The following is a 95088-nucleotide window of genomic DNA, read 5'->3' as shown; positions in this document are numbered from 1 at the left end:
GGGGCTGGTGACAAAGACGTCGGCGGCAATAATTTTCACGAGGTTCCTTTCGGGCGGGGTCCTGTGTTCGAGTGAAGATCGGCGTTTGAAAGGGGCTGCCGCCCGGGACGAAACCACCCGAGGAGGCTGTCAACGAGGTCCAGAACCTGCGGGTCCTCACCCAGACTCGGATCCACCAGTGTGAGCAGCGCGGCCAGCCTCGGCCGTCCCGCCAGGGCGTTTGTGTGCGCCAGTTCGGCCGCCAATGGATCCGCCACCTCCGCAGCAGCAGCGACGAAATCCACCCAGGCTGCGAGCATCACGGCTGTGGCCGCGCCGGACCTCCCGGCCGCCCGCTCGGCGCGGAGGACCGGCAACGCCCGCATCCGCAGTTTGGTCGTCCCGTCCACGGCGATCTGCGCCAGGCGATGCGCAATCCGGCTGTTACCGAAGCGCTCCATCAGCGCAGCCCGGTACTCCGGAATGTGCAGGTCCGCGCCAGCGGTTGCGGTCGCGGCCAGGTGGGAGGAGGCCTCATCCCAGAAGGCGTCCACTGCAGCGCGGCAGACGGCATCGTTCAAGGCCTCGGCCACGGTCTCGTGCCCGCGAAGCTGGCCGGCGTAGGCCAGCAGCGAATGGGCGCCGTTGAGGAGCCATAGCTTGCGGTTTTCGTAGGGTTCGATGTCCTCCACGAACAGTGCCCCGGCGTCTTCCCAGCGGGGACGGCCGGCGGGAAACGTCCCGCTGAGGACCCAGTCGTGGAAGGGCTCTGTGACCACCGGGGCGTCGTCACGGTAGCCGCAGGCAGCGGCGACGGCGGCAGCGTCCGCCGGAGCGGCCCGCGGCGTAATTCGATCCACCGATGTGCTGACAAAGCTGACCTCGCGGCGGATCCAGGCTGCCAGCTCCGGATCGGATTCCTCGGCTAGACGCAATAGGGCCCCGCCGACGACGCTGCCGTTGTCCGGCAGGTTGTCACAGCTGACGACAGCTAGCGGTCCCGCCCCGGTAACCCTGCGTGCGTCGAGTGCGCGCACCAGTCGGCCCAAGGGCGTCGACGCTCGTTCGGGTCGTGTCTCATCATCCCGCAGCCCATAGGCGGCCTCCGTGATGGTCAGGGTGACGATTGCCGTCAGGGGGGAGGCCACGAGTTCGGTGAGCCGGTCCACATCCGCCCCGTCGACGGCCTCAACGACGCTGTTTATGAGCTCGAAGTCGTCGCCCTGATCCGAGCGGACCACCAGTGTGTACAGCCCGTCCTGCGCAGCGAGGGCATCGGCCGCATCCGGGCGCCGCCCGGTGAAGGCGGCGATACCCCATTCCCCGGCGTCACGGGCCTGCTGGGTGTACCACGCCTGGTGCGAGCGGTGGAAGGCCCCAAGGCCCAGGTGCACAATCCGGACCGGGGCCTTGGCCGCTGTGCGCGCTGGCCTCGGAAGTGAATCAGGACGTGGAGACGCAGTTTCCCCCGGTGTTGCAGCCGGATCGGCGGTCACAGTTTGAAGACCCTTCGGGGTGCCGAATCAACGACATCGACGATCAGTTCATGTGCGCGGTCCTCGCTGACCCGATGCTCTGCCACGAGCCGCGCCAGGAACGACGCCTCAATCCGGCGGGAGGCGTCATGGCGGGCCGGAATGGAGCAAAAAGCACGCGTGTCGTCGATGAAACCCGAGGACCTGGAGAAGCCAGCTGTCTCGGTCACCGCGGACCGGAACCGGAGCATCGCGTCCGGGGCGTCCAGAAACCACCACGGAGCACCCAGGTAGACGGACGGGTAGAAGCCCGCCAGCGGCGCCAGTTCGCGCGAGAACACGGTCTCATCCAGGGTAAACAGCACCAGGTGGAAGTCCGGGGCCGTACCGAAATCCTGCAGAAGAGGCCGTAGCGCCTCGGTGTAACTGACGGCGACAGGAATGTCATGGCCCGTGTCCGGGCCGAAGGCGGCAAAGGTCGGCGCGTGATGGTTCCGGAACGAACCGGGGTGGAGGGTCATCACCAGCCCATCGTCCACGGACATCCGGGCCATCTCGTAAAGCATGTGCGCTTCGAACTGTTCGCGGTCCCCCGGCGTCGTATGGCCGGAGCGGGCCCGGTCGAAAAGCTTGGCAGCCTCGCCGGCGTCGAGCTTCACGGTGGAGGGCGTCCGCACCCCGTGGTCGGCGGAGACGGCGCCGTGCTGCACAAAATAGCGCCGGCGATTCTCCAGCGCGCGGAGGTAGCCCGCGTAGCCGCAAGCGCCCTCACCTGCTTCGCCGATCAGGCGGTCCACGTTCGCGGACCAGCCCGGGTGTGCGATGTTCAGGTAGGCATCCGGCCGGAAGGTCGGGACGATGCGGCCGTGAAAGGTCGGGTCCGCCGAAATCGCGGCGTGGCTGGCGAGGTCGGCCAGGGGGTCGTCCGTGGTGGCAAGCACTTCGATATTGAAGTCCTTGAAGAGCTGGCGCGGCCGGAAGCCAGGTTCCCGGAGTTTCGCGGAGATCGCGTCGTAACTGGCGTCCGCCGTTTCGGCGCTGATCTCGCGCTCGAGGCCGAAGACGTCGTGGAATTGGGTGCGGAGCCAGTACCCGGACGCCGTGCCCTCGAAAAGCGGCCACGCCGTGCAGAACTCCCGCCACACGCTGCGGGAATCCTGAGCCGCGCGCTGCGCTGCTTCCAGCGGGCCAAGCAGGCTGTCCAGCGGGACGCCGCTGGAGTGGATAAGCCGGGTGACGTAATGGTCAGGACTGACCAAGAGCGCGGCGGGATCCGGGAAAGGAATGTCCTGTTCGATTACCGCGGCGTCCACGTGCCCGTGCGGGGAAATGATGGGCAGGTCCTGGACTCGCTCCAGCAACGAACGGGCAATGTTGCGGGTGCCGGGATCGGCGGGAAGGAGCCTGTCGGGGTGTGCGGCAATCGACTGTGACATAGGTCAATGATTTAGAATCCGGCAATCAGTGTCAATCGGTTGCCATAATTTGCCAAGATGTTGCCATGAGGACTGGTCCGTCATCCGGCGGCGGCCCCGGGGGCATGATTTAACGGGACGGGCCGGCCGCCAGGCGCGTCAGAGCGCCCAGCGGCCGGCCGAACCCACGCGGTCTCATGGCGCCGGCGTCTGCACCTCAGGTGGCGACTGGGGAGGCGTTGACATTGGGCTGCACCAAAGAGGCAGCACGCCGAAGATAGTCAAGATTCCCGGCCGTGCGTTCCGCGAGCGGGAGGTCGGTGGAAAAGTCCTCCGCCGTGACCCACCCGTCGTAGCCGACGCCGGCAAGCGCCCGGAAGTAAGCGAGCACGCTTCCCTGTCCGTCCGCCAGCGGCGCCCATTCGTGTTGCCAGACCGCCGCCCCGGACTCATCCCTCGTGTCCTGCCGGACCCAACGGGCATTCTTGACATGGATGTGGGCCAGGTACGGGCCGAGAAGTTCGAGGGCAGGAAGCGGATCCTCCCAGCCCTCGATGACCAGGTTGCCAAGATCGTGGATAACGCCCACGTGCACGGGGTCCAGGCCTTCCAGCAAGCGGCGGGCCGCGGAGGCCGAGGACGTGACGGTACCGTGATGGAGCTCTACCAGAGCCTTGACGCCGTGGTGCTCCGCGCGCGCCGCGACCCATTCGTAGTGTTCGCGGGTTGCGGCAAACAGCTGCGGATAGGGCAAACCGGTGGCCGCCTGACCGCCCATGGTCGAGTTGCCCAGGGGCAGCACATTCACGCGGACCTGCCCGGCCCCGAGTGCCGCGGTGGCAGCCAGGAGCCGGTCGACCTGGTCGTGGTCATCGCACCGTGCATAACCGCCTAGTCCTGAATACTCGAGGCCCGCAGCCCGGGTGATTCTGGCCAGCTCCGGCAGGCTCTCCTCAAGCCCCGACATAGGCCACGTGGCCAGGTTTCCGGCCCAGAAACCTGGCTGCGGCGAGTCGGCCTGGTCAGTGACGCGCCATTCAATGCCGTCCCACCCCTGCGACGCAAGCGTCGAAGCAGCCTCTGCGGGCGACCATTCGGGCGTAGAGGCCGTGAAGACCGAGAATTTCATGCCGAAGCCTCTTCAAGGGCATCCGCGGAGTCGGCTGGCCGGCTTCCGCCCGTCCGCACGTCGACATGGTCGTATCGGCCGGCCAGGACCTCATCGATGAGCACCGGAAGGCCCAGTGTGGCGGAAACGTAGAGCCCACGGACCGTAGCCAGTGCAGTCACAGCATCCCGGACCGTGACGCCCGCCGGGCGCCCGGCACGGATGGCATCAACAATGTCACGGTACTGGCGGACGTGGCCTGCCGGATAAACGGTGGGATCAAGTGCCTGCACCTCCTCATCCGGGAACTTGGCGAGTTCGTCGGCCGCCTGGTTTCCGGCCCCCAGCAGGCCCATATCACTGCCGCCGCTTCCTGCGTCGGCCGCATGGAAATACTCAAGCTGGTCGCCGTCGATCACCGCCGAACCCGTGCTGCCCATCAGCTGCAGCCGGACGGTGAGCCCAGGGTAGGCCGCAGTCGTGGCATGCAGGACGGCAAGCGCGCCGGAGTCAAACGTGACGGTGGCCACTGCCGTGTCCTCCACCTCGACGCCGTCGTGAGCTAGAAGCGCTGTCTTCGCGCTGATTTCCACCGGCCGGCCCAGGAACCAGAGGAGCAGGTCCACGGTGTGCACACCCTGGTTCATGACGGCGCCTCCGCCGTCCATGGCCCAGGTGCCGCGCCACGCACCGGAGTCGTAGTAGGCCTGGCTGCGCCACCAGCTGACGGAGGCGATAGCCGAGGTGAGCGTGCCGAAACGGCCCGCCCGGCGGGCCACGTCAACAGCCCGGCTGGCTGGATCGAAGCGGTGCTGGCTGATCACGCTGGCCACGAGGCCCTTCGCCTCCGCCGCTTCCGCCGCCGACAGGATCTCGTTCGCCCGGCTCAGGTCGACGTCCAGCGGTTTTTCGATCACAACGTGTTTCCCGGCCGCGAGTACCTCCAGGGCCTGCTGGATGTGCAGTCCACTCGGAGTGGCGATGATGACCAGGTCCACGGGCGCCCCGGCCAGGGCCGCCGACAGGGCGCGGAAGGTTTCCGGCCGCCGCGCGCCCTGGGCTTCGATCGATGACGCGAGGGCTTCCGCTGCCTCAACGACCTCGTCGATCAGCGCCGTCACCATCAGGTCCGGCAGCTCGCGGACCACTGCTGCGTGCGTGCGTCCGATCACGCCGCACCCGGCGATGGCCACGCGCAGGCGCTCGTCGCTTCGCGATGGTGCAGGGCGGGTGTTTTCCGCTGGTGTGTTCATGTTGTCCTTGCTCACTTGGTTTGTACTCCTGCGTCCCTGAGGACGTTGGCGAAAGCCCGGGCGGCAATCCCGAACGCCGCCGGGCCCGAGAAACCACCCAGGCCATGGGCCCCGGCGAGGTGCGGTTCCAGGCTGGCGAAGCCCTGATAGCCGTCGGCCTTCAGTGCCTGGACCGTGCGCAGCAGATCGCCGTCCCCTTCCCCGGCCGGAACCACGGAGGCATCGGCGAACCTCGCGTCCTTAACCTGCAGGTACTGCAGGTGCGGGCGGAGTTTTGCATACCCTTCGTCGTACGGTTTCACGCCCACCTGGACGAAGTTGGCGGCGTCCCAGGCCACTTTCAGCGACGGCGAAGCGACGGTCTCGATGATGTCCAGAACGCGTTCCGGTGTGTCGCCGAAGATGTCTTTCTCGTTCTCGTGCAGCAGCACGACGCCGGCGTCCTCCGCTACCGCGGCCAGCGCCCGCATCCGCTCGATGACGGCGTCGCGAATGCTGGCGGTCTGCACGCCCTCGCCATAGTAAAAGGAGAAGATCCGAATGTACCGGCAGTCCAGGATCCGGGCCGCATTGACGGCCCGCCGGAGCCGGGTGACCTCGTGGTCGACGGGAAGGGAGACGTCAACCTTGCCGATCGGCGAGGCAATCGCGGAAACGCCCATACCGGCGGCAACCAGCAGCCCTTTCAGTTCCTGCAACTGCCCCCCATCGAGGTCCACAATATTGGTCCCCCACGCACTGCGTACCTCAATGTGGTTCGCGCCCAGTGCCTGCAGCACCGCGATCTGGATTCGAGGATCATCGTCAATTTCATCTCCGAAGCCCGAGAGCTCCCATTCGACGGCTGGCGAGTCGGTCATGGCTACTTCACTCCTCCGGCGGTCAGGCCGCCAACTAGGTAACGTTGGAAAATCAGGTACAGAATGACCACGGGCGCGGCGCAGACCAGGGATGCGGCCATCATCTGGCCGTACATCGGAATGGCGCCACCCTCCTGGGAAGCCCCAAAGATCTGGAGCGCGACGGCGGCAGTCTGGCTTTCGGGCCGCGTCATGACGGACGCGAAGAGCACGTCGTTCCAGCCGAGCAGGAAAGCAAAGATGCCGGAGACCACAATGCCCGGCCAGCTCAACGGCAGGACGATCCGCACCAGGACGCCCAAGTTACTGGCCCCGTCGATCCGGGCCGCTTCCTCAAGCTCCCTGGGCAACCCGCGCAGGTAGGTGACCATCACCCACGTGGAGAACGGCATGGCGAACGTCAAGTAAGTGATGAAGAGACCCCACTGGGTACCGATCACCTGAATCCCGAGGTAGCTGGCCGCCGACGAAAACAGGACGAACACCGGCAGGACCATCAGCGTCCCGGGGACGGACTGCAGGGCGAGCAGCCCACGGAGGACCGTTAGCCGGCCCCGGAACTGGTACCGGACCAGCACGAAAGCTGTCGACACCGACATTGCCGCCGACACCACGGCCGTGGTGCCCGCCACCAGGACGCTGTTGCTAAGGCCGGTGGCAAGTCCCACGCTGGACCAGATCTTGGAGTAATTCTCCAAGGAGAAGCTTGAGGGCCAGAATTCACCCGAGGCCACCCCGACGTCGGAATTCACGGACGCCAGGAAGATATACAGCACCGGCAGCAGCACCACTGCGCAGAGGAAGACCAGAATAATGACCAGCAGCGGTCCGGGCAGGAGCCGCGTCACTTCGCTTTGGCGTTTCGATCCGGGGCGGAAGGCTGTCTCGGCGGATCGGCGGACGGAGGTGGCGGTGGCGCTCACTTGGTGCCTCCCGGGGTGTCGTCGTCAAGTTTGACGGCGCGAAGGTAGACGAACAGGGGAATGGCGATCAAGACCAGGGAGACAAACGCCATGGCCGCGCTCAGCCCGAAACGAAAGCTTTGGAAGCTCGTGACGTAGGTCAGGATCGGTAGGACTTCGACGTCGGACGGGGCGGGCACGCCGAAAAGGACGAAGGGCAGTGTGAAGTTGTTAATGTGGTGCAGCATACCGATCAGGAACGCCAGCGACAGCGGGCCCTTGAGGTAGGGAAACACGACATACCGTAGCTTGTTCCACCAGAGGGCCCCGTCCAGGGCGGACGCTTCGTGGACCTCATGGTCTACGGCTTGCAGCCCCGAGAGCGCCAGCAGGTAGATGAACGGCCACGAGGCCCAGATCTGCACGAGAACCAGGGTCCAGTAGGTCTGGGGTCCGTTTAGCCACAACCCGGCGTCGATGCCGAAATTCGCCAGGGCGGAGTTCACCACGCCGCCCGGCTGCAGCATCGTCCGCCAGACTGTCGCGACGACGAAGGCCGGCAGGACGTAGGGGATGAGGAAGATCGAACGCACCAGGGCTCTGCCTTTGAAGGCATTCTGGGTGGCGACGGCCGCAGCGATGCCAAGCGGCAACGTGACCACCATGGCGATGAGTGAGTAGCTGATGCTCAGCCAAACAGAGTGCAGCAACGGCGAGGATGTCAGCGCCTCGACGAAGTTTTGCACCCCGATAAACGGCGAGCTGACCCATTTGCGCAGGCTGTACTGGTCCAGATCCAGCCCCGAAATGAAGATCCCAAGGAGCAGCGGAACCACAATGATGATGATCATCAGAGTCCCGCCGGGAATGAGCATCCAAAGCGGCCGGTTGCGTTCGCTCAGGCTTTTGCGGCCCTCGCTCCTGGCCGGCAGGCCCGGCGGGGGGCCGGCCGGGACCGGCGCCCCCTCCGAGGCCACACCGGCGGCCGCGGCCAGTTCATTGGCCCCAGCCACGGCTTCCGTGGCGCCCTGGGGGCGGGCGACGGCGAGCTTGCCGGACCCACCCCCTGGCGCTTTGAAAGAATATGTGGACATGCCGGATCCCCTTAAGACTTCGAAGCCCGGTCAAGGGAGGCCTGGCCCTTGGACTGTGCGTCCTTGAGTCGGGTCTCGAGCGCGGCCGTGTCCACCGAGCCCTTCGACAACTCGGGAATCGACTGGACGGTGACGTTGAGCAGCGCCAGTTGGATGTCACCCCACGCGCCGGTAAACGGCGTCGCCTTGGACTTGGCGGCGGCAGCCGCGATGGGCTGCAGCTGGGGATTCGTCAGCGACTTCAAGGCGTCCGCATTCGCAGGCAGGTCGCCGAAAATCTTCTGGTAGTTAAGCTGTTCGTCCTTAGAGGTAATGAGCTTGATGTAGGCGAAGGCGAGGTCCTTCTGCTTCGAGTAGTCGGCCACCACCACGTTGTCCCCGGACAGGATGCTGGCAGCCTTTTCACCGTCTCCCTTGGGTGCGGTTTCCCCGGGAGCCGTGGTGGGCATGAGCGAGTATGCGTATTTGCCGGCCACTGCGGACTTTTCCAGGGTGGGCAGCGAACTTGAAGTGGTCATCATCAAGTAACCGGCTTTGCCGCTCGCGAAGGCCGCGAGCGCGTTGCTGTTGCTCCAACCCACGGCGTTCGGGTCAACCACCTTGTCTTTCGTGAGCCAGCCGAAGTAGGTCTCATAGGCGTTTTTGACCGCCGGGTCATCGAGCTTGAGATTCTTGCCGTCCACCAGCGGGTTTCCAGCCTGGACAGACATGGCCCAGATGAACTTCCACGGGTCAAAGTTGTCCTTGTAGCCGGTGGCAATGCCGAACGTCCCGGAACTGGGATTGCTTAGCTTCTTTGCTTGTGCGGCGAGTTCGTCCCAGGACGAGGCCGGCTTGTCGATGCCAGCCGCGGCCAGGAGTTCCTTGTTGTACGCCATGACGAACGGGCGGCTCACGAACGGGATGCCGGCCTGGTGGTCGGCATCCGGACCGGAGATGCCCAGGGCCGCCTGGTTGAACCTGTCCCTGCCCCCGACCTTCTTCCAGTCATCCTCGGTCAGGGTCACGAAAGCCTTGGTGGCGTAGGCGGTGGGAGTGAAGGTGGTTCCCAGGCTGTAGACGTCCGGCCCTTGACCGGACACCACAGAGGTCTGAATGCGGGTCAGTTCGTCGTTGCCGGACGCGAAGGTTTCGAATGCCAGGTCTGCACCGGTCTCGGCCTTGAATTTGGCAGCGATGTCGCTGAACCATTGCTTCTGCTGCTCGGGATACTGGCTGCTGACGTTGACCAGGACGCTCAGCTTCTTGCCTTTCCCGTCCACGGCTCCGCCGCTGCTGGCGGAATCCGCCGTTCCTGAACCGCAAGCCGTCAAGGCCAGCGCCGCCGCCGAAACCACGGCCGCGAACTTGACTGAAGATGCAAACCTCATTGTTTCCTCCTTGGATACCCATCAGCCACAGGGAGTGGCCTGAGTCACATGGGTCGTCGGCGTTGAGTCTACGGCCGGCAATTCTGGCGCGGCAAGCGATTGCCAAATATTGCCAAAAATGTTGCAATTAACGGAGCAAGCAACAGCCCGCAGCACGCAGCACGCAGCACGCGCAAAATCCCTGCACTTCAGGAAAGGCCACACCTTGGCAGACCCGCAGATCCCGCCGCCCACCCGGCCGCCAACTATTCGAGACGTGGCGGAACGGGCGGGCGTGGCAACATCGACGGTGTCCCGGGCGCTGTCAAACCCCGACAGGGTCAACCCGGTGACGCGGCGGAAGATCGAACTGGTGGCCGCCGAGCTCAACTACGTGCCAAGCTCGCAGGCCCGCGGGCTGAGCTCCGGGCGCACGCAGGTCGTCGCCCTGCTGGTCCCGGACGTCACCAACCCTTTCTTCTTCGACATCATCCGGGGAACACAATATGAGCTGCGCGCTGCCGGGTACACCCAGCTCCTGGTTGACACCGAAGAGTCACCCGAGATGGAAGAGGACGCCCTGCACAAGATGCAGCGCTCCGCGGATGGCTACATCCTGGCCGCGTCCCGGCTCACGGACGCTCAGTTGGCCGAAGCCTCCGCGCACCACGCCATCGTCACCATCAACCGCGCGTCCGCGAATGCGCCGACCGTGGTGATCGACACGCCGTCGGCAATTGTCCAGGCCCTGGAACACCTGGCCTCACTCGGCCATACCAACATTTGCTTCGTAGGCGGTCCGGCCAGCTCCTGGTCCAACGCCATGCGCTGGAAAGCCTTCGAGGACGAAACCCGGGTGCGCGGACTGGCGACCTCTCGGGTCGGGCCGTTCGCACCCAAGCTGACTTCCGGTGCCGCGGCGGCCGACGCCGCGGTGCACACGGGCGCCACGGCGTGCATTGTCTTCAACGACCTCCTGGCCATCGGCATGCTGCAGCGGCTCCGCGAGCGCGGGATGCGCGTCCCCGACGACATGAGCATCATTGGCTGCGACGACATCTTTGGAGCGGATTTCTGCAACCCGCCTCTGACTACCATTGCGTCACCGATCGAGCAGGCCGCCAGGGTGGCAGTTTCGATGCTGCTGTCCCAGCTCAACCCGCTCCAGGGGGGAACGAAGCGGCGGCTCGCCGTCATGCCAACCCACCTGACGGTGCGCGGTTCCACCGGCCCGTCGCCCCGGCAGTTGTGACCGGCCGGGCCGCCGCCCGCCACCGCGCATCCGGTCTTCTCGATGCCCACCCGCTGCGCCGGCCGCTGTGTCCGCGGGCGGCCTTTTCGCGTCGGACCGGCGCGGGGCAACAGTTGAGCCCGATTGACACTGCTGGCTAGGCTGTGAGGCATGCGTGAACTCCAGGCGAAGATCATCGAAGAAATGGGCGTGCAGCCCCGGATTGACCCCGCCGGGGAGGTGCGCAAACGCGTCACGTTCCTCAAGGAATACCTCAAGGCCAGTCACACCAAGGGCTTTGTCCTGGGCATCTCCGGCGGCCTGGATTCCTCACTCGCCGGCCGGCTGGCCCAGCTGGCCGTCGAGGAGCTCGACGCCGAGGGCGTGGAGGCCAACTTCGTGGCCGTGAGGCTTCCCTACGGCGTGCAGCACGATGAGGACGATGCCCAGGCGGCCCTGGACTTTGTCCGCGCCAAGACCGAGTGGACCTTCAACATCTCCGCCGCGGTGGACGGCTTCGAGGACGAGTTCGAGAAGACCGTGGGCAACGGGATCTCCGACTTCCACAAGGGCAACACGAAGGCCCGGACGCGCATGATCGCCCAGTACGCGCTGGCCGGGGAACACAACTACCTGGTGATCGGCACCGACCACGGCGCCGAGTCCGTGACCGGGTTCTTCACCAAGTTCGGCGACGGCGGGGCGGACATCCTCCCGCTGTTCGGCCTCAACAAGCGGCAGAACCGGGCCCTGCTCGCGGAACTCGGCGCCCCGGCGCGGGTCTGGGAAAAGGTGCCGACCGCGGACCTGCTGGACCACAAGCCCGGCCGCACCGACGAGGATGAACTGGGCCTGAGCTACGACACCATCGATGACTACCTCGAGGGCCGCGACGTCCCCGACGCCGCGGCCGCGTTGATCGAGCAGAAATACCTGCGGACCCGGCATAAGCGCACCGTCCCGGTCACCATCTTTGACACCTGGTGGAAGCAGTAACCCGCCGTTAGCGGCTCGGCCCTGGACGGTGCGCCGACCGGTCACTTCCGGACTTCCACCGTTCCCTTCATGCCCATGAAGTCGTGCAGGGCGCAGATGTAGTCGAATTCGCCGGCCTTCGTGAACGTCACCTTGAAGCTCGTCCCCGGCGGCAGGATTCCGGAGTTCAGGTCGCCTCCGCTGAATTGGGTCGGGTCACCGAGCGGTGCAAAGAAATTGGCGGGTTCCTTGCCGAACGTGATGGTGTGCGGGGCCCCCATGCCGTCGTTGACGAACGTCACCGACTCCCCCACCTTGATTTCGATCTTCTGATGGATGAAACGCATCACCATCGAGGTGCCGTTATCCGTTCCGGCGATCACGGTGTGCTTGTCCGTCCGGTCCCGGGCGGCGTCCCACTGCCGGTGTCCGTCGCGCAGGATGGCCCGTTCCTGCTTCTCCGCCTGGTGGTCGTACTGCGACTGCCGGTACGGGTACTCGGTGCCCGCTGCCCGGACATGGACCGTGCCTTTCATGGCCATGCCGTGGACCAGGCAGTAGTACGTGAAGTCGCCCTCGTTCGGGAACGCCAGGGTGTACTTCTTGACTTGATTGAACCCGCTGTTAGACACATTGGTCATCACGCCGGAGTTGTAATACGAGTGGCCGTCATAGTCCTTGCCGCCTACCTGGTTGACGTCCTCCGGAACCGCGGGGTTGAAGGGCTGGGTGGATTCCAGGGATTGGCCCTCGGCGAGGAACGTCACGGTGTGGATTTCAGCGGCGTTGGCCCGCCAGGTGACCTTGTCACCCGCGTTAACGTAGATGTTTTCGGGCAGGAAGGCCATGCCTTGGATGGCCTGGTCTGAGGATTCAGACCCAACCTGGACCGTCCACGTTCTGGCGGATTTTCCGCCGTCGGCGCTGGCGGCGCCGCTGACGGCGGCCGGCAGCACCAAGGCGGCGGCGAAGGCAATGAGGAGGCGCAGCAAACGCGGCGCATGGTGTGTTTCAGTTTGGCGAGTCATGAGACTCATTCCTTCTTTGCTGGAGGCAAACAGCCGGGAAACCGGCTAGTCACGTGCGCCGCCGTCGCCGCTGGCGACGCCGGTTGGCTCCGGCCTGGACTGCGTCCGCCGCGCTCTTCTCCTGCTCCCAGTCCCCCAGCATCAAGGCGGGGAAGTAGTTTTTTGGGCCAGACGCGCCACCCGGACTAAGGAGTAGGCGCAGTGTCTGCGCATGCAGCCGCGGCTGCAGTTCCAATCGTGGCCCGCGGGCGCCGGTTTGTCGAGACATCCCGGGTACCGGGGCGCTGACGGCTCAGCTGCCCTGGAGCTGCAGGGAGATCCGGTGCGCCTCATCCATCAGCAACCGCCCCAGGTAGTCGCGGCGCTCCGCCCGGAAGCGGGGTTCGATTCCGGTCAGGGACAGCGCCCAGGCAGGCCGGCCGCGCTGGTCAAAGACGGCGGCGCCCATCCCCCAGCTGCCTTCCAGCACCAGGCCCGGATTGACCGCGTAGCCCGCCTGCCGCGTGGCTTCCAGGTTCGACCGGACCAGCTCCTCGGTGTGGGCGGCGGCGAAGCTGCCGGCGTGGGCGGCCCAGTCGGAGAGCAGCTCCTCCTGCTCCACCGCCGGCAGGAACGCCATGATTGCGGTGCCGGCGGACGCAACGCCCAGCGGGAAACGGACGCCCTCGTGCAGCACGAAGGAACGCACCGGGAAACTGCCCTCCTCCCGGAGCAGGCACACCGTCTCGGCGCCGCGGCGGATCGAGAAGAACGCGCTCTCGCCGGTTTGCTCGGCCAGCCGCCGCAGGCTGGGCCGGGCAATGTCCTCCAGCGGGAACCGCGCCGACGCCACCGACCCCATCAACAGGATCTCCGGGCCGAGCACCCAGTTGCCGCTGTGCGCATCCTGGTCCAGCAGGCCCTCGGCGGCCAGCGACGTGAGGAGCCGGTGGGCGGTGGGCCGGGTCAGCCCGGATTCACGGACCAACTCCACGAGCGGGGAACCTTCCGGCTTCCGGCCCACGATCCTCAGCAGGGCCGCGACCCGGCTCACCACCTGGGCGCCCTGCACGGGGACAGTCATCATTTTCCTCGCGGTTTCTCGGATCCATCCGGCTGAATATCCACCTGGATATTCAGCCCGGCATCCATATTGTGGACAGTGTTCAGTCTACCGTCCACACTGTAAAAACGCACCCAATTTTGGCGAATTACGGCGTTGACAGTGCTCCACGCCACACCATAGGCTCCTTCATCAGGCAAACAGTCCACAACGTGGATCACGGAAGCAGGCCCGGGGCAGCCCTCCGGCGACCCACAGCTCAATGAGGAGATGCAAATGTCAAAAGTGAAATCCAGCGCGGCCGCCGCGCTACAGGACGTGCTGCGCGACGGCATGACGCTCGCCGTCGGAGGCTTCGGACTCAGCGGCATCCCGGCCGACCTGATCGAGGCGGTACGCGATTCGGGCGTCAAGGACCTCACCGTGGTCTCGAACAACATGGGCGTCGACGGCAAGGGTCTCGGTGTACTGATCGAGGCCGGCCAGGTCCGCAAGGTCATCGCCTCCTACGTGGGCGAGAACAAGCTTTTCGCCGAGCAGTACCTCGCCGGCAAGCTGGAGGTCGAGTTCACCCCGCAGGGCACCCTCGCCGAGCGCCTCCGCGCCGGCGGCGCCGGCATCCCGGCCTTCTACACCAAGACCGGCGTGGGCACCCTCGTCGCCGAAGGAAAGCCGCTGGCGGAGTTCGACGGCGAAACGTACCTCCAGGAGCGCGCCATCAAGGCCGACGTCGCCCTGGTCCATGCGCACACCGCCGACACCGACGGCAACCTGATCTACCGCTACACCGCGCAGAACTTCAACCCGGTGGTCGCCACCGCCGGCGCCGTCACGGTGGCGGAAGCCGAAGTGATCGTCGAGCCGGGCCAGCTGGACCCGAACCACATCGTCACGCCGGGCGTCTTCGTCCAGCGCCTGGTCCAGGCCAGCGACCGGGTCAAGGACATCGAGCAGCGCACGGTCCGCCCCCGCACCGAAGCGGCAGCAGCGTCCGACGCCGCCGCCGTCGCCGTCTGATCCGGCCTGAGCGCCGCCACCCCACACTTTTTCAGGAGAAACATCATGGCTTGGACCCGGAATGAAATGGCCGCCATTGCGGCCGAAGAACTCAACGACGGCGATTACGTCAACCTCGGCATCGGCATCCCCACGCTGGTCGCCAACAACCTGCGCGAGGGCGTGCGGGTGGTGCTGCAGAGCGAAAACGGCCTGCTCGGCATGGGCCCGTTCCCCTACGAGGGCGAGGAGGACGCGGACCTGATCAACGCCGGCAAGCAGACCGTCACGGTGCTGCCCGGCGGCAGCATCTTCGACTCCGCCACGTCCTTCGGCATGATCCGCGGCGGCCACGTCAAGGTCGCCATCCTCGGCGCCATGCAGGTCTCCGGCGCCGGCGACCTCGCCAACTGGACCATCCCCGGCAAGATGGTCAAAGGCATGGGCGGCGCCATGGACCTCGTCGCCGGCACCCCGCGCGTTGTGGTCCTCACCGAGCACAACGCCAAGGACGGCACCGCCAAGATCGTCAAGGAATGCACCCTGCCGCTGACCGGGATGAGCTGTGTGGACCGGATCATCAGCGACCTCGCGGTCCTTGACCTGGTGAAGAACGAAGACTCGGGCGTCCGCCGGCTGACGCTGACCCGGCTCGCCCCCGGCGTCACGGTGGAGGAGATCCGCGAGAAGACCGAGGCGGAGTTCGACGTCGAACTCGACAATGATTCCGCCGCCCTGGAAGGAGCCACCGCGTGAGCCTCAAAGACCAGTTCGGCAAAGACGTCCTGCTCACCGGCTGGGGCCACAGCCGCTTCGGCAAGCTCACGGACGAGACCCTCGAATCCCTGATCGTCCAGGTCGCCACGGAGGCGATCGGCAACGCCGGGATCGAACCCGGCCAGATCGACGAAATCTACCTCGGCCAGTTCAACTCCGGCATGATGCCGCTGGCGTTCCCGTCCTCGCTGGCCCTGCAGGTCTCCGAGCAGCTGGCCAACGTCCCGTCCACCCGGGTCGAGAACGCCTGCGCCTCCGGCTCGGCGGCGTTCCAGCAGGGCACCAAGTCGCTGCTGGCCGGCACGGCGAAAACCGTCCTGGTCATCGGCGCGGAGAAGATGACCCACGCCGGCGCCGACGTTGTGGGCGCGGCCCTGCTCGGCGCGGACTACGACATGGCCGGAAAGCCCTCCACCACCGGCTTCACGGGCCTCTTCGCCGAGGTCGCGAAGCACTACGGGAAGCGCTACGGGGACGCCAACGGGAAGCTTGGCGACGTCCTGGGCACCATCGCTGCCAAGAACCACCGCAACGGCGTGGACAACCCCTACGCGCAGCTGCGCAAGGACCTCGGCGAGGAGTTCTGCCAGACGGTCTCGGACAAGAACCCCATGGTCGCCGACCCGCTGCGCCGCACCGACTGCTCGCCCGTCTCCGACGGCGCCGCCGCCGTCGTGCTGTCCACCTCACCCACCGGCGGTGCCACCGCCCCCGTCCGGCTGGCCGGTTTCGGCCAGGCGAACGATTTCTTCCCGACCGACCGGCGCGACCCCACGGCCTTCGCCGCGACCCGCGCCTCCTGGCAGCGCGCGCTTGGCATGGCGGGGTTCGGACTCGAGGACCTGGACTTCGCCGAAGTGCATGACTGCTTCACCATCGCCGAACTGCTGATGTACGAGGCCATGGGCCTGACCGAGCCGGGCCAGGGCGCCCGCGCGCTCCAGGAAGGCTGGGTCTTCAAGGACGGCAAGCTGCCCATCAACGTCTCCGGCGGGCTCAAGGCCAAGGGCCACCCGGTGGGGGCCACCGGCGTCTCGCAGCACGTCATCGCGGCGATGCAGCTCACCGGTACCGCCGGGGACATGCAGCTGGCCACCCCGCGCCGCGCCGCGGTGCAGAACATGGGCGGCGTCGGCATCGCCAACTACGTCAGCGTGCTTGAAGCCGTCTAAAACAAACGACGCGGGGCCCGGGCTAGACTCGATTCCACCCCCATTCACCACCAGGCGAGGAGACCCCATGCGCGCCACCATCATCCACGGACCCGGCGACATCCGCGTCGAAGACCGCGACTACCCCACCGTCCAGCAGCCCACCGACGCCGTCGTCAAGGTCACCGCCGCCTGCGTCTGCGGCTCGGATCTGTGGCCGTACCGCGGGGTCAAGCCAACGCACAAGCCCTCCGCGATCGGCCATGAATTCATCGGCCTGGTCGAAAGCGTCGGCGACGCCGTGACGGAACTGGCCGTCGGCGACCTGGTCATCGCGCCGTTTGTGGTCAGTTGCGGCAAGTGCCCGCAGTGCCTCAACGGCGTCACCGTCGCCTGCGACCACCTGGCCGGCTGGGGCGGCAAGGACGACGCCGGTTACGCGATCGACGGCGGCCAGGGCCAGGCCGTCCGGGTCCCGCTCGCCGACGCCACCCTGGTCAAGGTCCCCGGCATCACCGATCCCGACGACGCCCAGCGCGCCAGCCTCCTGACCCTCTCCGACGTGATGGCCACCGGCCACCACGCCGCCCTCGCCGCGAAGGCCGGTCCCGGCCGGACGGTCGTGGTGGTCGGCGACGGGGCCGTGGGCCTGTGCGGCGTCCTGGCAGCCAAGCGGCTCGGCGCGGAGCGGATCATCGCCATGTCCCGGCACGCCGACCGGCAGGCGATCGCCCGAGAATTCGGCGCCACGGACATCGTGGCCGAGCGCGGCGAGGACGGCGTCGCCAAGGTCCGCGAACTGCTCGGCGGGGTGCTGGCCGATTCCGTCCTGGAATGCGTCGGCACCAAGGAATCCATGGAGCAGGCCCTGCACAGCGTCCGCCCGGGCGGCGCCATGGGCTTTGTGGGCGTGCCCACGGGCGGTGCCGAAATTCCGGTGCGCTACCTCTTCGACACCAACATCACGATCGGCGGCGGGATGGCCCCGGCCCGGACGTACATCCCGGAACTGCTGGCCGACGTGCTCGACGGCAGCATCAACCCGGGACGGGTGTTCGACGTCGTGATGCCCCTGGAGGAGGCGCCGGAAGCCTACCGGGCGATGGACGAACGGCGCGCCATCAAGGTGCTGCTCACCCCCTAGCCGCGCGGTCTTGCACAGCAGGGACGGCAGGTCTAGCGTGATGCGCATCAGCACCCCGCAGCCGTCAAGGAGCCGTCATGGCCAGGTTTGTGCAGATCATCGAATTCCAGTCGTCCCGCATCGACGAGATCGAGGCGCTCGGCCGGCCCTCGCGGACCGAGGGGGACACCGCCCCGACCTTCCGCCGGATCCTGAACACCGCGGACCGCGACCGCCCCGGCACCTACCTCACCATCGTCGAATTCGATTCATACGAGTCGGCCATGGAGAACTCGGGCCGGCCGGAAACCTCGGAGTTCGCGGCGCGGATGGCTGCCCTGTGCGATTCCCCTCCGGTGTTCCGCAACCTGGACGTCCAGTGGGAGGACGCCGGCGACGCGGCGACCGCCTAGGCGGTGAGCCATGTGCCCCGAACGGGTTGACCACGTGCCCGGCGGCCGTGTGCTGGAGGGCCTTGTCTTGGAGCTGGGCAGCACCGGGTCCGCTCCCCTGCCGCTTGTCGGCGGCAAGGCCCTGAACCTGGGGAAGCTGGCCGCCGCCGGTTTCCCCGTTCCGCGCGGCTTCTGCCTGACCACGGAGGCGTACCGGCGGGCGGCGCCGGACGGGCTTGACGCGCTGGCGGCCCGCCTCGACACCGCCGCAACCACGGCGGGCCAGCCGGAGCCGGGCCACGCTGAGCTGGACCCCTTGGCGGCCGGCGCCCGCGAGCTGATCCGCGCCGCGGCGGTCCCGCCCGACGTCGACGCGGCAGTGCGTTCCGCCTACGCCGCCCTGGGGGCGGAGCCGGCTGTTGCGGTGCGTTCCTCCGCCACCGCCGAGGACCTGCCCTTCGCCAGCTTCGCCGGCCAGCAGGATTCGTACACCGGCGTCGTCGGCCCCGACGCTGTCATCGACGCCGTCCACCGCTGCTGGGCGTCGCTGTGGAGCGACCGGGCGGTGGCCTACCGGTCCGCCAACGGGATCAGCCACCGCGAGGTGGGGCTCGCCGTCGTCGTCCAGATCATGGTCGACGCCGCCGCCGCGGGCGTGATGTTCACCGCCAACCCGGTGACCGGCACACGGACCGAGACGGTGATCAATGCCAGCCCCGGGGCTGGCCAGGCCGTTGTGTCCGGGGCAGTGAATCCGGACCAGTTCACCGTGGACACCGCGACGGCGACGGTCCTGGCCAGGGTGCCGGGCGATGACGATCCCGCACGCGGCTGGAGCCTGGCGGACGCCGAGCTCACCGAGCTGGCCCGCCTCGGCGACGCCGTCCAGCGCCTCTTTGGCGCGCCGCAGGATATCGAGTGGGTTTTCGACGCCGCGGGCAAGGCCTGGCTGACGCAGTCCCGGCCGATCACCACGCTGTACCCGCTGGCGGATCCGTTCTCCGGCGACCCGTCCGCCCTCAACCCGGATCCCGACGGTGGAACCCGCGTCTACCTGTGCGGAACCCTGCTCCAGGGGCTGACCCGCCCGATCACACCGATCGGGCTCGCGGCGCTCGGGCTGATGCGGAACAGCAAGGGATTCTGGCGCTACGTAAACCCCGGGCTGAGGATGTACGTGGACCTGACGGCGGTGGTGCAAAACAAGTGGGGCCGCCGCTACCTGGAGCGGATACTCCCGCTGGCGGACGGCCGATCGGCCGCGGTATTTCCGGAACTGCTGGCCGATCCGCGGTTCGCACTCAGGGAGCGCCCCCGGAAGACCGGCCCCAGGCCCGCCCGGCCCGCCCGGCCCGTCGGCGGCCCGCGGGCCCGCGGCACCGAGGCAAGTGCCAGCCTGGCCATGGTCCTCGGCCTGATCCCGGCCCTCATTAAGGCCGCGGTCCGGCCAGCGGCGGAACTCCGCCGGGCCGAGGCTTACGGCGAACGCCTTGAAGCGGAGCTGGTGCTGGCCGAGCCGGCCGGCACCGTGCAGCGGCTCGACTACGCCGAACAGATCGCGAACCGGACCGTCGACGGGCTGATCCGCGCCACCCTGCCCGGGCCCTCTGTGGGGTACATCATGCTGGCCGTCGCCCGGCGGCTGCTGCGCGGCATCGCCCCGCCGCGCGAGCTGGAGGCGGTGCTGCGCGGGCTGCCGCACAATGTGACCACCGAGATGGACCTGGAACTCTGGCAACTGGCGGTGGGCATCGGCGCCGACCCCGTGTCGCGGGACGTCTTCCTGGCGCAGGACCCGGCCCGGCTCGCCGCGGCGTACCGCGCGGGCTCCCTTCCAGGGCCGGCGCAGGCCGGAGTCCGGGACTTCCTGGCCCGGTACGGCCACCGGGCCGTGGCCGAGATCGATCTGGGCATGCCGCGCTGGTCGGAGGAGCCGGACCACATCCTCGGAATGATCTCCAATTACCTGCGCGTCGAGGACCCGGAACAGGCGCCGGACCGGCAGTTCCGGCGGGCCGCCGGGCATGCCGAGGAGAGGATCCGCAGCCTGGTGGAGCGCGCCGGGGCCCGCGGCCGGTGGCGGGCCCGGGCGCTCGAGCTGTGCCTGCGCCGGGTCCGGGAACTGTCCGGCCTGCGTGAGCTGCCCAAGTTCCACATCGTCAAGGTCCTCGGCGAAATGCACCGCCAGCTGTTGCTGGTCGGCGAGGAGCTGGTGCGCGCCGGCGTCGTCGCGGCAAAGGAGGACGTGTTTTTCCTGGACTTCGCCGAGCTCCGGGTAGGACTGCGCGGCGCCCGGATGCAGGACTTCGTCTCGAGCCGCCGCCGCTTGTACGACGTCGAGCTGCGCCGCCGCCACATCCCGCGGGTGCTGCTCTCGGACGGAACCGACGTCGAGGCCGCGGTCATGGCCAAGGCACCGCCCATCGGCGCCCTGGCCGGGACGCCCGCCTCGGCTGGCACCGCCACCGGCACCGTGCGGGTCATCCTTGATCCGGTGGGCGCCCGCCTTGAACCCGGCGAAATTTTGGTGGCACCCTCGACCGACCCCGGCTGGACCCCGCTCTTTATGACGGCGGGCGCCCTGGTGATGGAAATGGGCGGCGTCATCTCGCACGGGGCTGTCGTCGCCCGCGAGTACGGGATTCCGGCGGTGGTGGGCGTGCCGGATGCCACCACCAGGCTGCACAACGGCCAGCGCGTCACCGTGGACGGCGCCGCCGGCACCGTGCGGGAGCTGCCCGACTGAACACCGTGCTGCGACGGTCAGGGCAGGCTGCCCTGACCGTCGTAGCACAACCGTGCCAGCTAGAATTGGAGCATGACCCCGGCGCCCCGGCCACCCCACCAGCCCTCAGTGGGCGCCTTCGGCTTGGCGCGCCGCGCACGCAGCGTCCTGCGCCGGGTCCCGGTCTGGGCCTGGCGGGCCCTGATGCATTCGCTGGGCCCCGGTGAACGCAAGCGTTTTAACGCCGAGCCGGTGACCGGCGTCAACTACCTCCACGACCTCGACTTCGTCGGGGACGGTATCCGGGCCCACCGCCTGGACGTGATCACCCCGGCCGGCGGCGCCACGGAACACAGCGGTCCGCTGCCGGTCTACGTCTACTTCCACGGTGGGGGCTGGACCTCGGGAGACAAGGCAGCGCTGACCAAGTACTGCGCGAGCCAGGCCGCGGGCGGAATGGTGGCGGTCAACGTGAACTACCGGCGGGCTCCGCGCTTCCACATGGCCCACGTCCTCCAGGACGCCAATGCGGCGCTGGCCTGGGTCCGCGAACACATTGCGGACTACGGCGGCGACCCGGCGCGAATTGTCCTGGGCGGAGATTCCGCCGGCGGCCAGATCGCGGCCCTCCTGACCGCGGCCAGTTTCCGCCCGGAATTGGCCGGCCACTACGCCCTGACGCCGGCGACACCGGGCTCGAGCCTGCGGGGCCTGGTGCAGCACTGCAGCGTTGTGGACTTCTCCGTGTTCTTCGACAAGGGTTTCGTGCTCAGCCTGGACTTCGTCAGGATGCTGCTGCCCCGGGTTGCCGGCCGCCACGGCCGCCGCCGAGTGGCGGAACTGCGCGCCGCGGCGGCAGTCCTGTCCCCCATCGAATGGCTCGACGCCCGGTTCCCGCCGGTGTTCGTCACCACCTCGGAACGCGACTTCTTCCACACCGCCAACCTCAACTTCATCGAGCGCCTGAGGGCACATGGGGTGCCCGTGGACACCCTGATCTACGGCTGGGACGCCGCTAATACCGAGCACACCTGGCAGCAGGACTCCCGCCACCCCGAGTCTCAGGAGGTGTACCGCCGCCTGCACGCCTTCGTGCGCCGGGTGGCGGGCGCCTAAGGGCCGGAGCCGGGGTCTATGTTTAGTCCATGGCGTCAACAGGCCGCAATCTTCCGGGCCCACCGGAGCCTGACCCGGGGGTCTTCGGGTCCGGGCTCATCGACGAGGCTGCCCGGCTGGACGCCGCCCTGGCCGACGTCGACTGGTTCGACCCGCCGCCCGGCGCCGTCCGCGGCGAATTCCGGGCTCCGAGCGGCACGCTCGCGACCCTGTCGCTGGGCGATCCGGCCAATCCGCGGGTGCTGATGATCCCGGGGGCCACCGGGTCCAAGGAAGATTTCTCGCTGATGCTGCCCCGGCTCGCGGCCGCCGGCTACTTTGTGCTCAGCTGCGACATCGCCGGCCAGTACGAGTCGGCCGGCGCCGGGCCGGAACACCTCGAGCCGCCGAGGGAGCACTACGACTACCAGCTTTTCGCCGACGACCTGATCGCCCTGCTCGAGGCCGGCGACGGCGCCGCGCACGTCGTCGGATACTCCTTCGCCGCGATCGTTGCCCAGGTCGCGTTCGCGCAGCGGCCCGAACTGTTCCGCAGCCTGACCCTGCTCAGCTGCCCGCCCGAACCCGGGAACAGCTTCCGCGGAGTCCAGCGGATCGGGCGGTTCAGCGGTTGGGCCAGCGGCCGGGTCGGCGCGGCCCTGATGATCTGGGGCATCCGAAGCAACGTGGTCAAGGTGGCGCCGAACCGGATGCGTTTTGTGCGCTACCGGTTCGGCTTCACCCGCCGGAAATCCGTGAGCGACATCTTCGCCCTGATGCAGCACGCCCCGGACCTCCGGCCGGTCCTGGCCGCGGCAACGCTGCCGAAGCTGGTCGCCGTCGGCGAACACGACCTCTGGCCGCTGGCCCTGCACCGCCGCTTCGCGCAGGCGATCGGCGCGAAGATCGCCGTCTACCGGGGCGGCCACAGCCCCAGCGAGACCTCCCCGCACCAGATGAGCCGGGACCTGCTCGCGCTCTACGCCGACGCCGGCTGAGCACTTATCAGCGAAGCCGCCGCTACCGGGGGTGGCGGCGTTCCCACTGCCTCCGTCGCCGTCGCCGCCGCAGCGGCGGCTCGGACCTGAACTCGACGCCGAACGTCGTCCACGCCATCGCCAGCCTGCGCCCGACGGCGTGCCAGCTCTGGAACGGCCGGGCCGAGACGCCCACCCGCAGCGCCGGGTCGCAGATCACGGCCACCTCGGGCGGGATCCGGTAGGAGATGTCGAGGTCGTCGTGGACCGGCGGCAGGCCCCGGTGGACGGCGCCGCGGATCCGTTCCCACACCTCGGCCCGCAGGGCGAAGTTGGAGCCGAACAACGGCGGGTGCCCCAGCAGGAGCCCGACCGCCCAGAAATAGCCCGCGATGTAGACGCTGCGGCCCACCCAGCGCGCAAAGCGGCTCCCGCCGTAGAAATCTCCGGGGCCGGTCACGGCGGACAGCGGCGCGCTCAAGGATGGCCGCCACGCGTTCCAGCCAGTCCACCACGATGACCTCGTCGGCGCGGCGGCTCTGCCGGGCGAGCGCCTCGAGGCAGACCGCCAAGGGCCGGGCGTCGTTCCGGGTGGGAATGACCACCGAGATTGTTGACATGGTGAGCCGACTATAGCCGCCGCCCGGGATTAACTCCCGCAGTCAGACTCTTGCACCGGGGCGCCGCGCCCCGTACGTTGGGGACAGCGGACGAATGTCTCCGCAGCCGTTGGCCTTGCGTGGCCCCCGGAGATCAGCAGCGTTTCAGAAGGATAAAGGCATGGCTACAGGCACAGTTAAATGGTTCAACGCCGAAAAGGGTTTTGGCTTCATTGCCCCGGATGACGGGTCGGCCGACGTTTTCGCCCACTACTCGGCAATCGCTTCCAGCGGCTACCGCTCGCTGGACGAGAACCAGAAGGTCGAGTTCGACGTCACCCAGGGTCCGAAGGGCCCGCAGGCTGAGAACATCCGCCCGCTCTAAGCTTTCAGGAAGGCCCGGCCTGCCGGAACACTTCTCCTAGAAGACCACTCAGCCCCTCCGGAGCAACTCTCCGGAGGGGCTGTTGTGTTTCCGGGCCGCGCCGGTCCGGCAGCCGCGGCTACACTGTGATGGCGGCGGGCGAAAGCCGGCCCGTACCGTGATCCACTCCTTCCGGAAGCAGCCCTGATGGTCGAACAACTCCTGGCCTTTACGCTGACCTGCGTTGTGGTGGTGGTGGTCCCCGGCCCCGATTTTGCCCTCGTGCTGAAGAACGCGCACCGCGCCCCCGGATCCGCCGCGGCGACTGCCGCCGGCATCATGGTCGGCAACACGGTCCTGGCCCTTCTTGCCGTGCTCGGTGTGACGGCGCTCCTCGCGGCATCGGAAATCCTGGGCACCGCCGTCCGGATCGCCGGTGCCGCGTACCTGCTTTTCCTGGGGATCAGCGCCCTGCGGGAGGCCTTCGGGCCGCGCCGCAGCCAGCCGAAGGCGGCGGAACCCCGGCCGCGGTTCGGCGGCGGCTCGCCCTTCCTGCAGGGAGTGGTGAGCAATCTGCTCAACCCCAAGGTCGCCGTGTTCTACCTGTCCCTCTTCCCCCAGTTCGATCTGGGCCCGCTGCCGCCCCTGGCGCAGCACGCATTGATGGCCTGCATCTTCCTGCTCACCGCGCTGGTGTGGTACCTCGTGCTGGTGCAGGCGATCCGGCGGGTTTCCGCGGTACTGGCCCGTCCCCGCGTGCACCGGGCGGTCACGGCAGGATCCGGCGCCGTCCTGGCCGGCGTCGGCGGGACCATCCTGGCGAAAGCCGTGGTGTCCGCGTAACCTTCCCCGGACCGCCGCCGGGCCCGGTGTGCGCCGTCGAGAATTGCGCTAGTCCCCTCCGCTTCGGGCAAGTGGATGCGGAGAAACCCCGGGTCGCGGACGTTAGGATTACGCGAACTTTGGGCCGTCGTGCGTATGGAAAGCGTTAAGGTCGGTTCCGGCGAGGCCCTGACGTGGTGTCATGGAGGAAGGGGACGCTGCGTCACAGTGGCCGCAGTCCAATCCTCAGCAGGAGAAACCAGAATGAATACGCCGCCCCGCGAGCACTCAGTCATATCAGGCCCTCCGGATCCTGTCGGTGAACCCCGGGATTTCATTGCCGTCGATGACGGCGGGGATTTTTCCTTTCACCGGTCAGAACAGGATCTTTTGGCGGCGTTTGAATACGTGGGGGAGGCCGTGTGCGTCGTCGACCGCAACGGCAGCGCCTACAGACTGGCCTTGGCTCCAGACCGTCACCTGGTTCTTGAGCCTTCACTCGGACCGGTCGAGTTCCACTGGCTCCGCCAGGCATGGCTGGACGCTCAGAATGCCCACCCCGAGTCCCACCGGCTTCGGCGCTTTTTTCCCATCACTCTGGAGCAGGTGTTGTCGGCCGTATTCGAAACTGTCACCCTGGAGCACGGACCGGAGGCAGCCGCAGGTTCGTGGTCTCTTGAGATGAACGGCATCGCATCACACCCGAGCAGCCTGGAGGACATCGACCGTTTGCTGGCACACCAGGACCTGACGAGGCATGTCCGCGTGCAGGACCCCTTCGGACACGTTTACCGGCCTGTGCGGCACCGCAAGCACTGGTACCTGCCGGAATTCGCGGGATTCAACCTCTACGTTGAAATACCGGCCTCGAACGCGTCAACCTGACGAATTTCCCTCTCCGAGCGGCGGTCCCGGCCTTTCGTCGACCCGGCGTTAAGGATCCGTCAAGATCGACGCACGACTGCGATCAACGCGAGAGGCCGATGTTACTGTCGGCAGTGGACGCGATGGCTGGCATCGTGCGGAAAGGCCCGAATGACCACGATGAGCAGGCCACCTGCGGATCCTTCGGCGGCACGCCCGGGCGCCGGTGAAAACTTCAAGAGCTGGCTGCTGTTCGGTCTTCAGGATGCCAAGGGCGCCCATCAGGGTCCCGGTGCGGTCGGCGACTCGCACCTGAAGAAGCACCCATGGTGGCAAGTGATGTGCCTCACCGGCGTCGACTACTTCTCCACCCTCGGTTACCAGCCCGCCATCGCCGCTTTGGCCGCAGGCGTGATCTCCCCGCTGGCGACTATGGTGCTCGTAGCCGTTACTCTGCTTGGCGCCCTCCCGGTCTACCGCCGCGTCGCCGGGGAAAGCCACCGAGGCGAAGGGTCCATCGCCATGCTGGAACGGCTGATGCCGCGCTGGGGCGGAAAGCTCTTCGTCCTGGTCCTGCTCGGCTTCGCCGCCACGGACTTCATGATCACCATGACGCTATCCGCAGCCGATGCCACCGCGCACGCACTTCAGAACCCGTTGACACCGGGCTGGTTGCAGGGCCAGAACATCCCAGTCACGCTCTTCCTGCTCGCCATGCTGGCCGCTGTGTTCCTGCGCGGATTCAAGGAGGCCATCGGCGTTGCCGTGGTCCTGGTGGGGCTCTACCTTGGACTGAACGTCATCGTGGTCGTGACTACAATCCTCGAGGTCATGGGCCACCCGGTCGCCGTTGGGGACTGGTGGCAGGCCTTGTCCACGTCCCACGGCAACCCGCTGATGGTCGTGGGCATCGCCCTGCTGGTGTTCCCCAAGCTGGCTCTGGGCCTCTCTGGATTCGAAACCGGAGTGGCCGTGATGCCGCAGATCAAGGGCCGCCCGGGTGACACTGAAGAGCGTCCTGCCGGCCGGATCGATGGCGCCCGCCGGCTCCTTACAACCGCCGCCGTTATCATGAGCGCCTTCCTCATTACCACCAGTTTCACCACCGTGATCTTGATACCTGAGCGGGAGTTCCAGCCGGGCGGCCAAGCCAATGGCCGAGCCCTGGCGTTCCTTGCTCACGAGTATCTCGGCACCGGCTTCGGCACGGTCTATGACATCAGCACCATCGCCATCCTTTGGTTCGCCGGCGCCTCCGCAATGGCGGGGCTGCTGAACCTCGTGCCCCGGTACCTGCCCCGCTATGGCATGGCCCCGGGGTGGGCCAGGGCCGTCCGCCCCCTGGTGCTGGTGTTCACACTCATCGGATTTTTGATCACCTGGCTGTTCAACGCCGACGTCGACGCCCAGGGCGGTGCCTACGCTACCGGCGTCTTGGTTCTAATGACCTCCGCCGCCGTGGCGGTGACATTTTCCGCCCGGCGCGGAAAGCAGCACAAGCGCACAATCGGTTTCGGCGTGATCGCCGTGGTGTTTATCTACACCACCGTAGCCAACGTCATTGAACGACCCGAAGGCATCCGGATCGCAGCTTTCTTTATCGTCGGAATCATCGTGATTTCGCTGCTTTCACGAATCCGGCGGTCCTTTGAACTGCACGCGACACATGTCCACTTGGACCGGCAGGCACTGGAGTTTGTCTCCGAGGTGCTCGACGGACCCCTGGGCATCATCTCCCACGAACCCCTGCGAATCACCGCGGAGGCTTACCGGAACAAACTGGACTCCGCCATTGAGGTCAGCCACCTGCCCTTGGACCAACAGGCGCTGTTTCTGGAAGTGATCGTGGACGATTCCTCCGACTTCGAAACAGAACTCGAAGTGAAGGGCGTGACCCGGCACGGGTACCGGATCCTAGAAGTCCACGGACCCGTAGTGCCGAACACCATCGCATCCGTCTTGCTGCACATTCGGGACATCACAGGCCTGATGCCGCACATCTACTTCCGCTGGACCGAGGGAAACCCCGTCACCAACCTGCTGCGCTTCCTCGCGTTCGGGGAAGGGGAGATCGCACCCGTCACCCGCGAAGTTCTCCGCGAAGCCGAACCCGATGTAACCCGACGGCCATGGGTCCACGTCGGCTGAACGCCGCCGCCCAGCCGTGGCGCGCAATGCGCGCAGGGACCTCTGTGCCCTGAATCGATGCCCGGCGGCCCAGCCCCTCTTTCCCGCCGACCCCTGTTGCCGGATCCCTGCCACTTTCCGGGCACGTTAAGGCAACGTCAAGGTCGTCCCTCCGGGCGTTAAGAATCCATCAGGAACCGACTATTTGGCTCTGAAGAGGAGTTGACTGTCTGTAGCCCCGCAAGGGCGCACAGAAAGGAACCTGTAATGGCCGATGTGGCTGTGATCGGAATTCTCATGGTGTCCATGGGATTCCTAATGTGGATCGGCCACCTGCTGGCCGGGATGGTCGGCGCCGCCGAGGACCGGCCGGAGGGCGGGCAATGAGCGCCGACGCGACCATGTGGCTCGTCCTGTTGATCGCCGGACTTGCCCTTTTCGGTTACCTGCTCGCAGTCCTGATCCATCCGGAAAAGTGGTGAGCGGATCATGACCTTCAACACCGTATCCTTCGTCGTCCAAGTAGCAGCACTTCTCATTGTCCTGGCCGCCGTCCACAAGCCCTTCGGCATCTACCTGGCCCGGGTCTTCGAGCGCACGGCCTCCAGCCGGCCCGAACGTCTGTTCTACCGGCTCGCCGGGGTTGACGCCGCCACCGACCAGGCTTGGACGGTATACCTGCGCAGCATCCTGGTGTTCTCCGCCGTCTCGATCTTGGCTGTGTTCGGCCTGCAGCGGTTGCAGGGCGTCCTGCCGGGCAGCGGGTCCCTGCCCGGCGTCGACCCGTGGGTGGCCATGAACACGGCGATTTCATTCGTGACCAACACAAATTGGCAGGCCTACGTACCGGAGACTACGGTGGGCATCTTGGTGCAGATGACCCTGCTTGCGGTTCAGAACTTCCTCTCCGCGGCCGTCGGGATCGTCGTCGTCGTCGCCCTCATCCGCGGCATCGCCCGCACAAGAACGCAGCGGCTTGGCAATTTCTGGGTGGACCTGACCCGGGCCACGTTCCGCGTCCTGCTTCCGCTCGCGTTCGTCGCGGCCGTGGTCATGGTCCTGGGCGGCGTGGTGCAGAACTTCTGGCCCACCGACGTCGTAAATCTGGCGGCCGGGATCCACCAGACCATTCCCGGGGGGCCGGTCGCGTCCCAGGAAGCCATCAAGATCCTGGGCACCAATGGCGGCGGCTACTTCAACGCCAACTCCGCCCACCCTTTCGAGAACCCCAACGCCTTCATCAGCCTCTTCGAGGTGTTCCTGATCCTGCTCATTCCCTCGGCTCTGCCTTACGCCTTCGGCCGGATGGTCGGGGACCAGAGGCAGGGCCACACGGTCGCCGCCGTCATGGGCACCCTGTGGCTGGCCTCCACTGTCCTGATGGGCTGGGGCCTATCCTCGGCCCAGGGCGCAGCGACGGCGGCCGCCGGCGGCCTCGGCGAAGGTTTTGAACAGCGCTTCGGCCCGGCGCCAAGCGCAATTTTCGCCACGGCCACCACCCTGACCTCGACCGGAGCAGTTAACGTCGCTCACGATTCCCTGCCACCGCTCGCAGGCGGAATGGCCATGGTGAATATGATGCTCGGCGAGGTCGCCCCCGGCGGCACGGGTTCCGGACTCTACGGGCTGCTGATCCTGTCCATCATTTCCGTCTTCATCGCCGGGCTCATGGTGGGGCGCACCCCCGAGTACCTGGGCAAGGCGATCGGGCCCACAGAAATGAAACTCGCCGCCCTGTACATCCTCGTCACCCCGGCTCTGGTCCTGGCCTTGGCTGGGATCACCGTCCTGCTGCCGGATGCCATGGCCAACGCCCCGGCCACCGGGCCTCACCAGTTCAGCGAAGTGCTGTATGCCTTCACCTCCGGGGCCAACAACAACGGCTCCGCCTTCGGCGGCATCACCAGCTCCGGCCCCTTCCTCTCAGTCATGATGGGCCTGGCGATGCTGCTGGGCCGGTTCCTCCCGATCGTTCTGGTCCTCGCTCTCTCCGGCTCCCTTGCCCGCCAGGGCAAGATTCCCGCCTCCGCCGGCACGGTCCCCACCCACGGTCCACTGTTCGGCAGCCTGTTGCTCGGCGTGACAGTGATCCTGACCGCCCTGAGCTACTTCCCGGCCCTCGCCTTGGGGCCCCTCGCAGAAGGACTCCTCAAATGACCCGGTCCAGCACAGCATCAGCCTCGGACATCGCCGCCCAAACATACGCTGACGGCAACCCCCTTGGCACCCCCGGCGAACATAAACACCACACCAAAGCCCCAGCGAAAATCACGCCGGCCAGTGTCATGGCCGCACTTCCACTGGCGGTCCGGAAACTCTCCCCGCGGCAGATGGTCCACTCCCCGGTCATGTTCACCGTGCAGGTCGGAGCCGTCCTGTGTACGGCGATCTCCCTCTATCGGCCGTCGGTGTTCGGCATCGCGGTCACGGCCTGGCTGTGGCTCACCGTGCTCTTCGGAACCCTGTCCGAGTCCATCGCCGAGGGCCGCGGCAAAGCCCAGGCAGATAGCCTCCGAGCAAGCCGCAAAGGCGTCCAGGCACGGCTGCGGCAGCCCGACGGCACCGCTACGGATGTCCCGGGTACAGAGCTGCGGCGAGGCGACGTCGTAATCTGCGAAGCCGGGGACGTCATCCCCTCGGACGGTGAAATCATTGAAGGCTTGGCCAGCGTCGACGAATCGACCATCACCGGCGAATCAGCCCCCGTCATCCGCGAGTCCGGCGGCGACCGCTCCTCCGTCACCGGCGGCACGAGGGTTCTTTCGGACCGGATCGTCGTGCGCATCACCGCCGAGCCGGGGCAGACATTCATCGACCGGATGATCAAACTCGTCGAGGGTGCCGTACGGCAGAAGACCCCTAATGAAATCGCGCTCCACGTGCTCTTGGTCTCCCTAACCATCGTGTTCTTGGCCGTCACCATGTCGCTGGCCCCGTTCGCGTCCCTGGCCGGTGCCACCCCGTCCCCGATCGTGTTGGTGGCCCTGCTGGTTTGCTTGATCCCCACCACCATAGGGGCGCTCGTCCCGGCCATCGGCATCGCCGGGATGGACAGGCTGGTCCAGCACAACGTGCTCGCCACCTCCGGCCGCGCAGTGGAAACCGCGGGGGACATCACCACCCTCCTGCTGGACAAGACCGGGACGATCACCTACGGCAACCGCCGCGCCGTCAACTTCTTTCCCGCCAACCACGTGGAACAGACCCTCCTGATCGAAGCCGCCCGGGTCTGTAGCTTGGCCGATGAAACCCCCGAAGGACGTTCCATTGTGGACCTTGCCGGGGAAAATGGCGTAACCGGGTCCGATCTGGCGGACCTCGAACGCACCAGCAGGAGTTTTGCAGTGGTCCCCTTCAGCGCCACGACGCGGATGAGCGGCCTTGACCTGGACGGCCGGCAAATCCGGAAGGGTGCCGCCTCCACCGTGGCCGCCTTCGTTGCCGAATACGGCGGGCACACGCCGGTGGAAGTCGACGACCGGGTCAACGAAATCTCGGCCCAGGGCGGCACTCCATTGCTCGTCGCCCAGGTGGACAGGGACGGGCGGGCGGATGTCCTGGGAACGATCCACCTCGCGGACGTAGTCAAACCCGGCATGCACGCCCGGTTCGCGGAACTGCGGCAAATGGGCATCCGCACGGTGATGATCACCGGCGACAACCCCATTACCGCCAAGGCCATCGCCGGCGAGGCCGGCGTCGATGATTTCCTGGCTGAGGCCACGCCGGAGGACAAACTCGAGGTCATCAAGAAGGAACAGGCCGCAGGCCGTCTCGTGGCCATGACCGGAGACGGCACCAACGACGCGCCGGCCCTGGCAGCGGCAGACGTCGGCGTCGCGATGAACTCGGGCACCCCGGCGGCGAAGGACGCCGCCAACATGGTGGATCTCGATTCCGACCCCACCAAACTGATCAACATCGTTGGCATCGGCAAGCAGCTGCTCATCACGCGCGGCGCCCTGACCACCTTCTCGGTAGCGAACGACGTCGCCAAATACTTCGCCATCGTCCCGGCGCTGTTCACGGCGGCGTTCCCGGGGCTGGGGCTGCTCAACATCATGGGGCTCTCAACCCCGTCCTCGGCCATCCTGTCGGCCGTGATCTTCAACGCCCTCATCATCGTCGCCCTAGTTCCGCTCGCCCTTCGTGGAGTGAAATACCGTGCTGTGTCCGCGAACCGTGCACTGGGGCGAAACCTGTTGATTTACGGGCTCGGAGGGCTAATCGCCCCCTTCATCGGCATCAAGATCATCGACCTGATCATGTCCCTTTTCCCAGGAATCGGCTAGGAACACGCCCTCATGAACACATTCACCGGCTATCTCCGCCAGGCAGGAACCGGGCTGCGCTTCCTCATCCTTGCCACGCTGGTCCTGGGGGTGGCCTACCCCGTGGCCGTCTTCTGCGTCGGACAGGTCCTGGCCCCCTACCAGTCCAACGGCTCCGTCATCAAAGACGCGACAGGCGCCCCCGCCGCGTCCGCCCTGATCGTCCAGGCCGCCGCCGACGACAAGGGCGTTCAGGATCCTCGCTGGTTCCATGCCCGGCCGTCGGCCGTGACGTGGGATCCGGCGACTTCCTCGGCCAGCAACCTCGGCCCCAACGATCCCAAACTCCTGACTGCGGTCAAGGCGAATCGGGCCGCCGTCGCCGCCGCGGAAGGCATCAGCGAATCCGCTGTTCCTGCCGACGCCATCACAGCCAGCGCGTCCGGACTGGACCCCGACATCTCCCCCGAATACGCCAGGCTGCAGGTGCGACGGGTGGCGGCGGCACACGGCCTCAGTCCTGACGTTGTGGCATCACTCGTGGAGCAGCACACCACCACCGGGATAGTCGCATTCCTTGGTCAGCCATCGGTCAACGTGACGGCCCTGAACCTGGCAGTTTCCGCCGCCTCCCCGGCGTCCCAGTCGGCACAACCCAAGTGAGAGAATGACGGCATGGCACGTGGAACGCTGCGAATCTTCCTTGGGGCAGCGCCTGGGGTCGGCAAAACCTACGAGATGCTCGAAGAGGCGCACCGGCTCGGCAAGCGCGGGGCCGACGTCGTCGTCGCGTTTGCCATGGACCACGGCCGCAGCGAGACCCGCGCGCTGTTGGAGGGACTCGAAATCGTTCCCCCCAGGCGGCTGCCCTACCGGGGTACTGAATTTGAGGAAATGGACCTTGACGCAGTCCTGGCCCGCGCACCCGAAACGGCAATCGTCGACGAGTACGCCCACTCCAATGTGCCCGGCAGCCGCAACCCCAAACGCTGGCAGGACGTCGACGAGCTGCTGGAAGCGGGAATCGATGTCCTATCCACCGTCAACATCCAGCATCTCGCGTCGCTAGGCGACGTTGTCAGCGCGATCACCGATGTCCGCCAGGCAGAGACCGTGCCCGACGACGTTGTCCGCAGGGCCGACCAAATCCATCTCGTGGACATTTCACCCGAGCTGCTGCGGCAGCGCTTGGGCGACGGCAAGATCTACGCTCCCGAAAAAATCGATGCGGCACTCTCAAATTACTTCCGCTTGGGTAACCTCACTGCGCTGCGGGAACTGGCCCTCCTGTGGCTGGCCGACCGCGTAGATGAGGGCCTGGCCAAGTACCGGGCGGAGCAGGGCATCGAGGAGAGTTGGCCGGCCAGGGAAAGGATCGTGGTGGGGCTGACAGGCGGTCCTGAGGGAGACGTCCTGATTCGCCGCGGTGCCAGGATCCTCACCCGCGTCAACGGTGGTGATCTGCTGGCGGTGCATGTCCGCGTGGCCGACGGGGTGGCCAGTGAATCCCCGCAGGCGCTCGAAGCCCAACGCCATTTGATCCAGGACCTCGGCGGCAGCTACCACATCGTGACCGGCGAGGATCCTGCCGGAGCCTTGCTGGACTTCGCCCGCAGCGTCAACGCCACCCAAATCGTCGTTGGAATTTCCCGGCGTAAGAAGGTGTCGGCCCTGCTGGAAAACCTTCTTGGCGGAGGCGTCGGCACGCGGGTGGTTCGGGATTCCGGCGATATCGACGTCCACATGGTCTCGCATCCGCTCGGGGGGCGTGGCTCCCGGCCACCCCGGCAACGCGATCTGGGCCGTGTCCGGATGACGGTCGGATTCGTCCTCGCCGTCGCGCTCCCGGCCGTCCTGCAGCTCCTGCTGCTGTTCCTCAACCCGGGGCGGAACGTGGCCACCGTGATGCTGGTGCAGCTCAGCGGGTCGATTGCCGTAGCCCTCGTGGGTGGCCTCTGGCCTGCGATTCTCGCCGCGCTCTGGAGCAGCCTCCTGGTGAACTACTTCTCCACTCCGCCGGTTGGCAATCTCACCATCAGCGACCCACAGAATCTCCTCGCACTGCTGGTGTTCGTTGGCGTTTCGGCAGCCGTCGCCGTCGTCGTGGACGTGTCAGCCCGGCGGTCCAAGGAGGCTGCGCGCGCCCGAGCGGAAGCAGCCACCCTCAGCGACCTGGCCCGCAGTGCAGCAGGTTCGGACGACATGCTCCGCGCCCTCCTGGAGCAGGCGCTGGGTGTCTTTCAGGTCCGGGGGGCCGCCGTCTTCAGCCTCGATGATTCTCAGGACGACTCCGGCCCGGCTGGCGCAGACGATCGGCGGTGGCGCCTGACCGGCACTGCGGGGGACGTCACCAAAGCCGACGCCGACCACGGGGGCGTCAACGGCGAGAACATCGAGGAGATCGACGCGTCCACACGCCTGGTGCTCTTCGGCCGGATCCTGCCGGCAAGCGATCGGCGCCTGTTGGGAGCCTTCGGTGTCCATCTCGCTGCCCAGCTTGAGCGCCAGCAACTCGTGGCGAGCCGCCGGCAGATGCTCCGACTCGCCGAAAGCAACACGATCCGCACGTCCCTTCTCCGCGCTGTTTCCCACGATCTCCGCACGCCCTTGGCTGGGATCAAACTCGCCGTTGGCGGCCTGCGCCATGACGGCGCCCGGTACACGCCGGACGAGCAGAAGGAGCTACTGGCAACCATCGAGGAGTGCTCGGATCGTTTGGATGCCCTCGTCGGCAACCTCCTGGATATGTCCCGGATCAGCGCAGACGCCGCCACCCCCCTGCTCAGGCCGGTGCGCTGGTTCGAGGTGATTCCGGATGCACTGCGTGCGGTGCCGAAGGGGCGCGTCCGCGTCGAGCTTCCCGCCAACATGCCCGAGGTCGATGCCGACGCCGGCATGTTGGAGCGTGTCATAGCGAACATTGTCGAAAACGCAGTGAAGTACGCCCCGGATTCGGACATCGTCCTGGTGGGGGCGGGAGGCGGCCTGAGTCCGGTCGCCCTTGAGGGTCGTCCTGCCGGAGAATTGCGCATCATTGATCACGGCCGGGGAATTCCGGCGGAAAGAGTGGTGGAAATGTTCCGGCCGTTCCAGCGCCTCGACGACGCGCCGCAGACAACGGGCATCGGCCTTGGCCTGGCCGTAGCGAAGGGCTTCACGGACGCCATGGGCGGAACCCTGACCGCCGAGGCGACGCCAGGCGGCGGCCTAACCATGGTCATCCGGCTTCCGCTCTCCACCGGCGCGCCGTTCGACGCAGACCACCGGCAAGCACCTGTGCAACCGCAGTCGGCCGTGGCCCGTAGGCGGCGCAGCCTGCCGCTCCCCGGATATGGGGCGGGCGCAGGATGACAGCCGTCCTCGTGGTCGACGACGACCCGCATCTGCTCAGGGCCCTGCGCATCACGCTGCGGGCCCACGGCTACGAGGTCACCGTGGCGGAGGACGGGCAGTCCGCCCTCCTCGCGACGGCCCGCACGCCTCCGGCGCTGGTCATCCTGGACCTGGGCCTGCCGGACATGGACGGCACCGCGGTCCTGGCAAAACTCCGCGGCTGGAGCCAGGTTCCGGTGCTGGTGCTCTCAGCCCGCCACGGCTCCGAGGACAAGGTCCAGGCGCTCGACGCCGGCGCCGACGACTACATCACGAAGCCGTTCGGGCTGGACGAACTGCTGGCCCGGCTGCGGGCGCTCCTGCGCCGGCGCGCCGATCCGGATCACGAACCGGTCGTCGCCACCGATGCCTTCACCGTGGACCTCGGCAAGCACCGGGTCACCCGCGACGGCGAGGACGTCCGGCTCACCCCGACTGAGTGGAAAATGCTCGAGGTGCTGGTGCGGAACCCCGAGAAACTCATCACGCAGCAGCAGCTGCTCTCCGAGGTCTGGGGCCCGGCCTACGCGAAGGAAACCAACTACCTCCGTGTGTACATGGCCCAGCTGCGCCGCAAGCTGGAACCGGACACGGCCACACCGCGGCACCTGCTCACCGAGGCCGGGATCGGCTACCGGTTCCAGCCGTAGTTAAGTCCGGCCGTCAGCAGGCGTCCGCCTCGGCGTTCAGGTCCCGGCCCCGGGTTTCGGGGGCGAAGAAACCGGAGACCCAGCCGATGGCTGCGTAGCTCATCAGGATCGCTGCCACCGGGAGCCAACCCGGCCCGGTTGCGGCGACCACCGCGGCGGCCAGGATGGGGCCAAGGCCGCCGGAGAGGACGGCGCCGACCTCCTTGACCGTGGTCATGAAGGAGAACCGGCGCTTGGAACCGAACATTTCCACCAGCCACGTGGATTCCACTCCGTACATGTTGGGGATCGGGCCGCCAATGTAGATGACGAACACCAGAGCCACCAGGACCGGGTTCCGGGTTTCGATCAGCAACATCGCGGGAATGGTGAAGGCGAACTGGAAGGCCGAGAGCCACAGCCACACGATTCTGCGGCCGTACTTATCGGTGAGCTTGCCGGTCAGCAGGACGGTGAGTATCCCCAGGATGGAGCCCAGCGTCACGCCGGTGGTGACAAGGTTGGCGTCCATCTTCACGACGGACACGGTCCACCCGATGAGGAAGCCTTTGACCAGATAGACCGAGCCGTTCTCGCCCAGTTTGATGCCCAAGGACACCAGGAACGGCTTCCGGGCATCCGCAGCGTCGCGCCACACACTTTGCTGCTTCGCTCCGGCGCGGGCCGCCTCCCGGCGCTGCTTGACGACCTCGAAGACGGGCGATTCGTGGACGGTGCGCCGCAGGTACAACGCTACGAGCGTGGTGGCGACGCTGAGCAGGAACGGGATACGCCAGCCCCAGCTCAGGAACTGCTCTTTCGGCAGTTGCGACATCAGCAGCCACAGGGCGCTGGCCAGCAACACCCCGGTTGCAGTCCCCAGGGCCACCACTGCGCCGTAGAAGCCGCGGCGGGCGCTGGGCGCCGACTCCACGAGCAGGAGCGAGGCGCCTGAAAGTTCGGCACCGGCGCCGAAACCCTGGATGAGGCGAAGCAGGACCAGCAGGACCGGGGCGGCGACCCCGATTTGGGCATACGTGGGCAGCAGGCCCATCCCGAGGGTGGCGAGCCCCATCATTCCCACCGTGATGACCAGGACGGATTTGCGGCCGTACTTGTCTCCCAGGTATCCGAAGTAGATGCCTCCGAGGGGCCTGACGAGGAACCCGGAACCGTAGGCGGCGAAGCTGGCCAGCAGGGCCATCGCCGGGTCGGTGTTCGGGAAGAACAGCGGCCCGAATACCAAGGCGGCTGCCAGCGTGTAGAGCGTGAAGTCCATGTATTCCAGCGCCGAGCCGAGCCAGGAGGAGATCGAGGTCCGGCGCAGCTCGGCCGGCGACACCCCCGGGTCGGCAGCAAAACGCGCTGCCTCTGACTCTGCGTATTTCACGTTCATGTTTTCAGTAACCACGGATTATCTTTCTAGTGAGGAGCCGGCAGGCCGGCTCAGCCGCAACTTCATTGTTCGGATGGTGTTGGTGCAGTTTCGTGCAGTGGTGCAGGACGGACCCTGCAGTCGCCTCAAACCCTGAGGAGGGACACAGTCTCGGCGATGCAGGCCGGCTTTTCGGAGCCTTCCAGCTCGATCCGGTGCAGGACCTTCAGCTGCCGGCCGTTAGCCGTCCCGGTCACGGAGGTCAGCGTCAACCGGTCCCGGATCCGGGAACCGGCCCTGGCCGGGGCCGGGAACCTGACCTTGTCCAGGCCGTAATTGATGACCGATTCCGCGCCTTGGACCCGGTAGACCTGTCCGGCCAGGTACGGCAGCATCGAGAGGCTCAGGTAGCCGTGGGCCACGGTCGCGCCAAAGGGACCGTGGGCGGCCCGCTCCGGGTCGGTGTGGATCCACTGCTGGTCGAGGGTGGCGTCGGCGAAGGCCTGGATCTGCGATTGCTCCAGCCGGTGCCAGCCGCTCACGCCGAGCTCCTGTCCTGTGACGCCCTCCAGCTCGGCGATATTTTCAAACAGCCTCATCATCAGACCCTCTCCAGTAGCATCGCGACGCCTTGGCCCAGGCCTACGCACATCGTGGCCAGGCCGCGGGCGGCGTTTTCGCGTTCCATCCGGCCCAGCAACGTCACGACGATCCGTGAACCGGAGGATCCCAGCGGATGCCCCAGGGCGATCGCACCGCCGTCGTTGTTGACAGTGCCCGGATCAAGCCCCAGCAGGCGCATGCAAGCGAGCGACTGTGCGGCGAAAGCTTCGTTGAGTTCGACGGCGCCCACGCCGTCCAGGCCCCAGCCGGCCTTCGCCAAAGCCTTGCGCGTTGCCGGCACCGGGCCAATGCCCATGACCTCCGGGGAAACCCCGGCCGCTTGGCTGGTGACGATCCGGGCCCGCGGCGTAAGCCCGTAGCGGGCAACGGCCTCGCCGCTGGCCACTACAACGGCGGAGGCGCCGTCATTCAGGGAACTGGAATTGCCGGCGGTGACGGTGCCGTCCTGCCGTACGATCGGCCGCAGGGCCGCGAGCGCCTCCGGGGTGGAGCCGCGGCGCGGTCCCTCGTCGGCGTCGACCCACGAAATTTCGCCACGGCGGCCAGCCACGGGAACGGGAACGATCTCATCCCGGAACCGGCCGGCGTCGATCGCCGCCAGCGCCCGCTCATGTGAGCGCAACGCGAAGCTGTCCGCGTCGGCCCGGGAGATACCCTCGCGTCCGGCCACTTCCTCAGCCGTCGCCGGCATCGAGAACCGGGCGCCGGCCTGCATCCGCGGGTTAACGAACCGTGCGCCGATCGAGGTGTCCGCCAGTTCCCCCGGCTTCGCAAACGGCTGTTCCGGCTTCGCCATCACCCAGGGTGCGCGGGTCATGGACTCGACGCCGCCGGCCACCACAACGTCGGCGTCCCCGTTGCGGACGGACTGCGCCGCCATGCTGATGGCAGTCAGGCCGGAGGCGCAGAGCCGGTTGACCGTGACCGCGGGGACGGCACCGGGCAATCCGGCCAACAGCACCGCCATCCGTGCAACATTGCGGTTGTCTTCCCCCGCCTGGTTCACGCAGCCGAGGATGACCTCGTCGATCCCGCCGGGATCGGCGCCCGCCCGGTCCACGGCGGCCCGCAGTACGAGGGCGGCCAGGTCGTCGGGCCGGACGGTGGCGAGAGCGCCGCCGTAGCGGCCCACGGGAGTGCGGACCCCGCCAACAAGGAACGCCTCCGGCATTAGCGCGCCCCGCCGTTGATGTAGAGCGTCTGGCCCGAGATGTAGGAGGCGTCATCGCTGGCGAAGAACACCACGGCGGCGGCCACTTCTTCCGGCTGGCCAACCCGGCCCAGCGGTGTCCGGGCGGCGACCGCCGCCTGGTGCTCGGCCGGGCTGCTGCCGACCCGCTCGGCTGTCGCCGCCGTCATGGAGGTGGCGATGTAACCTGGTGCCACCGCGTTGACGGTGACGTTGAACGGGCCGAGCTCGATGGCGAGGGTGGCCGTCAGGCCCTGGATGCCGGCTTTCGCAGCGGCGTAGTTCGCCTGGCCGCGGTTGCCGAGGGCGCTCCGGCTGCTGAGCGAGACGATTCGTCCGGACCGTGCCGGGACCATGTACCGCTGCGCGGCTCGGGAACAGAGGTAGGCGCTGGTCAAGTTGGTGGTGAGAACCGAGTCCCAGTCCGGGCGCTCCATTTTGAAGAAGAGGTTGTCCCGGGTAATTCCGGCGTTGTTGACGAGGATGTCGAGCCTGCCAAACTCCCGGTGGAGGTCAGCGAAGACGCGGTCCACGGTGGCTTCGTCCGTGACGTCGCAAGCGGCCGCGACGGCCCGGCCGCCGGAAGCGAGCACCTGCGGATCGGCGGAGATCTGTTGCGCTGTGTCCTTGGCACCGGCTTCGTTGAGGTCCAGGACGACGACGGTGGCGCCGCCGGCCGCCAGCTTCAGTGCCGTGGCGGCACCGATTCCTTGCGCCGCGCCGGTCACGACGGCGACTTTGTCGATGAAGTTGGTCATATTGTTTCCTTTGGTCGTTTTGGGAGCCGGATCTAGCTGAAGGCTGAGATGCCGGTGATCTCCCGGCCGATGAGCAGGGACTGGATGGAGTCGGTGCCCTCGTAGGTGGACACCACTTCCATGTCCGTCATGTGCCTGGCCACGTGGTTCTGTAGCAGGACGCCGTTGCCGCCGAGCATGTCCCGGGCTTCGGAGCAGATCCAGCGGGCCTTCTGCGCCGTGTGCATCTTGGCCAGCGAAGCCATGGGTCCGCTCATACGCCCGTCTTCGGCCAGGACTGCGAGCCGGAAGCAGATCAGCTGCATGGCCGTAAGCTCGGCGAGCATGTTGGCAAGTTTGTTCTGCACCAACTGGAAGCTGCCGATCGCTTTGCCGAATTGCTGCCGGGTCTTCGCGTAGTCCACTGCCGCCTCGTACGCGGCCATCGCATGGCCCAGGGATTCCCAGGAAGCACCGCTGCGCGTGGCGGTCAGGACGCGGGTGACGTCCTTAAAGGACTGGCAGCCGGTGAGCCGGTTGTCCGCCGGCACGCGGAGGTTGTTTAGGGTGATGTCCGGCTGAAGGATCGCGCGCTTGCCGATTTTTCCGGTGATGACCTCGGTGTGATAGCCGGCCGGATAGTCGCCGTCCGCGCTGCGTTCCATGACAAAGGCTTTGACCTTGCCGTCTTCCTCGTCGCGGGCGAAAATGATGACGACGTCGGCCATGCTGGCGTTGCCGATCCACCGTTTCCGGCCATTGAGGATGTAGCTGTCGCCCTCCCGCCGGGCACTGGTCTCCAGCGCCACCGAGTCGGAGCCGTGGTCCGGCTCCGTCAGGGCGAAGGCGCCGATCTTCTCCAAGGTCGCCATCGACGGGAGCCAGCGTTCCTTTTGCTCATCGCTGCCCAGCATGTTGATAGTGCCCATGGCAAGGCCGGACTGGACGCCGAGGAAGGTGTTGACCGAGCCGTCGCCGCGGGAGACCTCGGCCGCGACGATCCCGGCAGCCAGCCGGCTCAACCCAGGGCAGCCGTACCCCTTAATGGTGGAGCCCACGATGCCGAGGGCTGCGAGCTTGGGAATGAGTTCAAACGGGAACTCCGCCCGCTCCCAATAACCGTTGATGACCGGCAGCAGGTCTTTGTCGACGAAATTGCGGACCTTGAGCCGCAGGGCGCGGTCTTCGGCGGTGAGGAAATCGTCCATCAGGTAGAAGTCGGTGCCGTTTTCGGCGGGTTCGGTGGTCATGGGGTCAACTCCAGGAGGTGGGATGGGAAATCTGCGGGCCGGATGGGTCGGTGCGGCAAGGGCTGGGCTGGAACTCGGCGAGCCAGCTTCGCTCCGCCGCTGCCAGCGGCCTCGCCGCGCCGGTCTCCGGCGAGACCGCCACCAGGACGGTCCGGCCGTGGACGGCGACTTCGCCGCTTTGGGTGGCTGCGCATTCGAGGGTGTAGGAGCTGGTGCCGATCCTGCTGACCGTCAACTCGACCGTTAGCTCCTGGCCGTGGATCACGGGGCGGCGGTAGTTCAGCTCGAGGGCCGCCACCACGGTCGGCGCCGCGGTGGCAGTCCGGGTTCCCGGCGTCGTCGCACGCCACTGGATCCGGGCCTCCTCGAGCAGCGTCACGACGGCGGCGTGGTTCACGTGGCCGTTGAGGTCCTGGTCCGACCAGCGCGGGGAGATCCGTGCCCGGTACGGTTCAGGCATGGGCCAGGGTTTTCTGCTGGAGCAGCCAGTCGCGGACCAGCTTGGAGCTTTCGTTGAGCTCCGGCGGCGCGAGTGGGTAGTCGACGGGGGTGCGCGAGTACTCCACGGGGTGCCGGACCGTGGGGATCCTCCGCGTCCCGGTGCCGGCCAGGACCACCGGCTGCAGGCCCAAGCGTTCGGCGAACTCGACTCCGCCGCGCACGTCTTGGATGGGGGCGCACGGCAGGCCGGCGCCGGAGAGGTGCGCGAACCACTCCGCAGCGGACTGCGTTGCCAACACGGTGTGAAGGATCTCCCGGAGTTCATCCCGGTGCGCATTGCGCTGCAGGGTGGTGGCGAACTTCAGGTCCGCGGCGACGTCGGGGATGGCCAGGGCGGCGCAGAGCCGGACAAACTGGGCATCGTTGCCTGTCGCGATGATGATCATGCCGTCCCCGGTCTGCATCGGCGCGTAGGGGTACATGCTGGGATGTTCGTTGCCCATCCGGGTCGGCACCACACCGCCGGTCACGTAGGCCGCGGACTGGTTGACCATGCCGGACAAAGCCGAGGTCAGCAGGTTCAGCTCCACCAGCTGGCCCTCGCCGGTCAGGTCCTTGTGGTGCAAGGCCCCCAGAATGCCGATGGCCGCGTGCAGGCCGGTGATGACGTCAAACAGGGCGATGCCGGCCCGGTACGGCTGCGTATCCTGGTCTCCGGTCAGGCTCATCATCCCGGAAGCGGCCTGCACAAGCAGGTCATACCCCGGGATGTGCGCGCCGGGGCCGGTGCCGAACCCGGTGATGGAGGCGTAGACGATGTCCGGCTTCAGCTCAGCGGCGGCGGTGTAGTCCAGCCCCAGGCGTTCCATGTTGCCCGGCTTGAAATTTTCGATCATGACGTCCGCAGAACGGATCAGCGAACGCGCCACCTCCAGGTCCTCCGGGTCCTTCAGATCCAGGGCGATCGAGTGCTTGTTCCGGTTCACCGCGAGGAAGAATGTGGCCTCGCCGTCGCGGACCGGCGGCATGTAGCTGCGGGTGTCGTCCCCCTCGGGCCCCTCAACCTTGATCACCGTGGCTCCCATATCGGCCAGCAGCATGGTGGCATAGGGGCCGGCAAGTACCCGGCTGAAATCTGCGATCACGACGCCGGCCAGCGGACCCGAGCCTGGGCGGCCGAGCGGTCCGGGAGCCGGGCTGGCGGCATCCGGGATCGGGCCGCGGCCCGATCCCGCGGCCGATTCAGCGTTCGGTTGATTCATGTGGTTCCTCCGATATGTGGTCTGCATCACCTACCTTGGCAAGCCGATTGATCCGCGTCCAATACGCATTTGTGCCGAATTGATACCCCAGGCTCATCACTGCCGGCGCCGGTTTGTTCGGTATCTTGGGCAGATGAACAACGACGTTTATCTGGACCGGGTCTGAATCGGGATGGAAATTCAACAGATCCGGGCTTTCCTCGCGGTCGCCGATGAGTTGCATTTCGGCCGGGCGGCGGAAAAGCTCCACATGGCGCAGCCGCCGCTGAGCCGGGCCATCCAACGCCTGGAGCACGAGCTCAAGGCGCCGCTCTTTGTCCGGAATACCCGGTCGGTCAGGCTGACCGCCGAGGGCGAGGCACTCCTGGCCCCGGCGCGCGACATCCTGGCGGCCTGCCGCCGATCGGCCCTCGCGGTGGCCTCCGTCGGCAAGGGCGAGACCGGAAGGGTGCGGGTGGCTTTCGCCGGGGTCTCGTCCCACGTTATGGTCGGAAAGCTCGCCAAACGGGTAAGGGAAGCCCACCCGGGGATCGAGTTCCAGCTGTCCAGTTCGAACTTTGCTCTGCCAGCCATGGACCGGGTCATGAGGGGCGCCATGGAAGTTGGCCTGGGCCGGTGGAATTTTATTCCGGAGGCCTTGGAATCCCGGACTGTCGCGAATGAGCGGCTCGTGGTGGCGCTGCACGAGGGCCATCGCCTGAGCCGGCGGACGTCACTACTGATGGCCGACCTCGCCGGCGAGCCTTTTGTTACCCTCCCCGAGCATCCCGGCGCCATCCTGCATGACTATCTTCGCCGGCTGTCCAACAGTGCCGGCTATGCCCCGGACATCGTGCAGGCGGCTCCCGATTCCCAGACTCTGATGGCACTGGTTGCCGCAGACATCGGGGTCGCGTTGACGGTGTCGTCGGTGCCGGAGAACTTCAGCCACCCGGGAGTAGTTTTCCTGCCGCTGGATGATCCGGCCGACGTTATCCAGCTGCGCCTGGTTTGGCGCAAGGACAATATGAGCCCTGCGCTCCGCCAGGTCTTGCAGCTCTCCGAATCCGTCCTCCCGTCGCCGGGCCCGCCAGCGGATTGATGCGCCGCGGGTATCAGCCCGGGCACCATTCGGTATTGGAACCGTCGCAATCCGGCTGGCACAGTGGTCAGTACTTGCCGGCCACTGCCGGAATCAATGGAGATTTCCGCCACCTACTTGCCTGGAGTTAAACCCGTGACCATAGCCGAAGCCACCCTCGTGAACGACGACGTCCTCAACCTGGACAGCTTGCTGACGCCGGAGGAACTTGAACTGCGCGCCAGGGTCCGCGCCTTCGTGACGGAGCGCATCCGGCCCAACATCAGCGCCTGGTACGAGCAGGCGCATTTCCCGCTGGAGCTGGTGGCCGAACTGGGCAAGCTCGGTGTGCTCGGGATGCACCTGGAGGGCTACGGCTGCCCCGGCCGCAGCGCCGTCGAATACGGTCTCGCCGCCATGGAACTGGAAGCCGGCGACTCCGGGCTCCGGACCTTCGTCAGCGTTCAGGGATCCCTGGCCATGAGCGCCATTCACAAGTGGGGGTCCGAGGAGCAGAAAAACGAGCACCTCCCGGCCATGGCACGGGGCGAAAAGATCGGCTGCTTCGGACTGACCGAACCCACCGCCGGCTCCGACCCGTCCAGCATGGCGACTTTCGCGGAGCCCGACGGCAACGGCGGCTGGATCATTAACGGCGCCAAGCGTTGGATCGGACTGGCTTCCGTGGCCCACATTGCGGTTATCTGGGCCAACACCAGCCAAGGTATCCGCGGGTTCATCGTGCCGACAGAGACTCCCGGTTTCACCGCGACGCCGATTGGGTCCAAGCTGTCCATGCGGGCCTCGATCCAGTGCGACATCGCCCTTCACGATGTCCGGCTTCCCGGCACTGCGTTACTCCCCGGCGCGCAGGGGCTCCGAGGCCCGTTCTCCTGCCTCAACGAGGCCCGCTACGGGATCATCTGGGGCGCCATGGGCGCCGCCCGGGACTCCTACGAGGCCGCCCTCGCGTACTCCAAAGAGCGACTACAGTTCGGCAAACCGCTGGCCGGCTACCAGCTCACCCAGGAGAAACTGGTCAACATGCTGCTGGAGATCCAAAAGGGCACGCTCCTGGCACTGCACACCGGACGCCTGAAAGACGCGGGGACGCTGGAGCCCGTCCAGATCTCCGTCGGCAAGCTGAACAACGTCCGCGAAGCCATCGCCATCTGCCGGGAAGCCCGCACCATCCTTGGCGGCAACGGCATCACCTTGGACTACTCGCCGCTGCGTCACGCCAACAACCTCGAATCTGTGCGGACTTATGAGGGCACAGACGAGGTCCATACCCTCATCCTGGGCCAGCGCATCACGGGCACGTCCGCGTTCCGATAGGAGGCCCGCACCGCCGGCGCCGGCCGGCGGCGCGGTAGGATTCCGGGCATGGACGAGAAGGAAATCCTGCACCGCTACCTGCGCCTGCGCCGCGCCGAACTGCTGGCCAAGCTGGACGGGCTGGGTGACTACGACGTCCGCCGGCCGCTGACGCCCACCGGAACCAACCTGCTGGGCCTGGTCAAACACGTCGCCAGCGTCGAGATCGGCTACTTCGGCGAAGTCTTCGGCCGGCCCCACGGCCTGCCGCTGCCCTGGCTGGACGACGGCGCCGAACCGGACACCGACCTGTGGGTCACCCCGGACGAGACCCGGGACCAGATTGTGGAACTGCACCACGCGGCCGCCGCCCACAGCGATGCCACCATCGATGCCCTGCCTCTGGAAGCCGCGGGCCAGGTTCCGTGGTGGCCGCAGGAGCGCCGGGACGTCACCCTGCAGCAGATCCTCGTCCACATGTGCGTGGAAACGGCGCAGCACCTGGGCCATGCCGACATCCTGCGCGAACTCCTCGACGGGACGGCCGGGAAGGGCCCCGGGGACCCCAACCTGACGGCGCGCAGCGCCGGGGACTGGGCCGCGCACCGGGCCCGCATCGAAGCGGCGGCGCGGGCGGCGGGCCCGGTTTCCTCCCGGACGCCGGAGCCATAGATACTGGGGCAATGAATATTCACAGCGCTCTCGCCCAGGAGAACGCACAACGGCCGCCGCTGCCGGAAGTTCCGGCCCAGATGCGGGCCGTGCTCAACGGCATCCCGGCGATGGTGGCCTACTAGGACTCCGGGTTGCGCAACCGGCTGGCCAACGACGCCTACCTCCAGTGGTTCGGCGTCACCTCCGAGGAACTGCACGGGATGCACATCCGGGACCTGCTCAGCGACGCCGTGCTGGACGCCAACCAGTCCTACATCGCCAAAGTGCTCGACGGCGAGCCGCAGTTCTTCAAGCGGACGCTCACGGACGCCGCCGGGGCGACGCGTTTCGCCGAGGTCTCGTACATGCCGGACCTACGCGAGGGCGGGGTTTCCGGGTTCTTCGTTATGGTCACGGACATCACCGGGCGCGTGCTCGCCGAACGCCGCCAGCAGCGCGACACCGACCGCTACCGGGCCTTGGCGCGCAGCGTCCCCGGCGTCTTTGTGCTGCTCTTCGATTCGGACCTGCGCTACCTGATCGCGGAAGGCCAGGAGCTGGAGTCCTTCGGCTACCGGTCCGCCGAACTGGAAGGCAAGAGCATCCACGAGGTGCTCGACGGCACCCTGGCCAACGAGCTGGAGCCCCGCTACCGCGCCGCCCTGGCCGGCCGGGAGGTCTCCTGGCGCCGGCGAATCGGGCACCGGACCTACCGGCTGAAGGCCGGGCCCGTCTACTCCGACGACGACGCGACCGCGGGCATGGTGGTGGCCGTGGATGTCACCGACCGCCTCCAGCAGGAACAGACGTGGGCCGCGCTGCATGAGATCGCCACCGCCGTCGCCCGCAACGCCGCTCCGGCTGACATTTCGGAGCGGGTGGCATTCATCCTGCGGGACCTCTTCAACGTTGATTCGGCCGCCGTCGTCCGCTTCACCGGCGCCTTGTCAGCGGAAATCGAGGCGATGGCGCCGGCGCTGCCGGCCACCCTGAGCCGCAGGCACGTTTTTTCGCTTACGGACACCTCGGCCACCGTCCGCGTCGCAGCCACCGGCAAGCCCGCCCTCGTGGTCTACGGCCCGGAGGGCGGCCCCGCTGCCGAGCAGATGCGGGCCGGCGGCTTCCAGTCTGCCGCGGGCGCCCCCATCCGGGTCCACGGCAGCTTGTGGGGCGTGGTGAGCCTGACCTCGAAGTCCAGCACGGGGGTCACCGAGGCGATGCTGGACCGTCTGGCCCAATTCGCCGAACTGGTGGAGATCGCCATCGGCAACGCCGAGGCACGCACCAGCCTGGAACTGCAGGCCACCACCGACCAGCTGAGCGGGCTGCCCAACCGGCGCGCGCTGGAGCAGCATCTCGCCCACGAGATTGAGCTGGCGGCATCGCGCGGCACCAGCCTCAGCGCCGTCGTCCTGGACATCGACCACTTCAAGAAGGTCAATGACACCTTCGGCCACCTGATGGGCGACGAGGTGCTGGCGGACGTCGCGGCCCGGCTCCGCGGCGTCGCCCGCCAGGACGAAATCGTGGCCCGCTTCGGCGGGGAGGAATTTGTCTGGCTGTTGCCCGGCACGGACGGCGCGGAGGCGCTGCTGGCGGCGGAACGGGCCCGGGCGGCCATCGAGGCGGAGCCGTTCGGCGAGGTCGGCCCGATCACGGTCTCCGCCGGGGTCTGCGAACTGCGCGACGCCGGCAGCCACAGCCTGCTGGCCTGCGCGGACCGGGCGCTTTACGCGGCCAAGCACGCCGGCCGGAACCGCAGCGAGCGCTACGGCGCTGCCGGCTGACCTGACTGGCTGACCTATGCGGCTGAGGCCGCCTAGACGAAGGCGGACTTCCCGGTCACGGCCCGGGCGACGATCAGCGAGTTGATCTCATAGCTGCCCTCGTAGGTGTAGAGGATCTCGGCGTCGCCGAAGAGCTTGCCCATCTCGAAGTCGCTGCTGATGCCGTTGCCGCCCATCAGCGAGCGCCCCATCGCGACGGAGGCGCGGGCCAGCCGGGTGGTGGTGGACTTGGCCATGGCGGCCTGCACCATCTCCAGCTTGCCCTCCTGCTGGATCCGCGCCAGCTGGGCCATCAGCGCCAGGGAGACGCTGGCATTGCCCAGGATCTCGGCGAGCTGCTGCTGGACCAGCTGGAAGCGGGCGAGTTCCTTGCCGAACTGCTTGCGCTCGAGGGCATAGGCGCGTGCGACGTCGAACGCGGCCAGCTGGATGCCGGCGCCCTGCCAGCCCACCCAGGCGCGGGAGTCGCGCAGCAGTTCGTTGGCCCGGGAGAAGTCGGTGGCGCCGGGCAGCAGGTTGGATTCCGGGATCCGGACTTCGTCGAGCACAATGTCCGCGTTCTGCATGATCCGCAGCCCGATCTTGTTCGCGATCTTGGTGGCGGTGTAGCCGGGCCGGTCCGTCTCCACGATGAAGCCCTTGATCTGCTGGTCCGCGACGTCGCGGGCCCAGACCAGGGCGAAGTCGGCGATGGTGCCGGCCCCGATCCAGCGCTTGGCCCCGTTGATGACCCATTCGCCGTCCTCCAGCCGCGCCGTGGTGGACAGGCCCCCGGCGATGTCCGAGCCGTGGTCCGGTTCGGTCAGGGCGAAGGCGCCGAGCTGGGTGAAGGCGGTGAGCCCGGGGAGCCAGCGGGCCTTTTGTTCCTCGGAGCCGAGCTCGTCGATCATGCCGACGATCAGTTCGTTGTGGATCCCCACGAGCGCGGAGAGCGAAACGTCGGCGCGGGCCACCTCCACGTACATCAGGCCCTTGAACAGCTTGGAGGTACCGTCCGTCTGCAGCCCGCCCAGGCCGTGCTTGCCCAGCTCGGAAAGCAGGCCGAACGGGAACTCCTCGCGGTTCCAGTAGTCGATCGACGCGGCCCGGATCCGGGTCTGAAGGAACTCCCGGATCTCCTGGTAGCGCTCCCGTTCGTCCGCCGGCAGCAGGTCCACGATGTACATCAGGTCCGCGTCCGGGAACGGGGGCGCGGCCTGGCCTGCCATTGCCGCGCCTGCCATTGCCTTGACGGCAGCCTGTCCGCTGGCACTTCGTTGTGTCTGCACGGGCACGTCTTCCCTTCGTAATGTGCCGCGCAGCGGCGGCAACATCGGCTCTTCCAAACCCTTGGATGTCCTAGTATATTGCACAGTGATGTGGATCACTAGGCCAGCGGCGGCCGCCACGGGACCGCTCGGCTGCGACCGGCTGCGAAAGGTGCACCCATGACCGTCACCGAGGATTTCCGCGCCGCGAGGGACAGGCTGCTGGCCCTCCGCGGGGACTACACCGCCGCGCGCCAGGAATTCGAATGGCCGCGCTTCACGGAGTTCAACTTCGCCCTGGACTGGTTCGACCAGATCGCGGCCGACCCCGCCAAGGCGAACCGGCCGGCGCTGGTGATCGTGGAACAGGACGGCACCGCCACGCGGCGCAGCTTCGCTGACCTGTCCCGGCGCTCCGCCCAGGTGGCCAACTGGCTCCGGGCCCAGGGCGTGCGGCGCGGGGACCGGATGATCATCATGCTCGGCAACCAGGTGGAGCTCTGGGAACTGATGCTCGCCGGCATCAAACTCGGCATCGTGATGATCCCGACCACCACCCTGATGGGACCGGCGGACCTGCAGGACCGGGTGGAACGAGGCGGGGCCGGCTGGGCCGCCGTCGGGAGCGCCAACATCGCCAAGTTCGCCGGCGTCCCCGGCGACTACCGCCTGATCGAAATCGGCGGCACCGGCGCCGGCAACGCCGAAATCAACACAGCGGCCCTCCAGTACGCGGACGCGGCCGGCGCTCCGGACGCCTTCGTTCCGGACGCGCCGACCCCTGCCGACGAAACCCTGCTGCTCTACTTCACCTCCGGCACCACGTCCAAGGCCAAGCTGGTGGAGCACACGCACACCTCCTACCCGGTGGGGCACCTGTCCACCATGTTCTGGATCGGGATGGAACCGGGCGACGTGCACCTGAACGTGGCCTCTCCCGGCTGGGCCAAGCACGCCTGGTCCAACGTGTTCACACCCTGGATCGCCGAGGCCTGCGTTTTTATCTACAACTACGAACGCTTCGACGCGAAGGCCCTGATGGAGCAGATGGACCGGGAGCGGGTCACCAGCTTCTGCGCCCCGCCGACGGTCTGGCGGATGCTGATCCAGGCCGACCTGACCCTGCTCAAGAACCCGCCCACCAAGGTGGTGTCCGCCGGCGAGCCGCTCAACGCCGAGGTTATCGACCAGGTCCAGCGGGCCTGGGGCCAGACCATCCGCGACGGCTTCGGCCAGACCGAGTCCACCGTGCAGATCGCCAACACCCCCGGGCAGCCGATCAAGATCGGCGCCATGGGCAAACCGCTGCCCGGCTACGACGTTGTCCTCGTGGATCCGGCCACCGGGGAGGAGACCGACGACGGCGAACTCTGCCTGCGCCTGGACCCGCGCCCCGTGGGGCTGATGAAGGCCTACTACGGGGACCCGGAGAAGACGGCGGAGGCGTTCCGCGGCGGCTACTACCACACCGGGGACATGGCCAGCCGGAACGAACGCGGCATCATCACCTACGTGGGCCGCGGCGATGACGTCTTCAAGTCCTCCGACTACCGGCTGTCCCCGTTCGAGCTGGAGAGCGTGCTGATCGAGCACCCGGCGGTGGCGGAGGCCGCCGTCGTCCCCTCCCCCGATCCGCTCAAGCTCTCCGTGCCCAAGGCCTTTGTGGTCCTGGCCGCCGGCCACGAGCCGGGGCCCGAACTGGCGGAGGACATCCTGCGGTACTGCCGCGAGCATCTGGCCCCGTTCAAACGCATCCGCCGGCTGGAGTTCGCCGAGCTGCCCAAGACCATTTCCGGCAAGATCCGGCGGGTGGAACTGCGGCACAACGAGGAATTGCGGCACGGGACCGGACGGGCGCCGGAGGGAATGGGCACAGAATACTCCGAAGCCGACTTCCCCGGGCTGAAGGGCGGGGCCTAGGCATGGGGACCCCGCTGCCGCGTGACCCGATCGCCGACGCCCAGCGGAACTGGGAGCGGCACGGCTGGGCCGACGTCGCCGCCCCGATGGCCGCCATTACCGCCATCATGCGGACCCAGCAGATCCTGCTGGCCCGGATCGAAACGGCACTGAAGCCGTTCGGGCTGACGTTCGCCCGCTACGAGCTGCTGGCCCTGCTCAGCTTCGCCCGCAGTGGCGCGCTGCCGATGAACAAGGCGAGCGCGCTGCTGCAGGTCCACCCCACTTCGGTAACCAACGCCGTCGACCGGCTGCAGGAGGCCGGGCTGGTGCTCCGGTCCCCGCACCCCACCGACGGCCGGACCACGCTGATCGAGCTCACCTCGGAGGGGCGCACGCTCGCCAAGCGGGCGACGGCGGTGCTCAACGCGGAGGTCTTCGGCCGGTCCGGTTTCGAGGAGCCGGAGGTGGAGCAGCTGATCCGGATCCTGGGCAACTTCCGGCGCAATGCCGGGGACTTCGGCGGCTAGGGAATACACTTCCCTTGCGGGCCGTCGGAGGGACGGGCCGGAGCCGAGGAGAGCGCAATGATTCCGGAAATCAACATCTGGGCGGTACTGCTGGCGACACTGTCCAGCATGGTGGTCGGATCCGTCTGGTACACGCCCAAGGTGTTCGGCAACTACTGGATGCGCGTCGCCAAGGTGACCCCCAGCGGGGACGCCAAGGACGCGGTCAAGCCCATCCTCGTCACGCTGCTCGTCAGCTTCATCAGCGCCTGGGTGCTGGCCGGCTCCGCCGCCATCTCGCAGCACTTCTACGGCGGCAACTTCCTGGCCAACACCCTCGTCACCGCCCTGATCCTGTGGGCCGGCTTCACCGCGGCCCGTTTCGTCACGCACGACGCCTTCGAGGGCCGCCCCGTGGGCCTGACCGTGCTGAACTGCGCGCACGAGCTTGTCACCCTGATGGTGATGGCCCTGATCATCGGGCTCTTCGGAATCAGCGCGGCGTAGCCGCTCCGGCGGCGCACAGTTTCTTCCCTCCTCTTCCCGCGCGCCGCAGTCCGCCTAGACTGGATTGGCGGCGAGGACCCCGGCCGCGAGACGACGCGCCCCGGAGGAGAACTGCATGGAATTCGATGAATCGTTCTGGGACGAACGCTACCGCCAGCACGGCCAGCACAGCTCCGTGTGGAGCGGTGAACCCAACGCCCAGCTCGTGGCCGAGGCCGCGGACCTCACGCCCGGTTCCGCGCTCGACGTCGGAGCCGGGGAGGGCGCCGACGCCGCCTGGCTGGCCCGGCGCGGCTGGCGCGTCACGGCGGTGGACATCTCCTCCGTCGCCTTGGCCAGGGCAGCCGCCGCGGTTCAGGACGAGCCGGAGACCGCCGCCCGGATCACCTGGCAGCACCAGGACCTCACCGTGTCACCGCCCCCGGCCGGGACTTTTGACCTGGTGTCCGCGCAGTTCCTGCACCTCCCGGCGCCGCTGCGCGACGGGGTCTACAGCCGGCTGGCCGCGTCGGTGGCCCCGGGCGGGACGTTGCTGATTGTCGGCCACCATCCGTCGGACCTGGAGACCAGCGTGCGCCGGCCCTCCGCCCCCGGCCTGCTGTTCACCGCCGAGGAGATCGCCGCGGGCCTGGACCCGGAGGAGTGGGAGATCATGACCTGCGCCTCGCGGCCGCGGGCCACCGGTGATTCAGACGGCGCCCCGGTCACGGTCCAGGATGCCGTGCTCCGCGCCCGCCGCCGGGCCTGACGCGGCGGCGGCTGGGCGTCAGCGCCGGGCCGGCCCCAGCCGCTCCCTCAGCCCGGCCGCGAGCCCGGCGATGGTCAGCAGATCGAACAGGCCGCCGCCGGTTTCCACCAGGCGGCGGTGTTTGACGCCGGCGAGCCGGAGCCGCAGGTGCACCCGCGTCGCGGGCTCTGTGCCCGGCGTCGGGCGCAGCACGATTGCCCAGCTGAGGGCGAGCGCGCCGCGTTGCGAGCGGTAGACCAGGGCCGCCGGCGGGTCGACGGCCATGATCTCGAACGTTGCCCCGGGGCCGCCCCAGTCGGGGATGACGTACCCGGCGCGGAGGTCCTGCAGGGCCGGGTCGATGTTTCGGAGGGCGCGGCGGCCGGCCGGAATCAGGGCCTCCGCCCAGCGTGGCAGGTACCAGCCGGCGCGTCCCTTGCCCAGCTGGACGAACCACGGCCAGACGGCCCCGGGCAGGGCCGGCAGGTCGAACCCACGGTCCATCACCACGTCCGCGGCGGGGACCAGCCTGTCGCCGGGCAGCAGGGCGTGGACTTCCTCCGGGGAAGCTCCGACGCCCAGAAAACCGGTGTTCATGGCCGTCCCTCCTGCAAACGAGCTACCGGTGCGTGAAGTCGGGCTGCCGCTTCTCGCTGAACGCGGCCATGCCCTCCTTCTGGTCCTCGGTGGCGAAGAGCGAGTGGAAGACGCGGCGTTCGAACAGCACACCCTGGGCCAGCCCGGTTTCAAAGGCGGCGTTGACTGCCTCCTTCGCCACCATGGCCACCGGCTTGGACTTGGAGGCAATCACCGCCGCGGCCTTCACGGCCTCCTCGACGACCTCGGCGGCCGGGACCACGCGGGAGACCAGGCCGGCGCGCTCGGCTTCTTCGGCGTCCATAAAACGGCCGGTGAGGATCATGTCCATCGCCTTGGACTTCCCCACCGCGCGGGTGAGACGCTGCGAGCCGCCCATGCCCGGGAGGACCCCCAGGTTGATCTCGGGCTGGCCGAACTTGGCGGTGTCCCCCGCGATTATGAAGTCGCACATCATCGCCAGCTCGCAGCCGCCGCCCAGGGCGAATCCGGACACCGCGGCCACCACGGGGATGCGCAGCCGCGTAAAGTCTTCCCAGCCGCGGAACCAGTCGGCGGCGTACATCTCCATGTAGCCCTTGGACTGCATCTCCTTGATGTCCGCGCCGGCGGCGAACGCCTTGGCGGAACCGGTCACCACCACGGCACCGACCTCCGGGTCGGTGTCCATCGCTGTCACGGCCGCGACGAGCTCGTCCATGGTCGCCTTGTTCAGGGCGTTCAGCGCATCGGGCCGGTTGAGAGTCACGAGGCCCACGCGGCCGCGGCGCTCCACCAGAATGTTTGTGTACTCGCTCATGCCTGTCCCCTCGGCTGCTGTTCGGATTTGTCCCGGATGTCGGTGATGATGCCGGAGAAGTCCCGGCCGGCACCGCCTTCCGCGGCAAAGGTATCGTAAATTTCGGAGGCCAGCGGTCCCAGCCGGGCGGCGACCCCGGTGCTTTCGAGTGCGTTGAGGGCCAGCTTCAGGTCCTTGGCCATCAGGGCGCCGGCGAAGCCCGGCTGGTAGTCGCGGTTGGCCGGGCTGGTCGGCACCGGGCCGGGCACGGGGCAGTTGGTGGTCAGCGCCCAGCACTGGCCTGAGGCGGCCGAGGCGACGTCGAAGAGCGCCTGGTGCGTCAGCCCGAGCTTCTCACCGAGCACAAAGGCCTCGCTGACGGCGATCATCGAGACGCCCAGGATCATGTTGTTGCAGATTTTCGCGGCCTGCCCGGCGCCGTGGCCGCCGCAGTGGACAACCCGCTTGCCCATCACTTCGAGCATCGGCTTGACGGCGTCGAAGTCCTCGTCGGCCGCGCCGACCATAAACGTCAGGGTTCCGGCCTCGGCGCCGACCACGCCGCCGGAGACCGGCGCGTCCACGGCCCGGTGGCCGGCCTCGACCGCCAGGGCAGAGGCCTCGCGGGCCTCGTCCACGTTGATGGTGGAGCAGTCCAGGAACATCGTCCCGGGCGCGGCGGCGGCCAGCAGGCCCTGCCCGCCGGGTTTGCCTGGCTGATCAAGGGTGCCGCGGTACGCATCCAGCAGGTGTTTGCCGCTGGGCAGCATGGTCAGCACGACGGCGGCGCCCGCGACGGCCTCGGCGGCGGTGTCCGCGGTGGCGATCCCGTGGGCTCTGGCGGCGTCCAGCGCCGCCGGCACCACGTCGAAGCCGGTCACGGTGTACCCGGCCTTGACCAGGTTGACGGCCATCGGGCCGCCCATGTGGCCCAGGCCCAGGAACGCGATGGGGCCGGCCTGCGCCGCGGGCTGCGAGGCTTCAGCCGGCGATGGTTCAGTCGCGGATGCTTCAGACATTGTCGTGCTCCTTCGAAAGCTTCAGTTCGCGCTCGCCCAGCGGCGCGAAGTACGCCTCGACGTCGTCGAGGCTGACCTCGGCCAGGCTGGCCGGCTGCCAGTGCGGGGTGCGGTCCTTGTCCACCACCTGGGCGCGGATGCCCTCGCGGAAGTCGGGCCCGGCGAGGAACCGCAGGCCCACCCGGTACTCCTGCTCCAGGGCTTCGGCGAGGCTCAGCCCGCGGACGCGGCGCAGCGAGGCCAGTGCCACCTTGACGGCGGTCGGGGACTTGGCCGCGATCGTGTCGGCGACGTCCACGGCTTCCCCGCCGACGGTGCGCAGCCGGCGCAGGATCTCCTCGGCGTCGTCGCCGGCATAGCAGACATCGATCCATTCCTGCTGCGCGGCCAGGACCGAGGGGGGCGCTTCTGCGGCGAACCGTGCGACGGCGGCGTCCACGGGCTCCGTTTCGAGCGCTGCCGCCAGGTCCGGGAGTTGCGCGGCGGGGACGAAAGTGTCCGCGAGCCCCAGGAACAGTGCGTCGGCGCCGCTCAGGTGCGCTCCGGTGAGCGCCGCGTGGGTGCCGGTTTCGCCGGGCGAGCGGGAGAGCAGGAGCGTCCCGCCGACGTCGGGCACAAACCCGATCGTGGTTTCCGGCATGCCCATCCGGGTGCGTTCGGTGACGATCCGGACCGAGCCGTGCGCGGAGATGCCCACCCCGCCGCCCAGGACCAGCCCGTCCATAAAGGCCACGTAGGGCTTGGGGTACTCGGAGATCAGCAGGTTCAGCCGGTATTCGACGGCCCAGAAGTCCGCAGTGGCGTCGCCGCCGTCGATCATGTCCCGGTAGATGGCCACGATGTCGCCGCCGGCGCACAGTCCACGCTCGCCGGCGCCGCGTACCAGGACCGCGGCGACGGCGTCGTCGTCGGCCCAGGCCGTGAGCTGCTCCAGCATCGCGGCGGCCATGCCGGCGGTCAGCGCGTTGACGGCCTTGGGCCGGTCCAGCGTGATGACGCCGAGCCGGCCGCGGCGCTCGAAACGGACCTCGGCGGCCTGCCCGGCGGCGTTCGGTTCGGTCCCCTGCTCCGTCATCAGCTGCCTTCCGGCATCACGAAGCTGGCGCCCTGGCGGATGCCGGAGGGCCAGCGGGTGGTGACCGTTTTGGTCTTGGTGTAGAACCGGAACGCGTCGGCGCCGTGCTGGTTGAGGTCGCCGAACCCGGAGGCTTTCCAGCCGCCGAAGGTGTAGTAGGCGATCGGCACCGGAATCGGGACATTGATGCCCACCATGCCCACCTGGACCCGGCTGGCGAAGTCGCGGGCGGCGTCGCCGTCGCGGGTGAAGATGGCCACGCCGTTGCCGAATTCGTGCTCGCTGCACAGGCGCAGGGCCTCGTCGTAGTCCCCGGCGCGGAGCACGCTGAGCACCGGGCCGAAGATTTCCTCCTTGTAGATCGTCATGTCCTTGGTGACGTTGTCGAAGAGGGTCGGGCCCACCCAGAAGCCGCCGTCGTAGCCCTCCACCTTGAGGCCGCGGCCGTCGGTAAGCAGGCTGGCGCCTTCCTCGACGCCGGCGGCGATGTAGCCCTCGATCCGCTCCTTGGCGGAGGCGGCCACGACCGGGCCGAAGTCCGAGTCCTTGGCGAGGCTGTGGCCCACCTTGAGGTCCGCGATCCGTTCCTGCAGCTTCGCCACGAGCGCGTCGCCGGTGGCCTTGCCCACCGGGACGGCGACGGAGATGGCCATACAGCGTTCGCCGGCGGAGCCGAAGCCGGCGCCGATCAGGGCGTCGGCGGCCATGTCCAGGTCCGCGTCCGGCATGATCACCATGTGGTTCTTGGCGCCGCCGAAGCACTGGGCGCGCTTGCCGTGCGCGGCGGCGGTGGCGTAGATGTACTGCGCGATCGGGGTGGAGCCGACGAAGCCGATGGCCTGGACGCGGGGGTCCTCAAGCAGGGCGTCCACGGCTTCCTTGTCGCCGTTGACCACGTTGAAGACGCCGTCCGGCAGGCCGGCCTCGGTGAACAGCTCGGCGAGGCGCAGCGGCACGGAGGGGTCGCGCTCGGAAGGCTTGAGGATGAAGGAGTTGCCGGCGGCCAGGGCGGGGCCGGACTTCCAGAGCGGGATCATGGCCGGGAAGTTGAACGGGGTGATGCCGGCAACGACGCCGAGCGGCTGCCGCATGGAGTGGACGTCGACGCCGGTCCCGGCGCTGTCGGAGAACTCGCCCTTGAGCAGGTGCGGGGCGCCCGCTGCAAACTCGACGACTTCGATGCCGCGCTGGATGTCGCCCTTGGCGTCGAGGAAGGTCTTGCCGTGCTCGGAGGAGAGCAGGGTGGCGAGCTCGTCCATGTTCTGGTTGACCAGGTCCACGAACTTCAGCAGGATCCGGCCGCGGCGCTGCGGGTTCATCGCGGCCCACTCCAGCTGGCCCTTCTCCGCGTTGGACACCACGTTGCGGACTTCCTCGGCGCTGGCCAGCGGCAGGCGTGCCTGGACCTCGCCGGTGCAGGGGTCGTAGACGTCGCTGAAGCGCCCCGAGGTGCCCTCCACGTGCTGTCCGCCGACGTAATGGGAAAGCTCACGAACCATGATGGAATGCTCCTTTGCATGTGACCTAGATCATCTCTGCTCCCGAATATACTCGGACTTCCTACTAATCTCCAGACCGTCCGGCGCGTGCAGGTAGCTCGGGCCTGACAGCCGCGGCCGCTCCACCCCCGGCCCAGGAAAGGTAAGTTAGGAACTGTGAAAATTGCTACCTGGAATGTGAACTCGCTCCGTGCCCGTGCCGACCGTGTGGAGGCCTGGCTGCAGCGCACGGACTGCGATGTCCTGGCCATCCAGGAGACCAAGTGCAAAGACGAGAACTTTCCCTGGGAGCTCTTCGAGCGGATGGGCTACGAGGTGGCCCACTTCGGCCTGAGCCAGTGGAACGGGGTAGCCATCGCCTCGCGGGTGGGCCTCGACGACGTCGAACGCACTTTTATGGACCAGCCCGCCTTCGGAAAGGGCGGCAAGGACGAGGTGCAGGAGGCCCGCGCGATCGGCGCCACCTGCGGCGGGATCCGGGTCTGGAGCCTCTACGTCCCCAACGGCCGGGCGCTCGATGATGAGCACATGCCCTACAAGCTCAGCTGGCTGGACACCCTCCGCGCCCACTCCGAGGGCTGGGTCCAGGCCAACCCGGAGGCCCAGATCGCACTGATGGGCGACTGGAACATCGCCCCGCGCGACGAGGATGTCTGGGACATCGACTATTTCCGCGCCGAGGGACTGACGCATGTCAGCGAGCCGGAGCGCGCGGCCTTCCACGCCTTCGAGGATGCCGGTTTCGCCGACGTCGTCCGGCCGCACGCGCCCGGCCCCGGGGTCTACACCTACTGGGACTACACCCAGCTGCGGTTCCCGAAGAAGGAAGGGATGCGGATCGACTTCATCCTGGCCTCCCCAGCCCTGGCGGCGCGGGTGACCGGTGCCTCGATCGACCGCGAAGAGCGCAAGGGCAAGGGCGCCTCGGACCACGCCCCGGTGATCGTGGAGCTGGCCGACTGATGGCCACGCGCCAGGGAAATGCGGGCCCGCAATGACGGGGAACCTCTACCACGGCCAGGCCGGGTTGCCGTTTTCCTCGACGCTGCGGGTCTACGAGCCCCTGGAAGCCTTCCCCGCCGAGCAGCGGGAGGCCCTGCGGTCCGCGGGTGCCCGCTCGGAGTCCCGCGCCGCCGTGGAGAACGCCGAGCTGCTGGCCTCGCTCGGCCGCATCACCCGCCCCGGCGGTGACCCCTTCCCCACCGGCCACACGGACTTGGTGCGCGTGCTGGCCGTCAGCGACGGCGGAAACACCGCCGGTCGCAGCACGGGCTCCCGCCCTGCTGCCCCTGAAGAGGCCGACGACGGCGAGGTGCTGCCGGCCAGGCTGCTGTACTGCCCCAGCCAGCTGGTGCTCCGGGCCGGGCTGGCGGCCAACGCCCTGATGGAGGGAATCCACGGACCGCTGGCGCAGCTGCTGATCCCCGAGGAGCAGCGCGACCGGCACCAGGAGCGCATCGACCAGGTCAAGGCGCGCGAAGGCATCGGCCGGGTCCACACCCGTGCCTCGACCTGGGGGATCCCGTTCAGCTGGTTCTGCCTGTTCCAGGAATCCGACCCCACGGAGGTGGTGGAGTCCGGTGGCCGGATCATCACCGTGCGGATCCGGGCGACGCTCGGCGCCTCGCTGGAGCGGGTCCGGCACGCCGTCGCCCACCTCGCCCTCGCCGCCCCCGATCTCGACATGCTGGAGGACCTGACCCAGCTCACCGAGTGGCTGGAGCTCTTCCACCCCGATTCGGTCGTGGAGCTCGACTACGGCGCGGTGGCGGACAAGGTCTACCCGGACGAATCCCCGCTGGACGTGCGGCTGGGGATCGAGTGCCTCGCCGAGGGCGACATGACTGGCGCGGCGGCCGCCTACCGGCGGCTTGCCTCCCGCTGGATTCCGATCCGGCAGCTGGCCCGCGCATCCTGAGGTGCCGGCAGCCGGCCTAGCGGTGCCGGGACTGCCGGCCCGACGCCGGTGCCAGGGGCTCCGGACGGCGCGGGGCCGCCGTCGTGCTCCGGACGATCAGCCGGTGCGGTGCCACGGTGGAACGCACCGCCCCTGCCATGCCGTCGAGTTCGTCCAGCAGCATTTTGGTGCCGAGTTCGGCCTGCTCGTCGGGCCGCTGGCGCACGGTGGTGAGGCCGACGGCGGCGGAGAATTCGTGGTCATCGATCCCCACCACCGAGAGATCCTCCGGAATCCGGACGCCCTCCCGGCGCGCCTCGAAAATGACCCCCATGGCCATCTCGTCCGAGGCGCAGAAGATCGCGGTGGGCTTGGGACCGGGCCGGTCCCACAGCCGGCGGAACGCTTCCTGGCCGCTGTGGACGGTGAAGTCCCCCCACTCGTCCCATTCCGGCCGGACGTCGAGCCCCGCCTCGGCCATCACATCCTGGAACGCCTTGATCCGCACGCGGGGAACGTCGAAGTTCAGGTCCGTCTCGTCGTCACCGTGGAGCAGCGCTATGTCCTTGTGGCCCAGGCCGATGAGGTGGCGCACCGCGGTGGAGGCGGCCTCGTAGTCGTCAATCCCGATGTACGCGCAGCCCTCGACGTGGCCGCCGACGACGACGAGCGGGATGTCGATTTTCTGCAGGTGCTCAAGTTCCTCGCGGGTCAGGGCCATGCAGAGGACCAGGAGCGCGTCGATCTGCTTGTAGACCATGGTCTTGCTGAACAGCCGTTCGCGGTGGCTGCCGTGGCCGCCGAGGTTGAACAGCGACAGGTTGTACTGGCGGCCGTGCAGTTCCCGGTCCGCCCCCTCGATGGCTTTGGAGAAGAACCAGCGGCTGACGAAGGGGGCCAGCACCCCGATGGTCCGGGTGCGTCCGGTGGCCAGGCCCGAGGCCGAGGACGAGGCGACGTAGCCGAGCGCCTGCGCGATGTCGAGGATCTTTTCCCGGGTGGCGGGCGAAACCCGGGGCAGGCCCCTGACGGCGCGGGAGACGGTGGCGGTGGAAACCCCGGCTGCCGCCGCCACGTCCTCGATGCTGACGCCGGAGTGGCCTCCGCGTTGCGCCCTGTCTGTTGTCCGTGCCACCGTGTCCCCTTGTCGTCCGGCCGCAGAAGCGTGGCCGGCGTGCCGCCCCCGCGGCGCCGTTTTATCCTAGTGTCCGACGGGACCCCGGCGCCGCATTGACGCCCCGGGTTCAGCGCCGCCGGGCGGCCGTCCGCCCGGGCAGCCGGCGCCGGAGCCGGATCATCCCGTACAGGGCCAGCAGCGCGCCCAGCAGACCGAGGGCCCAACCGAGGGCCGGCTGGGCGGTCACCTCCATCCAAACGGTGACCGCCAGCAGCACAACGGCCCAGAAGCCCAGGAACCCGATAATGATGTCGAAGTCCTCGCCCGAGCGCACCCTGCGGTGCGTGGGCCGGACCTCGCCCTGGTTCTGTCCGGCTGTCATGACAAACCCGCGCTCACGTGGCCGTCACTTGACGGCGCCCGCCGTGAGGCCCGCCACGATCTTGCGCTGGAACACCAGCACCAGGATCACCAGCGGGATGGTCACGATGGTGCCGGCCGCCATGATCGCCGTGTAGGGGATCTGGTTGGGCTGCGCGCCGGCGAAGCTCGCGATGGCGACGGTGACCGGCTGGGTCTTGTCGCTGGAGAGCTGGCTGGCGATCAGGAACTCGTTCCATGAGGAGATGAACGCCAGGATCGCCGTGGTGAAGATGGCCGGAGCCGCAAGCGGCATAATCACCTTGCGGAAGGCCTGGCCCTGTGTGCAGCCATCCACCCGGGCCGACTCCTCGAGCTCCCACGGCATTTCACGGAAGAAGGACGTCATTGTGTAGACGGTCAGCGGCAGCACGAACGAGATGTTCGGGATGATCAGGGCCTGGTAGGTTCCCATCCAGCCGATGTTGGTGAACAGCTGGAACAGCGGGGTGATGAGGGCGACGCCGGGGAACATCGAGGCGCCCAGGATGAAGCCGAGTACAAGGTACTTGAACCGGAAGTTAAGCCGGGCCAGGGCGTACGCAGCGAACACGCCGATCACCAGCGACACCACGGTCACCACGACGCCGATGAACACACTGTTGAGCAGTGCCTGGCCGAAGCGGTTGCCGAAGGAGGTATCGAAGGCGGTGTTGAAGTTGTCCAGCGTGACGTGCGTCGGCAGGATCGAGGTGTCGTAGGTGAAGCCGACATCGCGGAAAGCCGTCACCACCATCCAGTAGGCCGGGGCCAGGCACCAGATGAGGATCACCACGGCACTTAGGTACGTGCGGCCCTGGGCCCACTTCTCCCGGTTCTGGGCGGTCTTGCGCCCACGGTCCTGCTGCGCGCGCAGCTCGGTCGCGGCGGTGGTCATTTCTTCCCCTTACTTGCACCGGTCTGCTGTTCCACCACGTTCGCGCCGAGGAAGCGCACGAAGATGAAGGCGACAAGGAAAATGATGATGAAGGTAATGGTGGATAGTGCGGCCGCCACATTGAAGCCCTGCCTGATCTGGTTGATCACCAGGATGGAGAGCGTGGTGGTGTTGTTCGCGCCGCCGGTCAGGATGTACGGGAGGTCGAACATGCGCAGCGCATCCAGGGTGCGGAACAGGATCGCCACCATCAGCGCCGGCTTCACCAGCGGTAGGGTGATCATCCGGAACCGCTGCCAGGCCGTAGCGCCGTCCACCTTGGCCGCCTCATAGACCTCGGCCGGAATCATCTGCAGGCCGGCCAGGATCAGCAGCGCCATAAACGGCGTGGTCTTCCAGACGTCCGCGATGATGACCGCCCACTTGGCCGGCCATTCGCTGCCGGTCCAGAGGATGGAGGTGTTGAAAAGCTTGTTGGCGATGCCCTCGAAGGCGAAGATGAACAGCCACAGCTTGGCCGTGACGGCGGTGGGGATGGCCCACGGCACCAGCACGGCGGCGCGGACCAGGCTGCGGCCCTTGAAGGTGCGGGCCATGATCATGGCCATCCAGAAGCCGAGCACGGTCTCGAACGTGACGGTCACGACGGTGAAGAAGAAGGTCGTCGCCGTCGCGGACCAGAACTGGGAGCCCAGGGTGCCCGGCGGGCAGGACACGGTGCCGCCGTCGGGCGCCGCGCACTGCTGGCCGAGCCAGTTGATGTAGTTCGTGAAGCCGGCCGGGCCGCCTTCGGCGAACAGGCCCGTGGCAGGATCGAGGCCCGCGTCGGCCTGGAAGGACATCACGATGGCGCTGATGATCGGGTAAACGATCACGATGGCCAGCGCGATGATGGTGGGGGCCAACAGCCAGGACGCCCACCTGCCCTGGCTGGCGATGGCGTTGTCCTCCCCCACCCCCTTTGGTGCGTGGTGGAGCTCGGTGCCGCCCGACGCCGGCTTCTTAACCGGCGTCGGGCCCAATTCGGTTGCCATTGTTGACTACTTTGACTGGGTTTCGATGGACTTCTGCATGTCGGACAGCGCTGCGTCCACTGCCTTCTCGCCCTTGATGGCCGAGTATGCGTTGTCCTGGATGGCCTTGGTCACGGCCGGGTAGAACGGGGTCACCGGACGCGGGACGGCGTTCTCGATCGAGGTCTTCAGCACCGGCAGGTACGGCAGCTTGGCGACGAGTTCCTTGTCGTCATAGAGCTTGGTGAGCACCGGNTTCTCGATCGAGGTCTTCAGCACCGGCAGGTACGGCAGCTTGGCGACGAGTTCCTTGTCGTCATAGAGCTTGGTGAGCACCGGAGCGAGCGAACCCTGCGTGGCGAAGAACTTCTGTGTCTCCTCGGTGGTGAGGAACTTCAGGAAGTCCAGCGCGGTGGCCTTGTTCTTGGAGTACACGCTCATGCCGGCGCTGTGGCCGCCGAGCGAGGAAGCGCCCGGGCCCGACTTGCCGGGGAGCGCCGTCATGCCGAGCACGTCCTTGACCTTGGAGGAACCCTCGGTGGTGGCCAGGTTGTAGACGTAGGGCCAGTTGCGCAGGAAGAGCAGCTTGCCGTCCTGGAATGCCTGGCGGGATTCCTCTTCCTTGTAGGTGATGGCTTCCTTGGGGATGTTGCCGTCCGAGTAGGCCTTCGCCAGGTTGGTCAAGCCCGCCTTGGCGTCCGCGGTGTTCAGGCTCGGCTTTCCGTCCTTGTCCAGCACGGAGCCGCCGAAGGAGTTGATCGCCTCGGAAGCGTTGACGGTGAGACCCTCATACTTCGAGAACTGGCCCGAGTAGCAGCCGATGTTGTTGGTCTTGGCGATGGAGCACATGCCCATCATCTCGTCCCAGGTCTTCGGCGGCGTCGGGACCAGGTCCTTGCGGTAGTACAGGATGCCGCCGTCGGAAGACTCCGGCGCGGCGTAAAGGGTGCCCTTGTAGGACGCGGCGTCGAGGGTCGGCTTCAGCATCCCGGCCGTGTCGAGGGCCATCTTGTCCTTGAGCGGCTGGAGCCAGCCCTTGGCAGCGAACTCCGCGGTCCAGACGACGTCGACGCTGACCACGTCGTAGTTGGCGTTCTTGGCCTGGAAGTTCTGCACCAGGTCATCGTGCTGCTGGTCGGCCTGGTCGGTCTGCTCCTTGAACGTGACCTTCTCGTTCGGGTGCGCGGCGTTCCACTTTTCGATCAGCGGGCGGACCACGTTGCTGTTGTCCTTGCCTTGGACATAGGTGATGGGTCCGCGGCCGTCGAGGTTGGCCGCCGCATCGCCGCCGCCCGAGGTGCCACCGCCGCCGCCCCCGCCGCCGCCTGCACAGGCCGAGAGGGAGAGGGCCAGAACACCGGCCGCGGCTACGGGAAGTAGATACTTACGGGTTTTCATACAGGTGCTCCTCGCTGAGTACCGGATGGACCGGTGGTGCAGTTGGTGTGGTGACCATCACACTAGCGACCCGGCGGCGAGAAATGCAAGCGTTTACATTAAACCTTTATGCAACGGAAACCACAGGCGGGACCGGTGTCCGGCCCCTGCGCCCCGGCCGGCCGCGGCGGCGGGCCGTGTGGGGCCGGGGTTTCGGGTGGGGTAAATGTTGCCAAAACCTCACCGGACTGACGCGCGCGGCTTCCGGTCAGTTGACTCGTTCAGCGGACGCGTTCGGCGCGGCCGAACCTGGAGCGGGCGCCGGACCCGATGTGGATCAGCACGGGCGTGCGTTTGCCAACAACGGCGTCCAGCGCCTCGACCAGGGCCGAGACCTCCCCGGCCAGGAGGTGCGGGGCCACACCCTGGCGCGGCAGCACCCTGACCCGCAAGGCCGGTTCGCCCTCGAACTCATAGGTGGCCACCGTGGCGCCGGCCAGGTCCGGCCGGTCGGCCAGGGCGGCCCTGAGCGCCTGTTCCGCCACGCCCCCGCCGATCCGGACGCTGCCCGGGACCTCACCGGGGTCGTCCTCGGCGACGAGCAGGTTCGCCCGGCCCTTGCCCTGCTGTGCCAGCCACGCCACCATCACACCGATCACCGCCAGCAGCAGGACCACCATGACAATCCACAGCCAGCTTTCGGCCCGGCCGGGGAACCGGGTTCGGTCGAACAGTCCGCGGACGGCGCCCCACATCCCGGCCGACCAGCCCTGCCACCAGCTTCCGACCGCAGGTACGGTGGCGAGCAGCACGATCAGGGTTCCAATGACAAGGAGTTTGGCGCCGAGGATGCCGATCAGGATCCGGTTCAGGACTCGTGGGGTGCCGTTCACGCGCCGATCACCCCCGAGGAGGCAAGGTTGACCCGGACCTCGGGCATGGGCGACAGCGCCATGGCCCGGAGCTCGGCCTGCACGGCTGCCAGCACGTCCGCTTCGCGCAGCGGCACGCCGGAGGTGGGCCGGACATTGACCAGCACCTGGCGCCGGGACACCACCACCATCACCTGCTCCTGCGTCACGTTGGCGGCCAGCCTGGCACGCCGCGCCAGCGCCGAGGCGATCACCTCGTCGTCGACCACAACGGCGGCCCGCGGGTCCGCGAGCACGTGCCGGGCCCGCCGTCCGGGCAGCACCGCGTTGAGGAAAAAGAAGAGCCCGGCGGCAAAGACCACGGCGCCGGTGACGCCGAGCAGCAGCGGGGCGACGCCGGCGGGCAGGGCCGTGATCCGGTCCGCCGCGGTTTGCGGGTCGATCAGCCACGGTGGCTGCCCGACGGCGCGCACGGCGGTCTCCAGCAGGGCGTAGCCGCACAGCCCGATGACCAGAATCGCCGCGATGGAGGCGGCGAACGCGCGGGAAGAGCTGGTCTCCCGCGCCAGGACGCGCTCCATCCCGGCCGCCGCGGGGCGGCTCCCGGGCCCGGCACCCGGGGCGGCGATGGGGCCGGCGCCGGTTTCGTCGGTTCCGGTCTCCCGGGGCGCGGCGGCTTCGCCGTAGTGGCGTTCAGCGGCGTGGCTCACCGAACCCTCCCGCCGTCGCTGACGCTGGCGCCGCTGATGCGGATATCCACCCGGCTCAGCTGCGCGCCGCTGAGTTCTGTCACGCGGCGAAGGATCTGCGCCTTCGCGGCCACGGCGCGGTCCCAGATGGGGCCGCCGAAGCCGGCGACGCGGGCCGGGTCCCGAAGCACGGCAGTCAGCGAGGGGACGGCGATCGGCGTGGCGAGCGAGAGGGCGAGCAGGCCGCCGTCGTCGGTCCAGTCCGCCCGGACGTCCTGGGCCGGAACGCCGAGCGCCTCGGCGGCGGCGGCGCGGGCGACGCTGGTGAGGGCCTGGGTGCTAATCCGGTTGTGTCCGTCCAAGGGCCGTCCTGCGGGGACGCTCATGAGGAGGAACGCCGGCCCGTGATGGCGTCAAACACGCTGCGCAGGTCCAGTTTCCCTTCCGCCGCCCGGCCCAGCAGGGCTCCAAGGGCCATGAAGAGCAGGGAGCCCAGGAAGCCCCAGACGCCGAACGCGAAGGACATAAAGGCCAGGAAGGCGCCGGCGGCCATACCGACTACGGTCAGGTTCACTGGAGTACCTCTCTCACGGGCCGGGTTTCGCCGGGGGCCGGCGGCTTGGGCGGGCCGGGGACGAAGACGTCGTGGATCTCGATGTTGACCTCGATGACCTGGAGTCCGACGAGTTCCTCCACGGCGGCGTAGACCGCGGCCCGGATCTGGTCCGCCAGGGGATGAAGCGGGGTGCCGTAGAGCGCCACGAGGTCAATGTCCACAGCCACCTGGGTCTCGCCAACCTCGGCGCGCACCCCGGCGGCGTGGTCCGTGCTGCCGACGGCGTCGCGGAAGGCGCCGAGGGCGCGGGACGGTCCGCTGCCGAGGGAATAGACCCCTGGGACGGCCCGGGCGGCGATGCCGGCCACCTTGGCGACGGCGGCTTCGGATATCACGGTGCGGCCGGTCGCGGTACGGGCCGACCCCGGCTGGCCCGCCTCAAGGCCCGGTGCGGACTGAGGATCCTGGTACTCCATCTGGCACTCCCCCTTCTCTTTGACACCACCCTAGCGCTAGGGGGCGACCATGGGGCCGGATGGGCAGGATTTCGACCGGGCCGCCGGGGCGCCGCCGGGGCGGGGCCGGGGGCGGAGCGGCCTACTTGCAGTTGGCGGCGATCCAGCCCGTCACCGGCGCCATGGCGGCCTGGAACTTGCCGCTGGAGTAGACGGTCTGGTCGCTCAGGCCGGCCACGGCCACCTGGTTGAGTTTGGCGAAGGCGGCCTTCAAGCTGTCCGGGACCCGCTCGGCCGTGCGGCTCATTTCGGCCTTCAACTGTTCGAGTTCGGCGGTCTTACCCTGCGCCGCCGAGAGCGGGAACAGCGACGCGCCCGTGGCCTGCTCCGAGATCGTTTTGCAGGCTTCGGCCGCCGTCGGAAAATCGCCGTAGGGGCCCGAGGACTTGGTGGCGCTGGCCGTTGCGGATGCCGACGCTGGCGGTGCGGAGGACGACGGCGGGGCGGCGGCTTCAGGTGCCGAGCAGGCGGTCAAGGCCAGGGCGGCAAGCAGGGCGGCGGCGGTCAGCGGGCGTGCAGTCTTATTCAAAATCACTCTTCTGGTCGAGATTGCGCCGCGGACCCCTCCTCGGGACGGACCACGGCATTGGCGTCTTCCCCAGCGTGCGAGTCTAGCCGGGCCCGTCGGCGTGTCCCCAAACCCGTGTGCCGCCGTCGAGCACCCATCCGCATCGGTTGCTCCATAACTGCCGTCATGACGCCCCAAAAGGGCGGTTACGGAGCAATCGATGGAGGTGCCGGGCCGGGGGGGTGAAAAGCGATCCGCTAGGATCGGCGTCGAACGAGGCGGCGGCGGTGCCCGGCGATCCACCTCAGCCAACGACTGGATGCGACGGACCTGGTCCGGGGAACAGAAGGGTGCACCACTGAAATGATTGCGCTGCTTCTTGCTGCGGGCTTGGCCCTGATCTTGGCGCTGAGCGGCACACCGGTGCTCGCCCGATACCTGGTGAAGAGAAACTACGGCCAGTTCATCCGCGACGACGGGCCCACCTCGCACCACACCAAGCGAGGCACTCCCACCATGGGCGGGGCATGGATCATTGGGTCCGTGGTCATCGCCTACTTCGCAACCCACGGCATAATGACCATGCTTGGCGTGGCTTCGGCAGGCCCAACTGCCTCGGGACTGCTGCTGCTCATGGTCGCCGTCGGCATGGGACTTGTGGGCTTCTTCGATGACTACATCAAGGTTTCCAAACAGCGCAGCCTCGGACTCACTGCGCCGGCGAAGATCATCGGCCAGACGGCGGTCGGGACTACGTTCGCCATCCTCGCCCTCAGCTTTCCCGACGAAAACGGCCGCACGCCAGGCTCCACCGCAATCTCATTCGTTCGGGACACGCCCTTCGATCTAGCCTTTGCCGGGCCGCTGATCGGCGCCATCTTGTTCATCCTGTGGTCCATCTTGATCCTCACAGCGGCATCCAACGGCGTGAACATCACCGACGGGCTCGACGGCCTCGCCGCGGGGGCGTCAATCTTAGTCTTCGGTGCTTACATGCTGATGGGCATCTGGCAGTTCAACCAACGATGTGCTGATCCCGGTGTCCCCGCCAATATCTGCTACCAAGTGCGGGATCCGCTGGACCTGGCCCTGATAGCCGCCGCATTGTGCGGCTCGCTCGTCGGATTCCTCTGGTGGAACACCACGCCGGCGAAGATCATCATGGGCGATACCGGGTCACTCGCCCTCGGCGGCGCCATCGCGGGATTCGCCATTTTGTCGCGCACCCAACTGCTCCTGGTCATCATGGCCGGGCTGTTCGTGATGATCACCCTGTCCGTCATCATCCAGGTGGGCTTCTTCAAACTCTCCGGAGGTAAGCGCGTCTTCCTCATGACGCCGCTGCATCACCATTTTGAGTTGAAGGGCTGGGAACAGGTGACTGTGGTGGCCCGCTTCTGGATCATTGCGGGCTTGTTCGTCGCCGTCGCCCTTGGGATCTTCTACGCCGAATGGGTCGTACTGCTGTAAACGAAAAACCCCGGCCGCGCCCTGACCTGGGGAATAGGTGTCTACATCACCACGTTGGCTTCCGGTGTGAAGAACATTGGATTCCTCTCCTTCGGCCATTGGACCGACCACCCAGAATCCGGCACGCGCACCGCGTCGGACGCGCTGCTGCAGGCGATCGACCTCGCCGTCGCGGCCGAGGAACTGGGGGCGGACGGCGCATACTTCCGCGTCCACCACTTCGCCCAGCAATATGCGTCCCCGTTCCCGTTGCTTGCCGCGATCGGGGCAAGGACCAGCCGCATCGAGATCGGTACCGGCGTGATCGACATGCGCTACGAGAACCCGCTCTACATGGCGGAGGACGCCGGCGCGGCAGACCTGATCTCCGGAGGCCGGCTGCAGCTGGGCATCAGCAGGGGGTCACCCGAGCAGGTCATCGAGGGCTGGCGCCACTTTGGCTTCGCTCCCGCTGCGGGCGAGTCCGACGCCGACATGGGCCGCCGGCACACCGAGCGACTGCTCGAGGTGCTCACTGGTGAGGGATTTGCGGCGCCGAATCCGCGCCCGATGTTTCCGAACCCACCCGGCCTGCTGCGCGTGGAGCCGCACTCGGAGGGTCTGCGCGAGCGCATCTGGTGGGGTTCCGGCTCAAACGCCACTGCCGTCTGGGCGGCAAAGCTTGGCATGAACCTGCAGAGCTCCACGCTCAAAGACGACGAGAGCGGCAAGCCGTTCCACATCCAGCAGGCGGAGCAGATCGAGCTCTACCGGCAGGCCTGGAAGGAAGCCGGGCACGAGCGGGAACCGCGCGTTTCGGTCAGTCGCAGCATCTTCGCACTCACGGACGAACGCGATTGGCACTACTTTGGCCGGGACCGCCGGAGTTCGGACCAGGTGGGCAACATCGACGAGAAGACCCGTGCCATTTTTGGCCGGTCCTACGCGGGCGCACCGGACGAACTGGCCGCCAAGCTGGCCGAAGACGAGGCGATCGCAGCCGCAGACACGCTGCTGCTCACTGTCCCGAACCAGCTTGGTGTCGACTACAACGCCCACGTGATCGAATCCATCCTCCAGCACGTGGCGCCACAGCTCGGCTGGCGCTGACCGGTCCGGACAGGGGGGCGCCGACTTCCCGCAGTCGGCGCCCCGGCTCACGCTTCACGCTGTAAACGAAAAAACCCCGCAGCTCCCCTAAAACCGGGAACTGCGGGGTTCTAGCTGGTGGCTCCGACCGGCGTCGATCCGGTGACCTTTCGATTTTCAGTCGAACGCTCTACCAACTGAGCTACAGAGCCTAGGTGACGTGTCACCTTGACGGCCGGAATTTCTTCTGGCAATCAGAGCGACCCTGACGGGACTTGAACCCGCGACCTCCGCCGTGACAGGGCGGCGCGCTAACCAACTGCGCTACAGGGCCTTGCTTTTACTGCTGTTTCTTGCTGCTTGCAGTATCGCTACTGCAATTTTTCAAGGCCTTTAGCCTACCAGACTTTTTCATCCGGCCCGACCAGTTCCTTGCGTACCCCCAACGGGATTCGAACCCGTGCCGCCGCCGTGAAAGGGCGGTGTCCTAGGCCGCTAGACGATGGGGGCCAGGACGCCATCCGGTAAAACCCACTGGATCAAGGGCAAAAAACAAGGGCCGAAGCCTTCCGTTTTGCGCCCTTCGGGTTCCTCCGAACTGGACCTATAAAACTATAGGGCCAACTTCCGGAAACTCCAAAATCGGCCCCACGACCCGGGAATACGCAGCCGGCGGGGTCTGGACAAGGCCGGTACCGCTGTGCGGATGATGGGCAGATGGACGCCGCCGCTGCCCTCAACGAGATCGCCTTTTGGCTCGAACGCGAGCGCGCCACCACCTTCAAAGTCCAGGCGTTCCGCAAGGCGGCCGATCTGATCGCCGGCCTCTCCCCCGAGGAACTGGCCGCGCGGATGCGGGACGGGCGGCTCAAGCGTATGAAAGGGATCGGCGACCGGACGTTCGAGGTGATCGCCCAGGCCGTCGACGGCGGGATTCCCGACTACCTCGCGGGCCTGCGCGAACGCGGCGCCGCGCCGCTCGCCGAGGGCGGCCGCGAGCTGCTGGCCAGCCTCCGCGGGGACCTGCACACGCACAGCAACTGGTCCGACGGCGGGTCCCCGGTGGAGGCCATGCTGGATGCTGCCCGGATGCTCGGCCGCGAATACCTGGCCCTGACCGACCACTCGCCCACGCTGCGGATCGCTAACGGGCTGAGCGCCGAACGCCTGAGTGAACAGCTGGACCTGGTCGCAGCGATCGACGCCGGCCGCCCAGGCGTCCGCCTGCTCGCCGGCATCGAGGTCGACATCCTGGAGGACGGGACGCTGGACCAGGCCCCAAAGCTGCTGGACCGCCTGGACATCGTGGTGGCGAGCGTGCACTCGAAGCTCCGCTCGGACAGCCGCACCATGACCCGGCGGATGCTGGCCGGAATCGAGGACCCGCACACCCGGGTGCTGGGCCACTGCACCGGCCGGCTCCTGAACGGCTCGCGGGGGACGCGGCCGCCGTCGGAGTTCGACGCGAAGCGGGTGTTCGAGGCCTGCGCGGACCACGACGTCGCCGTCGAGATCAACGCCCGGCCGGAGCGCCAGGACCCGCCGGATGAACTGATCCAACTGGCGCTCGACGCCGGCTGCCTCTTCAGCATCGACAGCGACGCGCACGCCCCGGGCCAGCTGGACTTCCTGCAGTACGGCGCGGAGCGGGCCGCCCGGAACAACGTGCCTGCGGAGCGGATCATCACCACCTGGCCCGTGGATCGGCTCCTGGAATGGGCCGGGCGCGGCAGGTAGCCTGCCAATCCGGCCGCAACGCTCAGGCCAGCAGCAACACGGCCAGGGTCACCATCACGACGGCGATCATGGCGTCGAGCACGCGCCAGGCAGCCTGGCGCCGGAACAGGTCGGTCAGGAACCGCGCCCCCGCGCCGAGGGCGGTGAACCAGGCAATGCTGCCCAGGCCCGCCCCGGCGGCGAACCACCACCGTCCGGCCTCGCCCTGGGCAGCCGCGAGCGACCCGAGGAGCAGCACGGTGTCCAAGTAGACGTGCGGGTTGAGCCAGGTGAAGGCCAGGCAGGTGGCCAGCACGGCGGCCCGGCTGCCGGCCGGTTTGCCCAGGGTCTGGTCCAGCTGCTCCCCGCGGACCGCACGCCAGGCTGCGAGCGCCCCATAGGCGAGCAGGAAGGCGGCCCCGGCCCACCGGATCACCACCAGGGCAGCCGGCGCCCGGTCCAGCAGGACCCCGATGCCGGCGACGCCCAGCAGGATCAGCAGCAGGTCCGACACGGCGCAGACTGCCACCACCATGGCGACGTGGGAGCGCTGAATGCCCTGGCGCAGCACGAAGGCGTTCTGCGCGCCGATGGCGACGATGAGCGACAGCCCGGCGGAGAGGCCGGAAACTAGGGGGAAGATCACTGTTCAACGGTAGGTGCCGCCTCCAGATGAAACCAGTTAAACTTTCTGGTCATACGTAAGATGGGCTAATGATCGACATCTCGCCGGAACAGGCCCGGACGCTGGCGGCCATCATCACCCATGGCAGCTTCGACGCGGCAGCCGCCCACTTGTCCGTGACACCCTCGGCCATCAGCCAGCGCATCCGCGCCGTCGAGGCAGCCGTCGGCCGGCCGGTGCTGACCCGGGCCCGGCCGCCGGGGCTCACGGAGTCCGGCCAGGCCGTGGTGCGGTTCGCCCGACAGCTGGAGTTGCTCTCCGCGGACCTCGCCGAGGAACTGGAGCCGGCGGAACCCCACGGGCGGACCCGCCTGACCCTGGTGATCAACAGCGATTCACTGCACACCTGGGCCCTGGCCGGACTGGCGGCAGTTGGGGACACCATCCAGCTGGAGATCCTCCGCGAGGACCAGGAGCACTCGCTGGACCTTCTGCGCGCCGGCGCCGCGGCCGCCGCGATCACGGCGACGGCGGCGCCGGTTCCGGGCTGTTCTTCGCGCAGGCTGGGAGTTATGCGTTACCTTCCGGTCTGCGCGCCGGAGTTTTCCCGCCGCTGGTTTGAATCCGGCGTCACGGCCGCGGCGCTGGCCCACGCCCCCGTGCTGGTCTACGACCGCAAGGACGATCTGCAGGACCGCTGGCTGCGCCGGTTCAGCCGTTCAGCCCTGCAGCCGCCGCGGCACTACGTCCCGGCCGCCCAGGAGTTTGGCGATGCCATCCGCTGGGGCATGGGGTGGGGCTTGATGCCCGAGATCGAGATCGGCGAGGACCTCCGGGCCGGGACGCTGGAGCTCCTCGGTCCCGGCACCCCCGTGGACGTGGCCCTGTACTGGCAGCAGTGGCGGCGCGGCTCGGCGGCGCTGGGCGAGGTGGCGGACGCCGTCCAGGCGGCCGCCCGCGTCCTCCGGTGAGGCCGGCCGCGGCGCTGCCCGAACCGCTGGCCGGACCACTGCCGGGAACATTGGCAGGAAACCGACTAGACCTGACCGATTTCCGCCAGCCGCAGGCCCGCCGCTCGGGCTAGATTGGCAGCATGGCAACAACCGCCGAGACAGGCTCCCCCACTCCGGACAGCGCCCACCCGGGCACCACAAACCCGGACAGCATCCACCCCAACAGCACCCACGAGGCGGCCGCGCATGCCGCCCCGCCCGCCGCGGCCAAGCCCCTCCGGCCTGGACAGATCAGCGGGCTGGGGATCGCCGCCGTCGTCGTCACCGTGGTCCTCTGGGCATCGGCCTTTGTGGGGATCCGCGCCGTCGGGCCCAGCTTCTCCCCCGGGGCGCTGACCCTGGGCCGGCTTTCGGTGGCCGCCGTCGTGCTGGGCCTGGTGGTGCTGCCGCAGTTCCGCAAGGCGGCCGCGTTCCCCCGGGGCCGCGAGTGGTGGCCCATTCTGGCCTACGGCGTGATGTGGTTTGGCGGTTACAACGTTGCCTTGAACGCCGCCGAACACATGCTCGACGCCGGCACGGCCGCGCTGCTGATCAACGTCAACCCCATCCTGGTCGCCGTGATGGCCGGGATCATCCTGAAAGAGGGCTTCCCGCGCTGGCTCATCATCGGCAGCCTGGTCGCATTCGGCGGCGTCGCGGTGATTGCCCTCGGCTCCGGCCAGCGCTCGACGGCGGACGTCGCCGGGGTGCTGCTCTGCCTGCTCGCCGCCGCCCTCGCCGCGGTCAGCGTCATCGTGCAGAAGCCGGTGCTGCGGAAGTTCCCCGCGGCCCAGGCCACCTGGTTCGGCATCATGGTGGGCGCCGTGTGCTGCCTGCCCTTCAGCGGCCAGCTCGTCGCCGAGCTGCAGGCCGCGCCGCTGCCGGCGACGCTGGGCCTGGTCTACCTCGGTGTCTTCCCCACCGCGATCGCGTTCACCACCTGGGCCTATGCGCTCTCCCTGATCGACGCCGGACGGCTCGCCGCGACCACCTACCTGGTGCCGGGGACCACGATCCTGATCTCCTGGCTGGTGCTGGGCGAAATTCCCACGATCTGGGGTCTGGTGGGCGGCATGATCTGCCTCGCCGGCGTCTCCCTGACCCGGCGCCGCTCGCGCCCGAATTCCCGCCAGACTCCCGGGCCGGTCGCGAAGCCGGGGGCATAGAGTTCTGGGTATGCCCGCTTCACTGCCACCCGGCCTGCCGATCGTGCCTGACGCAAACGACTCCGGAAACGACGACGGCCGCGAGCGCACCGGGCCCGAGGGCGGGCCGTTCCCGATGTCCGAGGACGAGTTCGAAGCCGCCGTGGGTGACGCGCTGGACCAGATCCCGCCGGAGCTGGCGAAGACCATGAACAACGTGGCCGTCTTCATCGAGGACGACTACATCCCGCAGCCCGGCGAGGACCCGGACACCGTGCTGCTGGGCCTGTACGAGGGCGTGCCGCTGACCGAGCGGGATTCCTGGTGGGACGCGGGCTCGCTGCCGGACCGGATCACCATCTACCGCCGGCCGATCCTGGAGCTCTGCACCTCCCGCGAGGACGTGGTCGAGGAAGTAACCGTCACCGTGGTGCACGAAATCGCGCACCACTTCGGCATCAGCGACGAGCGGTTGCACGAGCTCGGCTGGGGCTAGCCAGCCCCGGGGCGACTAGCCTTGGAATCATGGGACACGACCACAGCCACTCGCACGGCATTACGGCCACCGGCAAGCACCGCAAACGCCTGATCGCCGTCCTGGCCATCACCCTTGCCGTGGTCCTGATCCAAGTCGCCGGCGCCATGGTCTCCGGCTCGCTGGCCCTGCTCGCCGACGCCGGGCACATGCTCTCCGACGCGGCCGGCGTTTTCATCGCCCTGTTGGCCGCCTGGATCGCGGCGCGGCCGGCGAGCGATGCGAGGACCTACGGCTACCAGCGGGCCGAAGTCCTGGCCGCGCTGGCCAACGCGCTGGTCCTGATCGTCATCTCCGTGGTCATCTTCACGGAGGCCATCCGACGGCTCGGATCGGCCCCCGAGGTGCACACCGACGTGATGCTTTTCGCCGCCGTCCTGGGCGCAGTCGCCAACCTCGTATCGCTGCTGATCCTGCGCGGCGCCCAGAAGGAAAGCCTCAACGTCCGCGGCGCCTACCTCGAGGTGCTCGGCGACCTGCTGGGCTCCTTCGCCGTCATTGTCGCCGCCGTGGTCATTATGGCCACCCGCTACCAGGCCGCGGACACCATCGCCTCGATCGTGATCGCCCTGATGATCCTGCCCCGGGCCTGGCACCTGCTCCGCGACGTCGTCGACGTGCTCCTCGAAGCCACGCCCAAGGGCGTGGACGTGCAAATGATCCGCGAACATATCCTGGCCGTGGACGGTGTGGTCTCCGTCCACGACATCCACATCTGGACCATCACCTCGGGGGTGCCGGTGTTCTCCGCGCACGTGGTGGTGGAGGACGCTGCGCTGGGCGCCCGCGGGGCCGACCGGGTGCTGGACAAACTGGTCAGCTGCCTCGGCTCGCACTTCGACACCGAGCACTGCACCTTCCAGCTCGAACCCGCCACCCACGCGGAGCACGAGGCCCACCAGCACGCCTGACGTCCGACCGGTCACGACGCGACACACCGGAATAAATGTGACCGAATGACATCATTGTTGTTTATGTTATTGATGTGACCTCTGTTGCCAAAGTGGTATTTGGCACGTAGCCTCGTCCGTGCTGGGCGATCCGCAGAGGGGCATTTAACCGTGCCGAAATTCCGACCTCGCTCGCGCCAGCCTGAACGCAGCGAGGTTTTCCATGGTTTGGACCCGACCGGTCGGCAGGGGCACAGCCCTCTGCACCGCCGTCGTGCTGCTGGCAACATTGGCCGTCCCGGCCCAGGCCGCTCCGGCCCCTGCGGGCTCCGTCCCGGGAGTGAGGGTGCCGGCCGCCCCTGACCTTCCGTCGCCGGAGGACATCGCCGCGGCGAAATCCAGTGAAAGCGCGACGGCGGAGCAGGTCACCCGCATCGACCGCCTCCTGGCGGAGGCGGCAACGGCCCGGGACAACGGGCTGGCCGCCTCGCTCTCGGCCAACAACGCCTACGCCGACGCCCTGGTGGAGCTCGGGATCCGGCGGGACGCCGCCAAGCTGGCGGCCGCCAAGGCCTCCGCCGCCGAGGCCGAACAGGCCAAGGCGCGCAAGCTGATCGGCCAGCTCGCCGGGGACCTGTACCGCAACGGCGGAATGACGCCGGCCCTCGGCAGCCTGGTCAGCAGCAACGGCCAGGCCCTGCAGCAGGCCGCCACCCTTGAGGCGGTTGCCGCCGGCCGCACCCGGGCCTTCCAGTCGGCGGAAACCGCCGCCGCTGCCGCCCAGTCGGCAAAGGCCTCCGCGGCCGACGCCGACCGCGCCGCCGACGACGCAGCCCGCACGGCGGAATCCCGCAAGGCCGACGCCGAACGGGCCAACGAGGCCCGGCAGCGCGCGGTGACCGACGCCGCGGCGCAGCGCACGGTACTGGTGGACCAGCTGGCCACACTGCGGAACACCACCGTGGCACTCGAGTCGGCGCGGGTGGATGCCCTGGACCGGCAGCGCCAGCAGGCGCAGCTGGCGGCCGTGACGGCCGTGTCCAACCAGCTGCCGGCCCCGCAGCCCGCCCGGCCGGGGCAGCCGGCGCCCGCGCCCGCCGTGCCCGCGCCGGCCGTGCCGGCGCCTGTTCCTCCGGCGCCTGCTCCCCCGGCGGCTCCCGATCTTCCCGCGCCGCCAGTCCCGGCACCGGCCCCGCCGCAGGCTCCTGCCCCGCCGCCCCCGCCCGCGCCGGCTCCGGGCGGTTCCAACCAGACCGCGGTGTCGGTGGCGCTGGGCAAGACCGGCGCGCCGTATTTCTACCAGTACGGCGGAACCGGCGCCTACGGCTTTGACTGCTCGGGCCTGGTGCAGAATGCCTTCGCGGCGGCCGGCAAGTCCTTGCCCCGGACGGCGTCCGAGCAGTTCGCCCAGGCGCCCGTCCACGTCCCGCTGTCCCAGGCGCAGCCGGGCGACCTGCTGGTCTGGGGGTCTGCCCCGGGGTTCTACCATGTGGCCATCTACCTGGGCGGCGGGCGGGTGGTGCAGGCGCTGAATGTGGACGCGGGTATCACCGTGACGGACCTTGCCGCCATGTCCGGGATGCAGCTCCACCCCATCGCCGCCCGCTACTGACGCCCCGGACTGACACCCGGTCCCGGCACCGGCCGGAGGACCTAGGAGAGCACGTCCTTGGTAGCGAACCTGGCGTAGGCGAGCGACCCGAACACGGCCAGGTACCCGCCCTGCAGCAAGGCGTTGGCGGCGAACGAGTCCCAGACGATGGGCTGGCGCAGCAGGTCGGCGAAGTCCAGCCAGCGGTGGCTGAACAGCCATGGGTGCAGCCACTCCAGCTGCGGCAGCGCATCCGCGACCTGGGCGACCACGGCGAGCACCACCGTGGCCGCCATCGCGCCGACGGGCACGTCCGTGAGGCTGGACATAAACAGGCCGATCGCGGACAGCCCGACGAGGGACACGGCCAGGTAGGCGGCGATCAGCAGCAGCCGTCCCAGCGCTTCGGCGGCGCCGATCGTGTCGCCGGAGAGCAGTGTCACGGGCCCCACCGGGAAGAGCGCCGCCCCGATGCCGGCCCCCACCAGCGCCACGGTGAGCGGGGCGGCGACGGCGAACACGACGGCGCCGGCGTACTTCACCAGCAGCAGCCGGCCGCGGCCGGCCGGCGCCGCCAGCAGGTACCGCAGGGTTCCCAGGCCCGCCTCGCCGGCCAGGGTGTCGCCGACCACCACGCCGATGGTCAGGGGCAGGAACAGCGGCACGGCCACCAGCATCGCGGTGACGCCCACGAACAGCCCGTTCTGGCTGATCCGGTCCAGGAAAGCGGGCCCGCGCCCCGGCGGCACGGCGGAGGAGAGCCGCACGGCCACGGCGATCAGCACCGGGATGGCGGCCAGGGCGAGCAGCATGGCCCAGGTCCGGCGGCGGCGGAAGAGCACGCCGAGTTCGGACCCGAGCAGGCGCAGGCCGGAGGCCCTGGCCGCGCCCGGAGGGAGGGCTACCGACGGTTCATTGGGCAACGTCAAACCCCTCTCCCGTCAGCTCGACGAAACGGTCCTCAAGGCTGCCCTGTTCCAGGGCGAAGCCGCGCACCCGGACGCCGGCCGCGACGAGGGCCTGCACCAGTGCCTCCGGCGTGGGGGCGTCGTCGTCGGGCCCGGCAGGCAGCTGCGCGAACAGCAGTTCGCCGGCCGCCGCGGAGGTGCCGCCGTCGGGCCGCAGCCCCAGGCCTGCCATCACCCGGGCGGCGTCCCCGGGGTCGGGGGTCAGCAGCCGGATCCTGGCGTTTCCGGCCCGGCGCAGCTCCGTGAGCGGGCCCTGCGCCACGAGGCGTCCGGCGCTCATGATGGCCGCGTGGGTACAGATCTGCTCCACCTCGGCGAGCAGGTGGCTGGAGACGAACACGGTGGCGCCGTCGGCGGCGAGGGAACGGACCAGGTGCCGCACCTCGCGGGTGCCCTGCGGGTCCAGACCGTTGGTCGGCTCATCCAGCACCAGCAGCTCCCGGGGCACCAGCAGGGCGTTCGCGATGCCGAGGCGCTGTTTCATGCCCAGCGAGTAGGCCCGGACCTTCTTCTCCGCCGCGTGCCCCAGGCCCACCCGCTCGAGCGCCGTGCGCACGCGCTCCCGCCGTGTCCGCGCCGGCGCCCCCGGGTCCGCGGCGTCAAAGCGCAGCAGGTTCGCCGCCCCCGAAAGGAACGGGTAGAAGGCGGGCCCCTCGACCAGCGCGCCGACCCGCGGCAGCACGGTGCGCAGCTGCCCCGGCATCTCCTCGCCCAGGACGCGCACCGAGCCGCTCGAAGCAGCGGCCAGGCCCAGCATGATCCGGATGGTGGTGGTCTTGCCCGAGCCGTTGGGGCCAAGGAAACCGAACACGGAACCGCGCGGCACGGCCAAGTCGACGCCGTCGACCGCCAGCTGCCGGCCGAAGCGTTTGCTCAACCCCCGGGTCTCGATGCTCAGTTCGGTGGACGGCGCGACGGCGGTCACCGCCCGGCGGCCGCGGCCTGGAGCCGCTCCAGCGGGACGGATCCGGCGAAGACACGGCCGTCGTCGAGGATCAGCACGTTCACGAGGGCGGTGGAAAGCAGCCTGCCGCCAGGCACCGGGACGCTCGCCTGGGCCAGCAGCGACGCCGCGCTCCCGAGCCCGCCTTGCTGCTCCGGGGCCTTGCCCGCGGTCCCGTTCAGAGCACCCGCCGGAAGTTCGATGACGGATTCCCAGCCGGTTCCGCTGACGTGGACCTTGTCCTTGAAGCCTTCCTTGGCCTTGGCCTTGTCGTCCGGCCGGTCCTTGGCGCCGTCGGATTTGTGGTCCGGGACCGGGAGTTCCTTGACGGTTGCTCCGGGCGGTGGGCTGAACGTGAAGATTGCGGCGTCCGGGGTCTCGAGCGAGAGCTTGGTGAAGGCGACGCGGAACGCCGGGTCCGCCTGGCCGCGTGCTTTCACTTCGACGCCGAGCGGCATACCGTTCTGGCCGTCCACCGAGATCGCCACGGAGGCCAGCAGGGTGGTCGAGGACTTGGGTGTGAGCATCAGCTGGTAGGCGGCGCGTCCGGCCACCTGGACATCCGTCCCGACGGATACGTCGCTGCTCTTCTCCAGCTTGGCCAGGAGTTTTTCGGCCAGCTGGTCCGGGGCGGGAACCGCGTCCTTCCCGGAGCCGTGGCGGTCTTTCAGCCCGGCAGGGAGGACGGCATGCGCGGCGGTGTTGTCCTTGGAGTTGTAGAACCAGACCTCGGCGCCGTGCCGGACGACGTCGCGCTCCGCCAGCCGGTCCAGCACTTGGATGCGGGCGTTGTCCGGGCCGTCACGGTAGATCCGGGCGGTGTGCGGCCCGGTCAGCAGCTCCAGCCAGGCGGTGTCGCCGTTCGCGGCTCCCGGACCGGCCTGCGGGAGTTCCGGCAGGCCGAGGCTGGAGGTTTGGTCCAGAGTTCCGGAGAAGGACGTTTCGCGGTGCTGGGCGATGAGCGCCAGGACCTGCTCGGGTGATTTGGCCGGCAGCGGATCGCCCGCGCTGGCCGGCAGGGATCCCGCCAGCACCCCGGCGGCGATCACGGCAGGAACGGTGACGGCCGGCAACCAGCGCAGCCAGGGGCGGGTCATTGCGACCGCGCACCAACATTGCAGTTCATGAATCAACATTACGCCCGGGAGCGGCCTGCATCACCTCTTGGGCGGACATTGATGCCACGGGTCTCCGGGCAGCCTCCCGCGTCTCCAGTGCCCGGCGGCGCGGCTAGGTGAGCACATTCAGCGTCGCCTCGACCGCTCCGAGCAAAAGGGCCAGGACGGAGGTCCCCAGCCCGGCAACGAGCAGCAGCCCCGGGTGCGCGAGCCCCACCACAACCCGTCTGAGCCGCGGCCTCCGGCGCAGGAACTTCTTTGGCAGCCCGGCCGTCGAGGGGTCCTGCTTCCAGCCGCGGAGGCGCCGCAGGAACCAGGCGCAGCGGATGATGAACGCCAGCCACAGCACCGACACCACGAGGGGGACCGCGGCCAGCAGGAGGTGGAAGCCCAGCGCTGTCACCTCCCGCTCAGAAGCCCCGGCCAGGGACTGGATGGTAGTAGAGATGGAGGCACTCATGACCACCGAGACACCCCAGACCAGGAACGCAGCCGTAAGGGCGAGGAAGCGGACGAAAAAGTGGCCCAGCACGGAGTCCTTGCGCCGTTTCAGGTACCGGCGGGGAGTGGCCCGCAGCAGCGCGATGGTCGCCAGCAGGGTGGGCAGGGCGGCCATCCCGACCATCGCGTACCAGGTCCATCCCGCGAAATCGAAGACGTCGTCGGCGACGATCATGGCCGCCCAGAAACCCGCCCACACCCAGCCGGCGGTGAGCGGGCGGCGCACGAGCCAGCCCGGGAGCCAGCGATCGTCGACACCGGCGGCTGCAGGCGTCGGCTCCCCCGCCTGTTCGGCAGCCGGCGCGGCGTCGCGCGTCACCGGCGCGCCCTCGTCATCACCCATCGGCCCGCCGTCGCTAGGCATCCGTGGGACCCGACTCCGGGACCACACTGCCCTCGCCGCCGTCGACCGTGATGCGCTGCCCGGTGGCGATCAGCGTGGTGGCGTCCGGGACTCCGACGACGGCGGGGATGCCGTACTCCCGGGCGACGACGGCGCCGTGCGAGTTGGGGCCGCCCATCTCCATCACCAGCCCGCCGGCGGTCAGGAACAGCGGCGTCCAGCCAGGGTCCGTGGATGGTGCCACCAGGATCTCGCCGGGCTCCAGCCGCGCACCCTGCGGGTCGAGGATGACGCGGGCCGCGGCGGTGACAGTGCCGGCCGAAGCCGGGGTGCCGTTCAGCACCCCTGCGTCCGCGCCCGTCCCGGATGTGCGGGACCGCAGCGCCTCCGGTTCGGTGCCGTCCGAGAGCAGCACCCGCGGAATGTGCCGGCGGCCCAGTTCCCGGGCATAGTCTTCGCGGCGCACCTCCACCACCGCGTGCAGAGTCCGTCCGGCGAGGGCCTCGCGGGCTTCGACCAGGTCCAGGAAGAAGATGTCGTCGGCGTCCGCGATGCGGCCGGCCGCGGCCAGCTCCGTCCCGATGGCCTGCAGTTGAGCGCGCACTGCGGCGAGGGCCTCGACGATGTGGTACTTCGGCAGTTCCCGCAGCCCGGCGAACATCCGGGTGCGTTTCAGTGCCGCCCGCACCAGGGCTGCGCGCAGCCGGCCCCGCTGGCCCGCGGCGGCGGCCAGCCGCTGCACCTGGGCCTCGGCGTCCCCTGCGGCCTTGCTGAACTGCCGGTCCGGGGCCAGGCCGGGATCCTCCAGCCGCAGGTAGTTGGCCAGGACGCCGAGGATGTGGGCCGGTTCCTCGGACCAGCGGGGCACGCCGAGGTCTATTTCCGCCACCGCCCGGTGCCCGTAGCGGCCCAGGAATCCGGCAAGCCCGGACTGCACGACGGCGGGCAGCTCCCGGGCACGGTAGCGGCGGGCCAGCTCCGGCACCGCTTCGGCGTCGGGCCCGGTGCCCTCGAACACCGCGGCGGCGCCGTCGTCGGCCCGGATCGTTTCGGCGAGCTGCCAGAGCGCCAGGTCCATCTCGGTGGTCACGTTGTGGGGCAGCCCCCGGAGCACCGGCTGCAGCGTGCCTGGCCCGGCGCTGGTGCCCAGCAGCCTGCCGGCGGCCGCCAGCAAGGCAAAGCCCAGGGCGGGCAGCGGCAGGATGTTGGGCACCACCGGGAACAGTTCCCGGCCCAGGATGCGCTCCACGTGGTCCAGCCGCTGCACCGCGGTGGACCCGGCCGGCACCACCAGGGCGGCCCGGAAGCGTTCGCCGAAGCGCTCGGCACGGCGCAACGCGGCCTCCGGCCGGACCAGTGCGCGCAGCAGCGACTCCGGGACCATGGCCCGTGCCGCCACGGGGACAACGTGCCGCAGCAGCCGCCACGGCGAGCGGCTGGTGACGGAGAACCGTGGGTCATCGAACAAGGACCGCAGCACCGCCGCGGAGCGGGCTTCCATCACGTCGAAGACCCGCGGCACAAGGGCCCGTCCGACGCCGTTGCGCAGCACCGGTGTCAGGTCGAAGAACAGCCGTTGCCCGGCCGCGGCATACGGGGAGGGCCCGTCGTGCGGGACGGGAACCTCGAAATGCGCCGCCCGGGCCACGGACGAGGCGATCAGCCGGAACCCTGCCAGCCCCATCGGCGTCAGCGGGCGGGTCAGGCCCTGCGCCAGGCTGAAGCACAGGTAGACGCGGGTCCCGCCGGGGGCGTGCTGCCGCTCCGGCAAAGGGTAGAGCGTGGTGATGGGCCGGGACTGGGTCAGCCACGCCGCTCCGCCGTCGTCGATCGCCCATTCGAGATCCTGGGGCGCACCGAAGTGCACCTCCGCACGGCGGCCCAGCAGTTCCAGCGCCAGGAGCCCGGAGTCGTCGATACACGGCCGGGTGCCGGCGTCGGGCTGGATGATCCGTTTGGTTCCGCCGCCGGGGAGCGGCCGAATGGCCACGGCTTTGCTCCCGATCCGGCGCTCGAGGATCCTGCGGGTCGCGCTGTCGATGACGAAATGGTCAGGATTGACCGCCCCGGAGACTACGGCCTCGCCGAGGCCCGGGCTGGCATCAATGACCGCCTCATGCCGCCTTCCGGTGACCGGGTTCGCGGTGAACAGCACCCCGGCCGTGGCCGCATCCACCATCCGCTGGACCACGACGGCGAGCGACACGGCCGCGGGGCTGATCCCGTGGGAGGCGCGATAGCTCACCGCGCGGTCCGTCCAGAGCGAGGCCCAGCACTCGCGGACCGCGGCCAGGACCGCCTCAATACCCACGACGTTGAGGAAGGTGTCCTGCTGGCCGGCGAAACTGGCGAACGGCAGGTCCTCGGCGGTTGCGGACGAGCGGACCGCCACGGGGACGTCCGGGCCCAGCACCGCGTAGGCCTCGCTGACCGCCTGGACAACGTCGGCCGGGACGTCCGCGGCCAGGACCAGGCGGCGCGCGGCAGCGGCCAGGGCGGCGAGCCCGGGAAGGTCCTCCGGGGAGGCCGCGGCCAGGGACGTGTGCACGGCGTCGAGCCCGGCGCCTTCGGTGGCGCGCCGGTAGGCCTGGGTGGTCAGGCAGAATCCCGCCGGGACCGGCAGCCCGGCCCGCAGCAGTTCGCCGAGGTTGGCGGCCTTGCCGCCGACCTCGGCCAGCCGTTCCGCGCCGGTCAGCTCAAGGGCCATCACCAGTCCGGGCTGCGGCTTTGTCCCCGAAACGGATGTGTGCTCCACCTGGCGGCCCTCCCTTGGGCGAGGAAGCGTTCGGCCTAGGAGCCGAGCATGGGTCCGAAGCTGGGCCGGTCGGCCAGCCGGGGATCCTCCCGGTCCGGGACCACCATAACGGGGCCCTTGGCGTGGTGCAGGATGCCGTCGGAGGTCGATCCCAGCAGCATCCCGGCGAAGCCGCCCCGGCCGCGGGTGCCCACGACCACGAGTTCCACGTGCCGGCTCGCCTCGACGAGGATGTCGACCGGGGAACCGTCCACGAGCTGCGTTTCGACCTCCAGCCGGGGGAAATGGCTCTTCAGCCAGGCCACCCCGGCGTCGAGCTGGACCCGGATGTCGGCGAAGAGGGCCTCGCGGTCCATCGGTGCGGGAACCCAGGCGAGCGAGCCGCTGTACTGCGGAACGGCGCAGACCAGGCGCAGCGGCGCGGCGAGGCGTTCGGCCTGGGCCGCGGCCTCAAGGACCGCCACCCGGGCCTGCTCGGAGCCGTCCACCCCCACCACCACGACGTTTTCGACCAGCTGGTGCCCGGACTTTTCCCGCTCGGCCCGGACATGCTTGTCATCGGTAGTCTCGCCCAGCCGGTCCCCGCAGATCAGCGGGACGGTGACGGTGGGGCATTTGGCGTGCGCGGGCAGCGCGCTGCTGACCGATCCGAGGAGCCGGCCCACGAAGCCGCCACGGCCGCGGGTGCCGAAGACCAGCAGTTCGGCGGTCTCCGTCATCTCCAGCAGGACGCCGGAGGCGTCGCCGTTCTCCACGGAGGCGTCGACGTCGATGTTGTAGCCGGCCACCTTGTCCAGCGCCTGCTTCAGGATTGCCTCGGCGCCTTCCCGGATCACCGAATCGTCCACCGTGGCGTAGCCGCCGTCCAGCCCGGACGCGGCGAAGACGGGCACCGAGTAGGCGGTCACGATGTGCAGCGGACGACGCCGGCGCTCAGCTTCCCGGGCCGCCCACACCAGGGCGCAGTGGCTGTGGTCCGAGCCATCCACGCCGACCACGATCCCCCGGGGAGCATGCTCCACGGCCGCGTCTCCCGCCGGGTCCGGATGCACCTGTTCTCGGGCCATGGGGTCCGCCTCCTCGCGATACGTGGCTCTGTTGCCGCTATTCTGCCAGAACTGCGCGGATGCGGGCTCCACCTGCCCGGCAGGCGGGTTTTACCAACTGTTTACGTGGCGTTCCGCTGTCCAGGGAACCCGCGCGGCGGCGGCGATCCGGCGGGTCCTGCCCTGTGCGAAACCGCGTAAAACCGCGAAAAAGCAAACTGAAGCCGGCCCTGTTCACAGCCGGCAATCTTGGGTATCCTCTGAGGCATTGCTGAACCGAGACTCGTCTTTCAGATCGCAGGCTCCCCTGTGGAGTGCGCCTGGACGGGTCGATGGTGAAGCGTTCCGGGCATGGGTCCGGAATCCGCATCATTCGAGGAAGGACCCCGCAGTGTCGAGCATGCCCGTGTACGGCGGAATCGAACGGACCAGCACTGTGGTCATCGGCACGGGGCTTTCCGGACTGGCGGTGGCCAGCGAGCTGCAGCGCCGGGGGGTCGACGCCATCGTGGTGGACGGACTGGACCTGCTCGGCGCGGGGAACCCGGCCAACACCTCCTCGCTGCAGCGGTGCGACGCGGCGGACGCGGCGACGCTCAGGGAACGCAACGAGATCCTGCGGCACCTGCGCAATTACGCCGTCAGCCACAAGCTCGATATCCGCAATGACGTCCGTGCCCTGCAGCTTGACCACCTCGACCCGGACGGATTCGGCACCGAGGGCGGTCTTGGGGGCGCCTGTGATGATGTGCTCGCCGGCGCGCACCGGATGCAGCCGTGGGCGGTCAGCACCCCCAACGGGATCCTGTACGCCGACCACCTGGTCCTCACCCGTTGCGCGCACAGCCAGCTGCGCCGCATGCTGGCCGAGCTTGGTGTGGCTGCCGGCCAGAACCTGATGGCCGCCATGCACGCGCTCGGCATGTACCTCGTCGGCGTCGGCGAACTCATCACGCCCACGCCCAAGGAAGTCCTGCGCCAGGCCAAGCTGGTGGGCCAGGCCATTTCCGCCAAGGTCAACCCGGAGGGCATGCCCTCCCTGCTGACCGGCGGGCTGGCCCTGCCGGCCTAGGAGTCGTCCCCGGCGTTGAGGCGCCGCTTCGCCGACAGCGCCAGGGCCACCAGGATGCCCACGGCTACCGCGACAAAGATCACGATGCTCCATGGGAACGGCTGGGAGGCGTCCGGCGCGGGCGTCGGCGCGGCCGTCGAGCCGGGCGGGGCGGTGCCGAGCGTAGGCACCGTGCCCGACGCCGGGGCGGTGGCCGCCGCCGTACCCGCCGCCGATGCCGTAAACGTGAACGTGCCCTCGATCGGGTGGCCGTCGGAGCTGGCCACCCGCCACTGCACGGTGTAGGGCCCCGCCGGAGCGCCCGCCTTGAGCTTCTGCGAGGCAACGTTATCCACGATCTGCACCGCGCCGTCGGACCAATTGGTGCCGGCGGCGTCGGTGACCTTGATCTGGGTGCCAAGGGCCAGCGGGCGCTCACTGAGGGTGAGCGAAACCGTCCCGGGCGGCGCGGGCACCGTTGCGCCGGCGGCGGGGCTGGTCGATTCCAGGGTGTCGTGGGCGGACGCCGGTCCGGCCCCCAGCAGCGCGGCGCCCAGCAGGAACGCAACCAGCGCGGTCAGGCCCAGCAGGGCACCCGGAAGTTGTCTGGTCAAACGCATGACTGGCCCGCTCCTAGTGTTGGCTTCCTTACAGACTAGGCGAGTTTGGCGGGTGGGCGCCGTCACGCCTAATAGGATTTAGCCAACACCCCTTTTCCCTCCCGGAGGACCAATGCTTAAGCAGGGCTCTGCACTCGACCGGTATTTTAAGATTTCCGAGCGGGGGTCGAACTTCTCACGCGAGATCCGTGGCGGGTTCGCCACGTTCTTCGCCATGAGCTACATCGTGGTCCTGAATCCGCTGATCCTCTCCGGCCCGGACTCGTCCGGCGGAACGCTCGGCTTCCCGGCAGTCGCCGCCGTCACCGCCTTCGTTGCCGGCATCCTGACCATCCTGATGGGCGCCTGGGCCAAGCATCCCTTCGCGCTGGCCACCGGCCTCGGCGTCAACGCGTTCGTGGCCGTCACGGTCGCCACCAATCCGGGCCTGACCTGGCCGGACATGATGGGCCTGGTGGTCCTCTCCGGCGTCACCATGCTGATCCTGGTGCTCACCGGCTTCCGGACCGCGGTGTTCAAGGCCGTCCCCGAGGGGCTGAAGACCGCGATCGTGGTCGGCATCGGCCTCTTCATCGCCCTGATCGGCCTGGTCAACGCCGGATTCGTCCGCCGCATCCCGGACGTCGCTGGCACCACCGTCCCCGTGGGCCTCGGCTTCGACGGCAAGCTCCTCGGCTGGCCCACGCTGGTCTTTGTGCTCGGCCTGATCCTCACCATCGCCCTCGTGGTCCGCAAGGTCAAGGGCGCGATCCTGATCGGCATCGTCACCTCCACCATCCTGTCCGTCATCCTGGAATTCACCCTGCACATCGGGCCCAGCTTCCAGAAGGACAAGCCATTCAACCCGCAGGGCTGGTCCCTCGTGGCGCCCAAGTTCACCGACTGGGCCGCTCCGGACCTGTCCCTGATTGGCAAGGCCAACCCGTTCGGCGCATTCGAGCACCTCGGCTTCGTGGCCGCCACCCTGCTGGCCTTTGTGATCCTGCTGAGCATCTTCTTCGACGCCATGGGCACCATGGTGGGCCTGGCCACCGAGGCCGGCACGATCGACAAGGACGGCAACATCCCCAACGTGGACCGTGTGCTGCAGATCGATGCCCTGGGCGCGATTGTGGGCGGCGGCGCGTCCGTCTCCTCCAACCAGATCTACGTCGAATCCGGCGCCGGCATCGGCGAAGGTGCCCGCACCGGGCTGGCCTCGATCGTCACCGGCCTGCTGTTCCTCGTCGCCATGTTCTTCACCCCGCTGATCAACCTGGTCCCGTTCGAAGCCGTGGCTCCGGCGCTCGTCGTCGTCGGCTTTATGATGGTCTCCCAGGTCGGCAAGATCGACTGGCAGGACTGGGGCATCGCGATCCCCGCGTTCCTGACCTTCACGCTGATGCCGTTCACCTACTCGATCGCCAACGGCCTTGGCGCCGGGTTCATCTCGTTCGTGCTGATCCGGCTGGTCCAGGGCCGCGCCCGCGAGGTGCACCCGCTGATGTGGGCCGTGGCCGCCGCGTTCCTGCTGTTCTTCGGTATCGGTCCGATCGAGGCCGCGCTGGGCATGCACTAAACGCCCCTCCCCCGCCGAGTCCGCAGTTCGCGGCAATGTTTTACGGAAATCATTGCCGCCGATTGTGGACTCGGCGGCGTTTAACCGGCTTTTGGGAAAGGATCCGGGATTTCGGACACGCTGACGGCGGCGCTGCTGGTTTTCCGGCCCGGGCTGGGGTGAGCTAGGGGCATGCCTTCTCCCGCCCGCACCACCGACGTCCCGCCGCAGCCTTGGACCGGGCGCTTCGACGGCGACGGCCCCGAGCACCGACGCTGGTGGCAAGCAGTGACGCCCTACGCCCCGCACCGGCCGACGCACCCGCAGACTGCCGGCTCCGGTGCCAGGCCCGCGGTCCTCCTCGGCTTCGGGAGCGATGCCGGCGTACGCCGGAACAAGGGCCGGGTGGGGGCCGCCGCCGCACCGGCCACCATCCGTGCCGCGCTCGGGCCGCTCGCCTTCCACCTGGACCGGGACGTACACGACGCCGGCGACGTCACCGTCACAGGGGACGCGCTGGAAGCCGGGCAGGCGAGGGCCGGGCTGGCCATTACAGAGCTGCTCGACGCCGGCGTCCTGCCCGTGGTGCTCGGCGGCGGCCACGAGACCGCCTTCGCCAGCTACCTCGGCGTCGCCGGCTCCGCCGCGGTCCGGGAGGGCCTCCGGGTGGGCGTGCTGAACCTGGACGCCCACTTCGACCTCCGTGACGAGCCCGTGCCCAGCTCCGGCACCCCGTTCCTGCAGATGGCCCGGGCCGAAGCCGCCGCGGGCCGCGAACTGCAGTACGCCGTCGTCGGGATTTCCGAACCGAACAACACCCCGGCACTGTTCCGCACCGCCGCCGGACTGGGTGTGGACTACCTGCTGGACGAGGACTGCTCCGCGGAGGCAGCGCACGCCTTTGTGGCCGCGTTCCTGGCGCAGGTGGACGCGCTGTACCTGACCATCGACCTGGATGTGCTGCCGGCGTCGGTGGCGCCCGGCGTCAGCGCCCCGGCCGCCTACGGTGTTCCGCTGCCGGTGATCAGCGGCATCTGCCGGCAGGTGGCCGCGAGCGGGAAGCTGCTGCACCTGGACGTTGCGGAACTGAACCCGGCGTTCGACGTCGACGGCCGCACCGCCAAGGTAGCCGCCCGGCTGATCAACACCCTGCTGCGCTAGCGGCACCGCCGCGGCAGGAGCGATCAGATGGCCGTGTGCGGCGCCTGGCCCTCGTCGCCGTGCTGTTCCACCGCGCGGCGCTGGCGCAGCCGGTCCAGCCGGTTCATCACCGGCGCCGTCGTTGCGCCGTGCAGCACGATCGACATCGCCACCACCAGCCCCACAAACGCCCAGAGCTGCTCCGCCTGCGCGCCGAAGTTCCCGTGGCCCAGTGCGAAGGCGAGGTAATACAGCGAACCGATCCCGCGGATGCCGAAGAAGGAGATCGCGATGCGTTCGCGGGGGCCGGTCTTGCCCCGGGCCAGCCCCAGCCAGCCCGCCAGCGGACGCACGAGCAGCAGGAACGCCAGGGCTACGAGCACCTCGATCCAGCCGATCCCGGCCAGCAGGCCGCGCGCTATAGCACCGCCCAGCAGCACCAGGATCACCACCGTCAGGAGCCGCTCCAGCTGCTCCACGTAGGAGTGCATCACCCGGTGGAAGCCATGCGTGCGCTCGGCGGCACGGATGGTGACGGCGCAGACGAACACCGCCACGAAGCCGTAGCCCTCAACCATCTGGGTCACGCCGTAGGCCAGGAACGTCGCCGCCAGCGCCACAAAACCCTCGGAATGGTTGGACAGCCGGACGCTCTCGTGCCGGGCCGTGAAGAAGAGCCGGCCCAGGAGCTTCCCCGTCGCGAGCCCCAGCACCACACCGACGCCGATCCGCCAGAGCACGTCCACGGCTAGAAAGTGCCCCAGCCAGCCGGACGGGGAGGCGCCCGCGAAGCTGATAGCGATCGCGAGGTAGACAAAAGGGAACGCCAGGCCGTCGTTCAGGCCCGCCTCGGACGTCAGCCCGAAGCGGATCTCGTCCTCGTGTCCAGTTTCCGTTTCCTCATCGGCGGGCTCCCCCACCTGCACCTCGGAGGCCAGGACCGGGTCCGTGGGGGCCAGGGCGGCCGCGACAAGCAGCGCCGCGCCCAGGCCGAGGCCAAGGAACCACAGTCCCAGCAGGGTAAGGCCGAGGATGCACAGCGGCATGGCCAGGCCGAGCATCCGCCAGGTCGTTGACCACTGCCGGCGTCCGAGCGGCCGGTCCAGCGCCAGCCCGGCGCCCATCAGCGAGACGATGACGCAGACTTCAGTCAGGGCGGTGACAAATTCACCGTGCTGCAACGGATCCGGGTCCGGCAGCGCCGGCATCAGGGTAAACGCCAGCATGCCCGCTCCGAGGAAGACCATGGGCATCGAGAGGGGCGCGTTGCGCAGCAGTTTGGGCAGCACGGCCGCGATGAAAACGGCGATTCCGGCCGCGGTATAGGCAACACTGGGAGCCTCAAACACGTGCACGTCCTCCTGCCGCGAGCGGGATGCGGGCCTGGAATGGGTCGGGGCGCCGTTCCAACCAGAACGGCGCCCCTCGCCTCAAAAGATATACCGCCACCTGCACACTATCGGCTCCGGGCCGGTAAGCCACGCCGGACAGACTAGAATGGAGGGCGGCCAACCGGCCGGATTCTAGGAAAGACCAGCTAATGAACACACACACCATGCAGGCCCAGGCCGCCGACGCCACGTCCATCAGGCTCTCGTTTGCCAGCGCCCACGAGGTCCACCACGGCCTTGAAACTGCCGTCAACACACTTATCGCCTCGGCCGTCCAGGACCGCCGCTGCGGGATCCGGGTCACCCGCCACGAGCCCGGCGCCTACACCGTGGCGCTCGACGAGACCGTGCCCTTCGGCGAAACCCACGAGGACTTCGCCGCCTAGCCCGCGGGCTGCCAGACGTCGAAGGGCCGATGCGGGGTATTCCCCGCACCGGCCCTTCGCTTTGCCGCTCGCGGCGCGGGCGCTTAGCTCCGCCGCACCTGCACGCCGTCGGACTTCAGGAACAGCTGCGGCTCCGGCGCCGCGCCCGGCACCAGCCAGAGCACGTTGCCGCTGGCCGAGACCTCTTCGACGTCACCGGCCGCCAGCAGCTGTGCGTGCTTCACGATTTCGACCCGGTCCCCCGCCTTGAGGCTCTTCCAGTCGGAGACTGTGGCGGCGAATGCCGTGCGCCTGGACATGACCGTCCCGCGTGATTTCATGAACTTCTACCCCTTTGTAGGTTCGTTTTTTAATTCTTGGCCCACAACATCATTGGTGTGGGCTTCGTCATATATTTACTACATTTTCCGGTACCCCATTGACCGTGTTGCGCACGATTTCGGGGGCGCCGGAAAATCCCTGCCTGCCTCGTATTTTCTTTGCCGTCAGGCCAGATTTCCGACGGCGGATTCGGCGGCGGCCCGGACCTTGCCCGAGGCCACCAGTGCGTCTGCGGCCTCCAGCTCGGGCGAGAGGAACCTGTCCGTGCCCGGGCCTTCGACGACGTCGCGCAGCACCGCGATGACCGCGGCCCCTGCCGGGGTCAGTTCGCCGCCGGAGAGCTGGGTCCGGATGTCCAGCGCCCGGGCCGAGGTCACGAGTTCAATCGCCAGGACGCGGCGCAGGTTCTCCACCGCGCGGCGGAGTTTGCGGGCAGCGTGCCAGCCCATCGAGACGTGGTCCTCCTGCATCGCGGAGCTAGGGATCGAGTCCACCGACGCCGGGACGGCGAGGCGCTTGTTGTCCGAGACCAGCCCGGCCTGGGTGTACTGGGCGATCATCAGCCCCGAGTCGACGCCGGGATCGGCGGCCAGGAAGGCCGGCAGCCCGTGCGAGCGGGCCGGGTCCAGCATCCGGTCGGTGCGGCGCTCGGAGATGGAGCTCAGGTCCGCGACGGCAATGGCCAGGAAGTCCAGCACGTACGCCACGGGGGCGCCGTGGAAGTTGCCGTTGGAGCTGACCCGGCCGTCCGGCAGGACCACCGGGTTGTCGATCGCGGCGGCCAGTTCGCGGGAGGCGACCAGGGCGGCGTGGTCCACGGTGTCGCGGACCGCGCCGGCCACCTGGGGTGCGCAGCGCAGCGAGTAGGCGTCCTGGACCTTGGTGTCGTTGATCCGGTGCGAGGCCACGATCGGGGAGTTGGAGAGGACGCGGAGCATGTTGTCCGCGGAGGCGGCCTGGCCCGGGTGCGGCCGGAGCGCGGCGTGCAGCTCGGGCAGGAAGACCTGGTCCGTGCCGAGCAGCGCCTCGACGCTGAGCGCGGCGGTGATGTCCGCCGTCGTGAGCAGCTGGCGGATGTCCGCGATGGCCATCAGCAGCATGCCGAGCATACCCTCGGTGCCGTTGACGAGGGCCAGGCCCTCCTTTTCGGCCAGGGTGACGGGTTCGATCCCATGCGCGGCGAGAAGGTCTGCGACCGGCCGGCTGTCCTTGGCGCCGTACAGCTCGCCGTCGGGGCCGGTAGCTTCGCCTTCGCCCATCAGGACCAAAGCCACGTGGGAGAGCGGCGCGAGGTCGCCGGAGCAGCCGAGCGAGCCGAATTCGCGGACCACCGGGGTGATGCCGGCGTTGAGCACGTCCACCATGGTCTGCAGCACCACGGGGCGGACGCCGGTGCGGCCGGAGGCGAGGGTCTTGGCGCGCAGGAACATGATGCCGCGGACCACCTCGCGCTCCACCGCCGGGCCCATGCCGGCGGCGTGGCTGCGGATCAGGGACTTCTGCAGCTGGGTGCGCAGCTCGGTGGGGATGTGGCGGTTGGCCAGCGCGCCGAATCCGGTGGAGATGCCGTAGGCCGGCGTCTCGCTGTGGGCGAGGCCCTCGATGTGGGCGCGGACCTTGGCGACGGCGTCGAGCGCGTCCTGGGCGATGGTGACGTGGGCGTCGTGGCGGGCGACGGCGACGACGTCCTCGGGGGTGACGCCGCTGGAGCCGAGGGTGACGGTGAGCGGCGAGTGGGTGGTGATGGTCACTTTGTGGATCCTTCGTTCATGGGGATGCGGACGCCGCGTTCCTTGGCGACCTCGACTGCGCGGTCGTAGCCGGCGTCGACGTGGCGGATGACGCCCATGCCGGGGTCGTTGGTGAGCAGGCGTTCGAGCTTCTGCGCTGCGAGGTCCGTGCCGTCCGCGACCGAGACCTGGCCGGCGTGGATGGAGCGGCCGATGCCGACGCCGCCGCCGTGGTGGATGGAGACCCAGGTGGCACCGGAGGCGGTGTTGAGCAGGGCGTTGAGCAGCGGCCAGTCGGCGATCGCGTCGGAGCCGTCGGCCATGTCCTCGGTCTCGCGGTACGGGGAGGCGACGGAGCCGGAGTCGAGGTGGTCGCGGCCGATCACGATCGGGGCCTTGACCTTGCCCTCCTTGACGAGCTGGTTGAACAGCAGACCGGCCTTGGCGCGGTCGCCGTAGCCGAGCCAGCAGATGCGGGCCGGCAGGCCTTCGAACTCCACCCGGTCCTGCGCGGCATCGATCCAGCGGTGCAGGTGCTTGTTCTCCGGGAAGAGCTCCTTGATGGCCGCATCCGTCACCGCGATGTCCTCGGGGTCGCCGGACAGGGCAACCCAGCGGAACGGGCCCAGGCCCTCGCAGAACAGCGGCCGGATGTAGGCCGGGACGAAGCCGGGGAACTCGAAGGCACGGTTGTAGCCGCCCTTGCGGGCCTCGTCGCGGATGGAGTTGCCGTAGTCGAACACCTCGGCGCCGGCGTCCTGGAATTCCACCATGGCCTGGACGTGCTTGGCCATGGAAGCCTGGGCCTTCTTGGTGAAGCCTTCGGGATCGGCGGCGGCCTCGCGGTGCCATTCCTCGACCGTGATGCCCTCGGGCAGGTAGCTCAGCGGGTCATGGGCGGAGGTCTGGTCGGTGACGATGTCCACGGTGAGTTCGCCGGCGTTGTGGCGGCGCAGGATTTCGGGGAAGACTTCGGCGGCGTTGCCGACGTAGCCGACGGACCAGCCGCGGCGCTCCTCCTTGGCTGCCAGGACCTTGGCGATGGCGGCGTCGAGGTCGGTTTCCACCTCGTCGAGGTAGCGCTTGCCGGCGCGGCGGCGCAGGTGGCTCTCGTCGACGTCGACGATCAGGCAGGCGCCGTCGTTGAGGGTGACGGCGAGCGGCTGGGCGCCGCCCATGCCGCCGCAGCCGCCGGTGAGGGTCAGGGTGCCGGCGAGGGTGCCGTTCTCGTCGCCGGTGAGTTTGCGGGCGATCGCGGCGAAGGTCTCGAAGGTGCCCTGCAGGATGCCCTGGGTGCCGATGTAGATCCAGGATCCGGCGGTCATCTGGCCGTACATCATCAGGCCCTCGGCCTCGAGCCGGCGGAATTCGGGCCAGGTCGCCCAGTCGCCGACGAGGTTGGAGTTGGCCAGCAGCACGCGCGGCGCCCACTCGTTGGTGCGGAAGACGCCGACCGGCTTGCCGGACTGGACCAGGAGGGTCTCGTCCTTTTCCATGGTTTCCAGGGTGCGGGTGATCGCGTCGAACGCGGCCCAGGACCGGACGGCGCGGCCGGTGCCGCCGTAGACCACTAGGTCGTCCGGGCGCTCGGCCACCTCGGGGTCCAGGTTGTTCATCAGCATGCGCAGCGGGGCTTCGGTCTGCCAGCTCTTGGCGGTGAGCTCGGTGCCGCGGGCTGCTTTGACCGGGCGGGCACCGGTGGTGAAATCGGCGGGTGCCATGGGGGCTCCTTCGTTCTCTGGGGTGGTTCGCGGGAAGAGGTTCGCGGGAAGAGGTTCGCGGGAAGAGGTTCTGTATCAACTAAAGCCTGTCCGGAG

At 68.4% G+C, this 95088-nt stretch carries 89 protein-coding genes, 3 tRNA genes and 1 pseudogene; 42 read left to right on the top strand and 51 right to left on the bottom strand.

Annotated features, from left to right (window positions below; all coding sequences use genetic code 11):
* Positions 1 to 35: 35 nt before the first annotated feature.
* The 8 genes from ABLI39_RS10195 to ABLI39_RS10160 all read right to left on the bottom strand — a co-directional run bounded on the left by ABLI39_RS10195 (position 36) and on the right by ABLI39_RS10160 (position 9456).
* Positions 36 to 1373: a mannitol dehydrogenase family protein gene (locus tag ABLI39_RS10195; RefSeq protein WP_502935219.1), complete on the bottom strand. Its 1338-nt coding sequence runs from the start codon at positions 1371 to 1373 to the stop codon at positions 36 to 38.
* Between the two features lie 98 nt (positions 1374 to 1471).
* Positions 1472 to 2890 carry a glucuronate isomerase gene (gene uxaC, locus ABLI39_RS10190; RefSeq protein WP_349413297.1) on the bottom strand — a complete coding sequence of 473 codons (1419 nt, stop codon included), beginning with the start codon at positions 2888 to 2890 and terminating at the stop codon, positions 1472 to 1474.
* 196 nt (positions 2891 to 3086) lie between these two features.
* Positions 3087 to 3998: a sugar phosphate isomerase/epimerase family protein gene (locus tag ABLI39_RS10185; RefSeq protein ID WP_349413296.1), complete on the bottom strand. Its 912-nt coding sequence runs from the start codon at positions 3996 to 3998 to the stop codon at positions 3087 to 3089.
* A complete protein-coding gene (locus ABLI39_RS10180; RefSeq protein ID WP_349413306.1) occupies positions 3995 to 5230 on the bottom strand; it encodes a Gfo/Idh/MocA family protein in 1236 nt (411 codons plus the stop codon). Before ABLI39_RS10180 ends, ABLI39_RS10185 begins: the two co-directional genes overlap by 4 nt.
* Positions 5231 to 5241: 11 nt before the next feature.
* On the bottom strand, positions 5242 to 6090 hold the full coding sequence (locus ABLI39_RS10175) for a sugar phosphate isomerase/epimerase family protein (protein ID WP_349413295.1): 849 nt from the start codon (positions 6088 to 6090) through the stop codon (positions 5242 to 5244).
* 2 nt (positions 6091 to 6092) lie between these two features.
* Complete coding sequence (locus ABLI39_RS10170) at positions 6093 to 7013, bottom strand: carbohydrate ABC transporter permease (protein WP_349413294.1); 921 nt, start codon at positions 7011 to 7013, stop codon at positions 6093 to 6095.
* Entirely contained in the window at positions 7010 to 8086 is a 1077-nt protein-coding gene (locus ABLI39_RS10165) for a carbohydrate ABC transporter permease (protein ID WP_349413293.1), read from the bottom strand. The genes ABLI39_RS10170 and ABLI39_RS10165 overlap by 4 nt, the downstream gene beginning before the upstream one ends.
* A gap of 11 nt (positions 8087 to 8097) precedes the next feature.
* A complete protein-coding gene (locus ABLI39_RS10160) occupies positions 8098 to 9456 on the bottom strand; it encodes an ABC transporter substrate-binding protein (protein WP_349413292.1) in 1359 nt (452 codons plus the stop codon).
* 256 nt (positions 9457 to 9712) lie between these two features.
* On the opposite strand from ABLI39_RS10160, the gene ABLI39_RS10155 reads away from it, so the two are divergent.
* Both ABLI39_RS10155 and nadE read left to right on the top strand, forming a co-directional pair.
* On the top strand, positions 9713 to 10687 hold the full coding sequence (locus ABLI39_RS10155; RefSeq protein WP_502935218.1) for a LacI family DNA-binding transcriptional regulator: 975 nt from the start codon (positions 9713 to 9715) through the stop codon (positions 10685 to 10687).
* Positions 10688 to 10837: 150 nt separating this feature from the next.
* Complete coding sequence (gene nadE, locus ABLI39_RS10150; protein ID WP_349413291.1) at positions 10838 to 11662, top strand: NAD(+) synthase; 825 nt, start codon at positions 10838 to 10840, stop codon at positions 11660 to 11662.
* A 41-nt stretch (positions 11663 to 11703) separates the two neighbouring features.
* Here the strand turns inward: nadE and ABLI39_RS10145 are convergent, their stop codons facing one another.
* Positions 11704 to 12669: a plastocyanin/azurin family copper-binding protein gene (locus ABLI39_RS10145; RefSeq protein WP_349413290.1), complete on the bottom strand. Its 966-nt coding sequence runs from the start codon at positions 12667 to 12669 to the stop codon at positions 11704 to 11706.
* 292 nt (positions 12670 to 12961) lie between these two features.
* A complete protein-coding gene (locus ABLI39_RS10140) occupies positions 12962 to 13735 on the bottom strand; it encodes an IclR family transcriptional regulator (protein ID WP_349413289.1) in 774 nt (257 codons plus the stop codon).
* A 252-nt stretch (positions 13736 to 13987) separates the two neighbouring features.
* Between ABLI39_RS10140 and ABLI39_RS10135 the strand changes: the two genes are divergently transcribed.
* The 8 genes from ABLI39_RS10135 (at position 13988) to ABLI39_RS10100 (ending at position 22968) form a co-directional block, all read left to right on the top strand.
* Entirely contained in the window at positions 13988 to 14728 is a 741-nt protein-coding gene (locus tag ABLI39_RS10135) for a CoA transferase subunit A (protein WP_349413288.1), read from the top strand.
* A 45-nt stretch (positions 14729 to 14773) separates the two neighbouring features.
* Entirely contained in the window at positions 14774 to 15463 is a 690-nt protein-coding gene (locus tag ABLI39_RS10130) for a CoA transferase subunit B (RefSeq protein WP_349413287.1), read from the top strand.
* Positions 15460 to 16656, top strand: coding sequence for an acetyl-CoA acetyltransferase (locus tag ABLI39_RS10125; protein ID WP_349413286.1), 1197 nt, complete (start codon positions 15460 to 15462; stop codon positions 16654 to 16656). The genes ABLI39_RS10130 and ABLI39_RS10125 overlap by 4 nt, the downstream gene beginning before the upstream one ends.
* 67 nt (positions 16657 to 16723) lie before the next feature.
* Positions 16724 to 17779: a zinc-dependent alcohol dehydrogenase family protein gene (locus ABLI39_RS10120; protein WP_349413285.1), complete on the top strand. Its 1056-nt coding sequence runs from the start codon at positions 16724 to 16726 to the stop codon at positions 17777 to 17779.
* A gap of 77 nt (positions 17780 to 17856) precedes the next feature.
* Positions 17857 to 18171: a hypothetical protein gene (locus tag ABLI39_RS10115; protein WP_146335934.1), complete on the top strand. Its 315-nt coding sequence runs from the start codon at positions 17857 to 17859 to the stop codon at positions 18169 to 18171.
* 10 nt (positions 18172 to 18181) lie between these two features.
* Positions 18182 to 20896 carry a PEP/pyruvate-binding domain-containing protein gene (locus ABLI39_RS10110; protein WP_349413284.1) on the top strand — a complete coding sequence of 905 codons (2715 nt, stop codon included), beginning with the start codon at positions 18182 to 18184 and terminating at the stop codon, positions 20894 to 20896.
* A 72-nt stretch (positions 20897 to 20968) separates the two neighbouring features.
* Positions 20969 to 21991 carry an alpha/beta hydrolase gene (locus ABLI39_RS10105; RefSeq protein ID WP_349413283.1) on the top strand — a complete coding sequence of 341 codons (1023 nt, stop codon included), beginning with the start codon at positions 20969 to 20971 and terminating at the stop codon, positions 21989 to 21991.
* Positions 21992 to 22020: 29 nt separating this feature from the next.
* Positions 22021 to 22968, top strand: coding sequence for an alpha/beta fold hydrolase (locus ABLI39_RS10100; protein WP_349413282.1), 948 nt, complete (start codon positions 22021 to 22023; stop codon positions 22966 to 22968).
* Between the two features lie 22 nt (positions 22969 to 22990).
* On the opposite strand, the gene ABLI39_RS10095 is transcribed toward ABLI39_RS10100, so the two are convergent.
* Positions 22991 to 23428: a hypothetical protein gene (locus ABLI39_RS10095; RefSeq protein WP_349413308.1), complete on the bottom strand. Its 438-nt coding sequence runs from the start codon at positions 23426 to 23428 to the stop codon at positions 22991 to 22993.
* A 73-nt stretch (positions 23429 to 23501) separates the two neighbouring features.
* Positions 23502 to 23567 (bottom strand): annotated as a pseudogene (locus ABLI39_RS10090) (hypothetical protein); the annotation flags it as partial.
* Positions 23568 to 23727: 160 nt separating this feature from the next.
* On the opposite strand from ABLI39_RS10090, the gene ABLI39_RS10085 reads away from it, so the two are divergent.
* The 10 genes from ABLI39_RS10085 to ABLI39_RS10040 all read left to right on the top strand — a co-directional run bounded on the left by ABLI39_RS10085 (position 23728) and on the right by ABLI39_RS10040 (position 36016).
* Positions 23728 to 23931, top strand: coding sequence for a cold-shock protein (locus ABLI39_RS10085; protein ID WP_013599688.1), 204 nt, complete (start codon positions 23728 to 23730; stop codon positions 23929 to 23931).
* A 186-nt stretch (positions 23932 to 24117) separates the two neighbouring features.
* Positions 24118 to 24753, top strand: a complete 636-nt coding sequence (locus tag ABLI39_RS10080; RefSeq protein WP_349413281.1) for a LysE family translocator — start codon at positions 24118 to 24120, stop codon at positions 24751 to 24753.
* Between the two features lie 243 nt (positions 24754 to 24996).
* Positions 24997 to 25617, top strand: coding sequence for a hypothetical protein (locus ABLI39_RS10075; RefSeq protein ID WP_349413280.1), 621 nt, complete (start codon positions 24997 to 24999; stop codon positions 25615 to 25617).
* Positions 25618 to 25767: 150 nt separating this feature from the next.
* Entirely contained in the window at positions 25768 to 27744 is a 1977-nt protein-coding gene (locus ABLI39_RS10070) for an APC family permease (RefSeq protein ID WP_349413279.1), read from the top strand.
* A 362-nt stretch (positions 27745 to 28106) separates the two neighbouring features.
* Positions 28107 to 28205 (top strand): potassium-transporting ATPase subunit F, encoded by a 99-nt coding sequence (locus ABLI39_RS10065; RefSeq protein WP_349413278.1) that lies wholly within the window; start codon positions 28107 to 28109, stop codon positions 28203 to 28205.
* 7 nt (positions 28206 to 28212) lie between these two features.
* Complete coding sequence (gene kdpA / locus ABLI39_RS10060; RefSeq protein WP_349413277.1) at positions 28213 to 29880, top strand: potassium-transporting ATPase subunit KdpA; 1668 nt, start codon at positions 28213 to 28215, stop codon at positions 29878 to 29880.
* Positions 29877 to 32015 carry a potassium-transporting ATPase subunit KdpB gene (gene kdpB / locus ABLI39_RS10055; RefSeq protein ID WP_349413276.1) on the top strand — a complete coding sequence of 713 codons (2139 nt, stop codon included), beginning with the start codon at positions 29877 to 29879 and terminating at the stop codon, positions 32013 to 32015. The genes kdpA and kdpB overlap by 4 nt, the downstream gene beginning before the upstream one ends.
* Positions 32016 to 32027: 12 nt before the next feature.
* On the top strand, positions 32028 to 32657 hold the full coding sequence (gene kdpC, locus ABLI39_RS10050; RefSeq protein ID WP_349413275.1) for a K(+)-transporting ATPase subunit C: 630 nt from the start codon (positions 32028 to 32030) through the stop codon (positions 32655 to 32657).
* Between the two features lie 12 nt (positions 32658 to 32669).
* The gene (locus tag ABLI39_RS10045) at positions 32670 to 35345 is read left to right on the top strand and encodes a DUF4118 domain-containing protein (RefSeq protein WP_349413274.1); all 2676 of its coding nucleotides are present in this window, start codon (positions 32670 to 32672) and stop codon (positions 35343 to 35345) included.
* Entirely contained in the window at positions 35342 to 36016 is a 675-nt protein-coding gene (locus ABLI39_RS10040) for a response regulator (protein ID WP_349413273.1), read from the top strand. The genes ABLI39_RS10045 and ABLI39_RS10040 overlap by 4 nt, the downstream gene beginning before the upstream one ends.
* Positions 36017 to 36029: 13 nt before the next feature.
* On the opposite strand, the gene ABLI39_RS10035 is transcribed toward ABLI39_RS10040, so the two are convergent.
* From ABLI39_RS10035 to ABLI39_RS10005, 7 genes are all read right to left on the bottom strand, one after another.
* Positions 36030 to 37406, bottom strand: coding sequence for an MFS transporter (locus tag ABLI39_RS10035; protein ID WP_349413272.1), 1377 nt, complete (start codon positions 37404 to 37406; stop codon positions 36030 to 36032).
* A gap of 110 nt (positions 37407 to 37516) precedes the next feature.
* Complete coding sequence (locus ABLI39_RS10030) at positions 37517 to 37969, bottom strand: MaoC family dehydratase (RefSeq protein WP_349413271.1); 453 nt, start codon at positions 37967 to 37969, stop codon at positions 37517 to 37519.
* A 2-nt stretch (positions 37970 to 37971) separates the two neighbouring features.
* Positions 37972 to 39165, bottom strand: coding sequence for a thiolase family protein (locus ABLI39_RS10025; RefSeq protein ID WP_349413270.1), 1194 nt, complete (start codon positions 39163 to 39165; stop codon positions 37972 to 37974).
* A complete protein-coding gene (gene fabG / locus ABLI39_RS10020) occupies positions 39165 to 39941 on the bottom strand; it encodes a 3-oxoacyl-ACP reductase FabG (RefSeq protein WP_349413269.1) in 777 nt (258 codons plus the stop codon). The genes ABLI39_RS10025 and fabG overlap by 1 nt, the downstream gene beginning before the upstream one ends.
* Positions 39942 to 39973: 32 nt before the next feature.
* Positions 39974 to 41170 (bottom strand): acyl-CoA dehydrogenase family protein, encoded by a 1197-nt coding sequence (locus ABLI39_RS10015; protein WP_349413268.1) that lies wholly within the window; start codon positions 41168 to 41170, stop codon positions 39974 to 39976.
* 4 nt (positions 41171 to 41174) lie between these two features.
* On the bottom strand, positions 41175 to 41630 hold the full coding sequence (locus tag ABLI39_RS10010; RefSeq protein WP_349413267.1) for an acyl-CoA thioesterase: 456 nt from the start codon (positions 41628 to 41630) through the stop codon (positions 41175 to 41177).
* On the bottom strand, positions 41623 to 42873 hold the full coding sequence (locus ABLI39_RS10005; protein WP_349413266.1) for a CaiB/BaiF CoA transferase family protein: 1251 nt from the start codon (positions 42871 to 42873) through the stop codon (positions 41623 to 41625). Before ABLI39_RS10005 ends, ABLI39_RS10010 begins: the two co-directional genes overlap by 8 nt.
* A 172-nt stretch (positions 42874 to 43045) precedes the next feature.
* Between ABLI39_RS10005 and ABLI39_RS10000 the strand changes: the two genes are divergently transcribed.
* The 4 genes from ABLI39_RS10000 (at position 43046) to ABLI39_RS09985 (ending at position 47691) form a co-directional block, all read left to right on the top strand.
* Positions 43046 to 43954, top strand: a complete 909-nt coding sequence (locus ABLI39_RS10000) for a LysR substrate-binding domain-containing protein (RefSeq protein ID WP_349413265.1) — start codon at positions 43046 to 43048, stop codon at positions 43952 to 43954.
* A 135-nt stretch (positions 43955 to 44089) separates the two neighbouring features.
* Complete coding sequence (locus tag ABLI39_RS09995; protein WP_349413264.1) at positions 44090 to 45271, top strand: acyl-CoA dehydrogenase family protein; 1182 nt, start codon at positions 44090 to 44092, stop codon at positions 45269 to 45271.
* Between the two features lie 48 nt (positions 45272 to 45319).
* A complete protein-coding gene (locus ABLI39_RS09990) occupies positions 45320 to 45922 on the top strand; it encodes a DinB family protein (RefSeq protein ID WP_349413263.1) in 603 nt (200 codons plus the stop codon).
* A 134-nt stretch (positions 45923 to 46056) separates the two neighbouring features.
* The gene (locus ABLI39_RS09985) at positions 46057 to 47691 is read left to right on the top strand and encodes a sensor domain-containing diguanylate cyclase (RefSeq protein WP_349413262.1); all 1635 of its coding nucleotides are present in this window, start codon (positions 46057 to 46059) and stop codon (positions 47689 to 47691) included.
* A 32-nt stretch (positions 47692 to 47723) separates the two neighbouring features.
* Here ABLI39_RS09985 and ABLI39_RS09980 read toward each other — a convergent pair whose 3' ends face one another.
* Positions 47724 to 48899 carry an acyl-CoA dehydrogenase family protein gene (locus ABLI39_RS09980; RefSeq protein WP_349413261.1) on the bottom strand — a complete coding sequence of 392 codons (1176 nt, stop codon included), beginning with the start codon at positions 48897 to 48899 and terminating at the stop codon, positions 47724 to 47726.
* A gap of 219 nt (positions 48900 to 49118) precedes the next feature.
* Here ABLI39_RS09980 and ABLI39_RS09975 point away from each other — a divergent pair, with 219 nt between their 5' ends.
* The 4 genes from ABLI39_RS09975 to ABLI39_RS09960 all read left to right on the top strand — a co-directional run bounded on the left by ABLI39_RS09975 (position 49119) and on the right by ABLI39_RS09960 (position 52601).
* Positions 49119 to 50858: an AMP-binding protein gene (locus ABLI39_RS09975; protein WP_349413260.1), complete on the top strand. Its 1740-nt coding sequence runs from the start codon at positions 49119 to 49121 to the stop codon at positions 50856 to 50858.
* A gap of 2 nt (positions 50859 to 50860) precedes the next feature.
* The gene (locus ABLI39_RS09970) at positions 50861 to 51367 is read left to right on the top strand and encodes a MarR family winged helix-turn-helix transcriptional regulator (protein ID WP_349413259.1); all 507 of its coding nucleotides are present in this window, start codon (positions 50861 to 50863) and stop codon (positions 51365 to 51367) included.
* Positions 51368 to 51424: 57 nt separating this feature from the next.
* Positions 51425 to 51853 (top strand): DUF1761 domain-containing protein, encoded by a 429-nt coding sequence (locus ABLI39_RS09965; RefSeq protein ID WP_349413258.1) that lies wholly within the window; start codon positions 51425 to 51427, stop codon positions 51851 to 51853.
* A 115-nt stretch (positions 51854 to 51968) separates the two neighbouring features.
* Complete coding sequence (locus ABLI39_RS09960) at positions 51969 to 52601, top strand: SAM-dependent methyltransferase (protein ID WP_349413257.1); 633 nt, start codon at positions 51969 to 51971, stop codon at positions 52599 to 52601.
* Between the two features lie 18 nt (positions 52602 to 52619).
* Here the strand turns inward: ABLI39_RS09960 and ABLI39_RS09955 are convergent, their stop codons facing one another.
* The 5 genes from ABLI39_RS09955 to ABLI39_RS09935 are packed head-to-tail and all read right to left on the bottom strand — an operon-like array spanning position 52620 to position 57548.
* Entirely contained in the window at positions 52620 to 53177 is a 558-nt protein-coding gene (locus ABLI39_RS09955) for a hypothetical protein (protein WP_349413256.1), read from the bottom strand.
* Between the two features lie 22 nt (positions 53178 to 53199).
* Complete coding sequence (locus tag ABLI39_RS09950; RefSeq protein ID WP_349413255.1) at positions 53200 to 53976, bottom strand: enoyl-CoA hydratase; 777 nt, start codon at positions 53974 to 53976, stop codon at positions 53200 to 53202.
* Entirely contained in the window at positions 53973 to 54974 is a 1002-nt protein-coding gene (gene mmsB, locus ABLI39_RS09945) for a 3-hydroxyisobutyrate dehydrogenase (protein WP_349413254.1), read from the bottom strand. Before mmsB ends, ABLI39_RS09950 begins: the two co-directional genes overlap by 4 nt.
* The gene (locus ABLI39_RS09940) at positions 54967 to 56049 is read right to left on the bottom strand and encodes an enoyl-CoA hydratase/isomerase family protein (RefSeq protein WP_349413253.1); all 1083 of its coding nucleotides are present in this window, start codon (positions 56047 to 56049) and stop codon (positions 54967 to 54969) included. Before ABLI39_RS09940 ends, mmsB begins: the two co-directional genes overlap by 8 nt.
* Positions 56049 to 57548, bottom strand: coding sequence for a CoA-acylating methylmalonate-semialdehyde dehydrogenase (locus tag ABLI39_RS09935; protein ID WP_349413252.1), 1500 nt, complete (start codon positions 57546 to 57548; stop codon positions 56049 to 56051). The genes ABLI39_RS09940 and ABLI39_RS09935 overlap by 1 nt, the downstream gene beginning before the upstream one ends.
* 156 nt (positions 57549 to 57704) lie before the next feature.
* Here ABLI39_RS09935 and ABLI39_RS09930 point away from each other — a divergent pair, with 156 nt between their 5' ends.
* On the top strand, positions 57705 to 58511 hold the full coding sequence (locus ABLI39_RS09930; RefSeq protein ID WP_349413251.1) for an exodeoxyribonuclease III: 807 nt from the start codon (positions 57705 to 57707) through the stop codon (positions 58509 to 58511).
* Between the two features lie 31 nt (positions 58512 to 58542).
* Positions 58543 to 59466, top strand: a complete 924-nt coding sequence (locus ABLI39_RS09925; protein WP_349413250.1) for a DUF8083 family protein — start codon at positions 58543 to 58545, stop codon at positions 59464 to 59466.
* A 16-nt stretch (positions 59467 to 59482) separates the two neighbouring features.
* On the opposite strand, the gene ABLI39_RS09920 is transcribed toward ABLI39_RS09925, so the two are convergent.
* The 11 genes from ABLI39_RS09920 to ABLI39_RS09870 all read right to left on the bottom strand — a co-directional run bounded on the left by ABLI39_RS09920 (position 59483) and on the right by ABLI39_RS09870 (position 67416).
* Entirely contained in the window at positions 59483 to 60580 is a 1098-nt protein-coding gene (locus ABLI39_RS09920) for a LacI family DNA-binding transcriptional regulator (RefSeq protein ID WP_349413249.1), read from the bottom strand.
* A gap of 109 nt (positions 60581 to 60689) precedes the next feature.
* Positions 60690 to 60944: a hypothetical protein gene (locus ABLI39_RS09915; protein WP_349413248.1), complete on the bottom strand. Its 255-nt coding sequence runs from the start codon at positions 60942 to 60944 to the stop codon at positions 60690 to 60692.
* 24 nt (positions 60945 to 60968) lie between these two features.
* Complete coding sequence (locus tag ABLI39_RS09910) at positions 60969 to 61859, bottom strand: carbohydrate ABC transporter permease (RefSeq protein ID WP_349413247.1); 891 nt, start codon at positions 61857 to 61859, stop codon at positions 60969 to 60971.
* Positions 61856 to 62893 carry a carbohydrate ABC transporter permease gene (locus tag ABLI39_RS09905; protein ID WP_349413246.1) on the bottom strand — a complete coding sequence of 346 codons (1038 nt, stop codon included), beginning with the start codon at positions 62891 to 62893 and terminating at the stop codon, positions 61856 to 61858. Before ABLI39_RS09905 ends, ABLI39_RS09910 begins: the two co-directional genes overlap by 4 nt.
* 6 nt (positions 62894 to 62899) lie before the next feature.
* Entirely contained in the window at positions 62900 to 64270 is a 1371-nt protein-coding gene (locus ABLI39_RS09900) for an ABC transporter substrate-binding protein (protein ID WP_349413245.1), read from the bottom strand.
* A gap of 260 nt (positions 64271 to 64530) precedes the next feature.
* Positions 64531 to 65142 carry a hypothetical protein gene (locus ABLI39_RS09895; RefSeq protein WP_349413244.1) on the bottom strand — a complete coding sequence of 204 codons (612 nt, stop codon included), beginning with the start codon at positions 65140 to 65142 and terminating at the stop codon, positions 64531 to 64533.
* Entirely contained in the window at positions 65139 to 65702 is a 564-nt protein-coding gene (locus tag ABLI39_RS09890; RefSeq protein ID WP_349413304.1) for a hypothetical protein, read from the bottom strand. Before ABLI39_RS09890 ends, ABLI39_RS09895 begins: the two co-directional genes overlap by 4 nt.
* 125 nt (positions 65703 to 65827) lie before the next feature.
* Positions 65828 to 66196, bottom strand: coding sequence for a hypothetical protein (locus ABLI39_RS09885; protein WP_349413243.1), 369 nt, complete (start codon positions 66194 to 66196; stop codon positions 65828 to 65830).
* Entirely contained in the window at positions 66193 to 66384 is a 192-nt protein-coding gene (locus ABLI39_RS09880) for a hypothetical protein (protein WP_349413242.1), read from the bottom strand. The genes ABLI39_RS09885 and ABLI39_RS09880 overlap by 4 nt, the downstream gene beginning before the upstream one ends.
* The gene (locus ABLI39_RS09875; RefSeq protein WP_349413241.1) at positions 66381 to 66842 is read right to left on the bottom strand and encodes an Asp23/Gls24 family envelope stress response protein; all 462 of its coding nucleotides are present in this window, start codon (positions 66840 to 66842) and stop codon (positions 66381 to 66383) included. Before ABLI39_RS09875 ends, ABLI39_RS09880 begins: the two co-directional genes overlap by 4 nt.
* Positions 66843 to 66963: 121 nt before the next feature.
* Positions 66964 to 67416 (bottom strand): hypothetical protein, encoded by a 453-nt coding sequence (locus ABLI39_RS09870; RefSeq protein WP_349413240.1) that lies wholly within the window; start codon positions 67414 to 67416, stop codon positions 66964 to 66966.
* Between the two features lie 336 nt (positions 67417 to 67752).
* Between ABLI39_RS09870 and mraY the strand changes: the two genes are divergently transcribed.
* Both mraY and ABLI39_RS09860 read left to right on the top strand, forming a co-directional pair.
* Complete coding sequence (gene mraY, locus ABLI39_RS09865) at positions 67753 to 68859, top strand: phospho-N-acetylmuramoyl-pentapeptide-transferase (protein WP_349413239.1); 1107 nt, start codon at positions 67753 to 67755, stop codon at positions 68857 to 68859.
* Between the two features lie 66 nt (positions 68860 to 68925).
* A complete protein-coding gene (locus ABLI39_RS09860) occupies positions 68926 to 69948 on the top strand; it encodes an LLM class flavin-dependent oxidoreductase (RefSeq protein ID WP_349413238.1) in 1023 nt (340 codons plus the stop codon).
* Between the two features lie 115 nt (positions 69949 to 70063).
* On the opposite strand, the gene ABLI39_RS09855 is transcribed toward ABLI39_RS09860, so the two are convergent.
* The 3 genes from ABLI39_RS09855 to ABLI39_RS09845 form a co-directional block, all read right to left on the bottom strand.
* Positions 70064 to 70139 (bottom strand) — tRNA-Phe (locus ABLI39_RS09855).
* Between the two features lie 48 nt (positions 70140 to 70187).
* Positions 70188 to 70261, bottom strand: a tRNA-Asp gene (locus ABLI39_RS09850).
* Between the two features lie 103 nt (positions 70262 to 70364).
* Positions 70365 to 70437 (bottom strand) — tRNA-Glu (locus tag ABLI39_RS09845).
* Between the two features lie 207 nt (positions 70438 to 70644).
* On the opposite strand from ABLI39_RS09845, the gene ABLI39_RS09840 reads away from it, so the two are divergent.
* Positions 70645 to 71664, top strand: coding sequence for a PHP domain-containing protein (locus ABLI39_RS09840; RefSeq protein WP_349413237.1), 1020 nt, complete (start codon positions 70645 to 70647; stop codon positions 71662 to 71664).
* A 22-nt stretch (positions 71665 to 71686) separates the two neighbouring features.
* On the opposite strand, the gene ABLI39_RS09835 is transcribed toward ABLI39_RS09840, so the two are convergent.
* The gene (locus ABLI39_RS09835) at positions 71687 to 72289 is read right to left on the bottom strand and encodes a LysE/ArgO family amino acid transporter (protein ID WP_349413236.1); all 603 of its coding nucleotides are present in this window, start codon (positions 72287 to 72289) and stop codon (positions 71687 to 71689) included.
* A 68-nt stretch (positions 72290 to 72357) separates the two neighbouring features.
* Here ABLI39_RS09835 and ABLI39_RS09830 point away from each other — a divergent pair, with 68 nt between their 5' ends.
* The 5 genes from ABLI39_RS09830 to ABLI39_RS09810 all read left to right on the top strand — a co-directional run bounded on the left by ABLI39_RS09830 (position 72358) and on the right by ABLI39_RS09810 (position 77442).
* Positions 72358 to 73239: an ArgP/LysG family DNA-binding transcriptional regulator gene (locus tag ABLI39_RS09830; protein WP_349413235.1), complete on the top strand. Its 882-nt coding sequence runs from the start codon at positions 72358 to 72360 to the stop codon at positions 73237 to 73239.
* Between the two features lie 122 nt (positions 73240 to 73361).
* Complete coding sequence (locus ABLI39_RS09825; RefSeq protein WP_349413234.1) at positions 73362 to 74426, top strand: DMT family transporter; 1065 nt, start codon at positions 73362 to 73364, stop codon at positions 74424 to 74426.
* A 10-nt stretch (positions 74427 to 74436) separates the two neighbouring features.
* A complete protein-coding gene (locus ABLI39_RS09820) occupies positions 74437 to 74901 on the top strand; it encodes a metallopeptidase family protein (protein WP_349413233.1) in 465 nt (154 codons plus the stop codon).
* A gap of 29 nt (positions 74902 to 74930) precedes the next feature.
* Positions 74931 to 75851: a cation diffusion facilitator family transporter gene (locus ABLI39_RS09815; RefSeq protein ID WP_349413232.1), complete on the top strand. Its 921-nt coding sequence runs from the start codon at positions 74931 to 74933 to the stop codon at positions 75849 to 75851.
* A gap of 202 nt (positions 75852 to 76053) precedes the next feature.
* Positions 76054 to 77442: a C40 family peptidase gene (locus ABLI39_RS09810; RefSeq protein ID WP_349413231.1), complete on the top strand. Its 1389-nt coding sequence runs from the start codon at positions 76054 to 76056 to the stop codon at positions 77440 to 77442.
* Between the two features lie 41 nt (positions 77443 to 77483).
* Here ABLI39_RS09810 and ABLI39_RS09805 read toward each other — a convergent pair whose 3' ends face one another.
* The 6 genes from ABLI39_RS09805 to ABLI39_RS09780 all read right to left on the bottom strand — a co-directional run bounded on the left by ABLI39_RS09805 (position 77484) and on the right by ABLI39_RS09780 (position 85116).
* On the bottom strand, positions 77484 to 78350 hold the full coding sequence (locus ABLI39_RS09805; protein WP_502935217.1) for an ABC transporter permease: 867 nt from the start codon (positions 78348 to 78350) through the stop codon (positions 77484 to 77486).
* Positions 78334 to 79266 carry an ABC transporter ATP-binding protein gene (locus ABLI39_RS09800; protein WP_349413230.1) on the bottom strand — a complete coding sequence of 311 codons (933 nt, stop codon included), beginning with the start codon at positions 79264 to 79266 and terminating at the stop codon, positions 78334 to 78336. The genes ABLI39_RS09805 and ABLI39_RS09800 overlap by 17 nt, the downstream gene beginning before the upstream one ends.
* A gap of 44 nt (positions 79267 to 79310) precedes the next feature.
* Entirely contained in the window at positions 79311 to 80429 is a 1119-nt protein-coding gene (locus tag ABLI39_RS09795; RefSeq protein WP_349413229.1) for a LolA family protein, read from the bottom strand.
* A 133-nt stretch (positions 80430 to 80562) separates the two neighbouring features.
* Entirely contained in the window at positions 80563 to 81315 is a 753-nt protein-coding gene (locus ABLI39_RS09790; protein ID WP_349413228.1) for a hypothetical protein, read from the bottom strand.
* On the bottom strand, positions 81308 to 84001 hold the full coding sequence (locus tag ABLI39_RS09785) for a PEP/pyruvate-binding domain-containing protein (RefSeq protein WP_349413302.1): 2694 nt from the start codon (positions 83999 to 84001) through the stop codon (positions 81308 to 81310). The genes ABLI39_RS09790 and ABLI39_RS09785 overlap by 8 nt, the downstream gene beginning before the upstream one ends.
* An 83-nt stretch (positions 84002 to 84084) precedes the next feature.
* Complete coding sequence (locus ABLI39_RS09780; RefSeq protein WP_349413227.1) at positions 84085 to 85116, bottom strand: universal stress protein; 1032 nt, start codon at positions 85114 to 85116, stop codon at positions 84085 to 84087.
* A gap of 379 nt (positions 85117 to 85495) precedes the next feature.
* Here ABLI39_RS09780 and ABLI39_RS09775 point away from each other — a divergent pair, with 379 nt between their 5' ends.
* Positions 85496 to 86167 carry an FAD-binding protein gene (locus ABLI39_RS09775; RefSeq protein ID WP_349413301.1) on the top strand — a complete coding sequence of 224 codons (672 nt, stop codon included), beginning with the start codon at positions 85496 to 85498 and terminating at the stop codon, positions 86165 to 86167.
* Here the strand turns inward: ABLI39_RS09775 and ABLI39_RS09770 are convergent.
* A complete protein-coding gene (locus tag ABLI39_RS09770; RefSeq protein ID WP_349413226.1) occupies positions 86164 to 86766 on the bottom strand; it encodes a copper resistance CopC family protein in 603 nt (200 codons plus the stop codon). The two genes, ABLI39_RS09775 and ABLI39_RS09770, sit on opposite strands and share 4 nt — an antisense overlap.
* A 112-nt stretch (positions 86767 to 86878) precedes the next feature.
* On the opposite strand from ABLI39_RS09770, the gene ABLI39_RS09765 reads away from it, so the two are divergent.
* Complete coding sequence (locus tag ABLI39_RS09765) at positions 86879 to 88324, top strand: NCS2 family permease (protein WP_349413225.1); 1446 nt, start codon at positions 86879 to 86881, stop codon at positions 88322 to 88324.
* 171 nt (positions 88325 to 88495) lie between these two features.
* Positions 88496 to 89464: a formimidoylglutamase gene (gene hutG, locus ABLI39_RS09760; RefSeq protein ID WP_349413224.1), complete on the top strand. Its 969-nt coding sequence runs from the start codon at positions 88496 to 88498 to the stop codon at positions 89462 to 89464.
* Between the two features lie 23 nt (positions 89465 to 89487).
* On the opposite strand, the gene ABLI39_RS09755 is transcribed toward hutG, so the two are convergent.
* Entirely contained in the window at positions 89488 to 90792 is a 1305-nt protein-coding gene (locus ABLI39_RS09755; protein ID WP_349413223.1) for a cation:proton antiporter, read from the bottom strand.
* Positions 90793 to 90983: 191 nt separating this feature from the next.
* Here ABLI39_RS09755 and ABLI39_RS09750 point away from each other — a divergent pair, with 191 nt between their 5' ends.
* Positions 90984 to 91220 (top strand): hypothetical protein, encoded by a 237-nt coding sequence (locus ABLI39_RS09750; protein ID WP_349413222.1) that lies wholly within the window; start codon positions 90984 to 90986, stop codon positions 91218 to 91220.
* 83 nt (positions 91221 to 91303) lie between these two features.
* On the opposite strand, the gene ABLI39_RS09745 is transcribed toward ABLI39_RS09750, so the two are convergent.
* The 3 genes from ABLI39_RS09745 to hutU all read right to left on the bottom strand — a co-directional run bounded on the left by ABLI39_RS09745 (position 91304) and on the right by hutU (position 94992).
* Positions 91304 to 91540, bottom strand: a complete 237-nt coding sequence (locus tag ABLI39_RS09745) for a hypothetical protein (RefSeq protein WP_349413221.1) — start codon at positions 91538 to 91540, stop codon at positions 91304 to 91306.
* Positions 91541 to 91705: 165 nt separating this feature from the next.
* On the bottom strand, positions 91706 to 93292 hold the full coding sequence (gene hutH / locus ABLI39_RS09740) for a histidine ammonia-lyase (protein ID WP_349413220.1): 1587 nt from the start codon (positions 93290 to 93292) through the stop codon (positions 91706 to 91708).
* A complete protein-coding gene (gene hutU / locus ABLI39_RS09735) occupies positions 93289 to 94992 on the bottom strand; it encodes a urocanate hydratase (protein WP_349413219.1) in 1704 nt (567 codons plus the stop codon). Before hutU ends, hutH begins: the two co-directional genes overlap by 4 nt.
* Between the last annotated feature and the right edge of the window lie 96 nt (positions 94993 to 95088).

The organism is Pseudarthrobacter sp. B907, from assembly GCF_040137805.1.
Taxonomy (GTDB): domain Bacteria; phylum Actinomycetota; class Actinomycetes; order Actinomycetales; family Micrococcaceae; genus Arthrobacter.
This window is presented reverse-complemented; position numbering and strand designations above follow the sequence as displayed.

Coding starts and splice junctions, on each gene's coding strand:
- ABLI39_RS09885 (WP_349413243.1), bottom strand. CDS start 66,196: ATGAGCGTCCCCGCAGGACGGCCCTTGGACGGACACAACCGGATTAGC.
- ABLI39_RS09875 (WP_349413241.1), bottom strand. CDS start 66,842: ATGGAGTACCAGGATCCTCAGTCCGCACCGGGCCTTGAGGCGGGCCAG.
- ABLI39_RS10115 (WP_146335934.1), top strand. CDS start 17,857: ATGGCCAGGTTTGTGCAGATCATCGAATTCCAGTCGTCCCGCATCGAC.
- hutU (WP_349413219.1), bottom strand. CDS start 94,992: ATGGCACCCGCCGATTTCACCACCGGTGCCCGCCCGGTCAAAGCAGCC.
- ABLI39_RS09970 (WP_349413259.1), top strand. CDS start 50,861: ATGGGGACCCCGCTGCCGCGTGACCCGATCGCCGACGCCCAGCGGAAC.
- ABLI39_RS09745 (WP_349413221.1), bottom strand. CDS start 91,540: ATGAAATCACGCGGGACGGTCATGTCCAGGCGCACGGCATTCGCCGCC.
- ABLI39_RS10120 (WP_349413285.1), top strand. CDS start 16,724: ATGCGCGCCACCATCATCCACGGACCCGGCGACATCCGCGTCGAAGAC.
- ABLI39_RS09765 (WP_349413225.1), top strand. CDS start 86,879: ATGCTTAAGCAGGGCTCTGCACTCGACCGGTATTTTAAGATTTCCGAG.
- ABLI39_RS09810 (WP_349413231.1), top strand. CDS start 76,054: ATGGTTTGGACCCGACCGGTCGGCAGGGGCACAGCCCTCTGCACCGCC.
- ABLI39_RS09915 (WP_349413248.1), bottom strand. CDS start 60,944: ATGACAGCCGGACAGAACCAGGGCGAGGTCCGGCCCACGCACCGCAGG.
- fabG (WP_349413269.1), bottom strand. CDS start 39,941: ATGACCAACTTCATCGACAAAGTCGCCGTCGTGACCGGCGCGGCGCAA.
- ABLI39_RS10130 (WP_349413287.1), top strand. CDS start 14,774: ATGGCTTGGACCCGGAATGAAATGGCCGCCATTGCGGCCGAAGAACTC.
- ABLI39_RS10085 (WP_013599688.1), top strand. CDS start 23,728: ATGGCTACAGGCACAGTTAAATGGTTCAACGCCGAAAAGGGTTTTGGC.
- ABLI39_RS09770 (WP_349413226.1), bottom strand. CDS start 86,766: ATGCGTTTGACCAGACAACTTCCGGGTGCCCTGCTGGGCCTGACCGCG.
- mmsB (WP_349413254.1), bottom strand. CDS start 54,974: ATGTCTGAAGCATCCGCGACTGAACCATCGCCGGCTGAAGCCTCGCAG.
- ABLI39_RS09840 (WP_349413237.1), top strand. CDS start 70,645: ATGGACGCCGCCGCTGCCCTCAACGAGATCGCCTTTTGGCTCGAACGC.
- ABLI39_RS09960 (WP_349413257.1), top strand. CDS start 51,969: ATGGAATTCGATGAATCGTTCTGGGACGAACGCTACCGCCAGCACGGC.
- ABLI39_RS09950 (WP_349413255.1), bottom strand. CDS start 53,976: ATGAGCGAGTACACAAACATTCTGGTGGAGCGCCGCGGCCGCGTGGGC.
- ABLI39_RS09790 (WP_349413228.1), bottom strand. CDS start 81,315: ATGCCTAGCGACGGCGGGCCGATGGGTGATGACGAGGGCGCGCCGGTG.
- ABLI39_RS09830 (WP_349413235.1), top strand. CDS start 72,358: ATGATCGACATCTCGCCGGAACAGGCCCGGACGCTGGCGGCCATCATC.
- ABLI39_RS09910 (WP_349413247.1), bottom strand. CDS start 61,859: ATGACCACCGCCGCGACCGAGCTGCGCGCGCAGCAGGACCGTGGGCGC.
- ABLI39_RS10005 (WP_349413266.1), bottom strand. CDS start 42,873: ATGAATCAACCGAACGCTGAATCGGCCGCGGGATCGGGCCGCGGCCCG.
- ABLI39_RS10080 (WP_349413281.1), top strand. CDS start 24,118: ATGGTCGAACAACTCCTGGCCTTTACGCTGACCTGCGTTGTGGTGGTG.
- mraY (WP_349413239.1), top strand. CDS start 67,753: ATGATTGCGCTGCTTCTTGCTGCGGGCTTGGCCCTGATCTTGGCGCTG.
- kdpB (WP_349413276.1), top strand. CDS start 29,877: ATGACCCGGTCCAGCACAGCATCAGCCTCGGACATCGCCGCCCAAACA.
- ABLI39_RS09940 (WP_349413253.1), bottom strand. CDS start 56,049: ATGACGGAGCAGGGGACCGAACCGAACGCCGCCGGGCAGGCCGCCGAG.
- ABLI39_RS09825 (WP_349413234.1), top strand. CDS start 73,362: ATGGCAACAACCGCCGAGACAGGCTCCCCCACTCCGGACAGCGCCCAC.
- ABLI39_RS10075 (WP_349413280.1), top strand. CDS start 24,997: ATGAATACGCCGCCCCGCGAGCACTCAGTCATATCAGGCCCTCCGGAT.
- ABLI39_RS10015 (WP_349413268.1), bottom strand. CDS start 41,170: ATGACCACCGAACCCGCCGAAAACGGCACCGACTTCTACCTGATGGAC.
- ABLI39_RS09750 (WP_349413222.1), top strand. CDS start 90,984: ATGAACACACACACCATGCAGGCCCAGGCCGCCGACGCCACGTCCATC.
- kdpC (WP_349413275.1), top strand. CDS start 32,028: ATGAACACATTCACCGGCTATCTCCGCCAGGCAGGAACCGGGCTGCGC.
- ABLI39_RS09820 (WP_349413233.1), top strand. CDS start 74,437: ATGCCCGCTTCACTGCCACCCGGCCTGCCGATCGTGCCTGACGCAAAC.
- ABLI39_RS09785 (WP_349413302.1), bottom strand. CDS start 84,001: ATGGCCCTTGAGCTGACCGGCGCGGAACGGCTGGCCGAGGTCGGCGGC.
- ABLI39_RS10105 (WP_349413283.1), top strand. CDS start 20,969: ATGACCCCGGCGCCCCGGCCACCCCACCAGCCCTCAGTGGGCGCCTTC.
- ABLI39_RS09990 (WP_349413263.1), top strand. CDS start 45,320: ATGGACGAGAAGGAAATCCTGCACCGCTACCTGCGCCTGCGCCGCGCC.
- kdpA (WP_349413277.1), top strand. CDS start 28,213: ATGACCTTCAACACCGTATCCTTCGTCGTCCAAGTAGCAGCACTTCTC.
- ABLI39_RS09955 (WP_349413256.1), bottom strand. CDS start 53,177: ATGAACACCGGTTTTCTGGGCGTCGGAGCTTCCCCGGAGGAAGTCCAC.
- ABLI39_RS09925 (WP_349413250.1), top strand. CDS start 58,543: ATGACGGGGAACCTCTACCACGGCCAGGCCGGGTTGCCGTTTTCCTCG.
- ABLI39_RS09980 (WP_349413261.1), bottom strand. CDS start 48,899: ATGGCAGGCCAGGCCGCGCCCCCGTTCCCGGACGCGGACCTGATGTAC.
- ABLI39_RS09780 (WP_349413227.1), bottom strand. CDS start 85,116: ATGGCCCGAGAACAGGTGCATCCGGACCCGGCGGGAGACGCGGCCGTG.
- ABLI39_RS10040 (WP_349413273.1), top strand. CDS start 35,342: ATGACAGCCGTCCTCGTGGTCGACGACGACCCGCATCTGCTCAGGGCC.
- ABLI39_RS10000 (WP_349413265.1), top strand. CDS start 43,046: ATGGAAATTCAACAGATCCGGGCTTTCCTCGCGGTCGCCGATGAGTTG.
- ABLI39_RS10070 (WP_349413279.1), top strand. CDS start 25,768: ATGACCACGATGAGCAGGCCACCTGCGGATCCTTCGGCGGCACGCCCG.
- ABLI39_RS10140 (WP_349413289.1), bottom strand. CDS start 13,735: ATGATGACTGTCCCCGTGCAGGGCGCCCAGGTGGTGAGCCGGGTCGCG.
- ABLI39_RS09935 (WP_349413252.1), bottom strand. CDS start 57,548: ATGGTTCGTGAGCTTTCCCATTACGTCGGCGGACAGCACGTGGAGGGC.
- ABLI39_RS10180 (WP_349413306.1), bottom strand. CDS start 5,230: ATGAACACACCAGCGGAAAACACCCGCCCTGCACCATCGCGAAGCGAC.
- ABLI39_RS09905 (WP_349413246.1), bottom strand. CDS start 62,893: ATGGCAACCGAATTGGGCCCGACGCCGGTTAAGAAGCCGGCGTCGGGC.
- ABLI39_RS10160 (WP_349413292.1), bottom strand. CDS start 9,456: ATGAGGTTTGCATCTTCAGTCAAGTTCGCGGCCGTGGTTTCGGCGGCG.
- ABLI39_RS10135 (WP_349413288.1), top strand. CDS start 13,988: ATGTCAAAAGTGAAATCCAGCGCGGCCGCCGCGCTACAGGACGTGCTG.
- ABLI39_RS10010 (WP_349413267.1), bottom strand. CDS start 41,630: ATGCCTGAACCGTACCGGGCACGGATCTCCCCGCGCTGGTCGGACCAG.
- nadE (WP_349413291.1), top strand. CDS start 10,838: ATGCGTGAACTCCAGGCGAAGATCATCGAAGAAATGGGCGTGCAGCCC.
- ABLI39_RS09975 (WP_349413260.1), top strand. CDS start 49,119: ATGACCGTCACCGAGGATTTCCGCGCCGCGAGGGACAGGCTGCTGGCC.
- ABLI39_RS10030 (WP_349413271.1), bottom strand. CDS start 37,969: ATGAGGCTGTTTGAAAATATCGCCGAGCTGGAGGGCGTCACAGGACAG.
- ABLI39_RS10100 (WP_349413282.1), top strand. CDS start 22,021: ATGGCGTCAACAGGCCGCAATCTTCCGGGCCCACCGGAGCCTGACCCG.
- ABLI39_RS10025 (WP_349413270.1), bottom strand. CDS start 39,165: ATGCCGGAGGCGTTCCTTGTTGGCGGGGTCCGCACTCCCGTGGGCCGC.
- ABLI39_RS09965 (WP_349413258.1), top strand. CDS start 51,425: ATGATTCCGGAAATCAACATCTGGGCGGTACTGCTGGCGACACTGTCC.
- ABLI39_RS10065 (WP_349413278.1), top strand. CDS start 28,107: ATGAGCGCCGACGCGACCATGTGGCTCGTCCTGTTGATCGCCGGACTT.
- ABLI39_RS10165 (WP_349413293.1), bottom strand. CDS start 8,086: ATGTCCACATATTCTTTCAAAGCGCCAGGGGGTGGGTCCGGCAAGCTC.
- ABLI39_RS09890 (WP_349413304.1), bottom strand. CDS start 65,702: ATGGAGCGCGTCCTGGCGCGGGAGACCAGCTCTTCCCGCGCGTTCGCC.
- ABLI39_RS10175 (WP_349413295.1), bottom strand. CDS start 6,090: ATGACCGACTCGCCAGCCGTCGAATGGGAGCTCTCGGGCTTCGGAGAT.
- ABLI39_RS10110 (WP_349413284.1), top strand. CDS start 18,182: ATGTGCCCCGAACGGGTTGACCACGTGCCCGGCGGCCGTGTGCTGGAG.
- ABLI39_RS10045 (WP_349413274.1), top strand. CDS start 32,670: ATGGCACGTGGAACGCTGCGAATCTTCCTTGGGGCAGCGCCTGGGGTC.
- ABLI39_RS09815 (WP_349413232.1), top strand. CDS start 74,931: ATGGGACACGACCACAGCCACTCGCACGGCATTACGGCCACCGGCAAG.
- uxaC (WP_349413297.1), bottom strand. CDS start 2,890: ATGTCACAGTCGATTGCCGCACACCCCGACAGGCTCCTTCCCGCCGAT.
- hutG (WP_349413224.1), top strand. CDS start 88,496: ATGCCTTCTCCCGCCCGCACCACCGACGTCCCGCCGCAGCCTTGGACC.
- ABLI39_RS09795 (WP_349413229.1), bottom strand. CDS start 80,429: ATGACCCGCCCCTGGCTGCGCTGGTTGCCGGCCGTCACCGTTCCTGCC.
- ABLI39_RS10145 (WP_349413290.1), bottom strand. CDS start 12,669: ATGACTCGCCAAACTGAAACACACCATGCGCCGCGTTTGCTGCGCCTC.
- ABLI39_RS10185 (WP_349413296.1), bottom strand. CDS start 3,998: ATGAAATTCTCGGTCTTCACGGCCTCTACGCCCGAATGGTCGCCCGCA.
- ABLI39_RS09775 (WP_349413301.1), top strand. CDS start 85,496: ATGCCCGTGTACGGCGGAATCGAACGGACCAGCACTGTGGTCATCGGC.